Source organism: Acinetobacter sp. CIP 101934 (assembly GCF_000369585.1).
Lineage (GTDB): Bacteria > Pseudomonadota > Gammaproteobacteria > Pseudomonadales > Moraxellaceae > Acinetobacter > Acinetobacter schindleri.
The window spans coordinates 1,193,276-1,308,618 of the sequence record NZ_KB850094.1 but is presented as its reverse complement, the minus strand read 5'-3'; the positions used below and the strand labels follow the sequence as shown (position 1 = coordinate 1,308,618).

General features: G+C 42.2%; 107 protein-coding genes, 1 tRNA gene and 1 pseudogene (2 of these 109 running past the window's edge). 31 read left to right on the top strand and 78 right to left on the bottom strand.

Annotation, left to right across the window (positions count from 1 at the left end; genetic code table 11):
* The 8 genes from purF to F899_RS06550 form a co-directional block, all read right to left on the bottom strand.
* Positions 1-1,033 carry the 5' portion of an amidophosphoribosyltransferase gene (purF, locus tag F899_RS06585; RefSeq protein WP_004812339.1) on the bottom strand. It extends 503 nt beyond the left edge of the window, so the window shows 1,033 of its 1,536 coding nt (coding positions 1-1,033); its start codon is at positions 1,031-1,033; the stop codon falls past the left edge of the window.
* A gap of 24 nt (positions 1,034-1,057) precedes the next feature.
* A complete protein-coding gene (locus tag F899_RS06580; protein ID WP_004812336.1) occupies positions 1,058-1,639 on the bottom strand; it encodes a CvpA family protein in 582 nt (193 codons plus the stop codon).
* Positions 1,640-1,644: 5 nt separating this feature from the next.
* Positions 1,645-2,646 carry a quinone-dependent dihydroorotate dehydrogenase gene (locus tag F899_RS06575; protein WP_004812335.1) on the bottom strand — a complete coding sequence of 334 codons (1,002 nt, stop codon included), beginning with the start codon at positions 2,644-2,646 and terminating at the stop codon, positions 1,645-1,647.
* Between the two features lie 90 nt (positions 2,647-2,736).
* Positions 2,737-3,216, bottom strand: a complete 480-nt coding sequence (gspM, locus tag F899_RS06570; protein WP_004812331.1) for a type II secretion system protein GspM — start codon at positions 3,214-3,216, stop codon at positions 2,737-2,739.
* Complete coding sequence (gene gspL / locus F899_RS06565; RefSeq protein WP_005221621.1) at positions 3,216-4,355, bottom strand: type II secretion system protein GspL; 1,140 nt, start codon at positions 4,353-4,355, stop codon at positions 3,216-3,218. Before gspL ends, gspM begins: the two co-directional genes overlap by 1 nt.
* Before the next feature lie 29 nt (positions 4,356-4,384).
* Positions 4,385-4,840, bottom strand: a complete 456-nt coding sequence (locus F899_RS06560; RefSeq protein ID WP_005221619.1) for a phosphoglycerate mutase family protein — start codon at positions 4,838-4,840, stop codon at positions 4,385-4,387.
* Between the two features lie 79 nt (positions 4,841-4,919).
* On the bottom strand, positions 4,920-5,993 hold the full coding sequence (locus tag F899_RS06555) for an NAD(P)H-dependent glycerol-3-phosphate dehydrogenase (RefSeq protein ID WP_005221617.1): 1,074 nt from the start codon (positions 5,991-5,993) through the stop codon (positions 4,920-4,922).
* Between the two features lie 28 nt (positions 5,994-6,021).
* Positions 6,022-6,603: a nitroreductase family protein gene (locus tag F899_RS06550; RefSeq protein ID WP_004812324.1), complete on the bottom strand. Its 582-nt coding sequence runs from the start codon at positions 6,601-6,603 to the stop codon at positions 6,022-6,024.
* A gap of 259 nt (positions 6,604-6,862) precedes the next feature.
* Between F899_RS06550 and F899_RS06545 the strand changes: the two genes are divergently transcribed.
* On the top strand, positions 6,863-7,243 hold the full coding sequence (locus F899_RS06545; RefSeq protein WP_004812322.1) for a hypothetical protein: 381 nt from the start codon (positions 6,863-6,865) through the stop codon (positions 7,241-7,243).
* Positions 7,244-7,300: 57 nt separating this feature from the next.
* Here F899_RS06545 and rhlB read toward each other — a convergent pair whose 3' ends face one another.
* Positions 7,301-8,452, bottom strand: coding sequence for an ATP-dependent RNA helicase RhlB (gene rhlB / locus F899_RS06540; RefSeq protein WP_004812320.1), 1,152 nt, complete (start codon positions 8,450-8,452; stop codon positions 7,301-7,303).
* Between the two features lie 98 nt (positions 8,453-8,550).
* A complete protein-coding gene (locus F899_RS06535; RefSeq protein ID WP_004280099.1) occupies positions 8,551-8,766 on the bottom strand; it encodes a cold-shock protein in 216 nt (71 codons plus the stop codon).
* Positions 8,767-9,149: 383 nt separating this feature from the next.
* Here F899_RS06535 and F899_RS06530 point away from each other — a divergent pair, with 383 nt between their 5' ends.
* From F899_RS06530 to F899_RS06510, 5 genes are all read left to right on the top strand, one after another.
* Positions 9,150-9,383 carry a sulfurtransferase TusA family protein gene (locus tag F899_RS06530; protein WP_212749410.1) on the top strand — a complete coding sequence of 78 codons (234 nt, stop codon included), beginning with the start codon at positions 9,150-9,152 and terminating at the stop codon, positions 9,381-9,383.
* Positions 9,384-9,524: 141 nt separating this feature from the next.
* Entirely contained in the window at positions 9,525-10,394 is an 870-nt protein-coding gene (gene rpoH / locus F899_RS06525) for an RNA polymerase sigma factor RpoH (RefSeq protein WP_004894167.1), read from the top strand.
* A 121-nt stretch (positions 10,395-10,515) separates the two neighbouring features.
* Complete coding sequence (locus F899_RS06520) at positions 10,516-10,881, top strand: DUF423 domain-containing protein (protein WP_004894164.1); 366 nt, start codon at positions 10,516-10,518, stop codon at positions 10,879-10,881.
* Between the two features lie 28 nt (positions 10,882-10,909).
* Positions 10,910-11,107, top strand: a complete 198-nt coding sequence (gene thiS / locus F899_RS06515) for a sulfur carrier protein ThiS (RefSeq protein ID WP_004812315.1) — start codon at positions 10,910-10,912, stop codon at positions 11,105-11,107.
* Positions 11,108-11,121: 14 nt separating this feature from the next.
* A complete protein-coding gene (locus tag F899_RS06510) occupies positions 11,122-11,904 on the top strand; it encodes a thiazole synthase (RefSeq protein WP_004894161.1) in 783 nt (260 codons plus the stop codon).
* Between the two features lie 72 nt (positions 11,905-11,976).
* On the opposite strand, the gene F899_RS06505 is transcribed toward F899_RS06510, so the two are convergent.
* Complete coding sequence (locus F899_RS06505; RefSeq protein WP_004894159.1) at positions 11,977-12,588, bottom strand: glutathione binding-like protein; 612 nt, start codon at positions 12,586-12,588, stop codon at positions 11,977-11,979.
* 218 nt (positions 12,589-12,806) lie between these two features.
* Here F899_RS06505 and F899_RS06500 point away from each other — a divergent pair, with 218 nt between their 5' ends.
* Positions 12,807-14,252: a SulP family inorganic anion transporter gene (locus tag F899_RS06500; protein WP_004894158.1), complete on the top strand. Its 1,446-nt coding sequence runs from the start codon at positions 12,807-12,809 to the stop codon at positions 14,250-14,252.
* Between the two features lie 158 nt (positions 14,253-14,410).
* Positions 14,411-15,127, top strand: coding sequence for a tRNA (guanosine(46)-N7)-methyltransferase TrmB (trmB, locus tag F899_RS06495; protein ID WP_004894155.1), 717 nt, complete (start codon positions 14,411-14,413; stop codon positions 15,125-15,127).
* Positions 15,128-15,294: 167 nt separating this feature from the next.
* On the opposite strand, the gene F899_RS06490 is transcribed toward trmB, so the two are convergent.
* The 7 genes and pseudogenes from F899_RS06490 to F899_RS06460 form a co-directional block, all read right to left on the bottom strand.
* Entirely contained in the window at positions 15,295-16,722 is a 1,428-nt protein-coding gene (locus tag F899_RS06490) for a coniferyl aldehyde dehydrogenase (protein ID WP_005221608.1), read from the bottom strand.
* A gap of 42 nt (positions 16,723-16,764) precedes the next feature.
* Positions 16,765-18,377: pseudogene (locus F899_RS06485) on the bottom strand (GMC family oxidoreductase).
* Between the two features lie 137 nt (positions 18,378-18,514).
* Positions 18,515-19,294 (bottom strand): Rossmann-like and DUF2520 domain-containing protein, encoded by a 780-nt coding sequence (locus F899_RS06480; protein ID WP_005221588.1) that lies wholly within the window; start codon positions 19,292-19,294, stop codon positions 18,515-18,517.
* A 126-nt stretch (positions 19,295-19,420) separates the two neighbouring features.
* Complete coding sequence (locus F899_RS06475) at positions 19,421-20,914, bottom strand: OmpA family protein (protein WP_005221586.1); 1,494 nt, start codon at positions 20,912-20,914, stop codon at positions 19,421-19,423.
* A 184-nt stretch (positions 20,915-21,098) separates the two neighbouring features.
* Complete coding sequence (locus F899_RS06470) at positions 21,099-22,337, bottom strand: dihydroorotase (protein WP_005221584.1); 1,239 nt, start codon at positions 22,335-22,337, stop codon at positions 21,099-21,101.
* A gap of 10 nt (positions 22,338-22,347) precedes the next feature.
* Positions 22,348-23,364, bottom strand: a complete 1,017-nt coding sequence (locus tag F899_RS06465; RefSeq protein ID WP_004812299.1) for an aspartate carbamoyltransferase catalytic subunit — start codon at positions 23,362-23,364, stop codon at positions 22,348-22,350.
* 222 nt (positions 23,365-23,586) lie between these two features.
* The gene (locus F899_RS06460) at positions 23,587-23,913 is read right to left on the bottom strand and encodes a hypothetical protein (RefSeq protein WP_005221583.1); all 327 of its coding nucleotides are present in this window, start codon (positions 23,911-23,913) and stop codon (positions 23,587-23,589) included.
* A gap of 248 nt (positions 23,914-24,161) precedes the next feature.
* Between F899_RS06460 and rlmKL the strand changes: the two genes are divergently transcribed.
* Positions 24,162-26,366 carry a bifunctional 23S rRNA (guanine(2069)-N(7))-methyltransferase RlmK/23S rRNA (guanine(2445)-N(2))-methyltransferase RlmL gene (rlmKL, locus tag F899_RS06455; protein WP_004894138.1) on the top strand — a complete coding sequence of 735 codons (2,205 nt, stop codon included), beginning with the start codon at positions 24,162-24,164 and terminating at the stop codon, positions 26,364-26,366.
* A gap of 150 nt (positions 26,367-26,516) precedes the next feature.
* Here rlmKL and clpB read toward each other — a convergent pair whose 3' ends face one another.
* From clpB to crp, 3 genes are all read right to left on the bottom strand, one after another.
* Positions 26,517-29,096, bottom strand: coding sequence for an ATP-dependent chaperone ClpB (clpB, locus tag F899_RS06450; RefSeq protein WP_004894136.1), 2,580 nt, complete (start codon positions 29,094-29,096; stop codon positions 26,517-26,519).
* A gap of 250 nt (positions 29,097-29,346) precedes the next feature.
* Positions 29,347-30,396: an NADP(H)-dependent aldo-keto reductase gene (locus tag F899_RS06445; RefSeq protein WP_005221580.1), complete on the bottom strand. Its 1,050-nt coding sequence runs from the start codon at positions 30,394-30,396 to the stop codon at positions 29,347-29,349.
* A gap of 181 nt (positions 30,397-30,577) precedes the next feature.
* Positions 30,578-31,282: a cAMP-activated global transcriptional regulator CRP gene (crp, locus tag F899_RS06440; RefSeq protein WP_004812290.1), complete on the bottom strand. Its 705-nt coding sequence runs from the start codon at positions 31,280-31,282 to the stop codon at positions 30,578-30,580.
* 147 nt (positions 31,283-31,429) lie between these two features.
* Here crp and F899_RS06435 point away from each other — a divergent pair, with 147 nt between their 5' ends.
* Positions 31,430-31,852: an OsmC family protein gene (locus F899_RS06435; RefSeq protein ID WP_004812288.1), complete on the top strand. Its 423-nt coding sequence runs from the start codon at positions 31,430-31,432 to the stop codon at positions 31,850-31,852.
* A gap of 79 nt (positions 31,853-31,931) precedes the next feature.
* Here F899_RS06435 and F899_RS06430 read toward each other — a convergent pair whose 3' ends face one another.
* The 3 genes from F899_RS06430 to F899_RS06420 form a co-directional block, all read right to left on the bottom strand.
* Entirely contained in the window at positions 31,932-32,972 is a 1,041-nt protein-coding gene (locus F899_RS06430) for a metallophosphoesterase (RefSeq protein WP_004894128.1), read from the bottom strand.
* Positions 32,973-33,279: 307 nt separating this feature from the next.
* Positions 33,280-35,517 (bottom strand): NADP-dependent isocitrate dehydrogenase, encoded by a 2,238-nt coding sequence (locus F899_RS06425; RefSeq protein ID WP_004894125.1) that lies wholly within the window; start codon positions 35,515-35,517, stop codon positions 33,280-33,282.
* A 988-nt stretch (positions 35,518-36,505) separates the two neighbouring features.
* The gene (locus F899_RS06420; RefSeq protein WP_005221578.1) at positions 36,506-37,159 is read right to left on the bottom strand and encodes a YitT family protein; all 654 of its coding nucleotides are present in this window, start codon (positions 37,157-37,159) and stop codon (positions 36,506-36,508) included.
* Between the two features lie 424 nt (positions 37,160-37,583).
* Here F899_RS06420 and F899_RS06415 point away from each other — a divergent pair, with 424 nt between their 5' ends.
* The gene (locus F899_RS06415) at positions 37,584-37,775 is read left to right on the top strand and encodes a hypothetical protein (protein WP_004894121.1); all 192 of its coding nucleotides are present in this window, start codon (positions 37,584-37,586) and stop codon (positions 37,773-37,775) included.
* 193 nt (positions 37,776-37,968) lie between these two features.
* Here the strand turns inward: F899_RS06415 and F899_RS06410 are convergent, their stop codons facing one another.
* The 25 genes from F899_RS06410 to efp all read right to left on the bottom strand — a co-directional run bounded on the left by F899_RS06410 (position 37,969) and on the right by efp (position 61,153).
* Positions 37,969-38,700 carry an ABC transporter ATP-binding protein gene (locus F899_RS06410; protein ID WP_005221576.1) on the bottom strand — a complete coding sequence of 244 codons (732 nt, stop codon included), beginning with the start codon at positions 38,698-38,700 and terminating at the stop codon, positions 37,969-37,971.
* Positions 38,693-39,916: an ABC transporter permease gene (locus F899_RS06405; protein ID WP_005221575.1), complete on the bottom strand. Its 1,224-nt coding sequence runs from the start codon at positions 39,914-39,916 to the stop codon at positions 38,693-38,695. Before F899_RS06405 ends, F899_RS06410 begins: the two co-directional genes overlap by 8 nt.
* Positions 39,913-41,136: an efflux RND transporter periplasmic adaptor subunit gene (locus tag F899_RS06400; protein ID WP_008306585.1), complete on the bottom strand. Its 1,224-nt coding sequence runs from the start codon at positions 41,134-41,136 to the stop codon at positions 39,913-39,915. Before F899_RS06400 ends, F899_RS06405 begins: the two co-directional genes overlap by 4 nt.
* A gap of 314 nt (positions 41,137-41,450) precedes the next feature.
* A complete protein-coding gene (locus tag F899_RS06395) occupies positions 41,451-43,178 on the bottom strand; it encodes an NAD-dependent malic enzyme (RefSeq protein ID WP_004894113.1) in 1,728 nt (575 codons plus the stop codon).
* Between the two features lie 1,139 nt (positions 43,179-44,317).
* A complete protein-coding gene (locus tag F899_RS06390; protein ID WP_005221573.1) occupies positions 44,318-44,638 on the bottom strand; it encodes a terminase small subunit in 321 nt (106 codons plus the stop codon).
* Positions 44,639-44,716: 78 nt separating this feature from the next.
* Positions 44,717-45,037, bottom strand: a complete 321-nt coding sequence (locus tag F899_RS16045) for an HNH endonuclease (RefSeq protein ID WP_034433953.1) — start codon at positions 45,035-45,037, stop codon at positions 44,717-44,719.
* 55 nt (positions 45,038-45,092) lie between these two features.
* Positions 45,093-45,446: a hypothetical protein gene (locus tag F899_RS06380; protein ID WP_005221571.1), complete on the bottom strand. Its 354-nt coding sequence runs from the start codon at positions 45,444-45,446 to the stop codon at positions 45,093-45,095.
* Complete coding sequence (locus tag F899_RS06375; protein WP_005221570.1) at positions 45,443-46,156, bottom strand: HK97 family phage prohead protease; 714 nt, start codon at positions 46,154-46,156, stop codon at positions 45,443-45,445. Before F899_RS06375 ends, F899_RS06380 begins: the two co-directional genes overlap by 4 nt.
* Positions 46,157-46,160: 4 nt before the next feature.
* The gene (locus F899_RS06370; protein ID WP_005221569.1) at positions 46,161-47,123 is read right to left on the bottom strand and encodes a hypothetical protein; all 963 of its coding nucleotides are present in this window, start codon (positions 47,121-47,123) and stop codon (positions 46,161-46,163) included.
* A 65-nt stretch (positions 47,124-47,188) separates the two neighbouring features.
* On the bottom strand, positions 47,189-47,551 hold the full coding sequence (locus F899_RS06365; protein ID WP_005221566.1) for a hypothetical protein: 363 nt from the start codon (positions 47,549-47,551) through the stop codon (positions 47,189-47,191).
* 341 nt (positions 47,552-47,892) lie between these two features.
* Positions 47,893-50,043, bottom strand: coding sequence for a DUF3987 domain-containing protein (locus tag F899_RS15165; protein ID WP_005221564.1), 2,151 nt, complete (start codon positions 50,041-50,043; stop codon positions 47,893-47,895).
* Complete coding sequence (locus F899_RS06355) at positions 50,040-50,441, bottom strand: hypothetical protein (RefSeq protein ID WP_005221562.1); 402 nt, start codon at positions 50,439-50,441, stop codon at positions 50,040-50,042. Before F899_RS06355 ends, F899_RS15165 begins: the two co-directional genes overlap by 4 nt.
* A 306-nt stretch (positions 50,442-50,747) precedes the next feature.
* A complete protein-coding gene (locus F899_RS15915) occupies positions 50,748-50,879 on the bottom strand; it encodes a hypothetical protein (protein WP_005221560.1) in 132 nt (43 codons plus the stop codon).
* Positions 50,876-51,079: a hypothetical protein gene (locus F899_RS06345; RefSeq protein ID WP_005221557.1), complete on the bottom strand. Its 204-nt coding sequence runs from the start codon at positions 51,077-51,079 to the stop codon at positions 50,876-50,878. The genes F899_RS15915 and F899_RS06345 overlap by 4 nt, the downstream gene beginning before the upstream one ends.
* Entirely contained in the window at positions 51,076-51,294 is a 219-nt protein-coding gene (locus tag F899_RS06340) for a helix-turn-helix domain-containing protein (RefSeq protein WP_005221556.1), read from the bottom strand. The genes F899_RS06345 and F899_RS06340 overlap by 4 nt, the downstream gene beginning before the upstream one ends.
* Entirely contained in the window at positions 51,291-51,494 is a 204-nt protein-coding gene (locus tag F899_RS06335; protein ID WP_005221547.1) for a helix-turn-helix transcriptional regulator, read from the bottom strand. The genes F899_RS06340 and F899_RS06335 overlap by 4 nt, the downstream gene beginning before the upstream one ends.
* 81 nt (positions 51,495-51,575) lie before the next feature.
* Positions 51,576-52,151: a hypothetical protein gene (locus F899_RS06330; protein ID WP_005221545.1), complete on the bottom strand. Its 576-nt coding sequence runs from the start codon at positions 52,149-52,151 to the stop codon at positions 51,576-51,578.
* Positions 52,152-52,154: 3 nt separating this feature from the next.
* Complete coding sequence (locus F899_RS06325) at positions 52,155-53,354, bottom strand: tyrosine-type recombinase/integrase (RefSeq protein ID WP_005221543.1); 1,200 nt, start codon at positions 53,352-53,354, stop codon at positions 52,155-52,157.
* Positions 53,355-53,530: 176 nt separating this feature from the next.
* A tRNA-Val gene (locus tag F899_RS06320) sits at positions 53,531-53,607 on the bottom strand.
* 32 nt (positions 53,608-53,639) lie between these two features.
* Positions 53,640-55,649 carry a transglutaminase TgpA family protein gene (locus F899_RS06315; protein WP_004894110.1) on the bottom strand — a complete coding sequence of 670 codons (2,010 nt, stop codon included), beginning with the start codon at positions 55,647-55,649 and terminating at the stop codon, positions 53,640-53,642.
* Between the two features lie 10 nt (positions 55,650-55,659).
* Entirely contained in the window at positions 55,660-56,565 is a 906-nt protein-coding gene (locus F899_RS06310) for a DUF58 domain-containing protein (protein ID WP_005221541.1), read from the bottom strand.
* Between the two features lie 10 nt (positions 56,566-56,575).
* Positions 56,576-57,535: an AAA family ATPase gene (locus F899_RS06305; RefSeq protein ID WP_005221539.1), complete on the bottom strand. Its 960-nt coding sequence runs from the start codon at positions 57,533-57,535 to the stop codon at positions 56,576-56,578.
* A 465-nt stretch (positions 57,536-58,000) separates the two neighbouring features.
* The gene (locus tag F899_RS06300) at positions 58,001-58,303 is read right to left on the bottom strand and encodes a YbdD/YjiX family protein (protein WP_005221537.1); all 303 of its coding nucleotides are present in this window, start codon (positions 58,301-58,303) and stop codon (positions 58,001-58,003) included.
* Between the two features lie 10 nt (positions 58,304-58,313).
* Positions 58,314-60,413, bottom strand: coding sequence for a carbon starvation CstA family protein (locus tag F899_RS06295; RefSeq protein ID WP_004894100.1), 2,100 nt, complete (start codon positions 60,411-60,413; stop codon positions 58,314-58,316).
* 170 nt (positions 60,414-60,583) lie between these two features.
* Entirely contained in the window at positions 60,584-61,153 is a 570-nt protein-coding gene (efp, locus tag F899_RS06290; RefSeq protein ID WP_004810438.1) for an elongation factor P, read from the bottom strand.
* A gap of 379 nt (positions 61,154-61,532) precedes the next feature.
* Here efp and epmB point away from each other — a divergent pair, with 379 nt between their 5' ends.
* Genes epmB through F899_RS06275 form a run of 3 tightly spaced genes read left to right on the top strand, consistent with a single transcriptional unit; the run spans position 61,533 to position 66,478 of the window.
* Positions 61,533-62,549 (top strand): EF-P beta-lysylation protein EpmB, encoded by a 1,017-nt coding sequence (epmB, locus tag F899_RS06285; RefSeq protein WP_005221535.1) that lies wholly within the window; start codon positions 61,533-61,535, stop codon positions 62,547-62,549.
* A gap of 12 nt (positions 62,550-62,561) precedes the next feature.
* Positions 62,562-64,307 carry a hypothetical protein gene (locus tag F899_RS06280; RefSeq protein ID WP_005221534.1) on the top strand — a complete coding sequence of 582 codons (1,746 nt, stop codon included), beginning with the start codon at positions 62,562-62,564 and terminating at the stop codon, positions 64,305-64,307.
* Positions 64,289-66,478 (top strand): EAL domain-containing protein, encoded by a 2,190-nt coding sequence (locus F899_RS06275; protein ID WP_005221533.1) that lies wholly within the window; start codon positions 64,289-64,291, stop codon positions 66,476-66,478. Before F899_RS06280 ends, F899_RS06275 begins: the two co-directional genes overlap by 19 nt.
* Positions 66,479-66,565: 87 nt before the next feature.
* Here the strand turns inward: F899_RS06275 and rpmE are convergent, their stop codons facing one another.
* The 4 genes from rpmE to F899_RS06255 form a co-directional block, all read right to left on the bottom strand.
* Positions 66,566-66,790 carry a 50S ribosomal protein L31 gene (rpmE, locus tag F899_RS06270; RefSeq protein ID WP_004782616.1) on the bottom strand — a complete coding sequence of 75 codons (225 nt, stop codon included), beginning with the start codon at positions 66,788-66,790 and terminating at the stop codon, positions 66,566-66,568.
* A gap of 200 nt (positions 66,791-66,990) precedes the next feature.
* Entirely contained in the window at positions 66,991-67,971 is a 981-nt protein-coding gene (locus F899_RS06265) for a bile acid:sodium symporter family protein (protein ID WP_005221531.1), read from the bottom strand.
* Positions 67,972-68,118: 147 nt separating this feature from the next.
* On the bottom strand, positions 68,119-68,520 hold the full coding sequence (gene gloA, locus F899_RS06260) for a lactoylglutathione lyase (RefSeq protein ID WP_004894086.1): 402 nt from the start codon (positions 68,518-68,520) through the stop codon (positions 68,119-68,121).
* Position 68,521: 1 nt separating this feature from the next.
* On the bottom strand, positions 68,522-70,684 hold the full coding sequence (locus tag F899_RS06255; protein ID WP_034434207.1) for an AmpG family muropeptide MFS transporter: 2,163 nt from the start codon (positions 70,682-70,684) through the stop codon (positions 68,522-68,524).
* A gap of 196 nt (positions 70,685-70,880) precedes the next feature.
* Here F899_RS06255 and F899_RS06250 point away from each other — a divergent pair, with 196 nt between their 5' ends.
* Positions 70,881-73,553, top strand: a complete 2,673-nt coding sequence (locus tag F899_RS06250; protein ID WP_005221528.1) for a Lon protease family protein — start codon at positions 70,881-70,883, stop codon at positions 73,551-73,553.
* A gap of 93 nt (positions 73,554-73,646) precedes the next feature.
* On the opposite strand, the gene grxD is transcribed toward F899_RS06250, so the two are convergent.
* Entirely contained in the window at positions 73,647-73,988 is a 342-nt protein-coding gene (gene grxD / locus F899_RS06245) for a Grx4 family monothiol glutaredoxin (protein WP_004810457.1), read from the bottom strand.
* Positions 73,989-74,186: 198 nt separating this feature from the next.
* Between grxD and F899_RS06240 the strand changes: the two genes are divergently transcribed.
* Positions 74,187-75,398 carry an aspartate aminotransferase family protein gene (locus F899_RS06240; RefSeq protein WP_005221525.1) on the top strand — a complete coding sequence of 404 codons (1,212 nt, stop codon included), beginning with the start codon at positions 74,187-74,189 and terminating at the stop codon, positions 75,396-75,398.
* Between the two features lie 60 nt (positions 75,399-75,458).
* Here the strand turns inward: F899_RS06240 and F899_RS06235 are convergent, their stop codons facing one another.
* The 3 genes from F899_RS06235 to surE form a co-directional block, all read right to left on the bottom strand.
* Positions 75,459-76,388 carry a LysR family transcriptional regulator gene (locus tag F899_RS06235; protein WP_005221523.1) on the bottom strand — a complete coding sequence of 310 codons (930 nt, stop codon included), beginning with the start codon at positions 76,386-76,388 and terminating at the stop codon, positions 75,459-75,461.
* Positions 76,389-76,480: 92 nt separating this feature from the next.
* Positions 76,481-77,311: a peptidoglycan DD-metalloendopeptidase family protein gene (locus F899_RS06230; RefSeq protein WP_005221515.1), complete on the bottom strand. Its 831-nt coding sequence runs from the start codon at positions 77,309-77,311 to the stop codon at positions 76,481-76,483.
* A gap of 108 nt (positions 77,312-77,419) precedes the next feature.
* On the bottom strand, positions 77,420-78,196 hold the full coding sequence (surE, locus tag F899_RS06225; RefSeq protein ID WP_008306600.1) for a 5'/3'-nucleotidase SurE: 777 nt from the start codon (positions 78,194-78,196) through the stop codon (positions 77,420-77,422).
* 109 nt (positions 78,197-78,305) lie between these two features.
* Between surE and F899_RS06220 the strand changes: the two genes are divergently transcribed.
* The 5 genes from F899_RS06220 (at position 78,306) to F899_RS06200 (ending at position 81,997) form a co-directional block, all read left to right on the top strand.
* On the top strand, positions 78,306-78,680 hold the full coding sequence (locus tag F899_RS06220) for an MCR_0457 family protein (RefSeq protein ID WP_004894072.1): 375 nt from the start codon (positions 78,306-78,308) through the stop codon (positions 78,678-78,680).
* A 158-nt stretch (positions 78,681-78,838) separates the two neighbouring features.
* Positions 78,839-79,222, top strand: coding sequence for an MCR_0457 family protein (locus tag F899_RS06215; RefSeq protein WP_005221511.1), 384 nt, complete (start codon positions 78,839-78,841; stop codon positions 79,220-79,222).
* A 127-nt stretch (positions 79,223-79,349) separates the two neighbouring features.
* Positions 79,350-80,498: a D-alanyl-D-alanine carboxypeptidase PBP5/6 gene (dacC, locus tag F899_RS06210; protein ID WP_004810469.1), complete on the top strand. Its 1,149-nt coding sequence runs from the start codon at positions 79,350-79,352 to the stop codon at positions 80,496-80,498.
* A 111-nt stretch (positions 80,499-80,609) separates the two neighbouring features.
* Positions 80,610-81,140: a gamma carbonic anhydrase family protein gene (locus tag F899_RS06205; RefSeq protein WP_005221508.1), complete on the top strand. Its 531-nt coding sequence runs from the start codon at positions 80,610-80,612 to the stop codon at positions 81,138-81,140.
* 77 nt (positions 81,141-81,217) lie between these two features.
* Positions 81,218-81,997, top strand: coding sequence for a DUF4262 domain-containing protein (locus F899_RS06200; RefSeq protein WP_005221506.1), 780 nt, complete (start codon positions 81,218-81,220; stop codon positions 81,995-81,997).
* Between the two features lie 141 nt (positions 81,998-82,138).
* On the opposite strand, the gene F899_RS06195 is transcribed toward F899_RS06200, so the two are convergent.
* From F899_RS06195 to F899_RS06185, 3 genes are all read right to left on the bottom strand, one after another.
* A complete protein-coding gene (locus tag F899_RS06195) occupies positions 82,139-82,654 on the bottom strand; it encodes a DUF1543 domain-containing protein (protein ID WP_005221505.1) in 516 nt (171 codons plus the stop codon).
* A 334-nt stretch (positions 82,655-82,988) separates the two neighbouring features.
* Positions 82,989-83,387: a hydroxyisourate hydrolase gene (gene uraH / locus F899_RS06190; RefSeq protein ID WP_005221501.1), complete on the bottom strand. Its 399-nt coding sequence runs from the start codon at positions 83,385-83,387 to the stop codon at positions 82,989-82,991.
* Between the two features lie 30 nt (positions 83,388-83,417).
* The gene (locus tag F899_RS06185) at positions 83,418-83,894 is read right to left on the bottom strand and encodes a heme-binding protein (protein ID WP_005221499.1); all 477 of its coding nucleotides are present in this window, start codon (positions 83,892-83,894) and stop codon (positions 83,418-83,420) included.
* Positions 83,895-84,015: 121 nt separating this feature from the next.
* On the opposite strand from F899_RS06185, the gene F899_RS06180 reads away from it, so the two are divergent.
* The 7 genes from F899_RS06180 to F899_RS06150 all read left to right on the top strand — a co-directional run bounded on the left by F899_RS06180 (position 84,016) and on the right by F899_RS06150 (position 90,892).
* On the top strand, positions 84,016-84,687 hold the full coding sequence (locus tag F899_RS06180; protein ID WP_005221498.1) for a heavy metal response regulator transcription factor: 672 nt from the start codon (positions 84,016-84,018) through the stop codon (positions 84,685-84,687).
* Positions 84,684-86,066 (top strand): heavy metal sensor histidine kinase, encoded by a 1,383-nt coding sequence (locus F899_RS06175; RefSeq protein WP_005221496.1) that lies wholly within the window; start codon positions 84,684-84,686, stop codon positions 86,064-86,066. Before F899_RS06180 ends, F899_RS06175 begins: the two co-directional genes overlap by 4 nt.
* A 280-nt stretch (positions 86,067-86,346) precedes the next feature.
* On the top strand, positions 86,347-86,832 hold the full coding sequence (locus F899_RS06170) for an NUDIX hydrolase (RefSeq protein ID WP_005221494.1): 486 nt from the start codon (positions 86,347-86,349) through the stop codon (positions 86,830-86,832).
* A 4-nt stretch (positions 86,833-86,836) separates the two neighbouring features.
* Positions 86,837-87,970: a tRNA 2-thiouridine(34) synthase MnmA gene (gene mnmA / locus F899_RS06165; protein WP_004894053.1), complete on the top strand. Its 1,134-nt coding sequence runs from the start codon at positions 86,837-86,839 to the stop codon at positions 87,968-87,970.
* A 13-nt stretch (positions 87,971-87,983) separates the two neighbouring features.
* The gene (gene hflD / locus F899_RS06160) at positions 87,984-88,715 is read left to right on the top strand and encodes a high frequency lysogenization protein HflD (RefSeq protein WP_004894049.1); all 732 of its coding nucleotides are present in this window, start codon (positions 87,984-87,986) and stop codon (positions 88,713-88,715) included.
* Positions 88,716-88,771: 56 nt separating this feature from the next.
* Positions 88,772-90,160, top strand: a complete 1,389-nt coding sequence (gene purB, locus F899_RS06155; protein WP_004810482.1) for an adenylosuccinate lyase — start codon at positions 88,772-88,774, stop codon at positions 90,158-90,160.
* A gap of 90 nt (positions 90,161-90,250) precedes the next feature.
* Positions 90,251-90,892: a DUF2238 domain-containing protein gene (locus F899_RS06150; protein ID WP_004894044.1), complete on the top strand. Its 642-nt coding sequence runs from the start codon at positions 90,251-90,253 to the stop codon at positions 90,890-90,892.
* A 64-nt stretch (positions 90,893-90,956) separates the two neighbouring features.
* Here the strand turns inward: F899_RS06150 and F899_RS06145 are convergent, their stop codons facing one another.
* The 10 genes from F899_RS06145 to F899_RS06100 all read right to left on the bottom strand — a co-directional run bounded on the left by F899_RS06145 (position 90,957) and on the right by F899_RS06100 (position 101,723).
* Entirely contained in the window at positions 90,957-91,193 is a 237-nt protein-coding gene (locus F899_RS06145; RefSeq protein ID WP_005221492.1) for a hypothetical protein, read from the bottom strand.
* 27 nt (positions 91,194-91,220) lie between these two features.
* Complete coding sequence (locus F899_RS06140) at positions 91,221-91,682, bottom strand: hypothetical protein (protein WP_005221490.1); 462 nt, start codon at positions 91,680-91,682, stop codon at positions 91,221-91,223.
* 107 nt (positions 91,683-91,789) lie between these two features.
* Positions 91,790-92,752, bottom strand: a complete 963-nt coding sequence (gene sohB, locus F899_RS06135; protein WP_004894036.1) for a protease SohB — start codon at positions 92,750-92,752, stop codon at positions 91,790-91,792.
* 47 nt (positions 92,753-92,799) lie between these two features.
* Complete coding sequence (locus F899_RS06130; RefSeq protein ID WP_005221487.1) at positions 92,800-93,513, bottom strand: hypothetical protein; 714 nt, start codon at positions 93,511-93,513, stop codon at positions 92,800-92,802.
* 94 nt (positions 93,514-93,607) lie between these two features.
* Positions 93,608-94,522, bottom strand: coding sequence for a phosphate ABC transporter ATP-binding protein PstB (gene pstB, locus F899_RS06125; RefSeq protein WP_004810494.1), 915 nt, complete (start codon positions 94,520-94,522; stop codon positions 93,608-93,610).
* A 10-nt stretch (positions 94,523-94,532) separates the two neighbouring features.
* A complete protein-coding gene (gene pstA / locus F899_RS06120) occupies positions 94,533-95,924 on the bottom strand; it encodes a phosphate ABC transporter permease PstA (protein ID WP_005221485.1) in 1,392 nt (463 codons plus the stop codon).
* Positions 95,924-97,303, bottom strand: coding sequence for a phosphate ABC transporter permease subunit PstC (gene pstC / locus F899_RS06115; RefSeq protein WP_005221482.1), 1,380 nt, complete (start codon positions 97,301-97,303; stop codon positions 95,924-95,926). Before pstC ends, pstA begins: the two co-directional genes overlap by 1 nt.
* A gap of 99 nt (positions 97,304-97,402) precedes the next feature.
* Positions 97,403-98,431, bottom strand: a complete 1,029-nt coding sequence (locus F899_RS06110) for a substrate-binding domain-containing protein (RefSeq protein ID WP_005221480.1) — start codon at positions 98,429-98,431, stop codon at positions 97,403-97,405.
* A gap of 382 nt (positions 98,432-98,813) precedes the next feature.
* Positions 98,814-100,346, bottom strand: a complete 1,533-nt coding sequence (locus tag F899_RS06105) for a pyridoxal phosphate-dependent decarboxylase family protein (protein WP_004894021.1) — start codon at positions 100,344-100,346, stop codon at positions 98,814-98,816.
* A 3-nt stretch (positions 100,347-100,349) separates the two neighbouring features.
* A complete protein-coding gene (locus F899_RS06100; protein ID WP_004894020.1) occupies positions 100,350-101,723 on the bottom strand; it encodes a diaminobutyrate--2-oxoglutarate transaminase in 1,374 nt (457 codons plus the stop codon).
* 475 nt (positions 101,724-102,198) lie between these two features.
* Here F899_RS06100 and F899_RS06095 point away from each other — a divergent pair, with 475 nt between their 5' ends.
* Positions 102,199-102,903 (top strand): SIMPL domain-containing protein, encoded by a 705-nt coding sequence (locus F899_RS06095; protein WP_005221478.1) that lies wholly within the window; start codon positions 102,199-102,201, stop codon positions 102,901-102,903.
* 164 nt (positions 102,904-103,067) lie between these two features.
* Positions 103,068-103,664 (top strand): phosphatase PAP2 family protein, encoded by a 597-nt coding sequence (locus F899_RS06090; RefSeq protein WP_005221477.1) that lies wholly within the window; start codon positions 103,068-103,070, stop codon positions 103,662-103,664.
* A gap of 55 nt (positions 103,665-103,719) precedes the next feature.
* Here F899_RS06090 and proB read toward each other — a convergent pair whose 3' ends face one another.
* Together proB and cgtA are read right to left on the bottom strand one after the other, a co-directional pair.
* A complete protein-coding gene (proB, locus tag F899_RS06085) occupies positions 103,720-104,853 on the bottom strand; it encodes a glutamate 5-kinase (RefSeq protein WP_005221476.1) in 1,134 nt (377 codons plus the stop codon).
* A gap of 27 nt (positions 104,854-104,880) precedes the next feature.
* A complete protein-coding gene (gene cgtA, locus F899_RS06080; protein WP_004894010.1) occupies positions 104,881-106,086 on the bottom strand; it encodes an Obg family GTPase CgtA in 1,206 nt (401 codons plus the stop codon).
* A 273-nt stretch (positions 106,087-106,359) separates the two neighbouring features.
* Between cgtA and F899_RS06075 the strand changes: the two genes are divergently transcribed.
* The gene (locus F899_RS06075) at positions 106,360-107,562 is read left to right on the top strand and encodes an MFS transporter (RefSeq protein ID WP_005221475.1); all 1,203 of its coding nucleotides are present in this window, start codon (positions 106,360-106,362) and stop codon (positions 107,560-107,562) included.
* A gap of 505 nt (positions 107,563-108,067) precedes the next feature.
* Here F899_RS06075 and F899_RS06065 read toward each other — a convergent pair.
* The 6 genes from F899_RS06065 to uvrB form a co-directional block, all read right to left on the bottom strand.
* Positions 108,068-108,442 (bottom strand): winged helix-turn-helix transcriptional regulator, encoded by a 375-nt coding sequence (locus tag F899_RS06065; RefSeq protein ID WP_005221474.1) that lies wholly within the window; start codon positions 108,440-108,442, stop codon positions 108,068-108,070.
* A 185-nt stretch (positions 108,443-108,627) separates the two neighbouring features.
* Entirely contained in the window at positions 108,628-110,085 is a 1,458-nt protein-coding gene (locus F899_RS06060; RefSeq protein ID WP_005221473.1) for a glyceraldehyde-3-phosphate dehydrogenase, read from the bottom strand.
* Between the two features lie 240 nt (positions 110,086-110,325).
* Positions 110,326-112,092 (bottom strand): hypothetical protein, encoded by a 1,767-nt coding sequence (locus F899_RS06055; protein WP_005221472.1) that lies wholly within the window; start codon positions 112,090-112,092, stop codon positions 110,326-110,328.
* Between the two features lie 109 nt (positions 112,093-112,201).
* Positions 112,202-113,140 carry an EamA family transporter RarD gene (rarD, locus tag F899_RS06050; RefSeq protein WP_005221469.1) on the bottom strand — a complete coding sequence of 313 codons (939 nt, stop codon included), beginning with the start codon at positions 113,138-113,140 and terminating at the stop codon, positions 112,202-112,204.
* Between the two features lie 157 nt (positions 113,141-113,297).
* A complete protein-coding gene (locus F899_RS06045; RefSeq protein ID WP_005221467.1) occupies positions 113,298-113,885 on the bottom strand; it encodes a lipocalin family protein in 588 nt (195 codons plus the stop codon).
* Between the two features lie 152 nt (positions 113,886-114,037).
* A protein-coding gene (gene uvrB / locus F899_RS06040; protein ID WP_005221465.1) for an excinuclease ABC subunit UvrB crosses the window boundary here: on the bottom strand, positions 114,038-115,343 show its 3' portion. 716 nt of this gene lie beyond the right edge of the window; the window shows 1,306 of its 2,022 coding nt (coding positions 717-2,022); the start codon falls outside the window, past its right edge — the gene reads right to left on this strand; the stop codon is at positions 114,038-114,040.

Genomic DNA, 115,343 nt, shown 5'->3' with positions numbered 1-115,343 from the left:
ATTTTTTACGCAGTTGCTGACCAGGCATAATGAAGGTACGACCAATATAACGGTTTTTCATAAAGCCTTCACGGAACTTCACGCCTAGCGTATTTGCCAGTTCAAGCGCAGAAGTACGTGATGTATCCGGAATTGGAATGACCACATCGATATCATGTTCATCACCCCACTCGCGCAGGATTTTATGGGCCAGTTTCTCACCCATTTTCAGACGGGCTTTATACACTGAAATACCATCAATGATTGCATCTGGACGCGCAAAGTACACATATTCAAAGATACATGGACGGTATTCTGGCTTTGCAGCACATTGCTTGGTAAAGAAGTTCCCTTCAGAGTCAATGAAAACAGCTTCACCTGGCTCGATATCACGTTCAACTTTAAAGCCCAACGCTGTAATCGCTACAGATTCAGAAGCGATGATATATTCCATACCGTTTTCAGTTTCACGCGAACCGTAGATCAACGGACGGATACCATTAGGATCACGGAAACCAACCACTCCTTGACCTGTAATCATGGCAACAACTGCATAACCACCTTTGCAGCGCTCATGCACGCGTGTTACGGCATGGAAGATATCTTCAGAGGTCGGTACCAGTTTGCCACGCTTCTGCAATTCGTGCGCAAATACGTTGAGCAGGACTTCTGAATCAGAATCGGTGTTCATATGACGTAAGTCAGTCTTGAACAGGTCATCATGAATTTCTTCAGCATTGGTCAGGTTACCGTTATGTGCCAGCGTAATCCCGTAAGGAGAGTTCACATAAAACGGCTGCGCTTCAGCACTACTTGAGGTACCCGCAGTTGGATAACGCACATGGCCAATACCGTAATTTCCTTGTAATGCACGCATATGACGGGTATGGAATACATCACGCACCATACCAACATCTTTACGAAGGAACAGGCGACCTTCATGACAAGTTACAATCCCAGCTGCATCCTGTCCACGATGTTGTAACATCGTTAATGCATCAAACAACATTTGGTTAACAGCTGATTTACCAGCAATACCAACCACTCCACACATAGCAACCTCGCAGACAAGCTAGGATTAATAAAAAGGATTATTCGTAGACTCAGCTGATGATTTGCTCTTTACAGCAGGCTCAGCTGATACATCTGAAGATTTTCTGGAATCTTCCGACTTGATATGTTGTAGGGCCTCGTTTGCAGCATCTTTGGACATCTGGGTCGCCCATGGCGCATAAGGAAGCAAAGTCTGAATCACTTTGGACTGTTTCCAGTGTGGTGAGCTTTCTACCCATGGCCCGATTCCCTGCATGGTGATCAGGACAATCAGCAGCCCTTTCAGGCTGCCAAACACCCCACCTGCAAGACGGTTTAAAGGTCCCAGTTTCAGGGTTTTCATCACACGGTTGAGCAAGAAGGTTACTATCCAGGTCAGAACCACAATCATAAGGACGATGAAAGCAAATGCTGCAATTTTTTGTACCACTGGATCTGTACTGAGAGCAGTCATGGAAGGCGCAAGTAGTGTTGAATATTTCGCTGCTACAATGAGCGCAAAAATCCAGCCAGCTAAGTTCGCAAAGGCTTTAATAAATCCTTGACGCAAACCGTTTAGCCCTCCAATGAGCAGTATAAACAGTAAAAAGATGTCAATGGCAGTCATAGAATTCAGAATGCTTCAACACAGTCTTTTACAAGTGTCGGACCTGTATATATGAGGCCACTATAAACTTGTACAAGGCTGGCACCAGCTTGCTTTTTGGCAGCGGCATCGGCACCCGAAAGAATACCACCCACCCCAATCAATGGAATTTGTCCTTGCAACACATCTGCAAAGGCTTTTAAACATGCCGTACTTTTCTCAAAGACCGGCGCACCCGACAAACCGCCTGCTTCTTCAGCATGCTCCAGACCTTCAACACCTTCACGAGACAAGGTCGTATTGGTCACAATCAAACCATCAATCTTGAATTGCAGCAATTGCTGGGCAATAAATGCAATATCTTCAGCTTCAAGGTCTGGTGCAACTTTCAAGACCAGAGGTACATAATGCTGGTTTTCTTGAGCAAGCTCAAGCTGACGGTTTTTTAGCGTTTCCAGCAATTCAGTGAGCGCATCACCACTTTGCAGGCTACGCAGGTTTTTTGTGTTGGGAGAGGAAATATTAACAGTAATGTAGGAAGCGTAATTATATACCTTTTCCAGGCAGATTAAATAATCATCAACTGCATTTTCAACCGGAGTTACAGCATTCTTGCCGATATTAATCCCCAGAACACCTTTGAATTTTGCAGCTTTAACATTTTCAATCAGTTTGTCCACGCCTTCATTATTAAAACCCATACGGTTAATAATAGCTTTCGCTTTTGGCAGACGGAACAGTCGGGGTTCCGGATTACCGGGCTGAGGACGCGGGGTAATAGTACCGATTTCAATAAAACCAAAGCCTTGACTTGCAAGGGCATCGATATAGGCACCATTTTTGTCCAACCCTGCCGCCAGACCTACCGGATTCGGAAATTCGATTCCCATACAGGTCACTGGTTTAGAAGCAACGTTTTGACGCATCATCCCCATGGCATGGGAGGATTTCAACAGTGATAGTGTCAGCTCATGTGCACGCTCTGGTGCTAAAGAAAACAACAAAGGGCGGGCTAGAGAATACAACATATCCAGAAAAGTCTACTGCTTTTTAAGTCGGCATATTATAGTCACAGCCCGGTAAAAAAACCATGCTTTGCAAATCTTTATTTTTACCGTTTATAGGACAGTCGCTGTTAATTTAATCTGTCCGGCATCACTGATAAGTTCCATTTTTTCAACAGTTAAGCCACTCTGGGCTAGCTGGGTCAGAAAATTAGCCAGTACAGAATAATTTTCATGACTGACATTGAGTAAAATTTTACCTTCCTGCTGCTGGGATGAAACCGACAACCCCTGCTGCTGGGCAGCACGCTGCACTTTTTCTGAGGCATCTAATTGCAGATCGCCTGCTGGCTTCATGGTCGCTGCATTACTCTGCATCCACACTAAAGTATCTTTTAAGGTATTCAGGCGCTTTTGCTGGGTATCCGCAGCTCTGTGCATATAAAATAGTGCCGAACCGACTGCAGCCACGATGACAAAGATTGTGGTAAAGATCACCATGTAGCGTTCACGGGCGCTCAGGCTATCCAGATAATCTGTAATGCGTTCAATGCGCTGGTCCAGCCGGATTTGAATATTATCGAGCATTTTCATTATTGTATTCTCACCGATCCGATCGCACCTGTACCATTGGCCTGTACATTACCCAGTTCGACTTTAAAACCCTGCTGTGTCAGCTGCCGGGTCAAAGTGCTTAATGCATCAGAAGAGTTCGCCTGCAGATCCATATTCAGACTTGAAGTATCATAACTGACCCGCTGCGCAATAATCTGGTTTTGCATTAATACCGGCCCTACCCGACTGATCAGATCAAAAGCCTGAGTATTCGCCACCTGACTTAAACGCATCTGTCCTTCAAACTGGCTTTTGATATTCTGCTCGTTTACAGGATAGTTCTGACCAAACCAATATTTGAACTGATCAATTGCTTGAGAAGCAGTCTGATTGGCAATCTTTTTATATTGATACCAGCGCACAGCATCATAACTAAACTGCAGCACCAGAATACCCAAAAACACAGCAGCACAGGCTTTCCAGTAACCGGAAACTGGCGTATCTGCCTTGGCTTTAGGCAAGACATTAAAAGGATGCTGTTTGGCTTTTTTCAGCTGGGGAAGGCTGTACTGAAACGACTCAACCTGATCATGGGTAACAACAGCTTCCAGACTACGCAGCTGAGCGTCATTCAGGTTACTCACCTTGTAATTTACATCTTTAGGCTGATAATCCAGATAAAGACTCAGGTCATCGACAGAATGACCCACATATTCCGATTCGCGAACCAGTAGTCGCCCAGCAAGTTCCGCCAATACACGTTGATTTTCTTCAGGAACAGGCAGGACCAGAAAATCTGGCAATAATGCCGTGACCTTGACCGGAAGAAGGTTCAATACATGCTGCATGGTTTCTATAGTTGAATTGGAAATTCCCAATACACTGAGCTGATCGGGCTGCTGAAAATGATGAAGCACCTTCATCGCATCAACCGGTAGAATGACATATTCCTCCAGCAGATACTTGATTGCCTCCTGCCCCATTTTCTTATATTGGGCTTTGGACATGCTCTGCTGCAAAATCTGCACATGACGACTCGGGAAAAAGACCGTTGCCTCTACCCCATGTTGCCCCTGGATTTCCTGAATCAGTTGCTCAAGTGTATCTGCACTTTTCCAGAATTCTCCATCTGACCATTGCCAAACCCCATTGGCTTCTGGCATCCATAAATACAACATCGATTGTGTTCTGCCGTTTTAATAGTTTTTTATACTGTTGGAATAAAGCTTTTTAACTGTGTCGATAAACCTGCTGCAATCACTGCCTGATCATAAATGCGAGCTTCTGACAAATGAAAAGGATGGAAAGACTCCGCTGTCAGAATGGAAGCAATATGTGCCACCACATTCATATGGCAAACCACGACAATTGATTCATACGGTAACTGAGACAACCACTCCACAGCCACTTTGGCATCATCATCCGGCTTAATGGTATTACAGATCACCACTGGTACATTTTTATAAAAAGCCTGCAAATGCGCCAGAGTTTCCTGAGCACGAAGCAAAGGACTCACTACAAAGACTTCAGGTTTAACGACATTTTTCAGGTATTGAGCAGTCTGTTCTGCCTGTAGATGTCCACGTTCGGTCAAAGGACGCTTGGTGTCGTTACCATTTACCGGTGGAGCTGCTTCGCCATGACGCACGAGTGTCAGTTGCATACCATTTCCCTATTCGTTCATTCAAGCTGCTGATCAGGTCATAATATGAGACTGATCATACAGTTCCATCACTTATAAATCAGACTTGATGATGTGGCAAGACAAATTCCACATCACTGCGATGACCATTTTTCATTAAGGACACTGCAATACTCATCGGTGGTGCACCTTCAAAGATCACAGCATACAAGGCACAGGTAATTGGCATGTATACATCCAGTTCTTCTGAACGTGATTTTACCTGTACAATAGTATTAATCCCTTCCGCCGTCTGACCCAGTTCAGTAGTTGCCTGTTCCAGAGTTTTACCTTTACCCAGCGCATAACCAACCTGATAGTTTCGGCTTAACGGACTATTACAGGTAGCGAATAAATCACCTACACCCGACAGCCCCAGGAAGGTTAATGGATTCGCACCAAGCTTCACCGCAAAACGGCTCATTTCTGCCAAGGCACGGGTCAGAATCATACTCTTGGTATTTTCACCGACGTTATAGGCGGCTGCCATACCCATTGCGACTGCATAGATATTTTTCAGCGCACCACCAAGCTCTACCCCATGCACATCATCGCTGGCAAAGACACGGAATAAAGCACTGTGCAAAGCTTGCTGTACTGCATAACGCACCAGTTCAGAATCACTTGCAATCACAGTCCCTGCTGGCTGGCCCGCCACAATTTCCTTCGCCAGGTTCGGGCCTGAAAGGACCCCATAAGGCACTTCAGGTAATTCTTCCCTGATGATATCACTCATAAAACTAAAGGTTTTCGCTTCAATACCTTTGGTCAGTGAAATCACGGCCTGAGAGCTAATAAAAGGCTTAATCTGCTTCAGTACATCACGGAAGGAATGGCTTGGAATTGCCACCAGAATAATGTCACGATCACGTACTGCTTTTTCTAAGTCTGAAACTGCCAGCAATGCAGGCTCGAGCTGAAAATCTGGCAGATAACGCTTGTTCATATGCGTGGCATTAATATCCGCAGCCGTGGCTTCATCACGAATCCAGATCATGGTGTCACAGCCATTGCGTACTGCAGTATTTGCCATCGCTGTACCAAAACTGCCACCACCCAACACTGTAATTCGCAACGCAGTCTTACGATCAATTTCTACAGGTTCAACCAGATCTGAAAATTTTAATTCTGACATGTGTTTCTAATATCCTTATCTAGCCAAATTAACGTGATGGATTCCACTGGCTGACAAATGCTTCTGTATGGATTTCTGCACGTGGCGCAATAGTTTTTGCCGCCGTTCCAATATAAATGATGCCTGAAACCAGATCATCACCTGAAATTCCTAAAGCCTGTTTAAAGTATAACGATTCTACTACAGCGCCACTACGCCACATGGTCGAAAAACCTTGAGCTTGCAGGGACAATAAGAAATTCTGAATTGCGGCACCAGAGCTCAGAATCTGCTCAAAATGCGGCACCTTGGGATGATCTTTTAAACGGGTCAAAGCCAGAACCAGTAAAGGTGCACGGAAAGGATGATGTTTTACCCGCTCAATCTGAGCAGCTTCAGTTTGACCCAGATCGATTAATGCCTGAGACAATAACTCACCAAAAGCTTCACGCTTATCATCTGGAATAACTACAAATTCAGTAGGTTTTAAACGGTGGTGATCTGGTGCAGTCAGTGCAGCCTGAAAGGCCATTTCCAGCTGTTCAGCATTGGGTGCCGGGGCAATCAGCTGACCAATAGATTGACGTTGATGAATATTCTGATGAACGATTTCGATCGTTGATTCGGTCATTGCCTTGTATTTCTATACTTAAAAACTGTATTCAAGATTAGCATATTCATCTTGGGATTCTCTATATCCTTCATTTTTATTCTTCATGCTCAAATATATTTAGCTCACTGTTTTCGTTTCTGATAAAAATCATTAAACAACGTTTATGATAATGACATGGCTAATACTGAAAATTTCCAAACTTATACATGCCATACAAAGTCTAAAGATTATTATGTGATTAATTATACGATTATCTGATCTTGACGGGTTTTTAAACATGACAAAAATATTAACAATGGGTGCAGCTATTGCCACTGCACTCGCTCTGACTGCGTGTAGTACTAATCCAACCAACACAACTGCAATCCGCAAAGAAAATAATCAATTCGAAGTTACCGGATTAGGTAAGACCCAAGTCATTGCCAAAAATAATGCCGTAAACGCCGCCTCTAAAACATGTGGTTCACGATCAACAGCTATTATTGTAGATGAACAGTCCACTTATGATGGCGCACTGAAAGGCGTGGTAGATGAGCAGACCGGGCAGATCATTCAGGCTGCTGCCACAGTACTTGGTAATATTGCAGGTACAGGCAATAGCATCAATTCAGATGATGACTACCAAACTACCCTGACTTTCCGTTGCCAGTCTAACTAAAGCCTTTTTAGCTAGTTAAAAAAACCGCTCATTGAGCGGTTTTTTACGAACTGGAAATTAGCAATAGCCTTCCAGGCGGGTCAATGGTAATTTTTGACCAATCGCTTTTTCAATTTCTGGCAGATAGAACGCATCATCTTCCGACAGGAAACTGATACTGACACCACGAGTCCCGGCCCGTCCAGTACGACCAATACGGTGTACATAATCATCAGACTGTTCTGGCAGGGTAAAGTTTACTACATGCGATACACCATCCACATGAATACCACGACCTGCTACATCAGTTGCGATCATGATATTGTGTTTTCCATTTTTAAACTGGTCCAGCATTTTTAAGCGCTTGTCTTGGGCAATTTCACCAGACAGCATCACCACTTTATAGTTGTCACGTTTCAGATGATCATAGAGTTTACGCACCTGATCACGACGGTTGGCAAAAATCATGACCTTCTCAATCGGTTCATCACGCAAAATGTCTTGTAGCAGTTTATATTTATCTGCCTTGGCAACCATATATACACGTTGTTCAACGTCCGCATTGGTTTTCTTTTCTGGCTCAATTTCAACCGTTACGGGTTCAAATAACCACTGTTGTGCCAGATTCAATACGTCATAGCTAAAAGTTGCCGAGAACATCAGAGTCTGGCGCTGTTCCTTGCGTGGCGAGAAACGTACGATACGTTTCACTGAAGGGATAAAGCCCATATCCAGCAGGCGGTCTGCTTCATCAATCACCAGGAATTCAATCTGATCTAACCAGACTTCTTTTTGTTCAACAAAGTCAATCAAGCGACCTGGAGTAGCAACCATGATGTCCACAGGTGCCTTATCGAGCTGTGCTTTTTGCTTGTCAAAATCCACACCCCCAAGCAGCGTCACGACACTCAGGTCAGTAAACTTGGTCAGCTCATGCGCGTCACTTTCAATTTGTAGTGCAAGTTCACGAGTCGGTGCCAGAATCAGTGCACGTGGCTCACCACGGTAACGCTGTTCCTGAACAGGATTATTCAAGAGATCATTGATGATACTCACCAGGAAGGCCGCTGTTTTGCCCGTACCCGTTTGCGCACGACCAATTGCATCGTGACCTGCCAATGTGAATTTTAAAACCTTCTCCTGAATAGGCGTCATAGAAGAAAAGCCTAAAGCATCAATCGCTTGTTTTAGATTAGGATGTAAATTTAAGGTTTCAAAACCAGATGACATAAAGCGGTGCTCTAAATAGATAATCACTAAGATACAGACAGTATAAACAAAAAACGCCCCAATTTATATTGGGGCGTTTTATTAGCTTAATCCGAAGATTAGTCTAATGGTTGAACTTCTTCAGCCTGGAAGCCTTTTTGGCCTTTTACAACACTGAATTCAACACGTTGGCCATCACGAAGTGAACGGTGACCGTCACCTTGGATTGCACGGAAATGAACGAATACGTCATCACCACCATTGCGTTGAATAAAGCCGAAGCCTTTAGTATCGTTAAACCACTTAACTACGCCTTGTTCGCGAGCAGCTGTCATAAGTTAATCCTCATTGTACCGAAAAGAAGGACCACCCGGTGTTGCAAACAGCAGAGCAAACAAGTTTGAAAATATTATTTTTAAGCTTGTAATCATTCTGTAAAACTATTAACAAAATCCCGGTTACATCCATTTATTTGCAGGACGAAAAACAATCAATTTGTTTATCTAAAATCCCACTAACTCATCGAGCTTAACATGGGTTTATAACAATTAATAGCCTTTTTTTAGGTTTGTTCTAATTGATTTCGCTATTTTTTTCAGAAATTTGCATAAGGTTTTTTTAATTATTATTTCGTTTATATTTTTTTAAAAAAGTTGGGATTTGGCATCCTATTTGCTAATATTTAGACCCCTTTTAAAGTCGAATGAATATTACGGAAATGATTGACAACGCAGATCAGATTCGCACCGTCGATGCCATGGGTAAACCATGCCCTATGCCGTTATTGATGTTAAAGCGTGCCCTGAAAAGCCATCCCGGCGAAACCTTTCTGCTGAAATCATCAGATCCACACAGCCAGATGGATGTTTCGCGTTACTGTGAGTTAAATCAGCTGAAGTATGATATGCAACGAATTTCCGACGTGGAGTTTCACTACATAATTGAATCTTAAAAATTTTCAATTAAACTATTTATCTCCACATTCGTATAAAAGTTTACATATCTCTACCCAAATATCCATCATTTGACTGGAGATTGGATTAACATAAATCTTAGATTTGGGAATGATCCCGTTATTCCTCAAGGAGAACACATGAGTGACAGCAGCAATCAATTGATGCCCCTGTCATTATCGGCGCCAGGTGTCAATCTCGGTGCTTATATTAGTACTGTCAATCAGATTCCTATTTTAACTGCCGAACAAGAAAAAGAGTTGGCAGACCGATATTTCTATGACCAGGATCTGGACGCAGCAAAAATGCTGGTGATGTCCCACCTGCGTTTTGTAGTCCATATTGCACGTAGTTATGCAGGTTATGGCCTGCCTCAAGGTGACCTGATTCAGGAAGGTAACCTTGGCTTAATGAAAGCGGTTAAACGCTTTGATCCGAATATGGGTGTTCGTCTTGTTTCCTTTGCCGTGCACTGGATTAAGGCTGAAATCCACGAATATGTAATCCGTAACTGGCGTATTGTCAAAATTGCGACAACTAAAGCTCAGCGCAAACTGTTCTTTAATCTGCGTAGTCTGAAAAAGTCATCTAAAAAGCTGACCTTAGATGAGGCTCGATCAATTGCCAATGACCTGAATGTGACCCCCGAACAGGTTCTGGAAATGGAAGGTCGATTGACTGCCTATGATGCAGCATTTGAAGCTTCAGGTGATGATGACGATGAAGGTTCAGGTCATGTCGCTCCAGCGCTATATCTGGAAGATAACCGTTATGATCCGGCACGTCTGATTGAAAATGAAGACTATGAAGAACAAAGTACAGCTGCCCTGCACGATGCCATGGAACAACTGGATGACCGTTCACGTAACATCTTGCAGCGTCGCTGGCTGGATGATGAAAAATCTACCCTGCATGAGCTTGCCGCAGAATATAATGTTTCTGCAGAACGTATTCGTCAGCTTGAAAAGAATGCCATGGAAAAAATTAAAGTTGCGATGTCTTCCAACTAGGTTCCATATCTTATATAGAAAAGCCTTCAGATCTGAAGGCTTTTTTGTCTTTTAATACGGTGTTTCAGCCTGTGCTTTTATGCTAAGGTTAAGCGCAAAATTTACAGGAAGATCAGTTCAGATGTGGATTGCAATTTCAGCGATTAACCTGGCCCTTGCAGTAATGCTGGGCGCTTTTGGTGCACATGGCTTGAAAGCACGTGCAACTGAAGCACAGCTTGGCTGGTGGCAGACTGCAACCGATTACTTTTTCTATCATGCGCTCGGCTTGTTGCTGTTAGGCATTCTGGCAAAAGTGATTCCACAGTTGCCGATTAAACCAAGTTTTATTTTGATTCAATTGGGCATTTTACTGTTCAGTGGTTCACTCTATATTATGGCACTTGGTTTACCGCGTGGTTTGGGTGCAATTACCCCGATCGGAGGCGCACTGATGATTGCAGGCTGGCTGACCCTGGCCTGGAATGCATTTAAATACATCAAGTAAGAACTGATCACATTCAGAGGGTGCCAAAATGAACATCTATATCAATGGCGAACAACAACAGACTGACTGCACCACCTTAATGGAACTGGTTCAGCACCTTGCGCTTGAAGGTAAGCGCTATGCCGTTGAAGTCAATGAAATGATCGTTCCCAAAAGTAGACTGGCAGCAACGCCAATCTGTGAGGCAGACAAAATCGAAATTATTCACGCTGTCGGTGGCGGCTAAGGTTCGGAAATACTATGCAAGATTTACTTCAAATTGGCTCACGCCAGTTCCAGTCACGTCTGTTGGTTGGTACAGGAAAATATAAAGACTTACAGGAAACAGATCAGGCGATTCAGGCGAGTGGTGCTGAAATTGTTACGGTTGCAATCCGTCGCGTGAATATCGGCCAGCATCCTGACCAGCCAAATCTGCTATCCGTGATTCCACCCGAAAAATATACCATTCTGCCAAACACCGCTGGCTGTTTTGATGCTAACAGTGCTATACGCACCTGTATGCTGGCACGTGAGCTGCTGGATGGTCATAACTTGGTAAAACTGGAAGTTCTGGGTGACGAAAAAACCTTATATCCAAATATCACTGAAACTTTAAAAGCAGCACGCACCCTGATTGATGATGGTTTTGAAATTATGGTGTATACATCAGATGATCCAATCGTGGCGCAGGAACTGGAAAGCATGGGTTGTGTTGCGATCATGCCTTTGGGAAGTTTGATCGGCTCAGGTCTGGGAATTCTGAATCCTCATACCATTTCTATCATTAAGGAAAATGCCAAAGTGCCTGTACTGGTCGATGCTGGTGTCGGCACAGCCAGTGATGCAGCAATTGCGATGGAACTCGGTTGTGATGGCGTGTTGATGAATACAGCCATTGCAGCAGCACAGAATCCAGTCTTAATGGCATCTGCTATGCGTAAAGCAGTAGAAGCTGGTCGTGAAGCATTCTTAGCGGGTCGCATGCCACATAAGCGTATGGCGAATGCCAGCTCGCCTGAGACAGGTTATTTCTTTAAATAAACTCGTTGATAAGAAAATTAAGTGCAAAAATAAAGGACTCAATCGAGTCCTTTATTGATTTGCTACGATGTATTAAGGAATTAATCCTTCATCACGCATAGCAATCTGTACTGACTGACGCTCTGCGACTTTATTACGAATGTGAATGATATTTTTATAAGGTGTCAAATCGTGTTCGATATGATTTGACCAGTTAGTAAGTACAAACAGATAAGCATCTGCTGGTCCAAAGTTATCATCCACCAGGTAATCATTGTCTGATCCACCAATGGCTTTATCAATGTAACTTAATAAGCGGTCAATTTCTGCATACGCCTTTTTCTTGGCTTCCTCATCCATTGGCGCACCAAAGAATACCGCATAAGCATCATGTAATTCTGAGTTTAGGTAACCTAACCATTCCAGGACTTTGGCACGTCCCATACCTGATGGAGGAATTAAATCTTGTTTTGGATCGTGTTGTGCCAGAAATGGAAGAATCGCAACGTTCTCAGTCAGAATCAGGCCCGGGTTAATTTCCAGTGCTGGAACATAGCCTTTTGGATTGATCTCGTAATAATCTGTGCCTTTCTCAGTTTTATGTGTTTTTAAATCAACACGTTCCAAATCAAAATCAACATTAATTTCATTTAAAATAATATGTGCTGCCAACGAGCATGCACCAGGTGCATAGTAAAGCTTCATTTCTGATCCTTGTTATCTACTTCTCAATGTTTTAAATCGCTTCTAACAAACTTTCAAGTGATCAAACCTGTAAATTGCAAAAAAGCGTAACTGCCGCCAAAAGACATTTACTTCTTCAATATTGAGTATATTCCAGACATTTTCAAGTCATTCTTGTGTGGATTTTTATACCAGGACGATTAAGATACGCGGGGTTAAAAGTGAAATGATGAAATTCTGTGATAAGTCTGAAAAAAGAAGAATGGTTTTCCAATATCCGCACTGATGTTCTGGCTGGCCTGGTGGTCGGATTAGCCCTCATTCCAGAATCGATTGCGTTTTCTGCCATTGCTGGCGTCGATCCTCAAGTCGGTCTGTACGCATCTTTCTGTATCGCGGTATCTATTGCCTTCTTCGGTGGTCGCCCAGCAATGATCTCGGCAGCAACTGGTGCGATGGCGCTCCTCATGATTACTTTGGTCAAGGAGCATGGTCTGCAATACTTACTGGCTGCCACTATATTAACCGGGATTATTCAGGTAATTGCCGGTTCATTTAAAGTTGCCAAATTGATGCGCTTTGTTTCGCAATCAGTGGTCTATGGCTTCTTGAATGCCTTGGCGATTCTGATTTTTGTTGCGCAAATCCCGGAAATGCAAAAAATGGATGTGACCGGTTATCTGTTTGTTGCGATCGGTTTGGCAATTATCTATTTATTTCCTTATCTTCCGAAAATTGGTAAAGCCATCCCTTCTCCACTGATCTGTATTATCGTCCTCAGCGGTCTGGCTCTTGTCCTCGGATCAGATATGCGTACCGTGAGTGACTTAGGACATTTTCCAGATACCTTACCAGTTTTCTTGATTCCAGAAATTCCGCTGAACTTTGAAACACTACAAATTATTTTTCCTTATTCAGCGACTTTGGCCACTGTCGGTTTACTTGAAACCATGATGACCACCACTGTAGTCGATGAAGTCACCGATTCTGAAAGTGACCGCCATCAGGAATGCCGTGGTCAGGGTATGGCCAATATCGTCAGCGGTTTTATGGGTGGCATGGCCGGTTGTGCCATGATTGGACAGTCGATTATCAATGTCTCGTCTGGTGCACGTACCCGTCTGTCTACGCTTGTGGCAGGCGTGTTCCTACTTTGCCTAGTGGTATTTCTAAAAGATTGGCTGGCTTATATCCCGATGGCAGCACTGGTAGCCATTATGATCATGGTGTCATTTACCACCTTCCAGTGGGGTGCTATCAAGCAGTTTAACAAGCATCCGCTTGCTTTTAATGTGGTGATGATTACTGTTGTGCTGGTAGTTTTGGTGACCCATAACCTGGCATTAGGCGTGTTAATCGGCGTGGTATTGTCTGCCCTGTTCTTTATCAACAAACTGGAAAATACGGTTCACGTATATACTCATTTGCTAGATGAACGTTCTCGTCGTTATGTGATTTCCGGGCAGATCTTTTTTAGCAGTTCAGACCGTTTCTATCAGTTCTTTGACTTTAAGGAAAACCTGGCAGTTGTTGAACTTGATCTGACCCATGCCCATATTTGGGATGTCACTTCTGTGAATATGTTCAATAACGTCGTACAGAAATTTAAAGCCCAAGGAATTGATGTTCAGGTGACTGGACTGAATGAAGCCAGCAGTACTTTGGTCGACCGTTATCAAACCTGATCATCATTCATATGATTTAAAAGGGCCAATTGGCCCTTTTATTTTTCTGAGGAATAAGCTCAATGCCAGTTTTTAGTAGTGAATTCCTGAGAAAAGTTTGACTTGCTCCGCTCAGGACTTAAAATACCGCATTCTGAATTTTTAGATTTGCCAAAGTTATGTCGAACGATCAATTAGACCAGCAAGTCGTGGAGCTGGACAATTTAAGCGAGCACCGTGAAATTGTGACGTTTATGCGCCGCTCAGCGCCATTAAATACCTCTCAACGTACTGCGCTTGAACAATATGGTCACTTAATTTTGGAATATCCGGTGGGTGATTTGCGTCAGCATTTTGAGCACCCTGAACGTCCATTGACTGTAGAAATCGGGTTCGGTATGGGTCGTTCACTGGTATTGATGGCCAAAGCCAATCCTGAACGTAATTTTGTCGGTATTGAAGTGCACGTACCTGGCATCGCACAATGTGTGTATGAAGCAGGTATGGAAGGCTTAACCAACTTGCGTGTCCTGGATGCCGATGCAATTCAAGTCCTACGTGAAATGCCGGATAACAGTATCAACACGGTGCAGTTGTATTTCCCTGATCCATGGCAGAAAAAACGTCACTTCAAACGCCGTTTCGTATCACACGACCGCATGCCATTGGTTGAACAAAAGTTAGAGCTCGGCGGTACATTCCACGCTGCGACTGACTGGGAACCGTATGCTGAATGGATGCTGGAAGTGCTTGAAGAGCGTCCACGTTTGGAAAACCTGGCAGGTAAAGGCAACAGTTATCCTCGTCCTGACTGGCGTCCTCAAACCAAATTCGAGCGTCGTGGTATTGAAGCCGGTCACAAGATTAATGACTTTATCTTTAAGAAAATCTCTTAATCCAAGAGGAATCCAAAAAAAGCGCTGATAATTCAGCGCTTTTTTATGAAAAGAATTTATCTTCGAATTAATGAATGATCGCGATCAGAATATCTGAAATCAATTTTAGAAAGAAAAATAGATTGATCATCTTTATGCCAGGCAATTTTTCCTAGGCATTACTCACTTTAACGCAAGAAGATACGATAAATCAATTTTAAAATCGAACTGCCATACGGTGGATAAATCAGCTTCATCAAACTGAATTTTGGACGGCTAAATACCGACTTGGCATGACTAAAGGTCTTAAAGCCTTCATGTCCATGATAATGTCCCATTCCAGATGGGCCAATCCCACCAAAGGGCATATCCTCCATACCTGCCGTCATCAAGGTTTCATTGAGACAAACTCCACCGCTATGTGTCGCATGTAATACTTTTTGTTGCTCAGCTTTGTTATAGCCAAAATAATATAGTGCCAATGGCCGGTCATGCTGGTTGATGTAGTTAATTACTTCATCCATCTGCTCATAGCCAATGACGGGCAGAAGTGGACCAAAGATTTCATTCTGCATGATCAGCATATCGTCACGGACATTGGTCAAGACCAGGTGCGGCAAACGGCGCCCATCTACTCCCTGTTCAATCTGATGCAACTGTGCACCTTTGGCCTGAGCATCCTCAATATATCGCTGTAATCGAGCAAGCTGCCGATCATTAATGATGGTTGTATAATCCGGATTGCTTAAAATACTATTTGGATAGAACTGTCGAATAGCATCGAAGTAAACTTCAATAAAAGCTTGGATTTGTGACTGATGCACAAATGCATAATCTGGTGCTACACAGGTCTGCCCGGCATTCATGGTTTTACCAAAAGCTAGACGGCGTGCGCTTTCCTGTAAATCTGCATCCTTCGCAACGATAACAGGCGACTTACCACCAAGCTCCAGTGTGACTGGGGTCAGATTCTCCGCCGCCGCATGCATCACATGACGTGCAATTGAAGTCGCGCCAGTAAAGAGCAAATGATCAAATGGCAAAGTAGTAAATTGCTGCGCGACTTGTGCATCCCCCGTAACTACAGCAATCTGGTCAGCTGTGAAATAACGGGCAATCAGCTGTTGAAACAGACTGGAAAATTCCGGGGTATGTTCACTCATTTTTAGCATGACCCGATTACCCGCAGCCAAGGCCTGGCCCAAAGGACCAATGGCGAGGAAAAGCGGATAATTCCACGGCACCACGATACCAACCACGCCTACTGGCTGATACATCACATAACCCGTGGCTGGCTGAAACAGAATACCAACCTGACGTTTACTCGGCTTCATCCATTTTTTCAGATGTTTCAAGCTGTGTTTCAGTCCATTCAAACTGGTCAGCACTTCAAACAGCTTGGTTTCGTCAAGACTCCGGTTCGAGAAATCCCGACTAATGGCGGCAGCGATCTCATGCTGATGCTCCACCACCATTTGGTATAGTGTTTTGAGTTGCTGTTGACGCTGCTCATAGTCTGGATATGCTGCTTGCAAACATGCCTGGCGCTGCTGCTGGAAAATATCCTGCATGTATTTGGCACTATCCAGATTTGCACCTTGTTCCCATGAGGTCATATACGGTTCCTATTTATTCTGTAAAAAGAAATTCTCATATTTTTAAGCAACTTTCGATGTTTGTTGTCTTGCCCGGATCAGATCCACAGCTTTTTCTGCAATCATAATTGTTGGTGCATTGGTATTGCCATTCACGACCGATGGCATGACTGAAGCATCAATCACCCGCAGATTTTGAATGCCATAAACACATAATTCAGGATCGACTACAGACATATCATCAACGCCCATCTTGCAACTACCAACTGGGTGATACACCGTATCTACCCGATTGCGCAGGATTTCCCGAATATCCTCATCATTTTTTACATGCGCAGTAAATAAATCCTGCTTATACAGACTGGAAAGCGATGGTGACTGCATCAATTTTTGTGTCAGTTTAAAGCCTTGGACCAGATCATCCAAATCGCGTTCATCGTTCAAGAAATTTGGATCAATCAATAGCGGATCATGAATGTTTGGCCCGCTCAGTTTAATTGAACCACGGCTGCGTGGATTTAATAAACAGACATGACAGGAAATGCCGTGGCTTCTGCGGAATTTACGTGCATGATCATCCACTAATGCCACCACAAAATGCAGTTGCAGATTGGGAATTTTAAGTTCAGGTGAACTTTTAATGAATCCCCCACATTCAGCAAAATTGGATGCAATCATGCCACGGCGTTCACTGCGATATCGCCCAATCTGCTTAAACATATCCAGTGAACCTGACATGGATATTCCAAAAGTTCCGGCAAATTCCTTGACGCTATAGCCGAAAATAAAATCGGGGTGATCATGAAAATTCTTTCCAACCCCTGGCAAGTGGTGCTTGAGCTCGATACCGTGTTGTTTCAGTTCTTCAGCATCACCAATTCCGGATAGCATCAATAGGTGTGGAGATTGCATGGCACCGGCCGAGAGCAAGACTTCCTGTCGCGCTCGTAACGTTTTTAATTGACCCGCATGCTGCACCTGCACCCCAACTGCCGCTTTTTGTTCGATTATAATTTTATGCGTGGTGGCTTTAGTCCATATGGTCAAATTCGGACGATTAAAATGTGGAAACAGATAAGCTCGAGCTGCGCTACAACGCTCACCATTATCATGAGTCACCTGATAAACCCCTAAGCCTTCCTGCTCTGCACCATTAAAATCATCCAGCACTGGATAGCCCTGCTCACGTGCTGCCTGTAAATATCGCTCATGGAAAATACTGTCTGTTTGCACATCGGATACATGTAAAGGGCCTGCATTACCATGATATTCATTCTGAATGCGATGGTTATTCTCAGATCGGATAAAATATGGCAGTACTTCATCATAAGACCAGCCAGTACAGCCTTGTGCTGCCCAATCATCATAATCGGCACGATTGCCACGGATATAAATCATGGCATTAATTGCTGAGGCCCCCCCAGACATTTACCACGTGGCTGATAACCTTTACGTCCATTCAATCCTTTTTGTGGAACGGTTTCAAAAGCCCAGTTGTTAATTTTGGTTGGTAAACTCATGACACAGGCTGCCGGAATATTTACTGTCCAGGCATTGCCATGCCCACCTGCTTCCAAAAGACAGACAGAAATAGTGGGATCTTCACTGAGACGGCTGGCCAGTACGCATCCCGCGCTCCCTCCCCCAATAATGATGTAGTCAAAGTCCTGTTGCATTGTTATTGTTCCATTTTCATTATTATCTTCTCAACTTAAGATATTTTCTGAAAATAGAACAATTGATATTCAGAATTAAACTCGATGCTTGATCGAGAAATCTGCATGCAATTCAGTTACCTATATGTTTTTTAGGTTTAGGAAGCTTGATGGCGTTGCAGGATCTGCTGACTCATCAAGGCATATACTTCTGCCAGATCACTACGTTGTGACTGTTCCAGCATGGATTGATGCATATTCAGAATATTTTGATCTCTCCGCATAGCAGGACCTGTCTGCATCTGGCGTGGATCATTCTGTGTCGCTTTATTTGCTGTTTCCAGAATTAATGGATAAAGCAGACCAAAATCCACTTGCTGTGCATCGACTACCTGTTTGGCCATGTCGTAACAGTAGTTACTAAAATTACATGCAAAGACTGCAGCTAAATGCAGACTTAGGCGTTGCGCTGAACTATACGAATAAACTCTACCGCTTAGGCTATTTGCTAAATTTTGAAGGATATTTTGGTCTTCGCGATCATGTGCTTCGATAAATAAAGGTGTATTTTCCCAGTTAATCTCACGTTCCAGACTAAAGGTTTGTAATGGATAGAATACACCAGCACGTACATGGATTTGTTTCAGCACATCTAAATGAGTACTGCCGGAAGTATGTACGATCAGGTTATTCGGTAAATATGGATGAATCTGTTCAATAACCATGGTAATTGACTGGTCACTAACCGCAATAATGACCAGATCCACACGATTATCCAGCTGCTCAGGCTTTTCAATTGCCTGTGCCTGGAATTGATCTGCCAGTTGCTGGGCCTTTTCCAAGGTCCGGCTATAAATCTGCACAATCTCATGCTGTACTGACAATACACGGGTAAGATGATAAGCCACTCGCCCTGCCCCAATGATAGTAATCCGCATTTACTCATATTCCTGAACAATTGCGCACAGCATGCCAATAAAAAAAGGACGAAGCAATTCGTCCTTTTCATTTTGATCAATCTAGTTAAATAGGCTATTTAAATAAACCGTTCTTTAGTCTTAAATTTACACCTTCTGTTTTACACCTTGGTCATCGACCGCACGTACAGTCCCAGTGTTGGTATTCATGACTTCAAAGGCAATACGACGGTTTTTATAACGGTCTACATCTTTAGCATTTGATGCATTGGGTTGAGCTGGCCCCATGCCTATCGCATTCAACTGGGCAGGATCGACCCCCTGTTTTACCAGATAGTTCACAATCGCCTGAGCACGCTGTAAAGAAAGTTGTTTATTTAGTTCTTCATCGCCTTGAGCATCTGTGTGACCAATCACTCGTAAATGAACTTGTGGCGCACGTTTCATTAAAGCTGCTGTCTGATCCAGAATCGACTGATTGATGGTCGGGATTTCAGTTGAACCTGGAGCAAAGTTAATTGCTTGCAGATTTAAAGCTGTCGCAACATCTAAGGCTTGGATTTGTTCTATAGGCATACTTGCCAAGACTTTTTCAGCTTCATTGCTCGGCGTATTAATCGCCTTTGCAGTACTAATAGGTTTTTGAGTAATGACCGTCATATTTTTTGCCAGCTGGCGAATTTCACCTGCGATACGTTCAGCATCGGCTGAATTCCCGGCTTGTACAGAAACCTGTTTTCCTTCCCAATGCAAACTGACATTTGGCACACCCTGCATTGCTTTTAATACAGATGGAATCGTATCCTGATCGGTGAATTCAGAATGGTAATTATCATTATTTTCTGAACCGCAACCGATATTATAATTAAAAATCTGTTTGATCTCGTTTTGTAGAATTTCCATATATTGAGGATCATTAATCTGTACCTGACAGCTAGTAATCTGCCCCTCACTTCCAGTACTTAATTTTAGAAATGCAGTTTCAGTTGCGACTGCTTTAGATGCATTTTGCATATCCCGGATATCATCTGGATCATCATCACGTGTACAGCCTCGGAAGAAGAACATAATTAAAGCAGCCACGATAATAAAGGCAATGATCGGAATTAAAAAACGTGATCTTCTTTCTTTTTGAATCGCCGGTTCAACAGGTTCAGGGTCAATCCCCGGTACAGGTGTTGGATGATGGCCAACCAGTGGCGATGCCCCTATAGCAAGTAACAGCTGTGATGCCCAGGTCGGCAACGCTTTTTGAATTGAATCATTATTGGTTTCAATTACATAATTAATTGCATCAGGATTAGATGCATCAGCTTCTGTTTTTAGATACTCAATAGTTGGTTTAATCGAACGGTTTAAGGTCTGTTCAAGCTGCTCTTGTGGCACGCTATCGGACAGGCTGGCCAGATGCTCGAGCAGACGTTGTTTGATTTCAGGTTTTTCTGTGAACAATTCACTGATCTTTGGATTTAATTGCTGACTGAGAGTTTCTGCCTGTTCCGGATGCACACGCAATATACTCAGGAAAATAGGATAAAATTGCGCCAGCGCCTGCTCTTTGGCAGCAACATATTCTGTTTCGCCTTGCAGCACCCTCGGAGTAACATGATATTTTAATCGTTGAATCAGGTCGTCATTCATAAAGTCACCATTCTTTTGATTTTTTAATGATTAATATTTATTCAGTTTAAGACCCGATCTTTTTAGAAAATGTAAATAGTTGTATGAAAATCATAACATTTCAATAGTGCTAGTTAATGATATGTTTACCAAAATAAAAAAAGTCAGCCGAAGCTGACTTTAATAAAAACAATCAGGAACTGATTTATGCTGGCACAAAGCTTTGTAAAACTTTTCCTTTAACCTTTTGATTGATCAATGGTGTATTTTTACCTTGTGACACAATGCTCTCTTTCGTCAAAGTCCATTCTATTTCAGGATCAAGCAGCACCCAACCTGCCTCATTCATCCAGCGCTCTTGCATTTTAGCGACCTTGGCAGGTGCAATCGTCACTTTCTCTACCCATTCCAATGGACTAAACAGACCTTCTTTGATCAGTTGCAAACCAAATGGAAGGAAGGTATCAAATGCAGTAAAGCCAGGCTGAGTTTCTGCAAACGGCGCCATCTTTGCAGAGCTGCTGAGTGGTTCGTGATGGGTACAGATCGCATCAATCACTCCAGACTTCACGCCTTGACGCAGTAACTCTTTATCTGATTCAGAACGTAATGGCGGACGAACATGAGCCAGTGAGTTAAAGCCGTCAATCAGTGCATCAGTTAAATGTAACTGATGCATCGCCACATCACATGTTACTGGGAGACCTTTTTCTTTGGCAATGCGGATCAGCTCAACCGAAGCACCACAAGATAACAAACCAAAGTGTGCATGCACTTTAGTCGCTTCAATCATCAGCAGATATTTAGCAATCGCGACAGTCTCTGCCAGTGCCGGAATCATTGGTAAACCTTGACGTGATGCAATAAAACCCTCATGCACACAGCCATCTTTGGCAATTTGCGGTTCTTCGGCATAGAACACTACAGTCAGGTTAAGACCTGCTGCATATTCTAGGGTACGCAGGACTACATCATCATTGGCAAACGGCGCGCTGGCATTGGATACAGCACTACAACCACCTTTTTTCAGACCCGCCATATTTGCCGGCTGTTGTCCATTTAAACCTTGTGTCTGCGCACCAATCACTTCCAGATAGATACCGCCATCCAGCATGGCTTTTTCAACCAGCCCATGAATCAAGGCACCATTGTCCTGCACGATTGGTTTTGAATCTGGTGGCGTAAACACATGCAGAATACCGTTTTCACGTGCTGCTTTGCCTTCAGACTTCAAGGTACCATGCTGTTGCTGACCTGGCTCACGTAAACGTGCACACAGGTCGACCATAGTAGGTATCAGCCATTTACCTTGACCATTAATCGTTTCTGACACATTTGCAATTTCAGCAATACGCTTACCATTTTCCAGATAAACTGTTTGTACACTGTCAGTTTTTTCGATTGGGTCTAGAACTCGAACATTCTCAATTTTAACAATAGACATGACTTATTCCTTATACCGCAATCGCTTCAATCAAACCTTGTTCCTGGAGCTGGCCCTGCATTGAAAGTGCCAACACCGCCATACGTACTGCAATCCCATTGGTCACCTGATTCAGAATCACTGACTGTGGACCATCTGCAATACTGGAATCAATTTCCACACCACGGTTCATTGGACCCGGGTGCATGACGATGCAATCTGGTTTTGCCATGGCCAGACGTTCTTTGTTTAGACCGTACATTTTGTAGAATTCAGCCTGTGAAGATAGCGCCGGTGAATCAATCCGCTCGTTCTGAATACGTAAGGTAATGATCACATCGCAGTCTTTGATGCCGTCTTCCATATTATTGAACAGACGAACTTCTGGACCGTAATCATCGAAGCCATAAGGAAGTAAAGTATTCGGCGCAATCACACGAATATCTTTACAGCCTAAGGTTTGTAAGGCTGCGACATCCGAACGCGCTACACGTGAGTGCTTGATGTCACCGATAATCGCAATTGAAATATCTTCAAAATTCTTTTTAGTCTCACGGCGAATCGTGAGCATATCTAACATGGCTTGGGTTGGATGGGCATGACGGCCATCCCCCGCATTAATGATGGCCAGATTTGGGCAGACATCTTTGGCAATAAAATGCGCTGCACCAGAAGATGAATGACGTACCACGAAAATGTCCGCTGCCATTGCTTCAAGGTTCCACAAGGTATCACGCAGCGTTTCACCTTTAGAGGTACTTGAGCGTGCGATATCGATATTGAGAACGTTAGCAGAAAGGCGCTTTGCAGCTGCTTCAAAAGTGGTACGAGTACGGGTAGAGTTTTCGAAGAAGAGGTTCATTACCGTTCGCCCTTCGAGCAAATTATTGGTAATGAGCTGATTTTGGTCATTAAAAAAGGACGCCGCAGTGTCCAGTATTTTTGTAAGAGTTTCTTTAGAAAGACCTTCGATAGTCAAGAAGTGTTTTAGATTGCCTTCTTTATTGAGTTGAATCTGGCTCGGTGTATGCAATGCAGCCAAGTGCATGAGAGATTCCTTATACGTTAAGTCAACGTATTATACAGAGATTCACTTCTGTTCGCACTTGGGAAATCGGCTACTTGTACAAAAACCGACTTGATAATAAAAATTGATTTTGAAATTCCTATGTATTTTTTCAATAAGATAATTTAACCTTTTTCTCAGATTGCTGTTTTTGCATGCAAAAAATGAGTGCATCAGTCTGGCGCATCTGCACTCATAACCAGCTTAGCGCAATGCGCCAATATAACGATGGGCAACCTGGGCGCGATGAATATCTTCTTGTGTCGGTTCCACAACAATCAAGTCATCCTGAACATGCTGAGTTGTATCTGTTAGAGATTCATCCTGATCCATAGATAGATCGAAAACCTGTCTTAATTTTTCTACCAGTCGCGATAATTCTTCATCCTGAGTTGCTATAGCCAGCTCAATCACATGCTTTGCATAGTCTTTATTTTCTGACAGGTAGATTGCATCAATCACACGACCGGAAATACGTCTTAAACGCGCATAAATTAAAGTTGCAATTGAAAAGCTATCCCCATTTACCATTTTAAATCCCCAATTATTTAAAAAATGAGACTGTAGCCCCTCCCCAGTGGCTACAGTCTCATTTTGTATAAGGAGCAATTTCCATACCAATTTGATTCACTTATCATGTATTTAATATTTATTTCATTGTAGCGGGCTTGTTCAGGTGAAATTTCAAAGCCAATCGAAACAATTTCAAAAGCTTTAAAAGGCAAAATACGGTAAACTGAGCGCAGTTTTTATTTATTCTTTTCCGGTCTCTCTATTTTATGAATACCTCTTCACGTTTAAGCAATTATTGGGTCACCTGTGCCGATGGTCTGGAAACCTTATTAGAAGAAGAAATCAAAGGTTTAGGTGTTCAGGATATTGAACGTTTCCCGGGTCGTCTGACCTTTAAAGGTACACTGGAAAATGCGTACCGCATCTGTATGTGGTCGCGTCTGGCTTCACGTGTCCTGATGCCAATCCACACACATGAAATTGAATTCTCCCATGATGCGCGTGATGTGGCTGAAGAGCTTTATGAAGGTGCAATCAGCTTTGACTGGTCACTAATTTTTGCACCACAAAGTACCTTCGCAATTCGTCTGCATGTCGAACGTGATATCAAGGTCAATACCCAATTTGCCACTTTGCGTGCTAAAGATGGTGTCGTGGATTCCTTTATGGAAGCCGTGGGTAAACGTCCAAGTATCGATACCAAACAGCCAGAAATCACTATGTATATTCTGGCTGGTAAAAAAGCCCATACCTACTGTCTGGACCTTTCTGGTGATTCGCTGCATAAACGTGGCTATCGTCGCTTTATGACTGAAGCACCAATCAAAGAAAACCTGGCAGCAGCGATCCTGCAAAAAGGTGGCCTGAAAGACATCAACCCGGATATCGTGGTTGATCCTATGTGTGGTTCAGGTACCTTTATTATTGAATCTTTAATGATTCTGACTGATCGTGCACCAGGCCTGGTACGTCGTTTCGGCTTTAACGGCTGGAATGGTCATGATCATGAACTGTGGATGGGTATTAAAGCCGAAGCTGCTGAACGTCATAAAGCTGCGCTGGAAAATCCATTACCAAAATTTTATGCCTTCGATGCTGACTGGGAAGCGGTAAAAGCCACCAAGCAAAATATCATTGCGGCAGGTTTTGAATCAGCGCTTGACCAGATTATGATCGAAGAACGTACCTTAAATGACTGGCCTGATTTCCAGGCCGAAGGCAAGAAAGTATTCTTCGTGACCAACCCGCCTTATGGTGAGCGTTTAGGTGACAAGGCTTCTAACCGTGCGTTGTACTTAGGTTTGTCTAATCTGCTGCAAAAGAATTTCCCCAATCAAAAAGCAGCAGTGATTGCGTCACAAGTTGAACAGGCGGATGTCTTGGCGTTCAATGATCCGCAAATTCTACGCCTGATGAACGGTAAATTACCGATCTATATCCGTTTCGGTACAGTTAAACCGGCTGCAGTGGTACGTCCATTCCTGGAAAGCTGGCAACCACAGCAATTCGAGCCAATCGAAGGTGCTATGGAATTTGCCAACCGTCTGACCAAGAATATGCAAACTCTGAAAAAATGGGCGGTGAAAGAAAATATTCACTGTCTACGTTTGTATGATGCAGACTTACCTGATTTTAATATCGCAGTAGACCTGTATGGTGAGCGTCTGCACGTTCAGGAATATGCCCCACCGAAAAAAATTGATCCTGAAAAAGCTAAAAAACGTTTTAACCTGGCTTTGCAGGCGATTCGTGCTGTGACAGGTTTAGGTCGTGATGCGATCTTTATCAAGACCCGTGCTCGTCAGGAAGGCAAAAACCAGTACACCAAACAAAGCACGGCGTCTAAACGTTTTATCGTGCAGGAAGGTCAAGCCAAGATTCTGGTCAACCTGACCGATTATCTGGATACCGGTCTGTTCCTCGATCACCGTCAAATGCGTTTACGTATTGCTAAAGAGGCCAAAGGTAAGCATTTCCTGAATCTGTATAGCTATACCTCTACGGCAAGTTTACATGCAGCACTGGGTGGTGCAGCAAGTACGACGAGTGTGGATTTGTCGAATACCTATTTGAACTGGTCAAAAGAAAACTTCGTCTTGAACGGCCTGACTGTAGATCATGCTGATGAGCAACATCAGTTCTTTGCATCTGACTGTTTCGAATGGCTGAAAGAAGGTCATGAGCAGTATGAACTGATCTTTATCGATCCACCGACATTCTCAAACTCGAAGAAATTCTACGGTACTTTTGACGTACAACGTGACCACTTATCTTTGATTAAACGTGCCATGAACCGTTTAACCACTGAAGGTACACTCTACTTCTCAAATAATTATCGTGGCTTTGAAATGGATGCAGAAATCTTGGCATTCTTTGATGTGGAAGAAATCACCCATGAAACCATCGGTCCTGATTTCAAGCGTAATCAGAAGATTCACCGTGCATGGAAAATCACTCATCCAAAAATGTAATTTAATAGTGAATTAATTTCTTTCATCAGGATTTACACCCTCTTTCTTTTTCTCGCAGAGGGAGAAATGAAAAGTGGTGCGATGAAAGAAGTAAATGCCATAAAGAAAAACCCAGCCTAGGCTGGGTTTTTCTTTTCCGATCAGTTTGGATTAGTTGAGCTTCATTTTCTCAAAGACCAGTTCACCATTTTCAGCGCTGACCACAATGGTATCGCCCGGATTGAATTTTCCTTCAAGAATGTTTTGCGCCAGGCCATTTTCTATACGTTGCTGAATCGCACGTTTCAATGGACGCGCACCATATAGAGGATCAAAGCCTACATCGATCAACTGGTCAAAAGCACTGTCTTCCACGGATAAGCGCAAGTCGCGCTCTGCCAGACGTTGACGTAAACGGTTCAACTGGATATCAGCAATACCACGAATCTGGGCTTTTTCCAGTGAATGGAACACCACAATCTCATCGATACGATTAATGAACTCAGGACGGAAGTGTTCCGACACTGCATTCATCACCACACTACGTACCTCATCTCGGGTCGCACCACCACCCAGTTCACGCACATCACTTGAACCCAGGTTAGAAGTCATCACGATCACGGTATTTTTGAAGTCCACCACACGACCTTGTGAATCCGTTAAGCGGCCATCATCCAATACCTGTAATAAGATATTAAATACATCCGGATGCGCTTTCTCAACCTCATCAAACAGCACCACGCTATAGGGTTTACGACGTACCGCTTCAGTTAGCACACCCCCTTCTTCATAACCGACATAGCCCGGAGGCGCACCAACCAGACGGCTGACAGAATGTTTTTCCATAAATTCCGACATATCGATACGGATCATTGCATCATCACTGTCAAACAGGAAGTTCGCCAAAGCTTTGGTCAACTCAGTCTTACCCACCCCGGTTGGACCCAAGAACAGGAATGAACCACTTGGACGGTTTGGATCAGACAATCCGGCACGAGAACGACGGACTGCATTCGACACTGCCACGACAGCTTCTTCCTGACCGACGACACGTTTATGCAGGAATTCTTCCATATGTAGCAGTTTGTCACGCTCACCTTGCAACATTTTTGCCACTGGAATACCAGTTGCAGCACTGACCACTTCAGCAATCTCATTGTCAGTGACTTTGTCACGCAATAATTTTGGTGCTTCACTTTCTTCAGCTGCTTCAATACGTTCCAGTTGCTTCTGTAACTCAGGAATTACGCCATACTGATAACGTGCCGCTTCTGCCAGATCACCCTCACGCTGCGCTTTCTCTAGCGCAATACGGGCTTGATCCAGCTTCACCTGAATGTCTTTATTGCCCGCAACCAGCGCTTTGTCTGCACGCCAGATTTCTTCCAGCTCGCTATACTCTTTCTCAACAGTAGCAATCTGATCTTCTAGATATTTCACTTCAGACTTGGCACCCGAATCCTCATCTTTTTTCACCGCTTCCAGTTGCATTTTCAGCTGAATTAAACGGCGTTCAAGTTTATCCAAAGCTTCTGGCTTAGAGTCCAGCTCCATTTTGATACGAGATGCTGCTTCATCAATCAGGTCAATCGCTTTGTCTGGCAACTGACGGTCAGTGATGTAACGGTGTGACATTTTAGCCGCAGCGATAATCGCAGAATCTAGAATCTGTACACCATGGTGAGTCGCATAACGGTCTTTCAGACCACGTAAAATTGCAATGGTATCTTCTACACTTGGTTCATCCACCAATACTTTCTGGAAACGACGCTCCAAGGCTGCATCTTTTTCGATGTACTGGCGGTATTCATCTAGGGTCGTTGCGCCCACACAACGCAGTTCACCACGTGCCAATGCTGGTTTCAGCATGTTACCGGCATCCATGGCACCATCGCCTTTACCTGCGCCCACCAGGGTATGCAGCTCGTCGATGAACAGAATAATTTCACCTTCATGTTTGGCCAGGTCTTTCAGAACAGCTTTTAAACGTTCTTCAAATTCACCACGATATTTGGCACCAGCCAGCAATGAACCTAAATCCAGTGATAGAACGCGTTTACCTTTCAGACCTTCTGGAACTTCACCATTCACGATACGCTGTGCCAGACCTTCTACAATTGCAGTTTTACCGACACCAGGTTCACCGATCAGAACCGGGTTATTTTTAGTACGGCGTGACAAGACCTGAATGGTACGGCGAATTTCATCATCACGACCAATCACTGGATCTAGCTTGCCTTGTAATGCGCGTTCAGTCAGGTCAATGGTGTATTTATTTAAAGAGTCACGCTGATCTTCATGATTATTGCTCATGACTTTTTCATTGCCTCGAATTTGATGAATAACTTGTTTTAAGGTCTCGGCTTTAACACCTACTTCACTTAAAAGTGATTTGGTTTTGCCTGTTTCCGCTAATGCTAACAATACCCAGTCAGTAGAAAGGAATTCATCCCCTGCTTTTTGGGCAAAACTGTCTGCCAGATGCAGAACTTTCGCTGCTTCAGGGCTGAGGTTAATATCACCGGTGGACTGGCTTAAAGTCGGTGCATTACTCAGCGCAGTTTGCAGTTTAGTCTGCAAATCACGTAAGTTCGCACCTGCCTGTTGCAGCAGACTGATATTGGATGATTCATCTAACAAAGTTGCCAGAATGTGAATACCGTCGATAGAAGCATGGTCCTTACCCATTGCCAAGGATTGTGCATCTGAAAGGGTTTGCTGCAGGCGATTTGTAAATTTTTCAAAGCGCATTATTGTTATTCCTCACAACAAATTTTTAACTTAATTCATATATGGGAGCACGCACATAAATTTCAAATAAATTTATATATATTTTTCAAAAACTTAAAATAAATATCAGGCAGTCTTTAATAATAATATTGGTATAGTCAAATCATATTTCAAGTGAACAAAGAAGAATTTTTATTCAGCCACAAACTTAATCATGTGAAATAAAAAAGCCTTTATCAATAAAGGCTTTTCTGGAATAAAATTATAAAAATTATGGTGCCGGATTCGGCTGCTGACGATGAATCGCTTCAATGCCTTTCAGTATTTCCTCAGGCAGATCCACTTCAAAAGCCTGAATATTTTCTTTTAGCTGATCCAGATTAGTTGCACCAATAATCGTGCTGGTTACAAAGAACTGTTGCTTAATAAATGCCAATGCCAATTGAGTCAGGGTCAGACCATGCTGCTCTGCCAGTTGTGCATATTGCTCCACTGCCCATTCACTTTCCGGATTGCTATAACGGCTAAAACGCGAGAATAAGGTGACACGAGCCTTGGCTGGACGTGCGCCATTGCGGAATTTACCCGTCAGATATCCAAATGCCAGTGGTGAATATGCTAGCAAGCCAACACCTTCGTATTTGGCAATTTCTGACATACCGATTTCATAAGTACGATTCAGCAGGTTATATGGATTCTGTACGCTGACAAATTTTGATAATCCCAGTTTCTCGGCCAGATGCAGGAACTTCATCGTCCCCCATGGGGTCTCATTCGACAGACCGATATAACGGATACGGCCATTTTTAATTTCATATTGCAAGGCAGTCAGGGTTTCTTCGAGATCCGTCACTGCGCGGTCTTCAGCCGCTTCAGCATTGCCATAACCGAGTTTACCAAAGAAATTCGTTGGGCGTTGCGGCCAGTGCAACTGGTATAAGTCGATATAATCGGTTTGCAGACGTGACAATGACTGGTCTATGGCCGCTGAAATTTCATCTGCCCCAAAACGGGTCTGTCCATCACGGATATGACTACCACCTTGTGATGGACCAGCGATTTTGGATGCTAAAAACAGTTTGTCACGACCGCCACGTGATGCAATCCAGTTCCCGATAATGCGTTCTGTCGCACCTTGGGTTTCCGGTTTTGGCGGTACCGGGTACATTTCTGCGGTATCCCAGAAATACAGTCCTTGATCCAGTACATAATCGAGCTGCTCAAAAGCTTCTTCCTGGGTATTTTGTTCACCAAAGGTCATGGTACCTAAACAGATTTCTGGAAGTAAAATGCCGGTATCTGCAAGTGGTTTGAATTGCATGAATAATTCCCTGTCTATTCTAGGTTTGACTTATCATAATAAAGTACACCTAGAGTATAGAAGGAAAGCGACGGGCTGAAATCATCTTTTCTAAGAAGTTTGTTCTTATTTGTGATGTTGGATTTTCCGCAGCTATAAAAAAAGCAAACCCGAAGGTTTGCCCTTTTCTCAAAATTGCAGCTTATTCTTCTGAATCATCTTCAGTCGGTACTTCGTTCTGTTCAAGTGAGGCATCAAAGATCAGAATTGCTTTACCATCTGTTTCGATCATGCCTTGCTCTTCAAGAGTTTTCAGTACGCGACCGACCATTTCACGGGAACAACCTACAATACGGCCAATTTCCTGACGGGTAATACGGATCTGACGGCCATTTGGCAAGATCATCGCTTCAGGCTGAGCTGAAAGATCGATCAGACAACGTGCGATACGACCAGAAACATCAATAAATGCCAGGTCAGTTACTTTACGTGTCGTATTCTTCAGACGGCGAACCAATTGCGCAAATACCGCATAACTCAAGTCAGGATATTGTTTGCTCAGTTCATGGAAGTTTTCGTAGCTAATCTCTGCAATTTCACAAACGTCACGCGTACGCACTTCTGCAGTACGTTGTGGATTTGCTTCGAATAAGCCCATTTCCCCAAAAAAGTCACCCGCGTTCAAATACGCCACGACAATTTCACGCTCATCATCTTCACGAAGAATGATCGATACAGACCCCTTCAGAATCAAATATAAAGATTTAGATTCTGTTCCTGCATCAACGATCGTTGTACGTTTTGGGTAACGGTTGATATATGCACGTTTTAATAATGCCTTCACGGATTCTGGCAATTGCCCCGGAGAAAGTGCATCTGTGCTTAATTGTGAAAAGTTTGAAGTCATGCTAGCAGTTCCAAATAAGGATAATTTTTAGATCGCACAAGACCTAATGTGAACTTGTCACACAGTGGGAATGAAATTCCTTATCAACCCAATTTATGTTAGTGTACAGTTACTTCGTAAATTTATAGCTTTTTTTAGGTAGTTGCAATGCAAACAAGCGTTCATTGGTTAGAGAATGTTGCTTTTGAAGCAAAAACGCAAAGTGGTCACAGTATCGTCATGGACGGCTCGCCAGAATATGGTGGTGAGAACCGTGGCCCTCGTCCAATGGAACTTCTATTAACCGGTTTGGGTGGTTGTGCTTCGTTTGATATTGTCACCATTTTAAAGAAGGCACGTCAGGATATTACCGATGTTCGTTGTGAACTCAATGCGGAACGTGCCGATACTATTCCTGCGGTATTTACGAAGATTCACCTGCATTTTGTGGTGACAGGTAAAGGCATTAAAGAGAAACAAGTGGCTAAGGCTGTCGAGCTTTCTGCCGAAAAATACTGCTCAGCCAGTAAAATGCTGTCTGATGGCGGTGTGGAAATTACGCACGATTTTGAAATTATTGAAGCTGAATAATCCGGCTGATCTAGTTATAAAAGCGGTCCCTCAGACCGCTTTTTCTTTAATCTGTTATTTGATATCAGACCAACACCATTTAGACAGATTGAGAGGTCGAATAAGTTGAACCATCCTCAAAAATCACCTGCTTTTCAGGCCATCTAAGAGCTGCTAATTTGCTTGAAAATTCTCGTTGCTGCTGCCGATCTAGATAGCGTTTCCCGACTGAATAATCCACACAGAACACATTTTGCTTATACCCAAACCACTGTAGCGGATTAATCTGCTGAAACAGGCCAGCTTTCACTTCAGCCGAGTCAAATTTACGCCAGTAATGACCAATAATGACGGGGATATCCTCCTGATAATCTTCCCACCAAGGCAGACGGTCTTTCATACGCCACTTGCCGCCGGCATAAATGGGCTTATCTGTCATATATTCGGTACCAGAGGTCAACACTTTGATGGGATTATACATCTGCTCAATCCATTCCTTTTGTGCCAAATGTTTCAGCCAAGGAATATCGCTATTCGGATCAGTGAGCGCTTCACGAAACTGATCTGCTTCCTGGAATGCCTGTTCTGTAATACCTGCATCAGTAATATGTTGCTGGGTCTGCTGGACAAAATGTTCATAGGCTTCAAGTAAATGCAGCTTGTCCAGTGCTTTTAGTTGTTGAATGGAGTGTGTATCCCAGCAGGCATGCACAACCCGGATTTGATCTGATTCCAGTGCAATGGGCAAAGTTTGCAGAAATTGTAGAATCCACAGCTGGTCTTGTGGTGTAGCAGGTACAGAGTAAAAAGATTTATGGTCATCCATATGCGGTGAGCCAAAATACCAGCCATTGCCTTCACGATAGGATTGATTTAGCAGGTTCAGCTCATGGTTGCCCAGCACACAGTAGGCATGGCCCCGCTCCATTAAAATCTTCACTTGCTGAATTACTGCGACACTGTTTTGCCCACGGTCACAAAGATCACCCACAAAGATCAGCTTACGCTGTTCTGGATGCTCACCTTTAAGATTATAGCCCATGACATGTAAGAGACTGTTTAAGGCGTCGATCTCACCATGAATATCACCCACAATGTCGAAACGATCTCCCTGAATAGGCTGGATGAACTGATATGACATTCAGACACCTCCTCGACATTTGAGTCCTGCAATTACTCAGACTGAGTATTAATCTAATTCTTTCAATATATTCATTATATTGTCTATACCTTTAATCGGGTGTTCAAGCTAAATTTTTGGGGCGTTCAAAACGAACCATCTTCTTATCTATATGAAATGGCTGTTTATTCATTTCACCTATAGCTCTAAAGGCTGATGCTTCGCTAATAAAGCATTTTTTATGTTTTAATCATGGTAAATAAAAACCGGTGCCTAAGCACCGGTTTTTATTTCAGTTCACTAAGCTGATAGTCAGTCCAGCTTCTAATTAAGCCTGTAGTGATTCAATGATCTGGTTCAATGTCGCACTTGGACGCATTACAGCATTTACTTTCGCAGGATCAACTGCGTAGTAACCACCGATGTCTACAGTTTTACCTTGAACAGTATTCAGTTCTTCAACGATTTTCGCTTCGTTTTCAGCCAAGGCTTGTGCGATAGGCGCGAATTTCGCTTTCAATTCTGCATCTTGATCTTGTGTAGCAAGCTCTTCAGCCCAGAATTTAGCCAGGTAGAAGTGGCTACCACGGTTGTCTAACTCGCCAGTACGACGTGATGGAGACTTGTCATTGTCAAGCAATTTACCAGTCGCAGCATCAAGTGTGTTTGCAAGTAGTTTCGCACGTGGATTATTTTCTTTAATACCCATTTCTTCTAGAGAAACAGCAAGTGCCAGGAACTCGCCTAAAGAATCCCAACGTAAGTGGTTTTCTTCTACCAGCTGTTGTACATGCTTAGGTGCAGAACCGCCCGCACCAGTTTCGTACATGCCGCCACCCGCCATTAATGGCACGATAGAAAGCATTTTCGCAGAAGTACCCAGTTCCATGATTGGGAACAAGTCAGTCAGGTAGTCACGCAGGATGTTACCCGTTACTGAAATAGTATCCAGGCCACGAGCAACACGTTCAAGTGTATAACGCATCGCACGTACTTGAGACATGATCTGGATGTCTAGACCGTCAGTGTCATGATCTTTCAAGTAAGTTTGAACTTTCTTGATCAGTTCGTTTTCGTGTGGACGGTACGGGTCAAGCCAGAAGATTGCAGGCATACCAGAGTTACGTGCACGCGTTACAGCAAGTTTTACCCAGTCGCGGATCGGTGCGTCTTTCACCTGACACATACGCCAGATATCGCCTTCTTCCACGTTTTGAGACATCAACACTTCACCTGTTTCAAGGTCGGTGATGTTCGCAATACCTGCTTCAGGAATTTCGAAAGTCTTGTCGTGTGAACCGTATTCTTCAGCTTTTTGTGCCATCAAACCAACGTTAGGTACAGTACCCATTGTACGTGGATCGAAGTTACCATTCCATTTACAGAAATTGATCATTTCCTGGTAAATACGTGCGAAAGTAGACTCAGGCATTACTGCTTTACAGTCGTAAGGTTTGCCGTCAGCACCCCACATTTTGCCACCACCACGAATCATTGCAGGCATAGAAGCATCTACAATTACGTCGTTTGGAGAATGGAAGTTAGTGATACCTTTCGCAGAATCAACCATTGCAAGCGCTGGACGGTGTTCTTGACAAGCGTGTAAGTCACGGATGATTTCTTCACGTAAAGAAGTCGGAAGTGTTTCAATCTTCTCGTAAAGGCCAGCCATACCGTTGTTTACGTTAATGCCTAGCTCATCAAACAGTTTACCGTGTTTCTCAAACGCTTCTTTGTAGTAAATGCGCACACAGTGACCGAATACGATCGGGTGTGACACTTTCATCATGGTCGCTTTAACGTGTAGAGAAAACAGGATGCCTGCTTCTTTACAGTCATCTAATTCTTTTTCATAGAAGTCGCAAAGCGCTTTTTTGCTCATGAACATGGAGTCGATGATTTCGCCGTCTTGAAGCGCAACTTTTGGCTTAAGAACAATGGTTTCACCAGACTTAGTGATTAATTCCATTTTCACGTTACGTGCGCGGTCTAAAGTCATCGACTTTTCACCGTGGTAGAAGTCACCTTCGTCCATATGTGAAACGTGAGTTTGTGACCACTGTTTCCACTCGCTCATAGAGTGCGGGTGTTTTTTCGCGTAGTTTTTAACGGCAGTTGGGGCACGACGGTCAGAGTTACCTTCACGTAATACCGGGTTTACAGCAGAACCGAGGCATTTACCGAAACGTGCTTTAAGTGCTTTTTCTTCTTCAGTAGTTGGGTTTTCTGGATAATCAGGAATTGCATAGCCCTTAGACTGAAGCTCTTTAATACATGCTGTTAACTGAGCTACAGAAGCACTGATATTAGGTAGTTTAATAATATTTGTGCTTGGATCTTGTGTAAGACGGCCTAGCTCAGCAAGGTTGTCAGCTACTTTCTGTTCTTCAGTCAGGTAGTCTGAGAATTCTGCGAGCACGCGTGCTGCAACAGAGATGTCAGTTTTGACAATCTCAACGCCAGCAGGCTTAGTAAAGGTCTCAATGATCGGCAGTAGCGAGTAGGTCGCCAACAATGGCGCCTCGTCGGTCAGTGTGTAAATGATTGTTGACTTTCCACCAGCCATATATAGCCCCTTGCGTTTGATAGAGTTTTGAGGATCAAGCTTTTGACTCAGACCCTGTGAACCGATATGTTTGCATTAAACCTTGAGAGTATCGTATCTCCTTGCTTTACAGTCAACGAAATATCATTTCAAGTTGTGATTTTGCTGAAAAATTATACAATTTGTTGCAATTTTCTATTGATTATAATCCAATCAATTTACTCATCTTTCATATACAAAAAATCTATTATTCTTATTCTGCCTATTTTTAAAGAATATTTAGCAGTTTTTCTAATATATAGTTTTTTTAGAGCTGTTAATTTCTAATGAATCCTTAAGTTTACTTAGTTTATTCACCGTATAGAAAATAGCTTTTTTATAAGTACCTATACTTTAAAAAGTCAAATGGACTATTCATCATCATCATTTTTAGCCCTATTTCAGGGCAATCAAAGTTTTTAACTATTAAAAGAGACAAAAAAACGATGAACAGATTTGTTCAGTGTTGGACTTAATGACAGACTACTTGAAACATCTTGGTCAATTTAAACAAAATCTGAATATGTTAGCGAAAATGATGATTTTACTGTTTTTAATTTTATTCTGATCATAGTTTTTTAGATAAATAAATCGGCAAATTTAAGCTAAAAAATATACTTTTTTATTTATCAGTAATCTACTCCAAGATTGTAATTTTGAGATGTTCATAAGGGGTGTTGCTCTACTTTTAACACAATAAATTATTGTAGATATTTGTTATAAAAAAGCCGTCGGCTACAAAACTGAAGGTGGAAAGAAGTCAGTAAAAGAAAGGCATTTAGATAGCAAATTAAAGCAATTCAAGTAAAGTTAAATATAGTTAGCTATCAGTACACATCCTAGCGATCATGTTCTGATGGACGTGGTTTGATTCAATATTAAAGAGCAACAGGCCTTGTTGTTCATTGCTCTTTTTTAGATTTATGAATCAGTATTAATGCTTAGGCTATTTTCCAATCCTGTCTTTTATTCAATGCCCTTTATAGCGTCCCGGTCGATGATTAATCGCCAGAAAACTTCCCATGATCACTGCTGCCAGAATTGACCAAAACACTTTATCAAATGGCACAATCCAGAGTGCAAGTAGCACCACCATACAGTCAATTACCATCTGTACATTGCCTGCTTTCATACCCCACTTTTCCTGTGCATATAGGGAAATGATGGTTGCACCACCGAGACTGGATTTATGTCGGGCCAAGAACAGCACACCGGTTCCCATCAGAAAGCCACCTGCAATCGCGGCAAAAGCTGGATGCAGATAATCAATATGCAAATACCGAGGTGCAATAAAGGTAATCAGTGAGAGTAAAGCGACAGAAATAAAAGTCTTGAGCGTAAATTCCCTGCCAATATATTTCCAGGCGAACCAGTAAAAAGGGATATTGATCACAAAATAGATTAGACTGAAAGACCAGCCTGTGGCGTAATGCAGCACAAAGGCAAGCCCTGCGGTACTGCCGGTCAATAAGCCCGCCTGAGCAAACATGGTCATACAGATACTGACAAACAGAGAACCTGAGAATAAGGCCTGTAGGTCTTCAAACGCAGTATGTTTTCTGGTCTCCTGCGGTGCAGGATGACGCGTCGGGTAAATCACCCGAGGATTAGATTGAATTGCCATATACGCTAACCTTTAAAACTCTTTTTCGCTTGTGGCGAAGCCGAGGGTTTAATTTAGGCTCTGCACTTCTGGCACAGAACCTGACGGTTTGTTGTTATTGCAATTTGCTTGCCAGCAACAGGCACCAAAAACTGATTTTTATATAAAATTTATCATTCTCTATGTCATAAGATATTTGGCACTAGACTTAGATTAATACATTGATCTGTCTAGGAGAAAAAGAAATTGTGAACTAATGCTTCTAAACAAGCATTAACATTTATAAAGCACTTATTAGGATTATTAGCGAGTCATTAAAATCACTTACATTGGCAACAATTTTTTAAATCAGCCGAGCTATAAATACAACAGACTTGGGAGGTTCGGTTTTTATAATAGGAAGAACATCCAATAACGTGATTCATGAAGAAGTAGGTAAACTCTTATGGCAAATCCAGATGAAAACAAAGAACTTGAGGAAGCATTGAACGAAGAATTTCCTGAGGAGGAATTAGACCCGCAAGAAAAGCAGGATCTGGAAATTCAACGTGGTCAATTAGGTATAGATAAAGATCCCCAAGTTAAACGCGACCAGATCCGTCAAAGACATGAGGATGAAGAAGATGAGAATCCCTAGCTAATCATCTTTATGGTATTGCAGGCCTTTAGCATTATATTTGGCTTGAACTACCCTACCCCCTGAAAAATCCTGAAAATACAGAGCTGTCCCTCTGCTTTGGATACTTTTTGAAAAACTCATCCTATTGTAGAACATGAGCGACATCACCAAAATCAGAATAGTCATGTTCTTATAATGATGAATGAATGAGTCATTGCTTCGGTTCTTTCTCAACCCTTTGCATTCTGGTATCACTTTGAATCAGGCCATCGACCAGATTGATGGTACGATCACAGGTAGCTGATAAACGCGGATCATGAGTGACTAAAAGTACGGCACAATCCCGTTCCTGATGCACCTTACGAAATAGCGCAAACATTTCTTCCGCAGTTTGCGTATCCAGATTTCCGGTGGGTTCATCTGCCAGTAATAAAGCTGGATTGGTAATTAATGCACGAGCAATCGCAACACGCTGTTGCTGTCCACCAGACAGCTCATTCGGTTTACGATCAGCAAACTTTTCCAGTCCAACTGCTGCCAGTAATTCACGTGCCTGATCAATTGACTGTTGATCGGGTCTGCCGTGGGTCAACATTAATGGCATTAAAATATTATTAAGTGCAGTAAATGCCTGAATCAGATGGTGAAACTGGAAAACAAAGCCAATACTGTTGCCTCGTAGTGCAGTCCGTTGTGTATCTGTCATTTTACTGGTCGGCTGACCAAGCAGATATAATTCACCACTGCTCGGCTGATCCAGTAATCCCAGAATATTCAATAAGGTACTTTTTCCTGAACCTGAAGGACCAATCAGTGCAGCAAAATCCTGACGTTCAATACATAGGTCAATACCGTGCAAAACTTCCACTTCATTTGGTTGACCAATATTATAAGATTTTCGCAGCGCCTCTAAACGCAAAACTTCTTGAAACTGCTCAGACATGACGAATCGCCTCCACTGGGTCCAAGGCTGCTGCACGACGTGCTGGTATAGCGGCTGCCAGTACACCGGTCAAAGTTGCCAATAACAGTGCTAGAAGTACCAGTTCAATAGGTACTGGAATATAAAACAGGCCTGGGCCAAAATTATTAAAAATCCATACCAGGCCATAACTGGCAGAACTGCCGATTGCCGAACCGATAAGCCCAAAAATCGCCCCCTGAAACAGGAATACTCTTAAAATTTGTGTTTGGGTTGCACCAGTCGCGCGTAAGATTCCAATTTCCCGGGTTCGTTGCACCACGCTAACTGACATGACACTGGCAATACCAAAAGCGACTGAAACGGCGACGAAAATAATAATCATATTGGTCGAGAGACTTTGTGAGGAAATCGCATTCATCAACTGCGCATTGGTTTCAATCCAGCTTTCAGCCTGCAAGGACGTCAGGCGTCCTACCTGATCCGCAATCTGATCTGCCTGAAAAAGGTCCGTTACCCGCAGATCAATTACCGTCACCCCACCCGGCAACAGCAACAAAGACTGTGCCTGTTTCAAATCCAGATAGATATAGCGTGCATCCAGTTCACGCACCCCTAACTCAAAAATCCCGGCAATATTTACCAAGGTACTTTCTTGCTGCCCGGTATCCAGCCGTAATTTACTCCCTACCTGCACACCAAGATCTTTAGCCAATTCACTGCCAATCACGACATCATCCGCACCAATCCTTAACTGACCGCTCTGTAAGTATTCTTTTAAAGGAATAATCTGCTGATAACGTTCCAGATCAATCCCAACCAGTGCAACAGATTCGATCGCATCCCCACGCTGGACCAGAGCCGGTCCAGAAACAACAGGTGATACTGCAGTCAGAACGGGCAATTGATCCAGTGTCGTTACAATTTGCTGCCAGTTATTGATGGAACGTAAACGTTGTGCGCGCTTATCTTCCAATACAAGCTGAATAATACCTTCTTTGGTTGGCGCGACCTGATTGACTTCATCTGGAGACAATAAACGGATATGTGCTTGGGTCCCTAAAGTCCGGTCAATCAGATTGGATTGCAAACCTTGAATCAATGCTGTAATAAATACAATCACAGCCACGCCCACTGCGACTCCGACAGTGATCATGATGGATTGTGATCGGCCTTCACGTAAGAAACTGACCGCAATTTTCCATTCGGTCCATAGCCGTCCGAAAAAGTTTTTCAATCGAGTTTCACCGGTATTTCGTTTTTAGTATTGTTTTGATTGGCAGGATTTTCAGTTAGGATATTTTGCGGTTTTATCCGCACTCGTGCGCCATCTTCTAAAGAAGCGTCCGGATTAGCCAGTACCTGATCACCCTCCTTCAAACCTGAAATTACTTCAGCACGATCCAGACCACGCAAGCCTAATGTGACTTGTTGACGTTGAACCTTACCATTGCGTACCAGTAGTACTGTCGCTTTATCTCCTTTAAGACCGGTAAGCGCATCATTAGGTATGGCTAAAGCTCGCTCGCGGCGACCCGTTTCTACATTGACTGAAACCGTCATATCCTGACGTAGAAAATCAGGTACCGGATCTACAGTAAGTTTAAGCTCAACTGTGCCACGTTGCGGATCGATACTTGGAGCAATAAAGCTAATCCATGCAGGGAAAGTGTACTCGGGATAGGCATCAGCAATCACCGTTGCTTTTTGCTCTAAAGCCAGTCGCGATAAATTACGTTCATCCAATGGAACGCGAATTTCGGTATTGCCATTAATGGCAATAGTAAATAAGGTCTGTCCTGGCTGAACCAGATCACCCGGCTCTACATCGCGAGTCAGTACTGTGCCTGCGACCGTCGCACGAATTTTGGTTTTGTCCAGTTGAGCCTTAGCAACTGCAAGCTGCTCGCGCAATGAGGCTTCTTCAACCTGTCCCTGTGCCAATGCAGCTGCCTTGAGTCGTGCGGTTTCGAAGTTATTGCGTGCGACCCTTTCCGCTTCGACTGCCTGTTCAATTTCTTCAGCCGAAAGAATGCCTGGCTCGGCATTACGTCGACGGTTGGCTTCACGGCTGGCCTGCTCAAGTTGAGCTTTGGCCGAGGCTAATTCTGCTGCGGCCTGTGGACGTCGACTTGTGGCTAATTCGGTCAGTGCAACTTCTGCCTGCCGCACCTGGGCAGCCAATTCATCTGATTTCAATACGACCAACAGATCGCCTGGTTTAACTTGATCACCTTCCTGAACGCGTCGTTCCAGCACAACACCAGCAAGCTCACTGCCAATGTCAGCACGAGATACCGTTGCCACACGTCCTGTTGCTACTACATTTTGTACTAATGGCATCGCCTTTAAGGTATAGCTCGGCAATTCCGGTCCTTTCCACCAGCGCAAAAGTACAAAACCCGCTATCAGGACCAGTAATATAACAATCAGAATTTTATAGCGGGCAGCACGCACATGGACATCTCCGAGGATTTTTAACTGCATATTCAATTAAAAAGGTGTAGAAGTATTTAGTTGTTTCGTAATCTTTAATTTATAACAAGTTTTTATGATGATTTCATATACCAGTTTATTTAACATTCTTTCATAGTTTCAATTAAACTGTAAAATTATTCTTTTTGAATCTGCCCAGATTCATTTTTTGTATCAGACATTATAAAGCAAGAAAATATTACTCATGAAGATCATCGTCTTAGCTACTCAAAAAAGGGTTCATAAGCATATTACTTATAAACCCTTGCACCTAGTTCCTATAAACTGATCACCTATTAAAATGTAACCCGCTCATATCGACGATATTCAGGCTTCCAGAAATTCGCTTCAATTGCTTCTTTCAACGTTTCTATAGTTGCCTGAGGAGCCACCCCATCTTGTATTGCCGCTTGCGCAACTCTTAATGCAATCACCTTGGAAATCTGCTGAATCTGATCCAATTCAGGCAACAAATCTGCTTTCGGATCTTTCAATTTCGGTGAGCATTCAGCTAATGCATTACTTGAGGCCATTAACATATTATTGGTCACTCGCTTCGCTCCAGATGCAATTACACCTAATCCAATCCCAGGGAAAATATAGGAGTTATTACATTGCGAAATGTTATAAATCTCCCCCTGATAATTGACGGGTGTAAATGGACTACCTGTGGCAATTAATGCTTTCCCATCTGTCCACTGGATAATATCTGAAGGAACCGCTTCCACTTTGGAAGTTGGATTAGACAATGGGAAAATAATCGGATGCTCACAGTGCTCAGCCATCGCTGTAATGACATCTTTACTGAATAAGCCCGGCTGTCCAGATACACCAATAAGAACTGTAGGTTTCGCAAATTTCACTACATCAAGTAATGAAATCGTACTTTCCGCATCTGCCCATTTGGCGATATTTTTTGGATCCTGAGCTAATTTTCGCTGGAAATCTAAAAGATTTGGCTGATTTTCTGTAATCAGACCAAAACGATCCACCATGAAAACACGTTTACGTGCCTGAGCATCCGTTAATCCTTCTGCTACCATCTGGGCAACAATCTGCTCCGCAATACCACATCCTGCAGAACCTGCTCCGAGGAAAGCTACGGTTTGGTCTTTCAGTTGTTTATTAGAAGCATGTGATGCTGCAATCAGGCTACCCACTGCAACTGCAGCCGTCCCTTGAATATCATCATTAAAACAGCATGCTTGATCACGATATTTTTCTAATAATGGCATCGCATGATGTTGAGCAAAATCTTCAAATTGAATCAGGACATTTGGCCATCTTTTTTGAACGGCATGAATGACCTGATCAACAAAATTGAAATACTCATCGCCACTAATACGCGGTTTACGCCAGCCCATATAGATCGGATCATTTAAGAGCTGTTGATTATTGGTTCCCACATCCAGCGTAATTGGCAATGTATAAGCCGGACTGATTCCCCCACATGCAGTATATAAGGCTAATTTTCCAATCGGAATGCCCATTCCTCCGATCCCTTGATCACCCAAACCTAAAATCCGCTCACCATCTGTAATCACCACGACTTTGACATTTCTGCGATTGACATTATGTAAAATCTGATCAATGCCCTCACGGTCAGCATAGGAAATAAATATCCCACGATGCCGGCGATAGATATCTGAAAAGCGCTGACATGCCTCGCCTACCGTTGGGGTATAAATGATGGGCATCATTTCACTTAAATGATTTTCAATTAAATGATAAAACAGCGTTTCATTGGTATCTTGAATGTTACGCAGATAAATGTGCTTATTAATATCATCATTAAAAGAACAGTATTGCTGATAAGAACGTTGACTTTGTTCTTCAATAGACTCAATGACATGAGGGATAAGCCCATGTAAATTAAAACTCTTTCTTTCTTCTTCGGTAAAAGCAGAACCTTTGTTTAGAAGAGGCAGCTCAAGTAACGTATATCCTGCGTATGGCACATAAAGAGGACGTTTCTCTATCTGATTTTTAGTCACTTTACTTGACTCACTTCTGGAATTTGGCATAACTCTCTAAAAATAGCTGAATAAGTTCTATATTTTTATCTTATCGCTATTTCTAATATTTTAGATATTTTAATAATTAATACTAATAAAATGAGTATTTAGTAAATTAATGTCTTACAAAAAATAGCAGCAAACAAATTATTTTTTATGCATACTTTAAAAGATCCTATGTTTTTCTTTTTTAAAATTAGGTAATATCAAAAAAATACTCAAGCTTATAAACCAATAAAATCAATTACATAAAATAATTTAATAAGTTAAAAACAGATTCAAATCAAATAGAAATTTTGCGCTAATGACTATATATTAACCAGTTCTATTTTTAATACATTATTTTATTAAATTTTACATATCCTCATATTTTTAATTATTGCTTTAGAAGCATAAATTCGCCTTAATTAAATAGAGAAAAATTATTATTTTTTAAAAAAATCTCAAAAAAAACAGGAAATTATAATTAAGGATGAAATAAGTTATTGTTTCTAATAAGCAAGGTATTAGTAATAATTTATAATTTGTTGAAGATTTTATCTAAAAAATAATCTATAAAAAACCTAATGCTTAGAGAGGAAATAGCAAAATCAGAATAATAAAAGAAGAATTTATATATGACTAAATTAGATTATATAAAAAGGCTTAAAATAAAAAATGTTATAGTATTTAGAAGTTTTAAAATTTTGGTAGGTATATCCAATACCCAACTACAACATAAGGCATTGAATAAATTAAAGTATATTTTCATATAAACTATAATGTACAAGCCTGTGTACATGAAAATTGAATCAAACTAAACCGATAATATTGGCTCATTGTATTTTTCACTGACTACCTTTAAGCCAGTTTGTAATTTAAAACTTCTTAGTAAAAAATCACAAAATACTTTCGATTGTAGATACGTGCATCCAGTCGCGTGTGCTTGGCCGCGGTTGGAGATTTTAAATAAGCTGCTCCCCTATTTGGTGGCTCAGGTATGGTCATCTTGACCACTGGGGGGATTGTTGTTTTTCAGCACATCAAAGATAAGGAACCGGCCTGCTAAACTCATTTTAATTCTATTGGGATTTTAAGCCCTAAAACCACAAATCAGCACCCTTGTGCGCGCGCGCGTGTGAATACATCAAGTTTAATAAATAGTCAATTCAGGCGTGTTTTGAGTGGAAATAAGGCAGTAAAAATATAGCTATCTCTAATCTGGTGTGCATATCCACCAGCTCATCATTCATAAATTGACTGAGCAACTCAAGCGGATCGGTTGAATTGTTAATAATCTCTGGAATGTTAATATTTTTGGGTTCTATATCTCTCTCCAGATAAAACCTTACCTGTTTATCTTGCATCAACCTATAGCCTTGCTGCTTTGCTGATTTTTCAGGGCATCCAGCATAAATAGCAGCCTCCTTTTGATTCATGCCTTGCCTGATACCTTCAATAAATTTCTGTTTTTTCTTGGTTAGCTCCATTGGTAAACATTCCTAAAAAGGGAAATTTTTTTGTAAGTGCGAGGGTGCGCGATTAACGCTAACCAATTTCTTTTTTTATCAATCAAAGCCCCCCATACCTCTCAAGGTCGCTTCTTCTGCTGTCTTTAACTCATGACAAGGTGATTTGCATAATAGTTGTAAGTTATTCAGGTTGTTCGATCCACCCATCCACAACGGTTTTATGTGGTCCACTTCCATATCAAACATGCTGACCCTGCCACACTTAGCACAAGTGTATTCACCTTTAAGTAATACCTGTTGTCTGATCCGCTGCCAAGTGTTGCCATATAATCGGGCTGTCCCTCTCTGCACCTGGTCGATCCGTGGCTTGGTCTTTGCTACCTGAAGTCGTGGTTTTAATGTTGGTAATCTTGCCATTACTCCACCCTAAATAAAAAAGTGATGGGACTAGCCCACCACCTGTATTGAATAACTATGCTTTAAATGATCGGGTCTGATTGCTTTTAATCCTTCCCCATATTTCAAAAGCTCTTTTAACTTTCGGGTTGCTTCTATTGTTCTTCAGATAAGCATCAAAGTCATTTCGATAAATATGAAACAACATGGCAATCTTAACCAATTCCAGCTTATTCTCCTGGCTCTCCCATAAGCACAGCACCTCTGCAATTCCTTCAAGCGGTAACCTTTGCACACTAGATATAAAGTCAATTTCTGCTGGCTTCATTTGTCGGCCATTATGCTGAAGCACCTCTACAGAATACTCGCGGAACTTATAATCATTCTTCGGGAGCATTGCCATCATTCTAGTTTTAAATGTTGGTTTCATAAGTCACCCCTTAAACTGTCTGCCATCAATCGAACCTTATTGGCTTTATCTTCACCAAACTCATTAATGAATGGCTCCAGCAAGCTCTTGCGCTTCACTGGATCGGCATAGGCCAGTTGAGCAGCTAAGAGTTTCTCCTGATGGCTTAATCCATCCGCTACAATATCCGCACTGATTGGTGATAACTTCACACCGCCTGTATTTAATTTAACAGTCCTGTGACCTGATCCCGATAATCGCACCCCTGCATTAGATGCTCGCTTAATCTCGGTAATTGTGGCTTGGGTATTGCACGCAATTGTTACCGCACTTGTCTCATATACTTCGATTGCAGTGTAATGAATGCCACCACCTGAACGAATTTCATAATCCAGTGGTCTAAAGCCAATACTTAAACCACGAACCAAACCTTCCTTGATTGCATTCCAGGCATGGTCTACCTGATCCTTTAAACTTCCAGCCTCTTTGATTTTTGCAATCTGTACCTCAATTTCTAAACCTTTGCTGGAACGCTTTGCAGCAACTACATTGCCAATAGGCTTCGAGTGGTCATGCTGCCAAAGAAAAGGGAAAGGTAGATCAAATACCATTCCATTAACTTCAACAATATCGTTTGCCCGATCCGGTGAAATAGTGGAGGCTATCCCCTTAATGATTCGCTTTTCATTATCTACTGACTTTATTGTCAATGTTGAATAGGCTTTTTCCATATCATCAACCTCCTACCACTTCAGCATCTTCAATCACTGTTGCTGTATATCCATCCAGGAACTTGTAGCCATTAATACCCATTACTTTAATTGCCACCTTATTTTCCTGGAATAAATAAACAGGCTCGTTTGTCATCGTGGTAACTGTGGCTTCATTAGTAAGTTTTATTTCCACAATTGGATTGGTGGCCAGAATGAGCTTGGTTAGATCAAGTACAATCTTCTGATTTTCATTTACTGATTTATTTGTGATAACTGGAATACCTCGGATTGATCCGCCATTTACGCCCAGGCTATCTAGCTCCAATTCATTCGCAATATTTAAAGCGGTAAACGGATTGAGCAGTAGGATTGCATCTTGTGGGTCATCAATCGAAGCTAAGGCGTTGGTAATGTCTGCCAGTAGTGTCGGCATTGTGGAGCCTGTGGCTGTGACTGTGTTCGCGTCTGCTGTAATGGTTTCGATAAAGTCTGCATTCTCGCCAGCAACATAGCTATTAATTAAAGCTGTGTTAATCAATGGCTCTACCAGGCTGTAAGTGTCGCTTTCAAAATAACGCTCTGGGAAAATTGCATAGCCACCAATTTTTTTAAAATCTAAAGTAATTCCTATTTGAGAGGTTTCAGTCAAAATTTTGGTAGGTTCTTTTTGCGGAACGACTTCACATGGCGATAGGTCGAAGGCACTAAGGGTCTTATTCAAAGGCATGTATAGGTTTTTGCCCAGCGACTCGATCTGACCAATCAAACTTTTTTCTTTTACTAAGTTAATAAACTGCTGACTGGCTGCAATGGCTGCATAATCTGCCTGTGTTGGGTCTGTGAATCCTTTTGATGCCATCATCTGTGCAACGGCTGAAGCTGCGCCAAAGTGCTTAATTGCTACTTCTTGCGCTGGGATATGGTCTTTTTCTGCCTGACGTTGAGCAAATACGCTTTTAACTAAGGTAGTGACATTGGTTTTCATAAAAAAATACTCATATAAAAGATATGAGTAAATATAGAGATTAATTATTATTCTATGTTTTGGCTTTATAACGCCTTATAACTATCGCGTTTAGCTAGGTATTCAGCAATGTTGTAGATCGTGTATCTGTATTCTTTGCCTATCAAAATGCAATTTGGAGTAAGTCTGTTTTGCAGTCTAGCCACCCTAAAAAATGCTTTTGATTTACCCAGCAACTTAACTGCCTGCTGCTCTGAAATCGTACCGTTTTGGCTTGGCTTAATATTCATCTCAATAGCTTTCACATATAGATTATTTATATAAGGCTGAATATCTCCCGACCTCTCTGACATGACTTTTTTTAATTGCTCTACAATCATTTTTGCATCTGGTCTATTAATGCCATTTTCCTGTAAAACTGTTTCTATAATTTCGGGTTGAATCATCATAATCAATCAATCCTGTATCATTTGTATTTTTCCTAAATCCAGTACATAATTGGCTTATAGGGTTATATCTTCTTGCCCTTCTAAGCCACCTTTCTAGCCCATTGGTGGCTTTTTAATGTCTGTGATTTTCTGCCAACTCTATAAATTTTGCGATTTTGCGATTTTTCCTTGTAAGCCTTGCCCTGTCTATCTTTCCGCTTCGCATTGCTCTTGCGATTCGTATGCGACATGTGCGGAGAATATCGGATCATTTCGCATACTCCGCATTGGAATCGCACACCCTTTGCGACATGGATAACCTTATGCCATAAGGGTTTCAGCCATAAATCGCAAAATCGCAACTATTTCAGCAATGCCGGATTTAATTCAATGTAATTGGAGCGGTTAATTGTCACCAGTCGCACATAATTAAACTCGATCAGCTCATTCAAACAAGGATCAAATTCCTTCGCTTTTCTTATTTGAAGTGGTGCGCCTTTCATCGCTACCGTTCTTTGCAATCGGTTGGTTTTTTCCTTTTTGCATTTGGTTAAAAGGTACTTAATCAGCTTCTCAGAATCACTTTCATCGGCTACTTCAATATCTGAATATCGGAACCACTCAGACAAAGAATGTCTAATAACAGCGCAAGCTGCCTGCATGATTTCAGAATCAATTTCAGACTTGTTTTCAAAGTAAGCCAGGACAGCACCTAAACGTCTGGCAAGCTCATTTGCACGACTAGCGAAAGGCTGCATAAATTCAAACTGTTTTCCGCTACCCTGCAAAATCTCACACTCATTGTAGAAATCAAGCTCCAGCAACTCGGCTTCACTGGATAGCTGCATAACTGGAAAGTATGGAACCTCTCCCGATTCATTCAAAAGAACTGGTAGCTCGTCTTTTAAAATATCTCTACAGCGATTCCAAAATTTAGTTAATCGAGGGTCATTGTGTGAATTTTTTAGCTTTTGTCTAAATTCAATTGTATGTGTTCGCTGTCCAGCAATACTCTCAGGAGCGGTTAAAATGAATCGAGGTAAAAAGCCCTGTCCTCTTAATGTCGGATCGTTTAAAGCTCCAGCCAGTACAGCACGTTGCCCAAGTAGGTTGAAGGTTAGGCGAACATCATAGGCCGTTCCATTGTCATCAGATGAAGCGCGGTTTCTCTGACAATAGCCATCATCAAATAGTTTGGTAAATGCACCTAACGCGCTTTTGGCCGTGTCGCCCTTCATTGTGTGACCATCAAAGAACTGTCCAGCCTCATCGCTACTCAATGAAGCATTTTTCACAATTCCTTTAATGTAAAACTTGGTCAAGGTTTCAATAGTAATGTCTGAAAAAATACTGGTCGGATCGGTTGGTCTGGGATTATCTAAAGCCCACTGCGCAAACTCTTTCGATTCAATTGTTTTCGACCGTGCATTCCAATCTTCCAGTGATTTTTTATACTGATCATACTGCTGGCGTTCATGCTCTCGAATAGGCAATTCAACCAGCTTTTGACAAGATGACTTACGCCCACCGCTACCGCCTTCAGTTAAAAAGAATAAGGAGGCTGGCATACCCTCCCTGTTGGTTTCTTTGGGTGCATTTACCTTACCTTGTGCTAAAAATGAAATACTGGCCAAAACACACTGAGCAGCCATTGCAATTGGAGCTTGCACATATTCGGCGGTTGCAACAATTGCATTCCTCACGACTTCCGGTAGCTCATCAATAGGATAAGGCTTTGATTGAATCAGGGTGTCATTTCTCAGGCTTATTGGAGCTTGCCAGTTATCCAGCTTTTCAGCTTTCCGATCCGCTTGCATCTCCTCAACTTGAGGCTGTGCGATTAGGTCAGATTCGATTGATTTTATGATTTGCCGTTTTTTATCAAAGAAAAACTTTTTAATCAGATTAGGACTTAAATTTTTTAAATCCTCATCTGCCTGGATAAATAAATCAGCATTATTGACTGGTGGTTTTTCACCGACCATCATTCTAAATATTGTTTCAGGCATACCATTGTTTATAATCTGATACGCTTCATCAATATCGTTATGAAGTACAACCGATTCGCCAGCCTTCGCAAGTTTTGCAAATAATACCGTGCTGTCCGTTCCCAAAACATACGGCATATAGGTATTGTTTTTAACGCTTGCAAGTACTCCTTCTTTACCAATAGAAAATGATATTTTTTTAGAATCAATTTCTTTGTGTGGTGTCTGACTTGTATCGTACTTTTTAGCAGTACCTCCAATTCGATAACCGATAACTTTATCGAGTTGCTGAGGGTCTGCAAAAGGCAATGCTGTGCATTCTTCACAGTTATAATCAGGCAATTCAGAATAAATATAACTCTCAGGCTTAACCTTGAGGTTAGGCTCATCAATACAGCCTGTCGTAAAATCTTCAATCGAATGATATTCAGTTATATTGCCTGTCACTGGATCGGTGCTAACTGCTAAGGGAGCAGCACCACCAAACATATCTATAGTTTTATCACAAGGGATTTTAGCATTCATGCTGCACCCCCTGCATTAATTATGGCATCAACCACAGTTTCTAATGATTGATTTAAAGTCCCTGCCACTGTGAATAGGCCGTGAATGGCTGCCTCTGTATATCCTTTCGCTAGATGAAAGCCTTTAATTTCTTCAAGCATAATTACAATGCCGTACGCTTGAGTGATAGAAGCCCGAATATCTACTTTAGTTTTTGCGCTGGCACTCTCAATATCTTCTAAAGCACCATTCGCCAGCATTTCGCAAACGCTTATCATGGCTTTTGCTTTATCCTCAGAAAGGTCGCATTGACCATAACTGACAAATAAGCGAAGTAATGAGCCTTCTAATGATTCAAGGTTGACTTGAGCATCTTCTAAATGGTCTTGAGCTGTTTTATTTGAGATAGATTTAGGCATGAGAATGCGCTCCTGTTGAACTAAAGGAGCCTTGCCGATTACTGCTAAATAATTGGTGGCAAAGCTGAAAAGGGTTAGCAGACAGGCTCAACAGGTGACCTGCACACATAAATGTGTCCCTCTCCAGCTTCACCATTAAGATGCGAACGCATAGAGATATTACGCACAAAAAAGCCACTATAGAAAGTGGGCTGTACGCCTGTTGAGATTTATAGCCTGCTAAAGCTAACTTTGTGATTTTGCACAAAGCAAGGGAACTATAACCAATATGATCAGGTCTTTGCAATGTGAATTTTTCAAATAGTTTCATTTTTTCCCACCTTTAATGCCCTGGTGCTGCTGGGATAATTTGAAGTTTTTAAAATAGTGGCTTTCTGCTGCCAGTGGCTTCATGTATTCAACAAGCGATTTCAGATAGTGCTTATGATTGTTTTTCATACATCAAACTCCTCTTGTATGATTTCTAGCACTTCAATCATTTGCTCTTTTATTTCTGCCATTGAGAAAACACAGCCTTCCTCAATCTCAATAATTAAACCGACTGCAACATCGTAGATATTGGCTAACCGCATTTCGTCATCAGTCATAGGTTGGCTATCGGCTTGAGTTTCAGATTTAAAATCTATAATTTCGCTCATGCCGCCACCTCTTTAATAAGCTCATACCGTGCATGTCTACCAATGCCTGAATTATTGCGCTCGTAGTGGGTCACAATGTCGTAACCTGCATTTCGTAAACGCTGAATAATTGCGCTCAGGCGGTAGCAGTTGAAAAGGTCGATAGCTTCAGCCTGGGAAATAGTTTTGCCTTGCTTGAGGTGTGCCAGGACTTGCTTTAATTGAGTGCTGTTCATGCTTCAAACTCCCCAGCTCGTTCTGCTTTTTTTAGCTCCAGCCATTGCTCCAGCTCTTTAATATCGAAGAACACTGGGGCTTGTTTGCTGCTACCTAGCTTTATGGGTTTTGGGAAGGTGGGGTCTTTGAGTTGCAGTTTTCGCAAACCATCAGCAGTTAGGCTTAGTCGAGTGCATGTTTCTGATTTTTTGATAAGCATTTGAATGTACCTGTGTATAACTTCGTTTGAAGTGGTACATCCCATTATTCACATATACGAATTAAAGTTACTCTGAGAAATTCACTTTTTATTTGGAGTAATTTTTTTATACCAATTATCAGCGATTTTTTTAAGCTCCCAAACCTCGGAACGATTGATGCTATATTTTTCTGCCAAGTGATAAGCAAATTCATCATTTGTGCTTTGCCCTGCTTTTTTAGCATCATCAAAATCCTTTTTAATTCTCCAGGGCAGCTTCCTAATTTTTCTTAACTTCTCGATACGCTGCCCTTTTTTTAATACACTGCCAAAAATATCTGACCAATCTCTAACTTCATAGCTAGTAACATCTCTAATTCTTTTCACTACTGCCCCGGATAACCACTTAGGCATAATTAAATTATGCTGTGCTGCTATCTGTATCGCATAAGCCAAAGCCAGCTTATCCCCCTTTTCATATTTTATTTTTTGCTCATGTATTGCACTATAACCAGCAAAAATCATTAAAGGGTCGATCATTATATCGTTTGATTCGCATTCATATTCTCTAAATGGCTCCAGTAATGGCTGAATGCTCTCAGCGTCATATTGTGAAAAATCCAACTCTTTAAATAAGTTAATAGCTTCAAGCATTCTTTTTGCTTCTTGGTCATTCATCTCTCACCCCACCATCCGATCCAGTTCATCTGCCCACCACTGCATGATTTCTATACGTTCATCAAAGTGCTGTGCCTTATCATATTTACCCTTTACGCCTTTTTTGATGTGACCTAGACACGCTTCAATGACCTGTGACTTGTCACTAAATTTATTATTTAATGCGGTGCTGGCAATATGTCTAAAACCATGCGGATTCTGTCGCCCTTGATAGCCCAAGCGATTTAACGCAACATTAAACGTCATGTTGCTTATCGGCTTTTCTAAACTGTCACGGCTAGGAAATAAAAACTCTGATTCTGTTTTATAGGTGTATAACTCTCTGAGCAATTCAACTGCCTGTCGTGGCAATGGTACAGCGTGAACAATACCTGTTTTTGTTTTCTCGGCTGGCTTAATCCACTCGGCTTGATCTAAATTAAAATCATCCCAAACGGCTTCCCGGAGTTCTGAGGGTCTAGGGAATAATAGCGCCAACAACTCTAAACCTATTGCCACTGGTCTTGATGGGTGCCGCCTAATTGCTTTTATTAATCTGCCCACTTGATCAAGTTCAACATATTTCATATTGCCCCTGTCGCCCTTGTTTAAAAACTCTGTCATACCATCAAGAGGATTAGATTCGATCTTGTTTTTAAACTTGGCAAGGTTATATGCGCTTCTACAATATGAGCGCAATTTCTCAACCTGCGTATAAATGCCTAAATCTTCCTGTAAACCTCTAAAAAAATCTAACCATTCATGCGGTGCTATTTCTAAATAGTTGCGCTCTCCAAACGCTGGAATAATGTGCCTATTGATTGACTTCACTGCTTTGTCATAGGTGACTGTATCCCAATTGCCGTCCTTAGTTGCAAGCCAGTCATTCATCAAAACACTGAATAATAAATTTTCCTGTTCAATCTTGTTTTGTTTAATCTTCTGCTTGGTTTCAAGCTGCACCCCAGCATAGATATTTTCCTGAAATTCTGCCGCCTTTTTTCTAGCAACAACCGCCTTAATCGCTGGATATGAGCCAATGCTCAACCATGACCATTTACCATTTTCTTTTTTATATCTAAACAACCATGATTTTTTACCGCTTGGCTGTACCCGAAAATATAATCCGTTAGCATCTAATTCCCGATATTCTTTTTCTTCAGGTTCTAATCCATCCAATACGGCTGGTGATAATGGGCGCTTCTTTATTTCGCTTCTTTTCATAACCTTGTACACATGAGTTATATTTTCAACAAAGTGTACATGACTGTGTACATATTTTTAAACTATAAGCGAAGTTATGTATCTTTAAGAAAAGCAATAAAAAAGCCCTAAATCATTATAATTCAGGGCTTTATTTACTATATGAAGCTATGTAACAACATATGATTTTAGTGTCTTGGTAGGTATATCCAGACTCGAACTGGAGACCTCTACGATGTCAACGTAGCGCTCTAACCAACTGAGCTATACACCTAGAATGTTACGCATATTATAAATTTTTGAATCTTAAGACAAGTTTTTTCCTTTATTTTTCAGTGTATATGCACATTTTTTAAGCAAGTATCTGAATTTATTAATATCCTTTTGGTCAGGCTTATAAGCTGAAAATTGATTTCTCTCATAGATTTGTATAGCTTCATAAAAAGACGTAACCTGATCTGAGCTTAAGGAAGCTGATATTCGAAGCATCCACTGTTTAAATGTTTCAGCCGGTTGCTTACGCATCTGAATAAGCAGGGAACGATTAAGCTGCTCTATGGCTAGCTCGAATGGTGAATTCTGTCTTCGCTTTTGAATATAAATCCATAAGAAATAAGATGCGATCAAAGATGCAATACCTATTATAAGTATCCACACAGCTGCATAAGCAGAGTTCAAGCCAAGTTTAGACATCCAGCTGCGTTGTGAATCTGCATTATAACCGACCACCTTACTTTGCCACTGATAACTGGCATAGTCACTCCATATCCTCAACTTGGTCATAAACTGATATTGCTGTGTTGTCCATGTTCTACCCTCACCTAAAACTGCTGAATTTTCAGACATCAAGTTTTGCATACCATTATCAATACGTTGTGGGGCAATAATGGCAGTAGGATCAATCCGCTGCCATTGCTGGTTCACCCAGACTTCAGTCCAGGCATGCGCATCCATCTGGCGCACTTCCCAACTCTTACCATCAGGTGCGAGTGAACCACCTTGATACCCCGTGACCACACGTGCTGGTATTCCTGCATAACGCATCAGCATGACAAAACTGGAGGCATAATGTTCACAGAAACCACGGCGCGCATTAAACAGAAATTCATCCACCCGGTTTTGGCCTAATGTTCCTGGAGTTAAGGTATATACAAAATTATTCGCCCGGTACCAGTTCAACACATTTTGGATATAGCGCTGTTGACTACCCTCGCTCTGTTTCACTAAATTTGCCGCCAGTGCCTGAGTTTGAGAATTATATTGAGCAGGGGTTCGGGTATTTATATATTGCAGATAGTTAGTATTTAAATTAGGCTGCTCTACTTCTGTTCCTACCCAGCGAAGCTGAACAGGTTCCACGCGCTGAGTTAAACGACGCGGTACAATTCCCCAATCATAACGGTTATAATAACGACGCTCTAAAGGGACTGATTTATCCAATCCCATCACCCAGAGTACGGACGGATCTGAAGCCAAATACTGATAATCCCAGCCCGATGCCAATGAGGCAGAATCATTCTGTTGGCGGATTTGTGGCTGCTGATTGATTGCACTACTGGTCCAGGTTTGACCATCATATTCATCTAATACCAAGGCACGCCAGTATAATTCTGCACGTGGAGGTAGCTTGCTTACATCGCCTATAATTCGAAATGCTAATGCACTCGACTGAGATAACTGTGCAATATCCCCCGGAGACATCCTGTCACTAATTCCGGTGACCCCTTTATTTTCAGGAATGGGGATATGCCACATCGGTGGCAAACGTGGAAAAAAGATAAAGAGTAAAATAAAAAATGGCAGTGCATAGAGTACAAATTTGCCGACATGTTTAACATCTTGTTTTAATGCGTTCTCCTGAGCCTGTAAATCCTGCTCAAATTCACCTACCTGAATACGATATAAGCCAATGAAACAGCTTAGTAAGCACAGCAGAATCCCAAAAGCCATGATAAAAGACTGGCTATACAGGAAAGTACTCGCCGCCACAAACAGGGCAAAGTTAAATAAAATAATCAGGTCACGTTTAGTACGGGTTTCAAAAGCCTTGGCAAATAAGAAAGTGGAGAGCACGGCAACACCTGCATCTACACCCAAAAAACTTTGATGCGTAAAATAAATAACTGCAAGTGCTACGACTGTCAGCAACAGGGTCCATTTTTTAGGAAAAGTCTTTTGCTTTCTCAGATTCAGCCAGAGCAATACCAGCATCAGGGCAAAGATGATGCTGAGTCCTGCAGGCAAATAACTCACCTGTACAACCAGAATTAAACTGAGACTGAGCAAAATGGCTGTGCGGATATTTGCATTCATCATGTCTATCCTCTTAAGCCTGTGCCAATAAGAGTTTGGCCTGATGCATCTGTTCAGCGCCATAACCTGAAGCCAGTTCTACATGGGGCAAATGCAGGCTATAGGCCAATTGCTGTTGTTCACATTGTTCGACCAGCCCCATCATCCATTCCAGCTTTTCTTCATGCGATGGGCTTGGCATATGTGCATAATGAATCTCTATACTGTGCTGGTTCTGATATTGTTCAAAAACCTTAATATATAAACCCTGCCCACGCGCTACCTGTTTCCAGGAAACAGCCTGCAATGATTCCCCTGCCTGATAACTTCGTAGTTCTCGAAACTCATCCATTTCTGGCTCAAAACTTGGCAAATGTTGCTTATTTTCAGCAGTCGAATACTGGGCTTTCGGTGCTACCCAGGCAAAGCGCTGGTGATAAAGATAGGTCCAAGCTCTTACCAGTCCAAAAGGATAGACTGAATAAATCTGGATTGCTGGATAAACAAACTTTCCACGCTGTTCAGCATAAAAGGAAAGGCTAAATTTTTGCCTGGTCTGATTGACCAATACCTTATAAAGCTGTTCACCTGCCTGAATATACAGATATCGTGATTGTGCGACCGGTTGCTGAAAATGGAAATGCAGATTCAGGTCGTGTCCCACCTGCCCGATTTCATCTGTAAGCAGTTCGATACTCAATCCGTGCAGCTGTTTAAAAGTCAGATAAAAACTGATACACAGCACGGCACTGATCAGAAAGCAAAAACCTAGAATCAGGTTATTGGCATAATTTACACCTGCAATAAAGGTGATGAAAATGAGTACCAGATACAGATAGCCCTGCTGATAGATAAAGACCAGCACATCACGTTGTGAGAGCTGTTTTTGCTGTGCAAACTGAAAACGTTTACTTAACCAGTTCTGCCAAAACTTTCCCAAGATCTGGCTCCTAGCTTATCGCCACTTGCTGCATGAGATTTAAGGTTTCTGCCTCACTCAATCCTAAACGATGCGAAGCCACTGCCACAAACACAGCCTGTACATCATCCGGTGTGACGAAAGCACGATTCTCAATCAAAGCATGTGCTTGAGCTGCCCGTTTCAATGCCAATAAGCCACGTGTTGATAATCCATAACGGTTTTTTCGGGTTTCTTCAGTCAGATCTAGCAAATATTCCTGTATGGGTTCGCTGATATAGATTTGATTGACCAGTCGCTGCAGCTCTAAAATTTGCTCCTCACGGAACACATGCGCCAAGGTGGCAATCAGGGCAAAGCGGGATTCTTGCTGCAATAACAGTTTTTCTGCATGTCGGGATGGATAACCTAAAGATAAACGCATCAAGAACCGATCTAGCTGGGATTCTGGCAAAGCATACGTTCCGCTCTGGAATAATGGATTCTGTGTTGCAATCACCCAAAATGGTTTAGGCAAGGCATAACGTACTCCATCGACTGTCGCATAACCTTCTTCCATCGCTTCCAGCAAAGCACTTTGGGTTTTGGGGCTGCAACGGTTAATTTCATCTGCCAGAAGAATCTGGGTAAAGATTGGACCCTGTTTAAACTCAAATTGATGTTCTTTCTGATTAAACATGTTGATGCCAATTACATCGCTGGCCAGCATGTCATTGGTAAACTGAATCCGTTGAAACTTTAAGCCGGCAAGATGAGATAGACTGCTTGCCAATGTGGTTTTACCTAAACCCGGCAAATCTTCAAACAGAACGTGTCCACCAGCTATCAGGCAACACAATGCCAGTCGGGTTTGTGCCTGTTTATCCAGCACAATTGCATTAATTTCTTTAAGGAATTTTTCAATACTGGGAGCATAGCTGGCAATCTGCTGTTCAAGCTGAGTATTTATGTGCGCTATATCATGATTTGCTTTTTGCTTTATGCCCCACATCACAAATTTTCTCATTAAAATAGATACTTGTAATTAACATACACTGAATTTAAACCGCACTAAAGATCAATAATATATCTTTACACTGAGTCATTTACCTAATCATCAGAAATATTCAATAAAAAACAGTTTATTTAAACGTTTTAATCTTGCTAATTAACTTTTCTCAAGTTAGAAGCTGATTGAAATATAGTTTAATCCTTCAATAAAGATAAATTGCCTCAAGCAATCTAATTGGGTTGCTCTACATTTCCAAAGTTATGAAATGAATTGATTATTCATATTTTTTACAGGTATAAAAGCCATATCTTAAAAGTATATTTTTGAGTTATTTGTATAAAGTTTAAACTTGATGATAAATATAAATCAGCGCATAGACTTGTATAACCATCTAATATTTAATCTCTCTAGATTTTATAAAATGTAAAAAAAAGCGCCCCGAAAGGCGCTCTTTTTATTGATTCCTTAACATGGACATTTTTTCATGCCACCGCCAGCAGAGGGATAACGTGCATCCACACAATGACGATAGAAAGTTTTAGCATCCATCGCTTCCAAATCTGGATGATGTTTTTTCATATGTTCCAGATAGGTCTGATAATCCGGCACTCCAACCATCAAACGGAAACTCTGCTGCAAACGTTGCCATAGCGTCGCAATACGTGACCAGTTTTTCGGGTTCAGGATTAAATCCTTTTGCGACATGACGGTCATTTTAATGATCTTGTAGATCATCGCTTTTCCACCTTTGGCAAATTTCAGATTCATACCAGTTTCCTTAGTGATGTGCTGTAGGTTTGATCTCAGCAGGATCGCGATAAATCGCTTCAGCTTCATGTACAGTTGGTTCCGGATTTGCTAAAGCACGGCGAATCACACCAATTGCAGCAAACAGCATGACGAAAGCAACAATCATAAAGAAAGCACATAGACCCGCATTGATCTGATTCGACAATGCCACTGTGTGCATCTCAGCCACGGTTTTTGCTGGTGCCAGAATTTCATTATTGGCAATTGCCGTGTTAAAACGGTCAGCTTGCGCAAGGAAACCAATCTTCGGATTTTCGTGGAAAATCTTTTGCCAGCCTGCAGTCATTGAGGTAATGAACAGGAATACAGTCGGAATAATCGTCACCCAGACATATTTCTGCTTTTTCATCTTGAATAGAATCACAGTACCCAGAATAAGTGCCATTGCAGCCAGAATCTGGTTACCGATACCAAACAGTGGCCATAAGCTGTTAATCCCACCGAGTGGATCGACCACGCCTTGATAAACGAAGAAGCCCCAGCCTGCAACTGCAACCGCAGTACCCAACAGGTTTCCAAAGAAGTTATGCGATTGTTTTACTGCAGGAATCACGATACCCACGGTATCCTGCACCATAAAGCGACAGGCACGAGTACCGGCATCAACAGCAGTCAGGATGAATAATGCTTCAAACAGAATCGCAAAGTGATACCAGAATGCCATCATTTCACGGCTATTGAAGATTTCGGTAATGATATGTGCCATACCAATCGCGAAAGTCGGTGCACCACCAGTACGCGACAGAATCGAGTTTTCACCGACTTCCTGCGCCAGCAAAGTCAAGGCTTCAGGAGTTACTACGAAACCAAGGGTTCGTACTGCTTCTGCTGCACTTTCTGCCGTAGTACCAAGTAATGCGACTGGCGAGTTAATCGCGAAGTAAATGCCTGGATCCAGAATCGCAGCACAGATCAGGGCCATGATCGCCACAAAAGATTCCATTAACATACCGCCATAACCGATCATACGGATATCGCGTTCGTTGTTGACCAGCTTTGGTGTGGTTCCTGATGAAACCAGTGCATGGAAACCGGAAATCGCACCACAGGCAATGGTAATAAACAGGAATGGGAACATGGAACCTGCAAATACAGGACCAGTACCATCAATAAATTTGGTAATTGCTGGCAGTTTCATTTCTGGCATCGCGAACAGAATACCAATCGCCAGACCCGCAATCACGCCAATTTTCAGGAAGGTAGATAAGTAATCACGCGGTGCAAGTAGCAACCATACCGGCAATACAGAAGCAATGAAACCGTAGATAATCAATGCCCAAGTCAGTTCAGTACCTGACAAAGTAAAGAATGGACCCCAATATGGATGTTGAGCAATAGTTTCACCGTAGATAATGCCGAGCATCATCAACACGAAACCAATAATGGAGACTTCTGCGATTCGTCCTGGTCGGATAAAGCGCATGTAAATACCCATAAATATTGCAATCGGAATCGTCGCAGCAATACTGAATACACCCCATGGGCTGTTGGTTAAAGCTTTGACAACGACTAGCGCCAATACCGCCAAGATGATAATCATCACGCCTAAGGCACCGAGCATGACAATAATACCGGCAAAAGTACCTAGTTCCTGTTTGGCCATTTCACCAAGTGAACGACCATCGCGACGAGTTGAAATAAACAGGACCAGAAAATCCTGAACTGCACCGGCAAGTACCACACCGACTAATAACCAAATGGTCCCAGGCAAATAACCCATCTGTGCTGCCAGAATTGGCCCCACCAGTGGGCCTGCACCGGCAATCGCGGCAAAGTGATGACCGAAAAGCACCCCTTTATTGGTGGGTACATAGTCCAGACCATCAGCCAGACGATGGGCAGGCGTTAAACGGCGTTCATTCAGTTCAAAAACTTTATTGGCAATAAATAAACTATAAAAACGGTAAGCAATGCTATATACACAGGCAGCTGCCAGCACCAGCCAGACCGCATTGACATGCTCTCCACGGCTAAGTGCAAGAATCCCAAAGGATACTGCCCCGACAATGGCTACAAGGAGCCACATAATTTTCGAAGTCATGCTCGACTTCTGTTGTAAAGTTTCCATTCAATCCCTCATATCTGTTGCATTTAAATCAGCGTGATTCTTTTTGTTCGAGGTACTGCTGTTTTCCCTTGCGACTTTACGCCTGTTCTTTTTTGTTGCCTCTAAGACTTTGGCATAAAAAAGGGGATGATTTTCATCATCCCCTTTGATAATAGTCTATTTTCAGACCATTATGCACGTTCTAGGTATTCACCTGTACGCGTATCAACACGAACTTTATCTTCTTGCTGAACAAATAATGGAACACGTACTACCGCACCTGTTTCCAGTTTCGCTGGCTTACCGCCACCGCCCGAAGTATCACCACGTACACCTGGATCAGTCTCAACGATTTGCAATACCACAAAGTTTGGTGCATTCACTGTTAAAGGAACGCCATTCCAAAGCATGATGGTACATTTTTCATTAGAGTCGTCTTTTAACCATTTTGCTGCATCGCCCATCGCGATTTTGTCTGCTGCAATCTGTTCAAAAGATACTGGATCCATGAAGTTCCACATTTCGCCATCATTGTACAAGTATTCCATTTCTACTTCTACGATGTCAGCAGCTTCTAGTGAGTCACCAGACTTAAATGTTTTCTCTAACACTTTACCTGATTTAAGGTTACGTAATTTTACGCGGTTGAAGGCCTGGCCTTTACCTGGTTTTACGTATTCGTTTTCCATGATTGAACATGGGTTACCATCAAGCATAACCTTAAGGCCTGACTTGAAATCATTCGTAGAATAATAGGCCATGACTGGCACACTCCAAACTTACTAACTTTAATCTATTGATGCTATGGGCTGTTGCAATGTCATTTAGCAAGTCTGACACGAACATGTAGTTGCCACATGCACATTCATTTAATGTTGCGTATTCTAAATGACCAATACACCATGCCGCAACGAAAAATTCCTATTTAACAGACCTTCACTGACTAAGTTACAGTCAGACATATCAATGAACAAATTATTCAGGCCCTACCATCTGCTGATCATTAAGACAAAGCTTTATATAATCTGCTCAACTAATATGTCAAACTTTATCCAATACAAGCACATTCATACTATATATAAACTGTTAAACTAATCGCTTCAGCTTCATCGCTTCCACTTTTACTTTTATTCTTCCCACATGACAGACTTTTTCTATCAGGAACAAAACTGGCAGTCACAACTGAGTGACTTGATCACAAATCCGCAGGAATTATTACAACAACTGACACTCTCACCTGAGCAGCTACTTTCTGGCGCAATTCTGGCATCAGAACAATTCAAGTTACGGGTACCACGTGCTTTCGTTGGCAAAATGCAGACTGGTAATCCACTTGACCCCCTGTTACTGCAAGTCCTGCCACATCATCTGGAACTGGAAGAGTATCCGGGTTTTGTTACTGATCCTTTGGGTGAAGAACAGGCTAACCAGCAGCCAGGCGTCCTGCATAAATATAAGTCGCGTTTTCTGCTGACCCTGACCGGAGCCTGTGCGGTACATTGCCGATATTGCTTTAGACGTCACTTTCCTTATCAAGAAAATTTACCCAAGAATGAAGATTGGGAAAATATTAAAAGCTATCTGCAAAGCCAGCCAGATATTAATGAAGTGATCCTGAGTGGTGGTGATCCACTCACTCTTTCTAACCGGAAATTAAAACTCTGGATTGAACGTCTGGAAACTTTAACTCAACTTAAATTCTTAAGAATACATTCACGAGTTCCGATTGTAATCCCAAGCCGAATCGATGACGAGCTGACAAGCATGTTAAAAAACAGTAGGCTACGTATTATTCTGGTGGTACACTCAAATCATGCATCTGAGCTGGATGATTACACCTGTAGCAAACTGAATCAGTTGGTTCAGCAACAGATTACCGTATTTAATCAGGCAGTGTTACTCAAAGGAGTAAATGATACTGCACCAGTTTTGGTCGATTTAAGTTATCGCTTGTTTGAAGCCGGAGTGATGCCGTATTATTTACATGTACTTGATAAAGTAAAAGGGGCGCATCATTTTGATTTGTCACCTAAGCATATAAACGAGATTTATACAGAAGTTTTAGCGAACTTACCCGGGTATTTGGTACCTAAACTTGTTCGGGAAATTGCGGGCGAAAAAAATAAGACACCGCTTTTTGGGGTTTCAACATTTTGAGTTAAATAATAAATGAGTAAACATAATTCAGATATTTTTCAAACGCCGACGGAACTTAAACTGGATCAACTGAGCTTTTGTCCAGCCAATGTAAAAGCCTTGCAGGAATGGGTGGCAGGAATTTCGATCCTGCAACTGGGGACATCCTCCAAGTCCTTGTTCAGTGCCCTACTGGAAATCTCTGAACTGAAGTGTTCTGAAACCCTGCGTTTTGACCTAATTCAGGTACTGCATCCGACTCTTGAAAATGTACTGACCAGCCTGGAAAAACACTTTGTTAATCAAGGCCTGATTACTACTGACCGTAATGACCAGATTATTGAACTGGCAATGCTGCTGCGTAGTCATTTTGCCAAGGCCTATATTGATATTGCCAAGCGCTGTAATCATGAGCTGAATCACAGCAGTTTTTCCTTATTTAAACTGGGAAAAAAGAAAAGTCTGACCACAGCACGTATGGTTTCGATTTACTATGCCTTACAACAGCTCAGCCTGCTGCTGTATCAACAGCATATGCTGTATGGCAAGCCAGTGATGGGCCAATGGCTTGCAGCTCATCAGCTGCTTGAAATTGCAATGCAAAATAATTTCCATCAGAGCAATATCAATCAGGTCTTGGGTACTCAGCATGAGCTACAGAATATTTCGAATGCGTATGCACAGCTGATCCTGCTGGAAATCTTCAATACTCATCAAATCCGACCGGCAGAAATTCAGGGATTGTATCTTTGCAGTTTTGACTGGGCCAAACTGGTTCAGGTTTTACCTAAAGAGACTACCCTGTCCCGCTATGCAGTCGATAGCAGCAAAGACTTGCCACCGGTATATAACTCGCGTCTGAATGATCATTTCAAGCCGAGCATATTTATTGCCACTCAGAACCTGATGGAACATCTGGCGGGTACACAAACCAAAAATGCCCAGTATCTGTCGCGTAATGAGAAATTGTTCCTCACCCCAGCGCTGCATTTTCATATTTATAACCTGTTGACCACAACCATGGAACGTCGTCATGAGCGTTATGAATACTCAGCGCATATCAATATCTGTTTTGGTTTGTCTGCTGCACATTTCTATCTGTCTCAGGGCAAAAACTTCCATGAAACCCTAGATGTTGAAGGCGGCTATAACTTCCAGAGTGAAAGTAGCTTTATCAGTGCATCAGAAAATGCCGTACCAGGTTCATTTAGTCATATCAAAGCCTTAGATCGTGAAGCCAAGCAGATTCACCATGCCGAAGTGCTGGACATCAGCGTCAATGGTTACCGGATTAAGTGGACCGGCTTTACCCCATCGAATCTGAAAACCGGCGAATTTATTCTGGTTCAGGAAAATGCCCAAAGCCAATGGCGTGGTGGTGTGATCCGCTGGATCAAACAGTCAACAGAAAAAAGTCTGGAACTAGGCTTGGAAATTCTGGCGCAAGACCTGTTCCCATGTGCAGTTTATGCACGGACCGACCGTCATCTGAAAAATTATCAGCCAGCTTTACTGGTACAGATAACCCAACTAGATCAGATTTCGAATAGTGTTATTGTGTCAGGTGTACAGATGTTTAGGGAAAAACAGACGATTCACCTGCGTGTTGATGGTCGTGAAATAAAAATCTATCTGACCAAAGCACAGCTGATCACACAAAGCTTTATTCGATTTGACTATGAATTATTGAATGATCAGGAAGAACAGATCATTAAAGGCTTTATTCACAAGCAAATGAATGAAATCAATAATCACGACTTATGGGAAGCATTGAAGTGAGAAATCCATTATTGTCTAAAAAGTTAAAACGTACAGAAACACGTTTACTGATTATTGATGATAATCAAATTAGATTTAACCAGATTCGTGATCTGTTGACCGCCAATGAATATCAGGTGGATGCAGTTCTACTGGATGACCTGCAGAACTTTGAAAAGCAGTTGAATTTCAACTGGGACCTGATCATCTTTGGCCGTGCGTATGACCTGAAATATGAACAGGCACTCAGTCTGGTACGCCTATCGAAACAGCCAAACTTGCCGATTCTGCTGCTTAAACCTGATGACTATCAGGCTAATCAATATACCGGTTATATCCAGAAAGGTGTGTATGACATTTTGAATCTGGAATATCCAGAACGCTTTTACCTCGGTCTGGTACGTGCCCTGTCTTTCAGCCGTCTGACCCAGTCGCAGCAACATTTAATAGAAGAGCTGGAAACAGTACAAACTCAGGCACAATTACTGGTTGAGGACAGTAACAAAGCGGTAGCCACCATTCAGGAAGGCATTCACATTCAGACCAATGAAGATTACCTGAAACTGTTTGGCCTGAATTCTGAAGATGACATTATCGGTTTGCCTTTACTCGATCTGTTACAGCCACAAGATCTAAACGAATTTAAGACCCGTTTTAAGAAAATTTCCCAAGGTCAGTTCGAGCTGGGTGGTTTTGAAATTCATTCAACCAATCCAAAGATTGCTGCAGTCAACCCCCTCAAGCTTGAGTTCCTGGCTTCTACCAGTGAAGAAGATGCTTTACAGCTAACGATTGATACTGCGAAAACTCAATCTGCTACAACAACTGAAAAAGCAGCAGTCAAGCCAAGTACGTTACAATTACTAAAACGCGAGCTGAACCGCGAGCCTGCCAATGCCAATGCATTGATCACCTTCTCTTTTGCTGCTTATGAGTCTCAAATTCTCAATGCAGATTGGGCGATCTACACAGGCTACTTCCATGAAGTTAAGAACTTCCTGAAAGAACAGGTTCGTGTATCGCTGTTTAAACTGGAACATGATGTCCTGGTCGGTGTCATTCAGGCCGATTCTCAGGAAATTCTGGAATCTAAACTGATTGGGTTAGCTGCATTAACCAAACCGCAGTTGATTACAGTCAATCAGCAGACCTGCTCTCTGAACTTACGCATCGGTTATACCAAACTCGACGGTGAACTACATGATGAGGCACAGCTGGATCAGCATATTGCTCGTGCCTTCTCTACACCATTACCTCAAGCACAACAGTCTTCCGAATTTGTGCTGGATATTCCATCGGATATGCTTGCACCTGCAGAAGCTGTTCCAAGTCTGGAGTTCAGTATTGCCGAATCAGCTGCAGCCCAGTCAGCCTCTAGTCCAGTATCTGCACCAGTTCCAACGCCTGTAACACCAGCTACAGCCGCAGCACCTGTAGCGATGCCAGGTTCAATCCTGCATGCACTGCGTCAATGCTTGGAGCGTGGCGAAATCCATCTGAAATATCAGCAGCTGTATGACAAGGAAGATAGCAATCTGTATACCTATGAGGTTACCAGCGGTTTTATTTTTGAAAATAAATGGCAGGATATTTCCAAGCTGCTGGAACTGCGTGAAGATGATGAACTTTCAATCAAGCTAGATCGCTGGATTCTGGTTGAGTCTTGCAAGCAACTGCATAACTTTATCACCCAATATCCTGAAGCCCGCTTGATCGTAAACCTGAATCGTGCCGTGCTCTTCAAAGACCGTAGTTTTCCTGAGTTTATCTCCAAGCTGATTACGATTATTCGCAGTAAATTAAAGCATCCTCTCACTTTACAATTTGCTGAAGAGGATCTGATTCTGAACCGCGAGGATGCGCAGAAATATATCCGTATTCTGCGTGACCATGGCGCAGAGATTGCAATTCGTGAATTCGGCAATTCGATGTATAGTGAAACCTTGCTCCGTGAAATGGATGTAAATGCCTTAACGATCCATCCACAGCTCACTGCACAATTGAATTCCAACACCGAGGAACTTCAGGAAAAAATCACTCGATACCTGGAAATCAAACCGGTTTATCTCCTGTTACGTGAACTGAATGATATGACTTCTTTTGCTAATGCTTGGAATGTCGATGCACGCTTCATTCAAGGTGATTACTTCCAGAAAAAACTGGATCATTTAATTGATGTACAGGAGCGCTAAGCTTCTGTAAAAAGCCTGAATATTGTAAATCCACAAATTTCAGGCACAAAAAAACGGGCAATTTGCCCGTTTTTTTCATTTTGGGTATTAACGTTTAACAGAACGTGACATACCAGCAAAACGTTGTTTGAACTTGTCGATACGACCGCCAGTGTCAACGTTCTTTTGCTTACCAGTGTAGAATGGGTGGCAAGCTGAACATACGTCTAGGTAAAGCGTTTCTTTACCAACAGCTGAACGAGTTTCGATTACGTTACCACATGAACAAGTAGCAACTAGTTTTTCATATTTTGGGTGAATATCGGCGCGCATGGTCGATTCTCCATAAAGATCAAGAAGGTTTTGCTGTCATCGCAATTGATCACTCTCAGAAACTGAGAAAAGGCCAGAATCAAATTCAGGCAGATCAACACCACAACAGACCATTCTTTTGGCCCACCGAGACGGATACCGTCAGAGCTAAGCACAACAAGTTGGGCAATATTATACGTGAAACAAATTTAATAAGCGAATTATTCTTCAGTTTTAACTGCAACCTGTTTGGCCCACATATTGGCAACAATGCCGCAAACCATCAGCTGAATCTGATGGAAAATCATGATCGGCAATACAATCATGCCAATTGGCTGACCAATAAACAGAATTTGTGCCATCGGCACGCCGCTGGCTAAAGTTTTCTTGGAACCGCAGAAAAAAATAGTTTTCTGATCCGCTTTATCAAAACCAATCCAGCGTGGCACAAACAGGGCCAGCAGCATCACCAAAGTCAGTAAGACTGAGCAGGCAATAATGAGCAGTAATAAGGTCGATAAGCTTACCTGATGCCACAGCCCTGCCACAACAGCACTACTGAACGCGCCATACACCACCATGAGAATCGAACCCTGATCAAAAACCTTAACAATTTCTGGCATTTTCTTCATTTGTGGAAATACCCAAGGACGCAGAATTTGTCCAAGGATAAACGGCACCAGAAGCAGTAAAGTGATCTGCATAATGGATGAGGTGGGATCAAAACCATGTTGTGACTGACCCAAAATAAAAAAGGCTACTAATACCGGGGTAATAAACATACCGACAATATTGGAAAATGAGGCACTACACACTGCACCGGCGACATTACCCTGTGCCACTGAAGTAAAGGCAATCGAAGACTGTACTGTTGATGGCAGGAAGCACATAAACAGGAAGCCCCAGTACAGCTCCTGACCCAATAACGGAACCAGGACCGGCTTGGCCAACAGACCAATTATAGGAAACAGCGCAAAAGTAAATGCGAACACCAAGGTATGTAGCTTCCAGTGCATCAATCCTTCAACTACGGCCTCACGTGATAACTTGGCACCATGCAGAAAGAATAAGATAGCAATAGCAATCGTGGTAATAGATGAAAAGACTTCAGCCGCCTGTCCTGATACCGGAACAAAACTGGCAAGTATCACCATTATAAAAAGCAGTATAGTAAAACGGTCCAATGCCAATAACTTAAGCATATCCCTTCATCCCTTAAATTTTATTGTTTGATATAAAAATGCCCGGCTATCTTAACAGATACCGGGCCCAGGCTATGCACTCAGATTGATGTAATCTTTTCATCTACACATGAATATATTTCATATATCATGCTATCTAATTAACACTTAGTTGTTACGTGCGTTGTGGTCCTGCTGAATCAGTTCAATTTTATAACCATCTGGATCTTCGACAAATGCAATAACGGTTACACCGCCTTTCATTGGACCTGCTTCACGAACCACCTTGCCGCCACGAGCCTTGATTTCTTCACAGGCTTTATAAGCATCATCGACTGCAATCGCAATATGGCCATAAGCATTGCCAAGTTCATAACTGTCTGTATCCCAGTTATGTGTCAGCTCGAGCACGGTATGGTTCTTTTCATCACCATAACCTACAAATGCCAGAGTGAAACGACCTTCTTCATAATCACGCTTACGAAGTAAAGTCATACCAAGCACTTCAGTATAGAAATTTAATGACTGTTCCAGATTGCCTACACGTAACATGGTATGCAGCATGCGCATATTATTCATCCTTATTGCCAGATTGTTGTTGGTGTTCACCGAGTAATTTTCCAACCCAGACCACTAAAATGAGAATCGGAATCCCGATCAATGTGGTCATCAGGAAGAAGTTCGGATAACCGATATTGGTGACTATAGTACCTGAATATCCCCCTAAAATCTTAGGGGTTAGTGTCATAAGTGAGCTAAAAATCGCATATTGGACTGCAGTGAAAGATACGCTGGTCAAGCTGGATAAGAAGGCAATAAATGCTGCACCTGCCAGACCGGCAGCCAGGTTATCGACGATAATCGCAAAATACAGCCAGGCATCGCTATATGGCTTGATTACCTTGCCTGTCACTTCAATATCAGTATTACGATTCACATCCACAGGAACCAGTGGCTGGATATCGATATCAAGCATCTTGGTATTTTTAGCATCATTGCTCGTCTGATAGACATGTGTCACTTGCTGAACAGCTCGCTCATCCTCTATCAGTACCGCACTGATTAAATGCGCTGGCGCAGATTTCAGTTTTTCTGCTGGAATAGCTGTACTAAACACACCCTGTTCTTCCAGCTTGGCTTCAAAACGCTCATCATTCAGTTCATAAATGATCTTCTGATTATCTTGTAAAGCTTCACCGACATATTGACCACGAACCACAATACTCCCTTCTTCATTAGCATGAAGGGTATTGTCGCTGGTAATTGGTAGAATCTGCAGCTGTGCATTACCTGAAGTCTGCAGCAAATATGGCATGGACAGGCTAACTGTACTATCAGTCGTATTAGCATTGGCATAAGCCGCCTGAACCTGAATCTGCTTGGCATCAGCCAGTACCTGTACTGGTACTTTCACTTTCCAGTAACCGACTTCATCCGTGTCTGCCTGATAGCGTTGCTGTCCAACCTGAATATCTACCGGATTTAGCTGTTGCCCGGATTTAACCAAACCAATAAAGATCAGATTGGTAGAACAGGCCAGAATGGCACCGACAAACATCAGCTTCATGATATTCATTTTCTGGGCCAATAATCCTCCCAGGAAACCACCTAAGAGGGAAAAGATTACCCCATAAACCTTCACTGCTTCAGCAATCTGCTCCTTGCTAAAGTTCATGTCCTGATAGAACACATTGGAAATTACACCAGCAATAATGTCTGAAACACGATAAAAACCAATCAGCAATAACAGGACCAAAGCCAGTTTTAGGCCATAGCGCTTGAAGAAATCCGCAACCGGATTGACCCAGGTTTCATAGGCCATTTCCCGATTCACCGCACCCAGTTTCACCAAGGCGGTACCCACACCAAATGCGACTGCACCAGATCCGATAAAACGCAAAGATTCAAAAGTAAATAATGCAAAGGTATCCTGAATGGCAAACTGTTCAGTCAACATGCTCACCAGATTACCTGAATATACATAACTCAATACAAAGCTGATGACCGCGACAAAAAACACCCCGACCAGGCGGAAATAATCACTGCGCACATAGTGTTTACGCACACGATCGACCTGCGGTTCACGGATTGATAACGTCGTGATAATCCCCACCAGCATTACAGCCGCCATCGCCAGATAAGTCCACTTCCAAGCATCATAAATATAGTTACCTTTTGCGGTACCTAAGTAAGCAGCAAGGAACAATGCGCCCGCACCAGCGACAATCATACCAATACGGTAGCCTGCGTTATAAGTTGCAGCCAGCACGGTCTGCATCTGGGTTTCTGCCAGTTCAATACGGTAGGCATCAATCACAATATCCTGAGTTGCTGCGGAAAAGCCAAGCAAGACTGCACCAAGCGCCATCTGCTGAAGATGTAGTTGTCCTAAAGCCGGATCTGAAAAAGCCATAATACAGATCGCGCAGACAATCAGAATTTGTGCGATCAGCAACCAGGCACGACGTCGACCTAAAGCCCTAGTCAGGAATGGCACTGGTAGTTCATCAATCAGTGGTGCCCAGACAAACTTAAAGGAATAACCCAAGGCAGCCCAGCTAAAAAAAGTTACTGCACTTTTACTAATACCCGCTTCACCGAGCCAGAGAGACAGACTTGAAAAGATCAGGAGAATCGGCACACCGGCTGAAAAACCCAGAAACAGCATGATCAGCGCACGCCGATCCAAGAAAGCTGTAAAGGCGGATTTCCAACCCGTCGTTTGTGTTGTCATTGCTTTATTATTTTCCGCAAAAAACCAGTAGCTGCTATTCAATCCTTTAATACAGGATCTTTCAACAAGATTTACCATTTTCTCTGCATAGATCATTTTATTTTTTTACGTCAAAAGCGACATGTTGGCTTGAATTTTCCGGCTAATTCTGTATACCTTAAATCATTAATGCACTATTTCGTTTTGGACATCAACAGTGACCCAGAGACTCGATCAAATTCATTCTTCAATAACCGCCAATACGATTAACACTACCCTAACTGCACAACAAAACCATGCTGAACTATTAAAGACAGCATTTGAACAAAGCGAAATACAACCTACTCTTGAAAAAACCCGCTTGCAGCCCACGCAACTGACACATATTCCAAAACTGGATAAAATTCCGGCGTCGACCAAGCGTATTAAACCACTCAATAATTTTCTTGGTCAGGATCGTGCACGTGCCTCAGTTGAAGCCGGGATTGCCCTGCCATATTCAGGCTATAACATTTTTGCTGTCGGAACCGCAGGTCTTGGCAAGCGCACCATGGTCAAACGTCTGCTACAGCAACATGCCAAAACAGTAGCAACACCAAATGACTGGGTGTATGTTAATAATTTCCAGAATTCCCGCCAGCCGATTGCATTGCAGTTTCCTGCAGGTCAAGGTCCTAAATTTCAGGCGATGCTGCATCAAAGCTGGCAAACCATTCTTAAACAGCTGGAACGTCGTTTTACTGCGGAAACCTATTACAGCCGTATTGAGATGATCCGTCAGCAAACCGGTGATGAACAGCAGCAAGCGCTGATTGAACTGACCCGTGAAGGTGAAGAATTCGATCTAAAGCTAATCTCTCGCAATGATGAGCACTGTTTTGTACCGGTTCATCTCAAAGATGACAAGTTACAGGAAATGACACAAGATGATCTGAATGCACTGAGCAATAAAGATCGTGCTGAAATTGCATCCAACATGCGTTACATGGATAAAAAACTGGAACGCCTGGGCCTGCACCTCGGTGATCTGGAAGATGATGCCCGTGACCGTGTACAGGTACTCAACCGTGAGATTGCCAAACAGGTGGTTGTACCGCGTGTTGAACAGATGCTGGCTAAATTTAAAGATGTGGAAGGCCTGGATAAATATCTGAAATTCTATGCGGAAGACATCATTAATAATGTCGAGATTGTGCTGGAACAGGAAGAAGATGACTTTACTCCTGGCCTGTTCAGTCGTGTGCCGTCCCGTTATCAGGCCAATGTCATTGTGACATATAAACCAAACAGTGGTGCACCGGTGATCTTTGAAGATTTCCCAACCCATTACAACCTGCTCGGTCATGTAGAACAGTTAACCCAGAACGGTACGATTACCACTGACTTCACCTTGATCCGTCCAGGCTCAATGCATCGTGCCAATGGCGGCTTTCTGATGATTGAAGCCGAGCAACTCTTAGAACAACCGTATGCATGGCAAGGCCTAAAACGTGCATTGAAATCTGGTCAGCTGAAACTGTCTTCTTTAGAACATATGCTAACGTTAACTGGCAGTATTTCAATTGAGCCAGCGGCAATTCCACTTGATATCAAGATCGTGTTACTAGCTGAACCAGAGATCTATTATGAAATTCTGGAGCTCGAACCTGAGCTGGGCAGTATTTTTAAAATCCGTGCTGACTTTACAGATACATTACAACGTAATGACGAAAATGAGCAGGCTTATATGCAGCTCATTGCAGATTATGTTCAGGCAGACAAACTGTTGCCTTTTGACCGTTCTGCTTTGGCTGCCTTATTGACTGATTCAAGCCGTCAGGCTGAAGACCAAAGCTCCTTGTCATTACATGCGCTGACTTTGGGGGATTTGATTCGTGAAGCGCATCATCATGCCTTTAAAGCTGATGACAAAATGGTTTCAGAAAAACACATCAACACTGCCCTGGATCATCGCAAATATCGCTTAGGCTATTTACGTGAGTTATATTGGCAAGATCTGTCTCGTGGTACCCAGCTGATTGAGACACGTGGCCATCGTCTTGGTCAAATCAATGCCTTGTCCGTGATTCACTATGCGGATGTTGAATTCGGTTTACCTTCACGTTTAACTGCATCGGTCTATCAAGGTGGTGGTGACATTCTGGATATCGAGCGCAGCGTGGAACTCGGTGGTTCACTACATGCCAAAGGCGTATTGCTGATGGCATCTTTCCTGAAAGCGCATTTCGGTCGTGAACAAACCCTGCACTTCTCTGCAGCTCTGGCGTTTGAACAAAGTTACGGTCAGGTGGATGGTGACAGTGCTACTGTGGCTGAACTCTCTGCATTGATCTCAGCCATTAGCCAGCTGCCAATTGACCAGTCTTGGGCGATTACCGGTTCCATGAACCAGCTCGGTCAGGTACAGCCAATTGGTGGGGTAAATGCCAAGATTGAAGGTTTCTTCGATGCCTGCAAATTGCAAGGCTTGACTGGCAAGCAAGGTGTGATTATTCCACGTCAAAACATGCAGCATCTGATGCTGCGTAAAGATGTAATTGCAGCAGTTGAAGCAGGTCAGTTCCATATTCATGCGATTGATACCATCGATCAAGCACTGGAAATTCTAATGGCACGTCCAGTCGGTACCTTGGACAAGAAAGGCCGCTATAGCAAGCATTCAATTTATGCTGCGGTGATGGAGCAACTGGATTACTGGCAAGCTATTGAAGATGGTGCCGAGCTTGAGGAAGAAGAGCCAAAGAAAAAGAAAAAAAAGAAGAAAAAGAAAAAAGACAAAGCACCAGTAAAGGATATTCAGGCAGATCCAGATGCGCTTGCAGCAGCACTTGCGGCTGAATCAAAAGAACTGGAACAATCTGAAACCTCTGAGAATAAGGCAGAAAACTAATCCTGCCCTTTTCCATTTTAAGTGTTAAATTTCAGTCATAAAAAAGCGCTTCTCTGGAAGCGCTTTTTAACATCTGCAAGTCTAATAAATCTATTAAGCTTCAGGTGCCGGGCTGTATTGTTCAACTAAAGACTTCAATTCACCTTTCTGGAACATATCGAGCATGATATCGCTACCACCGATCAATTCACCATTGATCCACAATTGTGGGAAAGTTGGCCAGTTCGCAATAACTGGAAGAGTTGCGCGAATGTCTGGGTTTTCCAGAATATTCACATAAGCAAATGGACGACCAATTTGACTGAGTGCTTCAACCGCACGAGCAGAGAAACCACATTGTGGGAATTGTGGTGTGCCTTTCATATAAAGAAGTACTGCGTGTTTGGCAATTTGGTCACGAATTAACGCTTCTGTATCGCGTGCTTGTTCAGTCATTGATATATCCTCAATAAATCTGCTTCGCATTATACTCAAAATGAACTAAAACAGTATGTCTAAAATAATATTTCATGTTTTATTTACAATTCAGCTTTTATTCTGTTTGAGATTTTGCTTATATAGGTCCTGTCGTTATGTCTATATATGGCATCTATGACTTCAATTTTCAATCCACCTAACAGATAAGAGTTAGTCATGAAGAATATTACCCTTGCTCCTGTGCAAACTGATCAACCTTCACACTTGATGCCGGTATTTGGCCGTCAGCCGATCAGTTTTGTCCGAGGACAAGGTGCTTATCTTTATACTGAAGATGGTACTGAGTATCTAGATGCTCTGACCGGAATTGCAGTATGTGGGCTGGGTCATGCCCACCCGGTACTTGCTGAAGCAATTGCTGAACAGGCCACCACCCTGATTCACACCAGCAACCTGTTTGAAGTACCATGGCAGACTGCTGCTGCACAAAAACTGGCTGAAGTTTCAGGCATGGAAGAAATTTTCTTCTCGAATAGCGGTGCAGAATCCAATGAAGGTGCAATCAAGATTGCACGTAAATTTGGCCATATGCAAGGCATCGCTACACCAAAAATCATTGTGGCTGACCACTCTTTCCACGGTCGTACTTTGGCTACCCTCTCAGCGACAGGTAACAAAAAAGTTCAGGAAGGTTTCGGACCGCTGGTTGAAGGCTTTATCCGCGTACCATTTGGTGATATCGAAGCGATTCAGGAAGCAGCAATTAATCACCCTGACATCGTAGCTGTTTTCGTTGAACCGATTCAAGGTGAAGGCGGTGTCAATACTGCACCACAAGGCTTCAGCTACCTGGAAGAAATCCGTCAACTGTGCAACCAGCATAACTGGCTGATGATGTTGGATGAAGTTCAGACAGGTAATGGCCGTACCGGTAAATATTTTGCATATCAACATACCAACATTGTTCCAGATGTACTGACCACTGCAAAAGGTCTGGGTAATGGTTTTCCGATTGGTGCGGTGATGACCCAAGGACGTGGTGTTGGTGTTTTAACTGCCGGGAACCATGGTTCAACCTACAGCGGTACAGCACTAGGTTCACGTATTGTTTATACCATCCTTGATATTATGCAAAAAGAAAATATCGTGACGAATGCAGCAGAAAAAGGTGCTTATATCGTTGAGCAACTTTGTAGCCAGCTTGGTGATCAGAATGTCACTGTTCGTGGTTTTGGTCTGATGATTGGTATTGAATTGCCAAAAGCATGTGGCGAACTGGTAGATATCGCGCGTGATGAATATAAAACCATTATCAACGTAACTGCAGGCAATGTGGTACGTCTGCTGCCTACCCTGAACATTACTCAGGAACAGGCTGATCAACTGATTGAACGTCTGGTTAAAATGATTAAAGCATATCTGGCTTAATTTCTTAAAAGCCAGAAACATAAAAAGCCGCATCAAGCGGCTTTTTTAATTCTTTGCAGTTTATGATGCGATTTGCAACAAACGTCCGCCAGACAACTGGCCAAAATATTGTTTCAAGGTATCAAGACAACGGAGAATTTTTATAGGTTGTTGTTCACGTTTTGGCATGACTGCATATAGCGTAAATGGTTGTAATTTCCACTCAGGCAGGACTTCAATCAAAGAGCCGTTTATTAAATCTTTTTGTACATCCAGATATGACATGCGGGCAATGGTATTGCCATGCAGACACATCGACTTCGCCACAATACTATTATTGGTGTTTAGTCGTGAGCTCAGTTCAAGTTCAACTTTTTGGGCTGTATTGACATGCTGGAAATAAAATTGTTGATGATTGTTCAAATGACTGAGTGACAAAATGTCATGTTGCTTCAGATCATCCGGCTGTGTAATTAAAACAGATTGATTGATGTAACTCGGAGCTGTTACCAGAATCTGTTCAATCTGAATAAGTGGAACGACTTCAACATTGCTATCGTCGATGACTTGATCAAGGCGCAGTTCAATATCAACACGACCATCCTTCAGGTCAAGCGGTTGATCTTGTGTTTCAAACTGCATTGTCAAACCACGGTGCGCAGCCATCCAGTGCGACAATGCCGGAATCACATGCATTGAACACAGTTCTGCAGTTGCAACGATACGCAGGTCACCAACCAGATCATCACGTAGCTCATTGATACGGGCTTTGCCACGTTCAGCAGCGGATAACATTTCCTGGCAGCTATAGAAAAAAGCCTGGCCTGCTTCAGTCAAACTCAATTTTCGTGTGGAACGGTTCAGGAGAATCACTTCCATGTCCTGCTCCAGCGATCGAATCTGCTGGCTTACGGCACTGGTGGTAATACCCAGTTCACGTGCAGCACCGCTAAACGAGTTTTTCTCTACAACACAAGCAAATACGCCCATTGCTCGAAGTTGATCTAACATAAATTCCCCTCTAAACTTATGAGGTGCTTCATCCTTTGATAAAAGCAACTCATTGTATTATACGGTGAAATTTAGCATTTGCACCTTTTTATTCAACTATTCGGTAAAACGGATGCAGGATTCACCGGTTTTCCATCCAGACGTACCTGGAATTCAAGCATGGTACGGGTTGTACCACTTGAACCCATTTCTGCAATCTTCTGGCCTGCGGTTACATTTTGACCACTTTTCACGTTAAGTTTACTGTTATGTGCATACGCAGTGATGTAGCCATTAATATGTTTGACCAGCACCAGATTGCCGTATTCTTTTAGACCGTCAGCGGCATACACCACCTGACCATCAGCAGCAGCAAATACCGGATCACCAACATTACCTGCGTAACGTATGCCCTTAATATTTGAAGCCAGATTGTATTGCTGCAATACTGCACCATTCGATGGTTTTACCCAACGTAATCCGGATGACGGTACAGTTGTCACAGGAGCAGGTGTAGTGACTTTTGGTGTTACTGATGGTGTCGTTTTAACAGTGGTCTGCGCTGGAGTTACCGGCGTTGGAGCCACGACAGTTTTACGCTGGATAGGTGCTGAAGTATCAACGACTTGAGTAGTCGTACTGCGTTTGGTATTTTTCAAACGGATCGATTGACCGACATAAATACGATATGGCTCCGGAATGTCATTCATTTCCGCGACACTGATATAGCTCAGACCATAGCGTGCTGCAATGCCACTTAGGGTGTCACCTGAACGAACCGTATAAAAATCAGGTGCTGCAGCATAACGTGCGGAATTATTAATATAAGGTTTGGTTGCACACCCAGTTACGATAACTGCTGAAACCACTGCTGTTGTGAGTACTAACGTTTTAATCAGGCCTGTAGGCAAAGCAATAAAGCGTTTCGGTGACACCAGGAACATTATCTTCCTCTCTAACATCTATACGGTTTAAAAAACTCGATTAGATTAGCAAAAAAACACAGCAAATAAGGTTGCAATGTCCATCTATTCACAAAGTTATAACATTAGTTAGATTTTATTTAAAATCTGACCCTGTAATTCGTGAAGTACGTCATAGTTTGTAGCATCCATCTGGATTGGCGTCACACTGACATAACCATTGGCGATGGCAAAAAAGTCTGACTCAATTTCAGTTCCTTGATGCTTTGGCATTGCAACTGCTTCACCAGATAGACCAATCCAGTAAACCTGACGGCCACGTGGATCCACATGACTGCTAATGGGTTTAGACTGGCTACGGCGACCTTGGAAGGTCACTTTGGTTCCTTTTAGCTCAGCGATATCCGGAATATTGACATTAAAAATCTGACGCTCAGGCAATGCTGGCAAACCTGCTGCAATAAAGTCATGAACCCATTGCGCTGCAACACGATAATCTTCTGGTGAGGTATAAGCACGCACGTTTTGCCCACACAAAGAAATAGCCAGTGCAGGATGTTTTGCTAGACGACCTTCAAATGCTGCCCCCACTGTGCCTGAATACAATACATCATCCCCCAGATTGGCACCGCTATTAATGCCACTCACCACAAGATCGAATTCGACATCAAACAAACCATTCATGGCCAGATAGACACAGTCTGCCGGAGTACCATTTACTGCCCAAACATCTGGAGCAATCTGAATCGGTCGCAGTGGACGGTCAAGGGTCAATGCACTGGAAAATCCGCTACGTTCGCTTTCAGGTGCAACAACCACTACACGGCCTAAGGCTTTTAAGCTCTGCGCTAGTGCCTGTATGCCCGGAGCAAATACGCCATCATCATTTGATATCAATATATTCACAGCAAAATCCCGTTCGTCCCAAAAAATGACTGATTGGGACATTTGTTTGTATTAGCCACGGAATTATATATATTTATCGTTCAACATCCATCTTTAATATATGTGGTTCATGATGATTAAAAATACGGTTGCTGTAGCCGCACTGGCTTTTGCTCTGACTGCTGGCCTGAGCTCTCCTGCTTTTTCAGCTGAAAATTTATCTGCTGAGGTAGATTTGACTATTAAGGAAGACCTGGCTTCAGTCCAAGTGCTCACTGAAGTTTGTCCGGGGATTGTGGGTAAAAATGCCAAATTTGAGCAGAACACTCAACAGCTGATTAAACAATACTTATCCGATTATTCTGATAAATCGATGACTTATGACAAGATCCAGCAGGACAAGGAATATCAGTCAGCACTTCAAGAAGCACGCCAGGAAGCCAAGCAAACCGCTAAAGATGAACATCAGGCAGTGTGTAATGACCTGATCACTCAACAAATCTAATTCAGACTTTCTGACAGGATGATGCAGCGCCATCATCCTGTTTATATAACGATTTTCTCCATTATTTTACTGCTTCCTTACATTTTTAATCTTTTCATTCCTTCAAAATTAGTTAATCTAAGCCCATCTTAATTTCTAATTTGAGCTTTTGATTTTCAATGAAAAATTTATTCATTAAAGCCTTTGGCATTTTTACTCTTTCAACTTTCAGCATTTTGACTACACAAAGTTTTGCAGCCGATACCAATATGGAAGTCACTCCGATTCAAGAAGTGACTCAGCATGAGCTTGCGGCCATTTATGTACTTTCAGAAATCTGTCCAGGTATGGTGAAAGACCAGAATAAATTTAAAGCGGGTTATAGCCAGCTGGTCAGTGAATATATGCCTGGTCAAAAGAACCCGGTAGAAGCCTTGAATCAGCTTAGCAAAAACACAAAATTCCAGCCGATCCTGAAAGAAGCACAACAGGATGCGCAGAAAGCAGGTCAGCAGAAAAATCAAGCGATTTGTACAGAACTCACCACTTATAGCAAATCCTGATTTTTTTCTGCCGCCATGCTTACAATACTTTTGAAATAAGCCGCTGCAAACCGTAGAAGTCCGCCTAGCTTTGTCCTAAAATGCTAGGCTCTTCGTGCTTACATCAAGATATTGGAACCTACTAGAAATGACCCAAAAAACTGCTCTTGCTGCATTATTATTAATTCCTAGTTTTAGCTTTGCAGCAACTGTCCTATCTGCACCACCAGAATTGAATAATAAATCTTATGTGCTAATGGACTACGAAACAGGGCAAATTCTCGCATCTAAAAATGAAAATGAAAAACTAGCCCCTGCTTCAATGACTAAAATGATGACCAGCTACATCATTGAACAAAAGTTATTAAGCGGTGAACTGACTGAAGATGAACAGGTTCGTATGAACGAATCGGCATGGTGTCGCGGTAGTAGTTCTGAATCATGTATGTATGTTCCGCTAAACGGCACGGCAACAGCACTTGAGATGCTGCGCGGTATCATCATCCAGTCAGGTAACGATGCTTCCAAAGCAATGGCAGAACATATTGCAGGTAACGAGGGTACCTTCGCACATATGATGAACCAGGAAGCAAAACGTATCGGCATGACCAATACCAGCTTTGTAAACTCAACCGGTATGCCTGCGGAAGGTCACTATTCGACTGCCAAAGATATGGCCATGCTGGCACAGCACATCATTAAAGACAGTTCAAAGTACTACCCGATTTATTCTGAAAAAGAATTTACTTTTAACGGAATCAAGCAAGGCAACCGTAATGCCCTGCTGTATACAGATCCAAGTGTGGATGGTTTGAAAACCGGTCATACCAATGAAGCGGGTTACTGCTTAACGACTTCTGCAAAACGTGGTCCAATGCGTTTGATCTCTGTGATCTTCGGTGCGCCATCTATGCAGGATCGTGCAACACATACACGTGAACTTTTGGCATGGGGTTTTGCAAACTACGAAACTAAAAATGTTCAGGCCGGCAGACAAGTCTTAGCCAAGTCTAAGGTGTGGTTTGGTAAGGAAAATGAAGTTCAAATCGGCCTTGCTGAAAACTTCAATGTGACCATGCCAAAAGGCAAAGCGAATGAGATTAAAACGCAAATCGTAGTTCAACCTAAATTGACTGCACCTTTAAAACAAGGTCAAGTGGTAGGTAAATACGTTGCTTCTCTTGATGGTAAAGTGATTGCTGAAAAACCGCTTGTTGCACTAAAAGCTGTAGAAGAAGCTGGTTTCTTTGCGCGTATGCTGGATCATATCAAACAGTTCTTCAGTAACTTATTTTAAGTTTAAACAGACTGTTTTAGCCTTAGACTAAGACCAAAGCACTCATTCAGATGGGTGCTTTTTATTTTATACTCTATACATGACGTTTAAACTTTTAATGAATAGACCACTATGAGCCAAAACATACGTTCTTATTTAGACATGATCCCACAGATTGATGAATCTTGTTATATCGATCCTATGGGGATTGTGGTTGGCGATGTGGTTTTGGCTGAGAATGTCTCGGTTTGGCCTTTTGCCGTAATTCGTGGTGATGTCAATCATATCCGGATTGGCAAGAATTCCAATGTGCAGGATCATGCCATGTTGCATGTCAGTCATAAGAAAGCCGATAAGCCAGAAGGTTCGCCACTGATCATTGGTGAAGATGTCACCATTGGTCATCATGTAAAATTACACGGCTGCACCATTGGCAATCGCGTTTTGGTCGGTATTGGCACGATTATTTTAGATGATGTGATTGTTGAAGATGATGTGATGATTGGTGCGGGTTCACTTGTTCCGCCAAATAAAGTTTTGGAAAGTGGTTACTTGTATGTAGGAAGCCCTGTGAAAAAAGTGCGTCCACTTACCGACAAAGAAAAAGCTTTTTTGCCGTATTCAGCACAGAATTATGTGAAGGTTTCAGTTAACTATAAATAAACTTTAGACAATTTCATTTGTCGAAAGCTTAAATCTTCTGTATGTTCATTTAAAAAATAATTCAAAGAATAAAAACCATGAAACATACAGAAGATCATCATTGCCCGGATCGCAATGGACTATTAAATCAGACCAGAATTAATATTCGACAGTACGGCGTACAAATCATTTCGATCACTCATACTGACTATTCTCCACCTTTTAGCTATAGCATTGGTCTGTATGAAAGATTCCAGCATCCAGAAATTATCTGTTTTGGACTCACTGCTAAACTTAGTCAAACTATTCTGAATCATGTAACTGAGGTCGTTCAAAAAGGTCAACGCATCCAGCTCAGTAACACGTATCCGAATGTATTTTTTAAAGAAAGCCGCTGTAAGTTTCTAAAAGTTGATCGCAGAAATATCGGTGACTATTTTGGGATTGCGCAAAGCTATTACCAAGATGAAGCGTTTCCAGCCTTACAATTAGTCTGGACAGATCGGAATGATAAATTTCCTTGGGAAGATGGCTTCGAGGAAGTTTTTGAATTTGATCAGCCCCTGCTGGATCGCAATGCCGAGTTTAAATTCCGCGAACCACGGAATTTAGGCATTTATACGACTAGGCAATGGCTGGAACTGGAGCAGCCAATTGTTACCGTATTGCATGAACGCGATGGTGACTGGCAATTTTTGACGGCAGAACCCTTGGCTGAGGAGGATTATATACTGGTTGGATTAGAGCACATCCTCCAACGTGATCCAACCTTAAATGAAGTATTCGACCTGCAATATGGACAGGCAGCTGACCGGAAATTTATCGGGGATGAATGGATGATTACAGAACTAGAGGATAATGATCAACTCGCTGGTTAAAGTAGTGAGTTTAAGATGATATTTAACTCTCTTTAAACACCTAATATTTCATTTAAAAAAATTAAATACCGGGAGTTTTATAGCAATATCACTTCATGAATATCAGAATGGCCACTTCATTTCGAGTAGCCATTTTTAAAATTACGGAACAATCAGATAATCGTTCTTAAAGCTGTTTGCTTCAAAATCCCCTTCGATCAAATGTATAAATTTCTGATCAATCTGGTTTAACTCTAAACAGTCATCGACATCAATCACTGCATCGGTATGTGGTTTATACCAGCCTTTTTCAATTGCCAGTTTACCTTGGGCTTTAGCTTCTGTCTTGTTTTTGGCAGCCACAACCAGATATTTATGGACTTCCCCAAACTGGTCTGGAATATAAGCACCCAGATTAATCAAAAACAGTTTTAAACCGCTATTTACAGGCAAATCACTAATCTGGACCTGATAATTTACTCCTTGATAACTCACTCCATTGATTTTCATCCAGCCATCGACATGCAGGCCTTTTTGCAAGCCAAACCATTGTTGTTTTAAATAAGGATACGCAGATTCAATATCTGAACTAATCACAGGAATTACATCATGTACTTCTACATTGGCTTTTTCATGTTTACCGCCCAGTAAGGTGATGTAGAAGTGCAGTTCAGACATAGGAGATTCCTTTAAATAGTAGAATAATAAAGTAAAGATCCATAGTTTAAATTAATTCGATTTCATTAGTTAAGAAGTATTCTCTACTCCGACTTACGAATAAAATGATATTTTTCCTTATTTTATAAAGTTTTAGGTAAATATTTTTAGGAGATATCAATAGAGTTCTATTTCGTATAACAGCGATTATATTAAATGGATTCACTTTTGATGTTATACAATTACCTAGATTTGAAAATAAGTACTATACATGTTGTAGTATTAGTTTAGATCCAAACATAGTATAAGACGTTATTGTATAACATCAGTTAACTTGATAAATCCTTTAATGGACTCAGTTACCTCGATATGTCGAATAACCATACGGACTGAGTAATAAAGGAATATGGTAGTGATTTACCGAACCATCTGTTTGGAAAATCACAGGAACTTCGGGAAAGAAGGTTTTCTTATTATGTTTATTAAACCATTCACCCGTTTTGAAAGTCACTTTATAAGTAGTGTTTTTAAATTTCTGATTCTCTGGAAATAATTCGGTTATACGTCCTTGTTCATTGGTTTTAGCTTGTGAAATTTGCACCCATTTTCCATTTTTTTGCTCTTCTAAGGTTACATTCACCTCAGGTGATGGTAAACCATTTTCCAGGTTAAGCACATGCACGCTTAAAGGATTTTGTGCCATGCTCCATGTTGAAAATAATACTGAGCCTGCAAATAAGCATAATTTTTTCATAACAGTTTTCCTCTATAAAATGATATTGTCTTAAAATAATTTAAGGGTGTTATCTATCCCTTGCTGCGCGCATTGGTCATCTTGTAATGACCCTCCTGCACCTGCCACACCAACTGAACCCAGCAACTGCTTTTTATAAAAGACTGGTACGCCTCCGCCTAAAAGCAACAATTCGGGTAAGCTGGTTAAATTCTGTGAATCGCTATTCTTCTGAGCATTACGCATAAATTCTAAGGTCGTAACCTTGGTTGAGTATGCGGTAAAAGCTTTCCTTTCTGCTGCGATGAGATTATGAATACCCACTGTTTCATGACGCTGACTTGCCAAAACATTGCCACCTTGGTCAAGGATGACCACCGCCGCAGGTTTTGCCATATCGGTGCAAGCTTGCATAATGTTTGTCGCAAGTTGATTCGCAACCTTTAAGTCCATCACATAACTGGTTGATGGAGCAGCATATGCAAGTGAGCTACATAGAATGACCGGAACACATAGAAGTTTTTTCATGAGTTCTATTAAGCTAAATGAAGAGATGACTTAGCTTAGTCAAAATAAAGCCGTTACTGCATGACAATGAAATTACAGATTTGTAATGTTGAGGCAGAGAAATTGATATAATATTTTTGAAATGCATATACTTATTGTTGAAGACGAAACTAAAATTGCTGAATTTTTAGCAAAGGGCTTAAATGAATCTGGTTATTTATCCAGTATTGCTCATGATGGATTAACAGCCCTTACATCCTTACAAGAAAAAAATTATGATTTAGTCATTTTGGATGTCATGTTGCCTGAAATTGACGGTTGGCAAGTATTAAAGACGTTAAGAACTTTCTCGCAGATCCCTGTACTCATGCTGACTGCAAAAGATCATGTTTTGGATCGAGTTAAAGGCTTAGAGTTAGGGGCAGATGACTACTTGATTAAACCCTTCTCCTATATTGAACTGTTAGCACGAGTCAAAAGCTTATTGAGACGTAGTGTAAAAACAGACGCCGAATACTATCAAGTAGCGGATCTGATTTTATATCGACTGGAACATACAGTTTATCGAAACCAACAAAAAATTGAGTTAAGCGCTAAAGAGTTTTCGCTCTTGCAATTCTTAATGCGGCATCAAGGGGAGTTATTAACCCGATCGCAAATTGCATCTGAAGTATGGAACATTAATTTTGATACGGACACCAATGTGGTTGATGTGGCAATTCGTCGATTACGCGCCAAAATTGACGACCATTTTCAGCCTAAATTAATTCATACTGTTCGAGGTATGGGTTATCGCTTAAGTGCCAATCCATGAAAAGTCAGCTACAACACTTGAGTTTAACCACACGCTTAAGTATTTCCTTTAGTATTATTTGTTGTACTGTATTTTTGGGTATTGGTTTACTGTCGTATTACAACATGCAACAGTTGTTAGCGAAGCAACGTGATCAAAATTTAACGGCACGTATGGAGCGTATTGAAATTTTTCTTAAAGATAAAGAAAGTTTTCAAATCCTAGTTCAGTACCCTCGTCTGTATGAAAATATGCTAGGAAAAGAAGATAATCTTTTAATCTTAAAAAACCAACAACAGACCTTAATTGAGATTAATCCGCTTAACGTCCATATTCCTGCTATGGCGGAATCAACAAAAATTACCTTTTTAGATAATCAAGATGAGTTCGCTACAACTCGTTTAGCCTATAAAACGGTTGTTTTTAATCATCAATATTATCAACTCATTGCTGGTACACAATTCGATGAAGCCCAAGCGACTTTAGATCAATATTTATGGAAATTGATTCTCTATAGTCTACTGGGCATTATTATCGCCAGCTTGCTTGGACGTTGGGTCGGCTTATATTTACTGAAATCTTTAAATCATCTGATTGAGCAAACCCGTCAAATTCAAGGGACTCGACCACATCAACGAATCGAAGCTCAAAGTACCACAGTTGAAGTTGAACAACTCCGTTCAGCAATGAATGCCATGTTAGAAAAAATTCAACTGAACTATGAACAATTGGCACGATTTTCTGAAGATATTGCACATGAACTAAGAACCCCCTTAAATAATTTAATGGGTCAGACACAGATCATGCTCATGCAATCTCGCTCGCAACAAGAACTGGAACAGCTTTTATATTCTCATCTTGAAGAATATGAGCTCCTTAGTAAGATGATCGATAATATGCTGTTCATCGCCCGTTCTGAACACATTGATTATATTATCGCCAAAGAAATCATTAATTTATCTACACTGATTTTAGAACTGGTGAATTACTTTGAATTCTTGGCTGAAGATAAAAAAATGACCTTTAGTCTGGAATTAGAACAAGAAATTCAAATATATGGGAATTCAGATTTACTTAAAAGAGCACTGTCCAATCTGATCATCAATGCCATTGATTATGGTCTTGAAGGTCAAGACATCGTTATTTCAACAAAGTTAATAGACAATGTTTGTCATATTGAAGTATTAACCAAAAATATTTTTATAGATGAGCATCATTTGAAGCATTTATTTGAACGTTTTTATCAAATTGATAGTAGTCGACATTCCAAAGCAAAAACGGGCGGTTTGGGGCTATCAATCGTGAAATCTATTATGATGTTACATGATGGGGAAGCATATGCGTATAACACCCAGCAAGGCATTGTATTTGGTTTAAGCTTAGACCTGAATATTGTTTAAAGTTTATGCTTAATATTTCTCAATTAACATGATGCACGTTATAAGAAATTATTTTTTATAATTCATAGTTTTGTTATACACATAAAAGCTTAATGCTGTTGAATTGAGCTTTTTTAGTGATTTTCAGTATTTCACGCTTAAAATAGAGGCAATATTTCATAAAATTGCTTATTTCTTTAAGACTAATAATTTTTTAGTAGCTAAAGAAATCCCCTCTCAACATAGCCACACACCACAAAATTTTATACAATAGTGCATCATTTTCCATGGTGCTGTTTCTATGACTGCTTGGACTGCTCACGTCACTGTCGCAACCGTTGTCGAAAAAGACGGAAAATTCCTTTTTGTAGAAGAACATACAGAAGGTGTGACACACACAGTATTTAATCAGCCAGCAGGTCATGTAGAATGCGGTGAAACCATTGTCGAGGCCGCAATTCGTGAAACCATGGAAGAAACCGGACATACGGTTGAAGTGACCCATCTTTTAGGCATGTATACCTATACCCCGCCGATGTTCCCAGACCGTACTTATTTTCGCTTCTGTTTTTTAGCCAAATCCATTGATTATGATCCACATGCCACTTTAGATACGGACATTGTCGGTGCAGTCTGGATGACTTTAGATGAACTGCAAGAGTCAGCTCGTGCGCGTAGTCCGCTGGTGATTAAAGCCGTACAAGATGCGCTTTCTGGTCAAAAATACCCTTTATCGCTCATTTACGAGCACCAAAACTCTCCCTTAATTTCAAATTTGGATGCCTAATCCTATGCAACAACGTGTCATCGTCGGAATGTCTGGTGGTGTAGATTCATCTGTGTCTGCAGCACTCCTACTTCAACAAGGTTATCAGGTTGAAGGTCTTTTCATGAAAAACTGGGAAGAAGATGACGGCACAGAATACTGCACGGCAATGGATGACCTTGCCGATGCTCAGGCCGTTTGTGACAAGATCGGGATTAAACTGCATACTGCCAACTTCGCAATGGAATACTGGGATCGCGTATTCGAGCATTTCCTGGCTGAATATGCGGCTGGTCGTACCCCAAACCCGGATATTTTGTGTAATAAAGAAATTAAATTCCGTGCTTTCCTGGATCATGCGATTAACCTGGGTGCCGACTTTATTGCGACGGGTCACTATTGTCGTCGTGGTGAAACCATGACCAATTCTAAAGGTGATCAATATGCACCTTTATTACGTGGCGTAGACAACAATAAAGACCAGACTTACTTCCTGCATGCCGTTCATGGTCGTGAAATTAACAAGACCCTGTTTCCGGTTGGTGAAATTGAAAAGCCGCAAGTGCGTAAAATTGCAGAAGAATTAGGTCTTGCTACAGCGAAGAAGAAAGACTCGACGGGCATCTGTTTTATTGGTGAACGCCGCTTTAATGACTTCTTGAAGCAATATTTACCGGCTCAACCCGGAAAAATCGTGCTAGAAGACGGTAAAGAGGTTGGTGAACATCACGGCTTAATGTACTATACGCTCGGTCAACGCGGCGGGATCGGCATTGGCGGTATGAAAGGCGCTGAAGAAGGTGCCTGGTTTGTACTGCACAAAGATATCGAGGGTAACCGTCTCGTGGTTGGTCAGGGCCATGAACATCCACTAATGCAAAGCACCATGCTTTGGAGTGAAGCGATTGACTGGGTAGCTGGTGAGCAGGAGATCTCTGAATCAGGTTTCCGCTGTACGGCAAAAACCCGCTATCGTCAGCCTGATCAAGCGTGTACCATTTATAAGGATCCAGAAACACCCCAAGGTGTTCGGGTAGAATTTGATGAGCCACAACGAGCTGTGACCCCAGGTCAAAGCGTGGTGTTCTACTCAGGTGAAGTATGTTTGGGTGGCGGTGTGATTCATCATACCAATGCACCTAAACCTGATTTTATATAAGGATGAGGTCGGCATGACGAAATTACCTTTTCAACAGGCCACAGCGTTGAATGTTCGTCAAAACCGTGCTTTGGCGTTAGCGGGTGTGTTTCAGGCCACCCAGCTGACCCATATGACTGCTTTAACCGGTCAGCAAAGCATTGGGGAAAGTGGTAATTTCTATTTTGAACAGCTGATTAAAGCCAGTTTAAATATCCGACCAAGCGGCTCGCTCAATGTCCAGACCCTGGATTTGTTTAATCAGCTGGCTGATATTTCTCTCGGATTAAAAACCCTAGAAAGTTCCATTACTCAACCCTTCGATACCAGCCCAAAATCCAGACTTCCAAAACTCTCCTCTACCAAGCTGCCAATGTCCTATGCGATGGCACTTCTTCAGTTAGAAAAGAAGGTCTACAGCAATCCTAAATTTGTTGAAATTATTGAACAATCCCAGCAAAAAATTCTAAGACAGCTCTCCTTTTTCGACAATAACTATATGCACCCCAGCATCATTGCCAATCTCGCACAAACCTATGTGGATACTGCCGGACAGATTAATCCGCGCATTATGGTGCGTGGTAATGCTGAAGCCTTTAAAGATGCCGGTCACACCAACCGTATTCGTGCTTCATTGTTTACTGGCCTGCAAATGGCACACCTATGGCGTCAACTCGGCGGCAGTTCCTGGGGTATGGTTTTTGGCAAGCGCAAGCTGCTACAGGATATCCAAAATCTCGCGCGCTTACAGTTTCAGGCAGTTTAACTGATGCTGTACGCGTATCTCGTTTTTCGTTTAATTCCAAAATTTAGGGAATCGATATGAACGCTTTAACTGCACTTTCTCCATTAGATGGACGCTACGCTAGCAAATGTGATGCGCTGCGCCCTTTTCTTTCTGAGTTTGGTCTGATCCATGCTCGTGTGACTGTTGAAGTGCGTTGGTTACAAGCGCTTGCCAACCGTCCTGAAATCACTGAAGTGCCAGCTTTCTCATCTGAAACCAATGCAGCACTTGATGCAATCGTTGCAAATTTCTCTGAAGAAGATGCAAACCGCATTAAAGAGATTGAGCGTACGACTAACCATGACGTAAAAGCGGTTGAGTATTTCCTGAAAGAAAAAATTGCAGGCATTGAAGAACTGAAAAATGCAGGCGAATTCATTCACTTTGCATGTACTTCTGAAGATATCAATAACCTGTCTCATGCATTAATGCTGAAAAGCGGTCGTGATGTACTGGTTGAGTCTATGCAACAAATCATTGATTCAATTGTTGCATTAGCTGAAAAACATGCTGACCAACCAATGTTGTCTCGTACACATGGTCAAACAGCGAGCCCAACCACTTTGGGTAAAGAAATGGCGAACGTGGCTTACCGTCTTGCCCGTCAAATCAAACAGTTCAAACAAGTTGAGCTACTGGGCAAAATTAATGGTGCAGTGGGTAACTACAATGCGCATCTTTCAGCTTACCCAGACATCAACTGGCCTGCGCATTCACAAGCATTTGTTGAATCTTTAGGTTTGACTTTTAATCCGTACACCACTCAGATCGAGCCACATGACTACATGGCGGAACTGTTTGATGCGCTTCGTCGTTTCAATACCATCTTGATCGATTTTAATCGTGACGTTTGGGGTTATATCTCGCTTGGTTTCTTCAAGCAAAAACTAAAAGAAGGCGAAGTGGGTTCTTCAACTATGCCGCATAAAGTTAACCCGATTGATTTCGAAAACTCAGAAGGTAACTTGGGTATTGCCAATGCAGTTCTTGCACATCTTGGCGAAAAACTGCCTATTTCTCGCTGGCAGCGTGACCTGACTGACTCAACTGTTCTTCGTAACATGGGTGTAGGTTTTGCGCAAAGCTTGATCGCGTTTGAAGCTTGCTTAAAAGGCGTGGGTAAACTTGAATTGAATGCTGCACGTATTGATGAAGACTTAGACAATGCTCAAGAAGTCTTGGCTGAACCAATTCAAACGGTTATGCGTCGTTATAATGTTGAAAAACCATATGAAAAATTAAAAGCATTGACTCGTGGTCAGGCAATGACTCGTGACATGATGGTTGATTTCGTAAACGGTAACGAATTAGAAGCTGTTCCTGCAGCGGATCGTGCTCGTTTGGCTGAAATGACACCTGCAACATATACAGGTAATGCATCTGAACAAGCAAAACAAATTAAAGACTTAATCGCTAAAATCTAATTTAGACAATTAAGACCAAAAGCGAAGCTCCGGCTTCGCTTTTTTTATTTATAATCATGTCTAACTTTAAGAAAAATGATATAGAAATAGATGATGGATCATCGATTAAGCAGCAAACATTTTGTTAGTTTAGGGATTTTGGCAATTGCGATTATCTTTGCCAGTATTCATCCTTTAGAAATGGAATCTTATCTGCTCCATCAAACAGGTACGGTTTTTATGATCGTTATGTTGATCTTGTGCCTGTATAAAATCGGATTGAGCTTCTTCAGTTTCAACCTCTATCTGGCTTTTCTGCTGATTCATGTGGTTGCTGCACATTATCTGTATTCTTATGTACCTTATAATGAATGGACTCAGACACTCTTTGGCTTTGACCTGAATGCTGCCATAGGCTGGTCACGCAACATGTTTGACCGTTTTGTACACCTGGCTTTTGGCCTTCTACTCTACCCGGTATTTTACCGGCTGTTTCAGGTCTGGCTGCCGCAGCAAAAACCATTCACAGTTTTCTTGTTAGTCATTCAATTTGTCATGGCAACCAGCCTGATTTATGAATGGATCGAATGGCTGATTGCGATTGGCTTATCCCCTGAACAGGCAGAAAGTTATAATGGTCAGCAAGGCGACATGTGGGATGCACATAAAGATATGTTTTTAGCAACAGTTGGGTCGATGTTTACGGGTGCACTGATGCTGATTTCACAAAATAAAAAAAGCTCATTAAAGTGAGCTTTTTAGATCATCATGAATTAAAGTTTTGAATCATGGATTTAATTACCTTCCTATTTTTCAATTATGGAAGTGGGCAATATCGCTTCCAATCATCTTTCATTTTTTGCAATTCACTCCCCGTCAATATCTCGCTGTAATAAATGAAATAGATTGCATTAGGATATTGAATTTCATGGCGGAACATCATGCCACGCAGTGACACAGATAACTCCTCAGGAAAATCATCCAAATTCAATTCTTCAAACTCGTAATTAAAATAACAGTTTTGCGTTGCAAGATATGCTTCAGCGACAGCCATGTTTCTGCTCTAACAGTAAAATATGCTTTATTTTATCTGATTAGCTTCAGTGATGGTCGGCATTTCAGTGGGGTCAATCCATTTAACAAACTTAGATTTTGACAAGTGTGGGTATTTAAACTTATCTAAATACTCAAAACAGACCCTTTGCCCTTTCGGCATTTTCTCAGAATCCTTATCGAAATATAAATAACGACTATACTTGGCACCATTGAAGCGAATGATTACGCTTTCATGCTGAGTTCCACCTCGAGTTTTATATACCTGATAAGACTGCACCACACCACATTCTTTCGATGGAGTAACGGGTGGATTATTTGGCTTTAAAACACCATACAGCAGAAAAATACAAGCACCGGGTAGGAAGCTCAGCCAAAACAGAATCTTCTTCGAATCATTATTTATGAATTTGGCTTCAGCATAGAGCATACATAACATCGGAATAAACACGATGCTAAAGAATCCCAATAATAAAATGAACGTGAGCATATGAGCCTAGACTCAATTAAAGTACTTCACTTATATCATAATGATTTGATTTCAAAAATAAAAAAGCCCACCAAGTGAGCTTTCCATATCCTCTACAGGGAAATAAATTAAAGTTTCGGATCACGCATCTGAACCAGATTTGAATTGGCTTTCGTCAGCGTGTCGACTACTTTGTTCATTACAGCAGGAATTAGAGAGTCAGCAATTTGTGCTGCCTGCAAACCCAGTTTTTCACCTAAAGTTGGTTTCTTACGCGTATTGATCGTATATACATCATGCTGAGGCAATAAACCCAATACGTACTCATCCGATGTTTGCAGCTTATCCACCAGATTCAGATCCAGCGCATCCTGACCATACCAGTGCTCACCTGTTGCCACTTTTTCAACATTGAGTTGCGGACGATACTTTTCCACAAAATGCTTAAACAGCGCATGCGTTTGCTGAATTTCTTCTTCAAACTTGGCTTTACCTTCTTCAGTATTTTCACCGAACATGGTTACGGTACGTTTGTACTCACCTGCCGTAAACAGTTCAAAGTCAATTTTGTTGTCTTTTAACAGACGGTTAAAGTTCGGTACTTGAGCAACTACACCAATTGAACCCACAATCGCAAACGGGGCAGAAATAATTTCGCTGGCAATACATGCCATCATATAGCCACCGCTAGCAGCGACTTTATCGACGCAAATCGTCAAATGGAATCCTGCTTCACGTAATCGCACCAGTTGGGCAGCTGCCAGACCATAGCCATGTACCATACCACCGGGACTTTCCAAGCGTACGATTACACGGTCGCGTCCAGCTTTTGCTGTTGCCAGAATCAGGGTAATTTCTTCACGTAACTGTTCAACTGCAGAAGCAGCAGTATCTCCTTTAAAATCGAGCACGTAGATTTTTTCATTGGTTTTTTTACGGGCACGTGCTTCTTTTGCCAGTTGCTGACTTAACTGCAATAGCTCCAGCTTAGAGGCAGTGGTTTGCGCAATTTTTTTTCGTTGTTCATTAATACGCGCATTTAGGTGACTGATACGGATTTCAGCCGGTAGTTTCGGAGTATGAAATAACATATAAAATCTATTCTCAGTTTAATTCGGTCTATAAACCTTAGATTAGGTCAATTTGGTATTTTTTCAACCATATTATTGACTGAATTCTCTCGCACTGCTCTTAGTTGCAAAATTCCATATTGTTCTTGTATTTTTGCAATTGATAACCACCGTAGCATTAACGGAAATTGTATATAGTAAAGCATCCCGATAATAACAGCATTAATCGGCCACCATGCGAGAATCCAGAAGCTCGATCCTCGGCTACTCGTGAATGGTGTGACCCAAATATACATTGCAATACAACCATAAATCACCACACCAATCATTAGATATTGAAACCATGGATGTTTCAAAAAATGCCGAGTCATTGAGTCATTTAACTTTTGCTGACCAGACCTGTCATTATCTACACTTTCTACCACTTGTTTTAATTTGAACTGATACTGCGCATAAGCTCGAATGTATGCGTTCCATTTTCTTCGGAAAGCGACAGAGCCTTCGAGCTGCTTAAAACGCAGATAGATTAAAGGTACAATGAATATGGAAACCGTCACATAAACATCATATAACCAACGATGATAATTGCTCATACCTTGGCTTTGTGAAGTGGGAAACCACCCTTCATGCAGAACCAAAGTCGCCATAAAAAGACTAATACCAACCAGAAAGATGCTTAGATTTCTTGGAAAATTCACTGAACCGAATAATGCTCGATAGAGCGCTTGCTGTGTTTCAGCAACGACCTTGCCTTCTTTTTTGGTCAAATTATAATTACGCATCTCAATTTAATTTTATAATTTTAAAAAATTACATACAGCATAACAAAAAAACAGAATCCTAAGATTCTGTTTTAAAATATTTTTTAAATGTGTATTAACCAAAACGACCAGTAATGTATGCTTCTGTCAACTGATGATCCGGCTGGCTAAAGACTTTTTCTGTCGAATTCACTTCAATTAGATCGCCTAAATGGAAGTATGCTGTTCGATCTGACACGCGTGCCGCCTGCTGCATTGAGTGAGTCACAATAGCAATCGTATATTGGGTAGAAAGTTCGGAGATCAGCTCTTCCACTTTTGCTGTCGCAATCGGATCCAGCGCTGAACATGGTTCATCCATCAGGATGACATCCGGGCTTACCGCAATGGTTCGCGCGATGCAGAGACGTTGCTGCTGACCACCAGATAAAGTTGTTCCCGGCTGATTCAGTCGGTCCTTTACTTCATTCCACAATCCGGCCTTACGTAAACTATTCTCGACAATTTCTTCCAGATCATATCTATCGCGAGCCAGACCATGCAGTTTTGGACCATAGGCCACATTGTCAAAAATAGATTTTGGAAATGGGTTTGGTTTCTGAAATACCATGCCAACCTGCGCACGTAGCAATACTACATCCAGATTAGGATCATAAATATCCTGATGATCCAGCAAAACTTTACCTGTCATACGGCAACCATCAATGGTGTCGTTCATCCGGTTAAGAGCGCGCAGGAAAGTCGATTTACCGCAACCCGATGGACCAATAAAGGCGATCACTTCATTTTCATAAATGTTCAGGTCAATACCTTTGATCGCTTCGAGTTCACCATAGTAAACATGTACATCCTGCGCGCTCAGCTTGACATTACCCGTCTTGTCTTTTTTCTTATTTTCAGCTTGGGTCTCGAACTGAGAATTATATGAAATCAGGGGCTTGGTTGCAGCGGCATCTGCAATAAATTTATTTTGCTGGAGGTTCATGGATAGATCCTTTTTTAAATAGTTTGAAATATTCATTGTTTTCATTATTTTCTCCTTACCAACGGACTTCAAACTTCTTGCGTAACCAGATGGCTAAGCTGTTTAAGCCAATCATCATGACAAGGAGAACAATAATGGCGGCAGCAGTACGACCTTCGAAGAAGTTACGCAATTCATTACCCTGCCACAGGAAAATCTGTACAGGCAAAGCAGTCGATTGATCTAGTGGCGTTGCCGGTACGCTAGCAACAAAGGCGCTCATCCCGATCAATAACAGTGGTGCGGTTTCGCCAAGTGCCTGTGCGACACCAATAATCGCTCCGGTCAAAATACCTGGTAGTGCGAGTGGTAAAATATGATGGAATACAGTCTGTAAACGTGAGGCACCCAAGCCTAAGGCTGCCTGACGAATTGATGGTGGCACAGCTTTTAGAGAAGCTCGTGTGGTAATAATCACGGTTGGCAAAGTCATCAGACTAAGTACCAGACCACCGACTAATGGCGCTGAAAGTGGTAAATGCATCCAGCCGATGAAGATCGCTGCACCAAGTAGACCGAAAACAATAGACGGAACGGCTGCCAAGTTATTGATGTTGACTTCAATGACATCGGTGATCCAGTTTTTTGGTGCAAACTCTTCCAGATAGATGGCTGAAGCTACACCGATTGGAATCGAGATAAAGATCACGATCAACATCATGAACAGCGAGCCCATGAATGCACCTGCCAAACCAGAGGTTGCAGGCGAACTACGAGAGTCCGGATTGGTAAAGATATTGGTATTGAAGCCGTTTTCGATCACGCCTGAAGCTTTCATGTCATCAGCAATCTGGCGGACTTCAGGACTTAGCTGTTGCTGCTCATCTGGCAGGTCACGGTCAATATTACCTGCAAGCCATACATCAACATTGGCGTCGGCCAAAATTTTAACTTCCTGGGTTTTCCCGACTAGACTTGGATTGTTCAGCACCATGTCACGCAGACGATAGGCTTCTGAACTGGTATATAAATAACCCAGTTCATCACGCTGGTTTTCCAGCTTGCTGTCTTTGGCAATCATACCGTTAATGATCAGGGCATCCCAGTCGACCATGCCAGCCTGCATCTGCCAATCCACCATACGCTGTTCAAACTGTGCAGGAGACTCGCCGGCAGTCTGTTTGGGTTGTGGACCAATATTGACAATTGCCGGATCGAAATGGATAGGCAGGCTCATACTGCTTTGCCAGAATGCCGGCAAGCCTTTGGCCAAGATACTACCGAACAGCAATACGACAAAGAACAGACCCGCCAATACTGCAGAAAAACCAAGCATACGAAAGGTTTTTTCTTTGCGATGGCGCCGTGCAAGAGAGCTTTGAATGGTCTTTTTACGCTCTTCACGCAGCTCAGCATTAACAGATGGATCAATACGCTGATCTAAAGGTGTGGTATTTGAAGTACTCATTAGTCGTATTGCTCACGATATTTACGCACGATGTACAGTGCGACAATGTTCAAACCTAAGGTAATAACAAAAAGAGTCAGACCCAATGCAAACGCAACCAGTGCTTGTGGACTGGCAAAGTCAGTATCGCCAGTTAACTGGTTCACAATGGTAATGGTTACAGTTGATACCGCTTCTAGTGGATTAGCATGTAACAGCGGGCTATTACCTGCTGCCAGTACTACAATCATGGTCTCACCAATCGCACGGGATGCTGCTAGCAAGAAGGCACCGATAATGCCCGGCAAAGCGGCTGGTAGTACCACCTGGCGGATCGTTTCAGATTTGGTTGCGCCTAGACCCAGTGAACCGTCTCGTAAGGCACGTGGTACCTGGGTAATAATGTCATCTGATAAAGAAGATACAAATGGAATGATCATGATGCCCATAACAAAGCCGGCAGTTAAGGCACTGGTCGCATTAATATCAACACCGACCATAGCACCGAGCGTTTTAATAAATGGGCCCAGAATCATCAAGGCAAACACACCGTAAACGATGGTTGGAATACCAGCCAGAACCTCAATAGTCGGTTTTGCCCATGAACGGAATTTTGGTGAGGCATATTCGGACAGATAGATCGCAATCATCAGACCCAATGGAACTGCTACCAACAGGGCGATTCCACTGACCATCAAGGTGCCCCACAATAAAGGCAACAGGCCATAACTTCCTTCAGCATTGCCTGAAGTGCTAAAACCTGGGTTCCATTGTGTGCCAAAGAAAAAATCAATTGGGCTGACGAAGCTAAAGAAGCGCATTGCTTCGCCAAACATCGACATGACAATGCCGAGTGTGGTCAGGATGGCAACACCAGAACAGAGTGCCAAGCTGATATTGATAACTTTTTCAACCTGATGACGTGCACGCAACTGATTACTGATACGTTTTTTGGCCCAAACCAGTCCGGCAACAGCAACAGATATCACCACCACCAGTTTGGCATAGCTGCTGATGCTCATGATACGTGCCACCTGCTCTGCTGCAGCCAGTTCATAGGCCTGTGGTATATCACTAACGCCAAAACCGGAAGCCAGTGCCTGTACCCGATCCACGATCACACTCAGAGCTGCAGAATCCATGCCTGCGACCATCTGTTGTGGCAGGTGTTTCAGCACCAGCTGTTCCAAGAGCACAGGTTCAACCAGATTCCAAATCATGAAGATTAAAAATGCAGGAATACCACACCATAAAGCCACCATGGCGCCATAATAGCCAGGACGCGAATTCAGCATTGCTGTGTTTTTGCCTTGGCCTGCCAATTTCTGGCTTCGACTTAATCCGATCTGATAGGCAACGGCGATAATCGCCAGTAACACACCCAGGAGTAGCAGATTCATGTATGCTCCACTGTTTTTTCAATCTTCATATTTTTAAAAAACCTATCTATGACTAAAAGCCGGTGACCGTTTCCAGCCACCAGCTATTTCAATATTTGCTTACTTCACTACAACTACTTTAGCTGCCTTAAAGTTAGCAAGTACTGCTACACGTTCCTTATCAGACATTGAAATCAAACCTGCTTTTTCCAGTTTCGATCCTTTACCAGATACTTTCTTGCTCAGGAAGTATTCAGTGAACTGTGGCAAACCTTTGATTGGTTTCAGGTGTTCGCCTTTCACATAGAAGAACAATGGGCGAGATACCGGATAAGAACCATTCAGGATGGTCTGCTCAGATGGTGCAACGTTGTTAACTGTTGCAACACGCAGCTTGTCACGGTTCTGGTCATAGAAACCTAGACCAAATACACCAACTGCACTTGGAGAGGTTTTCAGACGTGCCAGTGTTTCGGTGTAGTCACCTGAAATTTCAATAACACGACCATCTTTACGGAAAGTGGTACAGGCTTTCTTTTTGGCATCTTTATCTAAAGACTTAATTGCAGCATATGTTTCACAACCTGCATCCACCATCTTCTCCTGGAAGACTTCGCGTGTTCCATGATTCGAAGCAGGAATTACCAGTGTGATCGGCTCATTAGGAAGTGACTTGTCAATCTGGTTCCAGCGTGTATACGGGTTAGCTACCATTTTGCCATTGGCTGGTAACTGTGCTGCCAAGGCTGCAAAAACATGTTGTGGACGAAGTTTATAAGCTGCTTTTTTGGCATTCGATGCAAAGACAATACCGTCATAACCGATTTTGATTTCTAGTACCTGGTTAACGCCATTCTTTTTACATTCTGCCAATTCGGAACTTTTGATCTGGCGAGATGCGTTTGCGATATCGATGGTATTATCACCAACACCATTACAGAACTGCTTTAAACCACCTGACGAACCGCCTGAGCCGACAACTGGAGTTTTAAACTGCGGGAAAGTATTGCCAAATTCTTCAGCTACAATACTTGCATATGGAAGTACCGTTGAAGAACCTGCGATTTGAATTGTGTCGCGTGCTGCATTCGCAGCAGTCATGCCTAGCCCCATCACTGCAAGTGCAAGTGCAATTTTTGTAAAGCGCATTCTGTATCTCTCACAATCATTTAAATTTGGAGTACGCCACTTTTTTTGTCGTGTTGTACTTGTTTCGATACAAGTATTTTGATTTTTAAATATGACAGGCGGGTTACAGATTTATGAAGATTTTATGATAAGTCTTACAGCACCAAATAAATTAAAAATATTTATTATTTTCAATGTATTATAAATTATTTAAGAATTTTTTCGACATTTTTATAGCAAGAAAATATGTAAAAAATTTTGTGTTTCTTACAAAGAATTTCTTTTTTTACCACAATTTTGATGCATGAATAACCACTATTTAAATTTGATCTAGAAACAAATAATCTTTGTTGAAATATAAAAAAAGGAGACCAACAGGCCTCCTTTTTCACACCACAATCACTTATGCAATTGGTGGTGTATAAGTACCGTCAGCGATGGAATCCTTGATTCGATCCGCTTCTGCAAGCACCAGTGCCAGCAGGTTCTTCACGTTTTCAAGTGTTGCCACCGGACTTAAAGTCGTCATTTTCAGAGATTGAACCTGACCGACTTTAGTTACACCAATGTTCGCTTCACCACGCGCAAACAGTTCATCTGCCACGTTCTGGTTCAGGGCATCCACAAACTCAGCTGGATAACCTGCTGGAACCACACGGAACAATACTGATGCAAACTGCGGCTCAACCAGAAGTTCCAGACCATCCGTTGCCTTGATGTAATCTGCCACTTCACGTGTCAATTTCACGCCATGATCAATCATTGAACCGTAAAGCTCTTCACCCAAGGCTTCAACCGTCATCCACAACTTCAACGCATCGAAACGACGCGTGGTTTGCAGTGACTTCGATACCAAGTTCGGAACGCCGTGCTCTTCATCATAAGCAGAGTTTAAATACTCCGCTTCATAATGCATGAAACGATAGTTCGCTTCATCTTTCAGCAAGAACGCACCACATGAAATCGTTTGGAAATAATGCTTGTGGAAATCCAATGTGATCGAATCAGATAACTCAATCCCATCCAGCATAGAACGATAGTCATTGGATAGAATCAGTGCGCCACCCCATGCCGCATCGATATGCATCCACGCGCCATATTTATTGGTGATTTCACGAATTGCTTTCAATGGATCAATCGCGCCCGCATCGGTTGTACCTGCGGTTGCTACCACACATGCGACGATTTTGCCTTCAGACTGAAGATGCGCCATGGTTTTTTCCAGAGCATCAACATCCATCTGTGCATTTTCATTTACAGGAACAGTAACTACTGACTGGAAGCCCATACCCATCATCGCCATGTTCTTTTGCACAGAGAAGTGCGCATTTTCAGAACAGATGACTTTGACGTTACGCATCGCGTCCGCAGGGATACCATCACGCTGAACCGACCACGGATTGCCGTTTTCGTCTTTCCAGTTTTTCGCGATGCAGGCATCACGCGCCAGCAATACACCCATCAGGTTCGACTGTGTACCACCTGAAGTAAATACACCCGCCTGACCTGAACCATAACCAACCTTTTGACGTAGCCAGTCGATTAACTGCACTTCCATCAAAGAACCCGCTGGGCTTTGATCCCAAGAGTCCATGGATTGGTTAGTCGCATTGATCAGCACTTCCGCAACCTGGCTTGCCACCATGGTTGGACAGTGCAAATGCGCTAGAGAATGAGGGTGATGTACTTTCAAGCTTTTGTTAAGGAATAGCTCAACCATACGCTCTAAAGACTTTTGAAGACCCAAACCATCTTTAGAAGGGTTGAAAGCAATTGCGCTACGCAATTCCTTGATGCTGCCACCCGTGTACATTTTGTCATTTTGCAACCATGCTGCAACCGCTTCGGTCGCCTGGTCCATCGCTGACTCATAGTCAGCGATAGATGCAGCATCATTGCAGAGTAACGCTTTACGATGTTCTGCAAAATCTACCATAAATTACGCGCCTCGAACTGCGACTAAAGCTTCAGCAACCGCTTTCTTGAAGCGAACCAGAACTTCTTCACACTCTGCCTGAGTAATAATCAATGGGCAAAGCAAACGGATCACTGTACCGTTACGACCACCTTTCTCAAGCAACAGTTTGTTGTTGAAACAAGCAGTCTGGATCGCTGCAGCCAATTGACCATCAGCAGGTAAAGAACCCATATGGTCGGCAGGTTTACGTTCGTCTACAATTTCAACACCGATCATTAAGCCACGGCCACGCACGTTACCGATACATGGGAATTCAGCAGCTAGCTTTTTCAGTTCAGCTTGCAGGAAATCACCACGTTCTTGTGCGTTTTGCGCCAGATTTTGCTCTTTAATGGTATTGATGGTTGCAAGACCTGTACCCATTGCCAGCTGGTTACCACGGAATGTACCGGTATGGCCAGCAGGTTGCCATGCGTCGAACTTACGTTTAATACCAAGCACTGCAAGTGGCAGGCTACCACCCACGGCTTTAGACATCACCACCACATCAGGTTCGATACCCGCGTGTTCAAATGCAAACATTTTGCCTGAACGTGCAAAGCCCGCTTGAACTTCATCAAGAATCAATACGATGTTGTGTTTTTCAGTCACTTCACGGATTTTCTGTAACCATTTTACTGGTGCTGTTACCACACCGCCTTCACCTTGAATCGCTTCAAGAATCACAGCTGCTGGCTTCGTTACACCGCTTTCAACATCTTCAATGAAGTTTTCAAAGAAGTAAGTTAAAGCGTCAACACCCGCTTCACCACCTAGACCCAATGGGCAACGGTATTCATGCGGATAAGGCATGAACTGAACGCCTGGCATTAAACCATTCACGGCATTCTTCGCAGACAGGTTACCTGTCATGGCCAATGCACCATGCGTCATACCGTGATAGCCACCAGAGAAGCTGATCACTGAACTACGACCGGTAAAGGTTTTGGCAAGTTTAATCGCTGCTTCTGTTGCATCTGCACCAGATGGGCCACAGAACTGTAAGCAATATTCTTCTTTACCACCTGGAAGGTAGGAAAGAAGAGCTTCAGTGAAAGCATCTTTTAAAGGAGTGGTTAGATCCAGGGTATGCAGTGGGAGACCGCTTGCAAGCGTATCCTGGATACTTTGAATCACCGCAGGATGATTATGGCCCAAAGCCAATGTCCCTGCCCCAGCTAAACAATCAAGGTACTCAGTACCTTCAACATCGGTAACCCAGCAACCTTGTGCTTTCGCTATCGCTAACGGTAATTTACGTGGATAACTACGCACATTCGATTCCATCTGACTTTGGCGAGTCAAGTAGTATTCGTTTGTGGAATTGGTGGCAGGGTTTACAGAAGTAACGCTCATATCGAATTACCATCTCTGATATGGGTTGAAAGAAATAAGTCTGGTGACGTTTGGTCCTTTGACTCGGTGCTTTATAAGATTTTAGTTAGCCATAATCTTAGTTAACTAACTTAGGAGGCGGATGATACCGAATTTTTCAGGAAAATAAATAACTTTCAACTCAATTTACCTGAAAATTTATCGAAAAAAAATATCATGCCTGTCTAAGCTCTAAATTATCATCTTAACGTGTGACAAAGGAAAGAAAAGCAGCTTCTTTTATACTTTTTTGTAGCCTTTCAGAAAAGTTCGCATTGATTTTAATAATACATTAATAAATATATAATTTTTAAAATAATTAAAACTTAAAACTCGAGAAAAAATAATCGAAAACTTAACACTCTTACCACAAATATTTCGCAAAAAGAGCACAATTGAGATTTAATATCTGAGGATCAGCCAAGATGGCTAATTTTAAGAAAAACAGGAAGAAAATATGCGCCTCCTAGCATTGTCCAGCCTTATACTTGCAGGCACCTTGGCGAGTACTGCATTTGCAGACCAAAATGAGCCACTGAATTATAATATTATTAATATTTCAGCAGAGGCCAGCCGCGATATTTCCAATGACCTGATGCATGCCAATTTATATGTAGAAAAATCCAATAAACAGCCTGCTGAGCTTGCAGCGCAAATTAATCAACTCATGAACCAGGCCATCAATGCCGCAAAGAAATATCCGAGTGTGAAAATTGAAACCGGTTCACAACACACTTATCCAGTCTATGACAATGACAACCGTAAACTCAGAGAGTGGAGAGCTCGTGCTCAGGTACGTATTGAATCGACTGACTTCAAAGCGGCTTCACAGCTAATTGCCGAATTGCAGCAAAACTTCCAGACTGAATCAATTAACTTTACAGTATCTGAAGCAAAACGTAATAAAGTTGAAAATGAGCTGATGCTGGAAGCATCCAAAAACTTCCAGCAACGTGCACAAAGCCTGGCTCAGGCTTGGAACAAAGCTGGATATCAACTGGTAAATATGAATATTAACACCAATAATTCAGGCTACCCACCGGTTCCACGTATGGCAATGGCCAAAGCGGCTTATGCAGAAGCAGCTATTCCAGATCAGGAAATGGCAGCGGGTGAGTCTAAAATGACTGTGAGTGCCAATGGTTCGATTCAGTTTAAGTAAGTGTTAGTAAAAGTATTCTGATTTTAAAAACCACCCTTTTGGGTGGTTTTTTATCACCTGAGGTTACTTTAAAAAATCAACGCTACAAATTCATACATACTTCGGTATAAATACCACTTTGATAGGTTTAGAGTAACCGACATTTGTATCAATCCTCTTACCTTATGTCCCTTGATCAACCCAACTTATATCTGTTTCATCTTTTTAATGCACCTGATCACGCTTCAATATGGATGATCAACTATGCCTGTCTAATTGCACATGATTTGGTGTATTTATTCCTGCTGATCTTTGCCATAGCTTGGCTACGTGGCAATCGTGAAGTGAAAACCGTGATTATCAAAGCCTTTATCTTCACTGCGATTACCTTATTCATAAGTGAAGTTTTATCTGCTGTGTTGAATACGCCTCGTCCATTTGTCATGGAAATTGGTCATACCTTAATTGAGCATGAAGCCACAGGTTCTTTTCCCAGCAACCATATGAGTATTTTTAGCGGGATTGCCTTTGCCTATTATTTTTCACCACAACGGGACTTGGGGCGACTTCTGCTCTGGACTGCCTGGCTGGTAGCTTGGTCGCGGGTTTATGTGGGTGTACATTTTCCGATTGATATGATGGGAGCATTCGTGATTGCTTTGGCAGTCAATCTTGCTGGCTTACCGCTCTGGTGGAAATATGAGAATAAAATCATGAGCTTTATTTTCAGCATTCATCAATTCCTGTTTAAGCCTTTTATTCGGATGGGCTGGGTGAAGTAAATTTCCAGACATAAAAAATCCCGCTCGAAAGCGGGATTTTTTTAATCTTAATAATTTAGTAAATTGCCATATGATTACGGTGAATCATCTCTAAAGAACGCGCTTCACCAAGGACTTGATGCACTTTGTCTGATGCTAGACCTTTGACGATCTCAGCTGAACGTGAACTAAAGTTCACACGTCCGACCGCAATACGGTGACCTTGTGTATCGACACATTCCACCACATCACCACGCTCGAAATGACCTTCAACTGCTTTAACGCCTACCGGTAACAGACTGCGGTGATTTTCTTTAATGGCCTTAACAGCACCATCATCAATCACCAGACGACCTGCCGTTTGCAAATGCGCTGCCAGCCATTGCTGATGTGCAGTAACACGATCATCATCAGTGATGAATAAAGTGCCCAACATTTCACCCGTCATAAGACGCGATAAAACACAGTCACTGTCACCACTGGCAATCAGCGTTGGACAACCCGACTTCGCAGCCAGACGTGCAGCGCGGACTTTGGTCAGCATGCCGCCACGACCAAATTTGCCACCACCGCCAGCCATATCAAACAGACTCTCATCCATCGCACGTACGGTATGGAACAGTTTGGCATTCGGATTAGAACGTGGGTCCGAATCAAACATGCCTTCCTGATCGGTCAGGATAATCAGCAGATCCGCATGCACCTGACCTGCCACCATGGCAGCCAAGGTATCATTATCACCAAAGCGGATTTCATCGGTCGAAACGGTGTCATTTTCATTAATCACCGGAATCACACGCCATTCAATCAGGTGCTGCAAGGCATCACATGAATTGAGATAGCGGCGACGATCTGCCAGGTCATCATGGGTTAACAGTACCTGAGCAGTCTGGATCTGGTATTTATCCAGCACGCTTGACCAGATATGAATAAGCCCCATCTGACCAATGGCAGCGCAAGCCTGAAGACTGGGTAGATCGGTGGGTCGATTCTCTAGTTTCATTCGAACCATACCTTCAGCCACAGCACCTGATGACACCAGAATAATCTCGTGTCCTGCATTGTGTAGATCTGCGATTTGTCCCGCCCAGTGCGAGATGGCATCTAAATCTAAACCTTGCCCGTTTGCTGTGAGTAAAGATGATCCGATTTTAACAACGATTCGTTTACAACCCTTGAGCTGACGTTGCCCATCTACCACTTCTATCATCTTGTCCTCAGACTTATCTTTAAAAGATTAACGTACGTAATATACTTCTACGTCGCTGTCGTCATCATCTTCATCATCAAAGTCATCGCCACCCAGACGTTGAGCGCGACGCATTTCACGATAAGCTTCTTTCGCAGCAATCGTTTGTTCACGTGTTTCAGCTTCCAGCTGATCACGGAATGCTTTCATTTCTGCTGCATATTCTGGATCTTCAACTTCACGTTCGCGTTGCTGTTCGATTTGATCCATCAGGTAGTACACAACGTCTTTCGTCCCTTCTGCCGTTAAGCCAGAAGTTTTAAAGACAGGGCCTTCCCACTGTAATTCTTCAAGAATATGGTTACACCATTCGTCACGTGTTTCTTCTGCTAACTGGTCAACCTTGTTCAGAACCAATACCACAGGCAATTTAGAAAGCGTTGGCGAGAATTTCTCGAGCTCTGCAATAATTGCTTTGGCATTGTAAGCAGGATCTGAACCATCAATCGGTTGTACATCGACAATGTGTAGCAAAATGCGTGTACGTGCCAGGTGTTTCAGGAAGCGAATACCCAGACCCGCACCTTCAGCAGCACCTTCGATCAGACCTGGAATATCAGCCATCACAAATGAACGGTAACGATCCGCATCCACAACGCCCAGATTTGGCATCATTGTGGTAAATGGATAATCTGCCACTTTCGGTTTTGCAGCAGATACTGCACGGATAAAGGTTGATTTACCTGCATTAGGCATACCCAGTAAACCAACATCTGCAAGCACTTTTAGCTCCAGACGGATTTCACGGAATTCACCTTTAACACCATGGGTACACTTACGTGGAGAACGGTTAGTCGACGATTTGAAGTGGGTATTACCCAAGCCACCATCACCACCTTGAGCAACCAATACCTTTTGACCGTCTTCGATCAGGTCACCAATAATGTCGCCAGATTCACTATCTACAATAGTTGTTCCTACAGGAACTTTTAAAATAACTGATTCGCCACCACGACCAGCACAGTTTGCGCCAGCACCGTTTTTACCACGTTCAGCGCGAAATCTACGGGTATAACGATAATCTACAAGGGTACTCGTGTCGTCGTCAGCCTGAACATAAATGCTGCCGCCACGACCACCATCACCACCATCTGGACCACCAAATGGTACGAACTTTTCACGGCGAAAACTGGCTACGCCATTGCCACCGTCGCCAGCCTCTACGGTAATGACTGCTTCATCAACAAAGCGCATATTGCCAATCCTCTAAAAACTTTAAAACCGCCTATTCTGCCATATTTTAAAGCATTTCTCGACTACATTTATGCACTATTCCATGAAGATCGCTCATTTCAAGGGTAATTTCATTCAGCTTGTCTCAAAATACAAAACAGTCTGAAAAATATTCAGACCTATAAAAATTCAAAATATAGTTTTTAAAGCTTAATTGATCGTTTTTTATTATTTCTGATTTGGCATCGAGCTGCCTATAGTGCTCAACGTCGAAAAAAAGCCCATGGTATAGCTATGACCACAGAAAAGAATTCTGTCAGCCCATTGTCATCACAATTTGTATTACTTATGGCAATGGCATGTGGTCTCTGTGCCGGATCAGCTTATTTTAATCAGCCCTTAATCTATTCAATCGAGGAAAGTTTAGGAATTACAACCAGTCAGGCTGGCTTAACGGTAGTGATCGCCCAGATTGGATACGTACTGGGCTTAATGCTGTTAGTACCATTGGGAGATTTTCTGAATAAACGCAAGCTAGTGGTCAGTCTGATGGTCTTTGCAGCCATTTCACAGATTCTGCTTTCATTCAGCACGACTTTATCAACGCTTTATGTGTTTACCTTATGTGCGACATTTGGCGCAATCTCAGCGCAGGTTTTAATTCCTTTTGCTTCTACGATTAGTCCACCTGAATCCAGTGCTACCATTGTCGGTAAACTGATGAGTGGCTTGGTGATGGGCATCATTCTGTCGCGGACTTTTGCTGGCTTTGTTTCGACCTACTGGTCTTGGGAAGGTGTTTACTTATCTAGTGGAATCATGACCCTGCTTTTTGCCACTCTCATGTGGAGAAAACTACCGGATACTCAACCGCAGGCGGGTTTGACCATTGGCAGTATCTATCGCTCTTTGTTTGTCATCGCTAAGCAGAACCCGCATCTGATTCGTCGTGCCTGCGCAGGTGCTTTAGGCTTCGGTATTCTATCTATGGTCTTTACTTCCATGACCTTCGTACTAGGTAGCGCACCTTACCATTTCACTGATTTTGAAATTGGCCTGTTCGGCTTACTCGGTGTGATTGGAATTTATTCATCAAGCTGGTCAGGCAAAACCGTAGGACAGGGCAGAGAAAATCTGGTCGCCAAGCTATGTATTGCTTTAATGCTCAGCTCTACACTGCCCTTATATTTTGCCCAGCAGAATATTGTGATCTATGCGATTGGCGTATTGATGGCTTATTTTGGCCTGACCGCATTCCATGTATTAAATCAGAATCTGGTTTATCGGACTGACCTGAAATCACGTTCCAGAATTAATGCAGTATATATGACCATTTATTTTAGTGGTGCAGCTTTAGGCTCACTCGGTGCGGTTTATGCCTGGGAGCACTTTGAATGGGTTGGTTGTGTGGTACTTGGCCTTGTTTTATCGATTGGGATTTTGCTGATTGATCGGTGGGATTTCAGGAAGATGTTTGAGACAAAAATTTCATCTTAATTAACCTCTCCTTAACCCTCTGCTTTAAGGAGAGGGAAATTTCTTAATTTTTTTAATTCCTTTTTACCGCTTTCGTCACTTATCAGCTCTTTTAAAACCAAACACTCTTTTTTAGAAAAATACAATCATCGTCAAATAGATGAAGTTGTCTTTTTTAAATGGTCATAATTGTCATCGCCAACTAAGACCATATTTTTCAATATATTATATTTAGTCTTGACTTTAATTAATTGACATCAATATATTTATATTGTTGAAATATAAGCTTTGTACTTTTTTGTTTTTCCCAACTTGTATAAATCATCAACACCGCTATAGGTGCAAACATTGTCGCCGACCAAATCAAAAGATTTTTTTTTGCAGTAGACTTATCTTCTACAAACCTTTGTATCAGCGCATAAAGAGCAATAGTGATCGCACATAAAATCCAATAGATCGCCAATTAAAGTAGCAACCAAATTTTCTGACTTTTTCATTTATTGCTTCCTCAAAAGCAATTTAGCTTCTATTTTGGAACACGTTCTTTATTTTCTAAAATCTCCGGCAGACTACGCTCTAACCAGCCAATCAGATAATTTATTTTTTCTGCGGCCTGTGAACCAGTAATGGTCAACTGATATTCCACTTTTGGTGGTACGACAGGATAGACTGTTCTTAAAATGAACCCGTCCTGCTCCAGCATTTTTAAAGTCTGGGCCAGCATCTTTTCACTCACCCCTTCAATGCGCTGTTTCAGCTCACTGAAACGATGTACGCCATCACTTAAGCAACGTAACACCAGAATCGACCATTTATTGGCTAAGTGTTCCAGTATTTCACGTGAAGGACATTCTGTTGATAAAACCTGACCCAGTAATTTACTGGTTTCATAAGCTGACATAATATTTCTCTTAATTTATAAACTTACTTTTCAGCATGTACTTTCATTTAGAAAGTTATCAGATCAAGAATTCATCAGCAAGGTTATTTTCAAATTAATATTCCATTTAAATCCAAAACTTAAACCTAAAAAACATGCAATAAAAAAGAGCCTCAAATGAGGCCCTTTTTTCAGCTCAATACTAATTATGCATTAGTTTCAGCAGGAACTTTTGGATAGCTTACGCCGCCCATTTGTTCAGCGATACGTAATACTTGGCAGCTATAACCTACTTCGTTATCGTACCAAACATAAGCAGTTAAACGGTTGCCTGAAGTGATAGTCGCTTGCGCGTCAAATACACCTGCAGTACGTGAACCGATAAAGTCAGAAGATACCACTTCAGTCGAGTTGGTATAACCAATTTGACCTTGAAGGTTAGAATTGATAGAGATTTGGCGAATGTATTCATTCACTTCGTCACGATCAACTTCTTGACCCAAAGTCAGGTTAAGAATCGCAAGAGATACGTTTGGTGTAGGTACACGTACAGAATTACCTGTCAGTTTACCTTGAAGTACTGGAAGCGCTTTTGCAACAGCCTTAGCAGCACCAGTTTCAGTAATTACCATGTTCAGTGTAGCAGCACGGCCACGACGATCAGCTTTGTGGTAATTGTCGATCAGGTTCTGGTCGTTCGTGAACGAGTGAACTGTTTCAACATGACCATTGATCACTGTGTATTTGTCGTTTAACACTTTCAGTGTTGGAGTGATCGCGTTCGTTGTACAGCTTGCTGCAGAAATGATTTTGTCTTCATCAAGGATGTCAGCCTGGTTCACACCAAATACAACGTTCTTCATGTCACCTTTACCAGGTGCAGTCAGAATGACACGCGCAGCGCCCGGGCATTTCAGGTGTTGAGCAAGACCTTCAGCATCACGCCATTTACCCGTGTTGTCGATTACTAGTGCATTTTCGATACCGTATGCAGTGTAATCCACTTCAGATGGATTAGATGCATAGATCACTTTGATGAACTGACCGTTTGCAATGATTGCTTCGTTTTCTTCATCTACAGAGATCGTACCCGCGAATGGACCATGGATTGAGTCACGACGTAATAATGACGCACGTTTTTCCAAGTCACCGTCAGATGATTTACGAACCACGATTGCTTTCAGGTTCAAGCCACGGCCTAGACCTGACTGGCTGATCATCAAACGTGCAAGAATACGGCCGATACGACCAAAACCGTAAAGTACAACGTCCTTACCTTCAACTGAAGTTGCATTGCCTTCAAGAGATTTCACAGCGTCAGCAACGAATGCGTTAACATCACCACCTTTTGCTTTGAATTCAACAGCAAGTTTGCCTAGATCAATTTCAGCAGTACCGATGTTGTCAATTTTCGCCAATGCTTCAAGGATTGGGAAAGTGTCTACAACAGAAAGCTCAACGTCTAATACGCGAGTACGACGATGCGCTTTAAGGATCTGGATTACAGAACGGTTAATTAAAGAGCGACCGTAAACTGTAGCTACGATATTTTTTTCACGATATAACTGACCTACTAGGGCAATCATACGCTCCGCGAGTTCTTCACGGTTTTTCCAGCGACCTTGGTGCTCTGCATGGAGGGCAACGATAGTGTCTTTGCTCACAGATACGTCCTCTAATTAATTGTAAATCTAAGCATAAATTTCAAAACCCAATAATTGTAATGGAATTGGCAGCAAGTTTGAATCAAAAGCTGCCAAAGTCCTGAGGAAAAAGGCCTATATTCACTATAAATTTTAAAAATAGTTGTAATTAGCTAGATGATTTTGCATTTAAAAATCGAAAAATAATACTTTTCATGCTCTAAACCAGATTTTTGTTAAATGTTGTTTATTCACTCAAATCTAAATCTCGAAGTTGACTGCATTTTCATGATCCAGTTGCAGCCTGCTGCCTGCTGAAAAATTCATATCCAGGCTCATAGAAGCATTAAAGTTTTCCACATCGAAATCATCATAAGTTTCTGGCAAATGAATCAGTACAGGTAACCGGGTGAGACCATTATCCCCACAAGGAAAGGCATAGTGACGCTCAACTTTCTGGAAACTTTGCAAACTTTCAAATTCTAGAAATACACTGCTGTTTTCATGGGTTCTTGGTACCTGAATAATTTCCAGGAACATGCTACGTTTTAACTGCTGCAATTTATTCAGTGTTATTTCTATTGCCTCATCTGAATTATCTTTACGCCAAAGCTTTTTCAGCATGGATTTTTTTTCATATTCGGCTTTCTGACGGTTCAACGTATTGATATATTTTTTCAGATCCCGATATTGCTGCACATTATCGGCAATCGTGGTTTGAATATCTTTAATCGGCTGCTCGGAACGATGATGCATTACCTGCCATTCATTCCGGTTCATCGGAATAAAGGTTTCACCCTTACGCTTTTCCAGCAAACGGATAAATGCCAATAACTTATATTCGAAATTCTGGATATAGGAATTAAACATAAATCCTGGCTGAGCTTTGAAGTCCCGGTAATAGGCTAAAATTTCAGTAAAGATTTTATATACATGTAAATAGAGATAAGCAAACTCTTCAATATGCGACAAATGATCACGAATCGCATCCCGCATTGGCAGCAGCAATTCCCGTGTCAGAATTTCCTCCAACTGCTTCAAATGGCGTTGCGCAACAACATCGGCATTCTTTTCGACCACTTGAACCGGTTCGACCAGCAAAGGTAATAACTTTAGTTCAGAGACCTGCTCCAGATTATGCACAATGTCCCTGACGTCCAGATGGATCTGGCTTTGCAAGGTTACCATTCGCTGCATCTGGGATTTCAGTGTCTCTACTACCTCTTCATTCATATCCTCTTTCAGATCCAGAACCAGAATATTCAGATAAACTTGACCTTCTAATGCACCTTTTTCTTCTATGAGGAAGCGACGAATAGAATACGGGTTTTGTTGTACATCCATCACAGGCGCAACGATAAATAAAAACTGTGAAGTGCGGACAATATCAAAATGACGGATTTGCTGTTCTTTAATCAGAAAATAACGGAATAGCGGATGTTGCATTTCCGCAGTCTGTTTTTTTAATAAAGGTTTATACCAGTAGCCCAACAACTGTTGCTTGATAAACACTTCAATAATGAAGCATTTAACCTGCTGTTCAGTGAGCTTACGTACGCCTTCGACCGGCTGTAATTGAAGACCACGAATAATTTCAGCAGCATTCAGCAAGAAAGTACGACGTAGCTCCAGCTTTTCACGCTGCATCTGGAAGTTTTCATTGACTTCAATTTTATCAATCTGCTCGAGTACGTTTTCCAGGTAGTCGGCAACTTGCAAGCTGTCATTTAACCCGAGCAGGCTTTTCAAAGAGATACCGAACGTGCTGGCATAATAACGCATCCGGTCATTCAGAAATTTTTGGCTTAAAGCTTCTACCGAATGATAAGCCTGATAACGGTATTGATTGGTTTCCTGATCCCAGAGAATTCTTTTTGGCTTTAAAATCTGAAAATCGATACTTTCCTTGAGCTCAGGAGAGATATCTGCCAGAACGCTTTTAAGGTCCCGCTCCCATTCTAAATCGAGGCTCGGTTCCAGTTGGGATAAACGTGCACGTAACTGATATGGAATCGCAATCTGTGACATATTTATCCCCTTTAAATATAACGAACATTCTTTTAAACAAAATGGTACATGAATTAGATAACATTTACGTCAAAATTATCTGACGAATATCACACTTATGCAAATAGCATTATTCATTATTTTTTTTGAATTTTTCCAGCTTTTCAGCTTTTTTTTCAAGTTCATCTTTTTTCAACTGCTGCTGTTTTAAATGCAATATTCCTTCCACAATCAGCACCATCACCGCTAGCCAAATCGGGATATAGGTCAGCCATTCTCCAGATTCTACCCGTTCCCCAAGTGCCATCGAGGCAAAAGCCAATAACACTGGCTCCAGATAGCTCAGCAGACCAAAAATCACAAAAGGCAGATAACGGCTTGCCAGAATATAACTACCTAAGCCTAAAGCACTTAAGAAACCCAAACCCAACACTGCCAAGATGAGATGAGGGAAATTGACCATTAGCTTGAGAGAATCGCTATGTACAAAGCCCAGATAGAAAGCCACTGGCAGAATCAGACACAAGTCCCACCAGAATCCACCCAAGTGATCCGTACCAAAGCGACGGCGCAGGAAGAAATACAGTGGATAAGCCAAAGCCACATAGACCGTTTCCCAGGCAATAAAACCAATCCGCCAGATTTCATGTCCCACGCCCAGTACCGCACAAACCACCGCCGCCATCTGCCAGGCAGACAATTTTTCTTTATAGAGCACACAGCCAACCAGAACCATCACCAAAGGCAACAGGAAATAACCCAGCGACACTTGCAGGCCGCGACCATTAATCGGCCCCCATAAGAATAACCAGAGTTGGGTTGTACAAAGTAAAGAGCTAATAATTAACCAGATCAGAAACGTCGGCTGCTGTAGAATTCGCTTAAAAATACTGCCGATATGATTGAGATCACCTGACCACCACATAAACGCCGTCAGAAACGGGAGGGTCGCCAACATACGCCATGCAAAGGTTTGCTCACTGTCTAGTGGCTGCAGAAAAGGCGTGAAAATATAAAGCACACCAAAAACCAGTGACGCCAGCACTGACAGCGCGATCCCTTTATACATTCACTACCCCAAAATCTCTTTGCGCGCATTATATCGGGATGTCTTCAAGAATACTTGTCTCTATTCTTTGATCGAATGATAAATTTTCAAGGTGTAGCTTCTGATTGTATAAATATAAAAAAACCATGCCGAAGCATGGTTTGAGGATAAACTGAGTTTAGCGCGCAGTTTGTTTGGTGTGAATCACATCACTCAGGTCATAACCGACTGACTGTGCGTATTGTAAATATTCATTCACTACATTTTTATCCAACTGCGGGTCACGTGAGAGTATCCACATATATTTACGTTTAGGCTCACCGACCAGAACGGTTTGATAGTTTTCATCCAGTTTCAAGACCCAATAATCGCCACGTCCGACAGGAATCCAGCGAATGAAGTCTGGCAAGAAACTGACTTTTAATTTGGTATTTTGGGGTGGATTTTGCACAAATGCCTCACCCCCTGACTGGGTTTGTTCACCATCTTTTTTAATACAGCGGTTATCAACCACGATATTGCCATTTTCATTCAAAGTATACGTTGCTGTGACATCACGGTCACACTTATTCTGAAAATATAAAGGCTTACGCGCCACTTCGTACCATATACCCAAATAACGGTCCAGTTCAACTTTTTCCACAGTCGGTAATGACTCTTTTTGCGCATATGCCATGGTCGTAGCGCCCAAACCCAGAAGAACAGCACTACCAATCGCAATTTTGGCAATTTTTAGACTTGCCTGAGAAAAATTCTTAGTTGTCATAAAGTATCCTTTCATTCACACAGATGAGTGAACCACATGTTTTTGTAAAATTTTATCTGTAACAACAATAACGTCATCGTGTGAATGATTGTGTATCGATATGTAAGATTTATGATTAGTTTTGCACAACTAATCATAGGCAGATCAATTGCTTAACTCAGCATCTGAGCCTTCAAGCGTAAGATTTCATCACGCAAACGTGCCGCTTGTTCAAATTGCAATTCTTTGGAAGCTTTCAGCATTGCTTTTTCAAGCTTGCTCATGTGTTTCGCAAACAGTTTCGGATCTGCTAGCAAATGACGTTCATCCGCACTTAAAGCTTTGGCCTGATCAGAAATACGCTCATCAATTTGATCGTCATCGAGTACCTCGCCGGTATCAATTTCCTTGATCACCTGACGTACTGCACTGCGTGGGATAATGCCATGCTCTTCATTAAACTGAATTTGTTTGGCACGACGGCGCTCGGTTTCGTCAATTGCCTTCTGCATCGAGTCCGTAATCCGGTCCGCATAAAGAATTGCTTTACCTTTCAAGTTACGCGCAGCACGACCAATGGTCTGAATCAGTGAACGTTCGGAACGTAGAAAACCTTCTTTATCTGCATCCAGAATCGCAACCAAGGACACTTCTGGCATATCCAGACCTTCACGTAACAGGTTAATCCCGACCAGCACATCGTAAATACCGGTACGCAATTCATGAATAATTTTTACCCGCTCTACAGTGTCGATATCTGAGTGCAAGTAGGCTACCTTTACGCCATATTCTTTCAAATATGAAGTCAGGTCTTCTGCCATACGCTTGGTTAATGTCGTCACCAGTACACGTTCATTCAGATCTTTGCGGATATTGATTTCGGACAATACATCATCGACCTGGGTCAGCACTGGACGGATTTCAATTTCAGGATCGACCAATCCTGTTGGACGCACCACCTGCTCTACAATTTGTTCTGACTTTTCCAGTTCATATCGTGCTGGCGTTGCACTGACATAGACCGTGGTTGGAACAATACGTTCCCATTCCTCAAATTTCATTGGACGGTTATCCAGTGCACTCGGCAAACGGAAACCATAGTTCACCAGATTTTCCTTACGTGAACGGTCGCCCTTATACATCGCACCAATCTGTGGAACGGTTACATGTGATTCATCAATAATCAGCAAGGCATCATCAGGTACATAATCGAACAATGTTGGCGGTGCTTCACCTGAAGGACGGCCAGATAAATGACGTGAATAGTTTTCGATGCCATTGGTATAGCCCAGTTGCTGCATCATTTCCAGATCATAACGGGTACGCTGTTCGATACGCTGTGCTTCTAATAATTTGTCATTCTCACGGAAAAACACCAGACGCTCTTTCAGCTCTTCCCGGATGGTCTCAATGGCACGGGTCAGATTATCCTTTGGTGTAACATAATGACTTTTTGGATAAATTGTCACACGCGGTACT

Excerpts from the sequence above, each read along its gene's own strand:
- F899_RS06580 (WP_004812336.1), bottom strand. The coding sequence starts at position 1,639 with ATGACTGCCATTGACATCTTTTTACTGTTTATACTGCTCATTGGAGGG.
- F899_RS06575 (WP_004812335.1), bottom strand. The coding sequence starts at position 2,646 with ATGTTGTATTCTCTAGCCCGCCCTTTGTTGTTTTCTTTAGCACCAGAG.
- gspM (WP_004812331.1), bottom strand. The coding sequence starts at position 3,216 with ATGAAAATGCTCGATAATATTCAAATCCGGCTGGACCAGCGCATTGAA.
- gspL (WP_005221621.1), bottom strand. The coding sequence starts at position 4,355 with ATGTTGTATTTATGGATGCCAGAAGCCAATGGGGTTTGGCAATGGTCA.
- F899_RS06560 (WP_005221619.1), bottom strand. The coding sequence starts at position 4,840 with ATGCAACTGACACTCGTGCGTCATGGCGAAGCAGCTCCACCGGTAAAT.
- F899_RS06555 (WP_005221617.1), bottom strand. The coding sequence starts at position 5,993 with ATGTCAGAATTAAAATTTTCAGATCTGGTTGAACCTGTAGAAATTGAT.
- F899_RS06550 (WP_004812324.1), bottom strand. The coding sequence starts at position 6,603 with ATGACCGAATCAACGATCGAAATCGTTCATCAGAATATTCATCAACGT.
- F899_RS06545 (WP_004812322.1), top strand. The coding sequence starts at position 6,863 with ATGACAAAAATATTAACAATGGGTGCAGCTATTGCCACTGCACTCGCT.
- rhlB (WP_004812320.1), bottom strand. The coding sequence starts at position 8,452 with ATGTCATCTGGTTTTGAAACCTTAAATTTACATCCTAATCTAAAACAA.
- F899_RS06535 (WP_004280099.1), bottom strand. The coding sequence starts at position 8,766 with ATGACAGCTGCTCGCGAACAAGGCGTAGTTAAGTGGTTTAACGATACT.
- F899_RS06530 (WP_212749410.1), top strand. The coding sequence starts at position 9,150 with ATGATTGACAACGCAGATCAGATTCGCACCGTCGATGCCATGGGTAAA.
- rpoH (WP_004894167.1), top strand. The coding sequence starts at position 9,525 with ATGAGTGACAGCAGCAATCAATTGATGCCCCTGTCATTATCGGCGCCA.
- F899_RS06520 (WP_004894164.1), top strand. The coding sequence starts at position 10,516 with ATGTGGATTGCAATTTCAGCGATTAACCTGGCCCTTGCAGTAATGCTG.
- thiS (WP_004812315.1), top strand. The coding sequence starts at position 10,910 with ATGAACATCTATATCAATGGCGAACAACAACAGACTGACTGCACCACC.
- F899_RS06510 (WP_004894161.1), top strand. The coding sequence starts at position 11,122 with ATGCAAGATTTACTTCAAATTGGCTCACGCCAGTTCCAGTCACGTCTG.
- F899_RS06505 (WP_004894159.1), bottom strand. The coding sequence starts at position 12,588 with ATGAAGCTTTACTATGCACCTGGTGCATGCTCGTTGGCAGCACATATT.
- trmB (WP_004894155.1), top strand. The coding sequence starts at position 14,411 with ATGTCGAACGATCAATTAGACCAGCAAGTCGTGGAGCTGGACAATTTA.
- F899_RS06490 (WP_005221608.1), bottom strand. The coding sequence starts at position 16,722 with ATGACCTCATGGGAACAAGGTGCAAATCTGGATAGTGCCAAATACATG.
- F899_RS06480 (WP_005221588.1), bottom strand. The coding sequence starts at position 19,294 with ATGCGGATTACTATCATTGGGGCAGGGCGAGTGGCTTATCATCTTACC.
- F899_RS06475 (WP_005221586.1), bottom strand. The coding sequence starts at position 20,914 with ATGAATGACGACCTGATTCAACGATTAAAATATCATGTTACTCCGAGG.
- F899_RS06470 (WP_005221584.1), bottom strand. The coding sequence starts at position 22,337 with ATGTCTATTGTTAAAATTGAGAATGTTCGAGTTCTAGACCCAATCGAA.
- F899_RS06465 (WP_004812299.1), bottom strand. The coding sequence starts at position 23,364 with ATGCACTTGGCTGCATTGCATACACCGAGCCAGATTCAACTCAATAAA.
- F899_RS06460 (WP_005221583.1), bottom strand. The coding sequence starts at position 23,913 with ATGGTAAATGGGGATAGCTTTTCAATTGCAACTTTAATTTATGCGCGT.
- rlmKL (WP_004894138.1), top strand. The coding sequence starts at position 24,162 with ATGAATACCTCTTCACGTTTAAGCAATTATTGGGTCACCTGTGCCGAT.
- clpB (WP_004894136.1), bottom strand. The coding sequence starts at position 29,096 with ATGCGCTTTGAAAAATTTACAAATCGCCTGCAGCAAACCCTTTCAGAT.
- F899_RS06445 (WP_005221580.1), bottom strand. The coding sequence starts at position 30,396 with ATGCAATTCAAACCACTTGCAGATACCGGCATTTTACTTCCAGAAATC.
- crp (WP_004812290.1), bottom strand. The coding sequence starts at position 31,282 with ATGACTTCAAACTTTTCACAATTAAGCACAGATGCACTTTCTCCGGGG.
- F899_RS06435 (WP_004812288.1), top strand. The coding sequence starts at position 31,430 with ATGCAAACAAGCGTTCATTGGTTAGAGAATGTTGCTTTTGAAGCAAAA.
- F899_RS06430 (WP_004894128.1), bottom strand. The coding sequence starts at position 32,972 with ATGTCATATCAGTTCATCCAGCCTATTCAGGGAGATCGTTTCGACATT.
- F899_RS06425 (WP_004894125.1), bottom strand. The coding sequence starts at position 35,517 with ATGGCTGGTGGAAAGTCAACAATCATTTACACACTGACCGACGAGGCG.
- F899_RS06420 (WP_005221578.1), bottom strand. The coding sequence starts at position 37,159 with ATGGCAATTCAATCTAATCCTCGGGTGATTTACCCGACGCGTCATCCT.
- F899_RS06415 (WP_004894121.1), top strand. The coding sequence starts at position 37,584 with ATGGCAAATCCAGATGAAAACAAAGAACTTGAGGAAGCATTGAACGAA.
- F899_RS06410 (WP_005221576.1), bottom strand. The coding sequence starts at position 38,700 with ATGTCTGAGCAGTTTCAAGAAGTTTTGCGTTTAGAGGCGCTGCGAAAA.
- F899_RS06395 (WP_004894113.1), bottom strand. The coding sequence starts at position 43,178 with ATGCCAAATTCCAGAAGTGAGTCAAGTAAAGTGACTAAAAATCAGATA.
- F899_RS06390 (WP_005221573.1), bottom strand. The coding sequence starts at position 44,638 with ATGGAGCTAACCAAGAAAAAACAGAAATTTATTGAAGGTATCAGGCAA.
- F899_RS16045 (WP_034433953.1), bottom strand. The coding sequence starts at position 45,037 with ATGGCAAGATTACCAACATTAAAACCACGACTTCAGGTAGCAAAGACC.
- F899_RS06380 (WP_005221571.1), bottom strand. The coding sequence starts at position 45,446 with ATGAAACCAACATTTAAAACTAGAATGATGGCAATGCTCCCGAAGAAT.
- F899_RS06375 (WP_005221570.1), bottom strand. The coding sequence starts at position 46,156 with ATGGAAAAAGCCTATTCAACATTGACAATAAAGTCAGTAGATAATGAA.
- F899_RS06370 (WP_005221569.1), bottom strand. The coding sequence starts at position 47,123 with ATGAAAACCAATGTCACTACCTTAGTTAAAAGCGTATTTGCTCAACGT.
- F899_RS06365 (WP_005221566.1), bottom strand. The coding sequence starts at position 47,551 with ATGATGATTCAACCCGAAATTATAGAAACAGTTTTACAGGAAAATGGC.
- F899_RS15165 (WP_005221564.1), bottom strand. The coding sequence starts at position 50,043 with ATGAATGCTAAAATCCCTTGTGATAAAACTATAGATATGTTTGGTGGT.
- F899_RS06355 (WP_005221562.1), bottom strand. The coding sequence starts at position 50,441 with ATGCCTAAATCTATCTCAAATAAAACAGCTCAAGACCATTTAGAAGAT.
- F899_RS15915 (WP_005221560.1), bottom strand. The coding sequence starts at position 50,879 with ATGAAAAACAATCATAAGCACTATCTGAAATCGCTTGTTGAATACATG.
- F899_RS06345 (WP_005221557.1), bottom strand. The coding sequence starts at position 51,079 with ATGAGCGAAATTATAGATTTTAAATCTGAAACTCAAGCCGATAGCCAA.
- F899_RS06340 (WP_005221556.1), bottom strand. The coding sequence starts at position 51,294 with ATGAACAGCACTCAATTAAAGCAAGTCCTGGCACACCTCAAGCAAGGC.
- F899_RS06335 (WP_005221547.1), bottom strand. The coding sequence starts at position 51,494 with ATGCTTATCAAAAAATCAGAAACATGCACTCGACTAAGCCTAACTGCT.
- F899_RS06330 (WP_005221545.1), bottom strand. The coding sequence starts at position 52,151 with ATGAATGACCAAGAAGCAAAAAGAATGCTTGAAGCTATTAACTTATTT.
- F899_RS06325 (WP_005221543.1), bottom strand. The coding sequence starts at position 53,354 with ATGAAAAGAAGCGAAATAAAGAAGCGCCCATTATCACCAGCCGTATTG.
- F899_RS06315 (WP_004894110.1), bottom strand. The coding sequence starts at position 55,649 with ATGATGAATGCAAATATCCGCACAGCCATTTTGCTCAGTCTCAGTTTA.
- F899_RS06305 (WP_005221539.1), bottom strand. The coding sequence starts at position 57,535 with ATGTGGGGCATAAAGCAAAAAGCAAATCATGATATAGCGCACATAAAT.
- F899_RS06300 (WP_005221537.1), bottom strand. The coding sequence starts at position 58,303 with ATGAATCTGAAATTTGCCAAAGGTGGAAAAGCGATGATCTACAAGATC.
- F899_RS06295 (WP_004894100.1), bottom strand. The coding sequence starts at position 60,413 with ATGGAAACTTTACAACAGAAGTCGAGCATGACTTCGAAAATTATGTGG.
- efp (WP_004810438.1), bottom strand. The coding sequence starts at position 61,153 with ATGGCCTATTATTCTACGAATGATTTCAAGTCAGGCCTTAAGGTTATG.
- epmB (WP_005221535.1), top strand. The coding sequence starts at position 61,533 with ATGACAGACTTTTTCTATCAGGAACAAAACTGGCAGTCACAACTGAGT.
- F899_RS06280 (WP_005221534.1), top strand. The coding sequence starts at position 62,562 with ATGAGTAAACATAATTCAGATATTTTTCAAACGCCGACGGAACTTAAA.
- F899_RS06275 (WP_005221533.1), top strand. The coding sequence starts at position 64,289 with ATGGGAAGCATTGAAGTGAGAAATCCATTATTGTCTAAAAAGTTAAAA.
- rpmE (WP_004782616.1), bottom strand. The coding sequence starts at position 66,790 with ATGCGCGCCGATATTCACCCAAAATATGAAAAACTAGTTGCTACTTGT.
- F899_RS06265 (WP_005221531.1), bottom strand. The coding sequence starts at position 67,971 with ATGCTTAAGTTATTGGCATTGGACCGTTTTACTATACTGCTTTTTATA.
- gloA (WP_004894086.1), bottom strand. The coding sequence starts at position 68,520 with ATGCGCATGCTGCATACCATGTTACGTGTAGGCAATCTGGAACAGTCA.
- F899_RS06255 (WP_034434207.1), bottom strand. The coding sequence starts at position 70,684 with ATGACAACACAAACGACGGGTTGGAAATCCGCCTTTACAGCTTTCTTG.
- grxD (WP_004810457.1), bottom strand. The coding sequence starts at position 73,988 with ATGACTGAACAAGCACGCGATACAGAAGCGTTAATTCGTGACCAAATT.
- F899_RS06240 (WP_005221525.1), top strand. The coding sequence starts at position 74,187 with ATGAAGAATATTACCCTTGCTCCTGTGCAAACTGATCAACCTTCACAC.
- F899_RS06235 (WP_005221523.1), bottom strand. The coding sequence starts at position 76,388 with ATGTTAGATCAACTTCGAGCAATGGGCGTATTTGCTTGTGTTGTAGAG.
- F899_RS06230 (WP_005221515.1), bottom strand. The coding sequence starts at position 77,311 with ATGTTCCTGGTGTCACCGAAACGCTTTATTGCTTTGCCTACAGGCCTG.
- F899_RS06220 (WP_004894072.1), top strand. The coding sequence starts at position 78,306 with ATGATGATTAAAAATACGGTTGCTGTAGCCGCACTGGCTTTTGCTCTG.
- F899_RS06215 (WP_005221511.1), top strand. The coding sequence starts at position 78,839 with ATGAAAAATTTATTCATTAAAGCCTTTGGCATTTTTACTCTTTCAACT.
- dacC (WP_004810469.1), top strand. The coding sequence starts at position 79,350 with ATGACCCAAAAAACTGCTCTTGCTGCATTATTATTAATTCCTAGTTTT.
- F899_RS06205 (WP_005221508.1), top strand. The coding sequence starts at position 80,610 with ATGAGCCAAAACATACGTTCTTATTTAGACATGATCCCACAGATTGAT.
- F899_RS06200 (WP_005221506.1), top strand. The coding sequence starts at position 81,218 with ATGAAACATACAGAAGATCATCATTGCCCGGATCGCAATGGACTATTA.
- F899_RS06195 (WP_005221505.1), bottom strand. The coding sequence starts at position 82,654 with ATGTCTGAACTGCACTTCTACATCACCTTACTGGGCGGTAAACATGAA.
- uraH (WP_005221501.1), bottom strand. The coding sequence starts at position 83,387 with ATGAAAAAATTATGCTTATTTGCAGGCTCAGTATTATTTTCAACATGG.
- F899_RS06185 (WP_005221499.1), bottom strand. The coding sequence starts at position 83,894 with ATGAAAAAACTTCTATGTGTTCCGGTCATTCTATGTAGCTCACTTGCA.
- F899_RS06180 (WP_005221498.1), top strand. The coding sequence starts at position 84,016 with ATGCATATACTTATTGTTGAAGACGAAACTAAAATTGCTGAATTTTTA.
- F899_RS06175 (WP_005221496.1), top strand. The coding sequence starts at position 84,684 with ATGAAAAGTCAGCTACAACACTTGAGTTTAACCACACGCTTAAGTATT.
- F899_RS06170 (WP_005221494.1), top strand. The coding sequence starts at position 86,347 with ATGACTGCTTGGACTGCTCACGTCACTGTCGCAACCGTTGTCGAAAAA.
- mnmA (WP_004894053.1), top strand. The coding sequence starts at position 86,837 with ATGCAACAACGTGTCATCGTCGGAATGTCTGGTGGTGTAGATTCATCT.
- hflD (WP_004894049.1), top strand. The coding sequence starts at position 87,984 with ATGACGAAATTACCTTTTCAACAGGCCACAGCGTTGAATGTTCGTCAA.
- purB (WP_004810482.1), top strand. The coding sequence starts at position 88,772 with ATGAACGCTTTAACTGCACTTTCTCCATTAGATGGACGCTACGCTAGC.
- F899_RS06150 (WP_004894044.1), top strand. The coding sequence starts at position 90,251 with ATGATGGATCATCGATTAAGCAGCAAACATTTTGTTAGTTTAGGGATT.
- F899_RS06145 (WP_005221492.1), bottom strand. The coding sequence starts at position 91,193 with ATGGCTGTCGCTGAAGCATATCTTGCAACGCAAAACTGTTATTTTAAT.
- F899_RS06140 (WP_005221490.1), bottom strand. The coding sequence starts at position 91,682 with ATGCTCACGTTCATTTTATTATTGGGATTCTTTAGCATCGTGTTTATT.
- sohB (WP_004894036.1), bottom strand. The coding sequence starts at position 92,752 with ATGTTATTTCATACTCCGAAACTACCGGCTGAAATCCGTATCAGTCAC.
- F899_RS06130 (WP_005221487.1), bottom strand. The coding sequence starts at position 93,513 with ATGCGTAATTATAATTTGACCAAAAAAGAAGGCAAGGTCGTTGCTGAA.
- pstB (WP_004810494.1), bottom strand. The coding sequence starts at position 94,522 with ATGAAAACAATGAATATTTCAAACTATTTAAAAAAGGATCTATCCATG.
- pstA (WP_005221485.1), bottom strand. The coding sequence starts at position 95,924 with ATGAGTACTTCAAATACCACACCTTTAGATCAGCGTATTGATCCATCT.
- pstC (WP_005221482.1), bottom strand. The coding sequence starts at position 97,303 with ATGAATCTGCTACTCCTGGGTGTGTTACTGGCGATTATCGCCGTTGCC.
- F899_RS06110 (WP_005221480.1), bottom strand. The coding sequence starts at position 98,431 with ATGCGCTTTACAAAAATTGCACTTGCACTTGCAGTGATGGGGCTAGGC.
- F899_RS06105 (WP_004894021.1), bottom strand. The coding sequence starts at position 100,346 with ATGGTAGATTTTGCAGAACATCGTAAAGCGTTACTCTGCAATGATGCT.
- F899_RS06100 (WP_004894020.1), bottom strand. The coding sequence starts at position 101,723 with ATGAGCGTTACTTCTGTAAACCCTGCCACCAATTCCACAAACGAATAC.
- F899_RS06095 (WP_005221478.1), top strand. The coding sequence starts at position 102,199 with ATGCGCCTCCTAGCATTGTCCAGCCTTATACTTGCAGGCACCTTGGCG.
- F899_RS06090 (WP_005221477.1), top strand. The coding sequence starts at position 103,068 with ATGTCCCTTGATCAACCCAACTTATATCTGTTTCATCTTTTTAATGCA.
- proB (WP_005221476.1), bottom strand. The coding sequence starts at position 104,853 with ATGATAGAAGTGGTAGATGGGCAACGTCAGCTCAAGGGTTGTAAACGA.
- cgtA (WP_004894010.1), bottom strand. The coding sequence starts at position 106,086 with ATGCGCTTTGTTGATGAAGCAGTCATTACCGTAGAGGCTGGCGACGGT.
- F899_RS06075 (WP_005221475.1), top strand. The coding sequence starts at position 106,360 with ATGACCACAGAAAAGAATTCTGTCAGCCCATTGTCATCACAATTTGTA.
- F899_RS06065 (WP_005221474.1), bottom strand. The coding sequence starts at position 108,442 with ATGTCAGCTTATGAAACCAGTAAATTACTGGGTCAGGTTTTATCAACA.
- F899_RS06055 (WP_005221472.1), bottom strand. The coding sequence starts at position 112,092 with ATGTCACAGATTGCGATTCCATATCAGTTACGTGCACGTTTATCCCAA.
- rarD (WP_005221469.1), bottom strand. The coding sequence starts at position 113,140 with ATGTATAAAGGGATCGCGCTGTCAGTGCTGGCGTCACTGGTTTTTGGT.
- F899_RS06045 (WP_005221467.1), bottom strand. The coding sequence starts at position 113,885 with ATGACAACTAAGAATTTTTCTCAGGCAAGTCTAAAAATTGCCAAAATT.